Below are 115,343 nucleotides of genomic sequence, written 5' to 3'. Positions count from 1 at the left end.
TGTTATTGCTGACTTTATTTCAATTTATTTTTACGGGAACAGCGCTGGCGGGCGATCCTGCCAAGGTGACCGGTAAGGTGACCGACAAGAAAACCGGCGAAGCATTGATTGGTGTTACCATCGTGGTGCAAGGTACCGGCAAAGGCGCTGTAACTGACGTGGAAGGCCGATACGCTTTCACCATCGAACCGGGCAATTACACGCTCGACTTCAAATACATGGGCTATCAGACAAAATCCATCTCCGATGTGATCGTGAAAGCAGGACTGCCTACATCCCTGAACGTCATCATGGACGAGCCTTCATCCAAAGCATTACAGGAAGTAGTAATCAAAGGTTCTTTTAAACAGGAAACCATCAATGCCCTGTACGCAGCTCAAAAAAACAATGCCGTAGTATCTGATGGAATCTCCGCCGACCTCATTAAAAAATCACCGGACAAAAACACCGGTGAAGTACTGAAACGTGTAAGCGGCACCAGTATACAGGATAATAAATTTGTAGTGGTACGCGGCCTGAGTGAACGCTACAACACCACCCTTATGAACAATGCCCAAATGCCCAGCACAGAGCCGGACAAAAAAGCATTCTCCTTTGATATCATTCCTTCCGGTCTCATTGATAACATTACCATATACAAAACCGCTTCGCCTGACCTGCCGGGCGATTTTGCCGGCGGCGCAGTGAAAGTGAGCACCAAAGACTTTCCTGACCAACGTTTCCTCGACCTGTCGCTCAGCACCGGTTACAATACACAAACCACCTTCAAGAATTTTTATACAGCGCCGCCGCAAGGCAAATATGATTTCCTCGGTTATGACGACGGTTCCCGCGCCCTGCCCGCTGCATATAAAAATGCTGCCAAAGGCAACTATACCATGCTGGAAGATGCGGAAAAAATCGCTATTGCCAAACAGTTCCCGAATACCTACAGCAGTGGAAAACAGGACCGTAAAGGGCATCCGCCGGTTGGTATCCAGTTCTCTGCCGGCAATAGCTGGAATGGCAAGAGGAATAACCGTTTCGGCTATATTTTTTCTGCTAACTACAACAATGGTAATCGCATTAATCTCCGTACCCGCTCGGAAAAAAATATCACCGAACACCTGTTTGATTACAACGACGAACAGTATGCAAAGACCGTTAACCTGGGAGCTGTATTGAACCTGGCCTACAACTGGAGAAACAATAAAATTGCGCTTAAGAATTTTTACAATAACGACTATAGTAATAATTTTACCCGCAGGACCGGATTTGTGTTTGATAACGACAATGTACAGCCGCGTAAAAGTTATAACAACGAGGTCACACAAAACAGCCTTTACAACAGTACGCTGGAAGGTCAGCATGTGCTCGGAAAAGACAAGATCACGGTGGACTGGAACCTGTCTTACGCCCGCGCCGCACGTAATCAGCCGGATCAGCGCATTCTGTCCTTCAAACAAAACAGCGGTGAGGATTTTTACTCCCTTACGCTGTCAAACGAAAACAACCCTAACCTGAAAGAGGCTGGCCGTGTGTATACCAGGCTGTCTGAAAATATCTATGGTGGCAACCTGAATTTTGCGGTACCATTCAAGCTGTTCGGACAATCCCAGAAGTTTAAATTCGGTGGTGTCAAAACTTATCGTAACCGCGACTTCTCTGCCATTGCCCTTGGCTATGCCACCGCTTATTCCAATACTCAGATCAATCTTGATAAAGGCGTAACGCCGGAGAACATCTTCAGCGTGGAGAATATTGACAAATATAAAATTCTGCTGGCAAAGATAGACCTCAATAATAAAGACTATACCGGTACCGCTGATCTCACGGCAGGATACCTGATGTTTGATAATAAATTTACAGAAGCGTTAAGGCTCGTGTGGGGCGCGAGGGTTGAGTCCTATGTACAGGAGCTGAAAGCAGCCGGAGAACAGCAACAACGTTATAACAATGTGGATGTGTTACCTTCTGCCAACGCTACTTATGCTGTAACAGACAAGAGCAATCTGAGACTGTCATTTTCTCAGACAGTGAACAGGCCTGAGTTCAGAGAGCTGGCAGCCTTCAGATATTATGACTATGACAACGAGTTCCTGATTGCCGGCAATAAAGATCTTCAACGCAGTACTGCCACCAATGCGGATTTTCGTTGGGAATATTTCCCTGGCGCCGGTGAAATTATTTCTGCCTCTGTGTTCTACAAGCACTTTAATAACCCGATTGAACAAACGAATAATGGCAACAGTGTGTTGTCCTTTGATAATGCGCGGTCTGCAAAAGATTTCGGGGCAGAGATTGAATTCCGCAAACGGCTGAATTTTATTTCGCACAGTAAACTGGCAGAGAACCTGGTATTCTATGCCAATGCCGCTTACATCAATTCTGACGTTGATCTGCCAGGTGTTAATGGCAACAAGAAAACACCGTTGCAGGGACAATCACCTTATCTGATCAACGGGGGCCTTTCCTATGCCCCTGTAGATAATAACTTTTCAGTTAACCTGCTGTATAACAGGATTGGTCAGCGCTTGCGCTTCCGCGGCACCGATGCCGGCCTGGATACTTATGAGAAGCCAAGAGACGTGCTGGATTTCCAGATCAGCAAACGCCTGTTCCGTAATGCAGGTGAATTGAAGCTGAATATCTCCGATATATTGGCACAACCTATTGCCTTGTACTATAAGTTCCCCGGAACAGATAAGACAGCCTATCAAAGCGGGCATGATCACATCATCAGTTCATTAAAACCGGGTACCACATTTACCATCACCTTCAAGTATAATTTTTTATCCGGGACTAAGTAATATTTTTTTAACAGGCTTTTCATATTCACCTAACAACTGGTATTAATATTTGTAAATCAAATAATTAGTAATTATGACTAAGAATTATGTACTTGGCTTGCTGGCCGTAGCGTCATTGGCTGCCTGCAGTAAAAAAGATGACAACAACACTACGCCTCCGCCGTCCAACAACAGCGACACCGTATATGTCCGTGGAAAAATCTCTGCCAGCCAGACCTGGTCTAAAAACAAAGTATATAAACTACGTGGCTATGTGTATGTAGATGCACCTGCTGTATTGACTGTTGAAGCGGGTACGCAGATCATCAGCACAAGAGACTCTGCTGGCGTACTGGTTGTTTACAAAGGCGCGCAGATCAACGCCAATGGAACTGCTGATAATCCGATCGTATTCACTTCCGGTCATACCGACAAGAAACCAGGTGACCTGGGAGGTATTATCCTCGTAGGCAGTGCCACCGGTAACGGTAACCACGCTGTGATTGAAGGTGGCGTAGATGGCGATCACAAAGCTTTTGGTGGTACCAATGATGCCGACAACTCCGGCACTATGCAATATGTAAGAATTGAATACGCTGGTAAGGCAGTATCCCAGGACGACGAAGTGAACGGCCTGTCCCTGTACACCGTTGGTAATAAAACCACGCTGCACCACATTCAGGTTGTAAACGGTCTGGATGATGCGTTTGAATTCTTCGGCGGCACCGTAAACGCCAAATATCTCATCGCTTACAACACGGCTGATGATGATTTCGATATGGATGATGCTTACAAAGGTATGATTCAGTTCGCGGTGTCTGTTAAACAGCCTTCTTTCACCGATCCTAAAGGTGCAAGTGGCGACGTGTCCAACAACTTTGAAGTGGACAACACCAACCCTGCCAATAAACCTATCACTACTACACCGACAACCTTCCCTGTTCTGTCCAACTTTACAGCCATTGGTCCCAACAATGCTACCGGCACCAGTGCTGCATATGGTTATGGCGCCCGCTGGAGAAGAGGTTGCCAGTTCATCCTGGGCAACTCTATCATCATGGGTTCACAGAAAGAAGCTATGCGTGTAGACGATAACGTTACCATGGGCTTCTATAATGATGGTACCAGCGGCGTAAAAAACAGCCTGCTGCACAGCTCTTCCGCTAACGTATTCTCTACTGCCAACAGCGGTGCTGCTGTACTGTTGACAGTTGATCAGCTGAGTGCATTAGTAACCGGTCGTGACGCTACCCAGGTGTTCCTGGCTGCCAATGCAGGCGATATCAAACTGAAAGATCCGTTCAATAACAAGACTCCTGACCTGGCTCCTCAGACTGGCTCTCCTGCTTTAGCAGGTGCTAAATTTGAAGGTAAACTGGCAGATGCTTTCTTTGACAAAGTGGCCTACCGCGGCGCCATTGATCCGGCTAATGACTGGACCAAAGCCAAATGGGTTGCCTGGGACAGAGTTGTAGTAACACAATAGTATTTTTTTTAGATTTCATAAGCTGTATTTACACCGTCCTGGTTTATACCGGGACGGTTTTTATTTAGTACCTATGCTGCCAACAAAAAGAGCCGTGATCACACGGCTCTTTTTTTAATTTCCCTGTACAAACCCTGGTGGCGGCGCAAACCGCTCATCGGTGATAAATCCTTTGTCACTCAGGGTTTTCAGAAACGCAATGAGTGCTTTTTTATCACTTTCACTGAATGAGAACCCGTTTTTAAAAGCCGGGTCCAGCGTGGCAGTTGGATAAAAGCCGTTATCATAGTGGTTCATGACGCTTTCCAGGCTGCCAAAGCGGCCATCGTGCATGTAAGGGGCTGTGAGCGCTACATTGCGCAAAGACGGTACTTTGAACTTGTACAGGTCTTCATCGAGCAGCGTTATTTTATAACGTCCGGAGTCGGTACCGAAGGGCCGCGGGGCCACGCCATTGTTACGAAAGCTGTTGTCGGTGAACAGCGGCGGCTTATGACAGGAGGCGCAACGTTGCTCAAACAATGCCAGTCCTGTTTTCTCTTCATCGCTGAAAGTCTCTTTGCCTGCTATAAAGCGGTCGTACCGGGAGTCTGCGCTGACCAGCATCACCATGAACTGGGATAATGCTTTCAGCATGCGGGTGCTGTTGATTCCAGGCGATCCGAACGCTTTTTCAAACAATTGCTGATAGCGGTTGTTGCGTTGCAGTTTACCGATCACGTTACCGAGTTTGTCATCCATTTCCACCGGGTTTTCTATGGGGGCGATGGGTTGCAGATCGAGGTCATGCACACCGCCATCCCAGAAGAAGGAGGTGGACCAGGCCATATTCTGGATAGGAGGCGAATTGCGGGTGCCGAGGCGGTCTTCTATACCGTGACTGACATCATGGCCGTGGTGGGTAAATGCATTGGCTTGTATATGGCAGCTGGCGCAGCTGATGGTGCCGTCTCGGCTTAGCAGGCCGTCGTAGAAGAGTACTTTGCCGAGGGCGAATCCTTCGGTGGTGACCGGGTTGTCTGCCAGGCGGTAAACAGGCTCCGGAAATCCTGCCGGCTTCACGAAGGCGATGTTTTTAAGCGGTTCCGGTGCTGGTGTGGTGTTTTTCTTGCTACAACCGGTGATAAGGAAGGTGAGTAAGGGCAATAGAACACCCCTGCCCCACCTGTAACTGTGATGCATAAACGAATAATTAATAAGGAGTGCTTACTTTTTCAGTTTTGCCATGTATTTCTCCGGTTTTTTGAGAAAGACTTCCTTACAGGTGATGGAACAAAAATGAATCGTGTCTTTTCCGTAAACGGTCCATTCCTTGTAGCTGGTGTCATACGGCATTTCGCATACAGGGTCGGGCCATTTATCGCTGACTGCGGTTTCCGTTGCAACGGGTGCTTCGGGCATGGGTGCATCTTTTGTTTCAGCAGGTTTGCTGTTCTGATTGCAGGCGAGAGCCAGGAGAACGCTACAGGTTAAGATCAACTGTTTCATGATAGAATTAATTAATGTTATTCGTTATGCACGTGGTCAATGTTAAACATTTGTGTGTAATTATTCGCGATTTTCTCTGAAAATGGCGATGTCATTACGTTTGGATCGGAGGCGAAACTCACATTGGTGGTGCCGTTCAGCATTTTGAGCGCATCCGCAAAGAAATGGACCTGCGCTTTACGATCGCGGCGAACAATGGCTTTTCCATTGTTGGGGATGGTAAGGATCACCTCGCGTGTGTTGTTGAGCGTACGCGGACCGTTATTGAAATTGCCGCCATACAGGCCGATATGATAGCGGAAAAGTTTCTGTGCATCTGTAGAAACCGGTGAGCTGCCTTCCAGTTTGACGAAGATGTAACCACTGTTCCATGACCAGTACATATCTGCCGCGCCTTCCGCAGGGTCAAGCACGCCGGGACGTTTGCTGATGTCCATGGTATTACGGGCGCTGTCTACGCCGATCATAAATTTCACCTGTGTATAATCTCCTGCGGGCACGTTGTACAATGTATGGAAGGCCGACGTTTTATTGTCTTCGCTGATAAGAAAATAACTGCTGTCCTGCGGTACAGTGTATACCTGTCCGGAAACGGTGATCAGCCGAAAGTTGCTGACATAGTAGGCAAATTTGCTGATGGTAAACGATTCACCGGCGGCATTGCGGTATTGCTGGTTGTTAAGTATCAGATCGTCTGTTCCTGCGCGGTTGTCGAATTCGAGCACCACAACGCCTTTTTCGTTCGGGTCTGTGGCGGGCGCTGTTTTGTCTTTGGAGCAGGAGGCCAGTATAAAGAGTATGCTGAGAAGTAGAATATTTTGTTTCATAAGGATTGTTTTAGAAGAAGAAATTAACGGTAGCGGATAAACGCGCGTACGTTTTATTGTATCCGGCAGACAGATGCTGGTATACCGGCAGCTGTGCCTGTACACCGGCGGAAAAACGTTTGAAATAGACGTCGGCGCCGATGCTGGTGTGCAGCATATCGCCGCCGGTATATTCTTTGGCTTTATGCAGCTCATAATCGCCGGAGGCGTGTTCGTACATGAGGCCTGCATAAGGCTGCAGGGCCACCGTTTTGCTGACAGGCTGGTACAGGAACCCGCGCAACGAACTGTTAAAACGGTTGCCGAAGCGGTATTCCTCTTTATTGGTGGTATTGATACGGTAGCTGGCATCCGTATTGAGCCCCCATTTACCGCGCCTGACGGTATATACAGCGTTCAGTACAAAATCGGTGCTACGGCTGCCGGGCTGGAAGTTTTGGTAGATATTGCCACCTTCGTCCGGAATGCCGGTTTTGCCGGTGGGCAGTTTAATCCCGCCGCCAGCCTGGAATACATGGTGCCATTTTTTGCCCAGGTCCCAGTTGTTGTCAATAAGTGTATAATTGGCCATCAGGGTGATGTCTCCCAGGCCGGAGACTGTGGTGATGCTTTTGCCCTCCTCCCTTCTGAAATATTGGAACGGCACGAAAGCGAAGAATTGTAATCTTTTGGTGGCGTACCATCTGCCCCACAGTTCAGTGGTATGGTAGAACTCCCGGGATTCATGGTTCGCGGTATTGCCCAGTTCCATGGGATGGGTGGATTTAAACTGCCGGTATCCGTAACGGAGACCGATAAAGTTCTTATGATATTGTGGCAAAATGCCCAGCTGGTAGCCACTTGCGGAACATCCGCAGATGTCGCAGGCCACGGCAGATACAGGCATGAGAATAGCCATGATGAAAAACAGCTTTTTCATTGCAAGGGTTTAATCGGCAAATCAATAACAGTATCGGCTATACGTAATGAATAGCGATAACAATGACAGGCACACCAATAGTGTGTCAGGTAACCATCAATAATAAAAACGACAGGGGAACTGACAGCATAGGCTATCGGTTTACCGGAAATAATAACACAGACGGATTAGCAGAGAGGGGGGTGAAACACGCTGGTGATGGGACTATAAGTGGGTTTCATAAGATAGAATGCGGTCTGTTCGGTGATGATATCGGAGCAGGGCGCTTCATTGGAGAAAACAAGTTGTTCACAGAATAAAGTGACTTCTTTGTTCTCTTTTTGCGCGTACGGATTCTTTTGTTCCTGCTGCTCCTCGCGCAGTAACTGTTTCCTCAACTGGCATTTACCGTTACAGTGCATGGCCGGGTTGTTCCTGTTTTCGCAAAGGTTGGCAGCAATGTAGGCCTGGTTTATCTTATAGCTGATAAAGACCACTGCTGTGCCGAAATTTTGCAGCAGAACGATAACACATAGTAATATGCAGAAGAGTTTTTTCACGCGTTGCAAAAATAGATATTTTCATCATAAAATATTCGGGCATTTATCAAAACTGATATAAATCATATGGTGTTATCAACGCAAACGCCCACCGCGTAAGGCGGTGGGCGTTTTATTTATCTTATACTGATCTCCGCTTATCAGGCGGACCAGCAATAATCATGATCATCAAAGTTACCAGATAACAACTCTTTCAGCTTCCGGCAGTACCATTTTGTTTCCTTGCTGGCATCCCCATGCGTCCTGGAATTCTTTCAGGTGCGGTAAGGGGCCGTTGATACGTGCTCTGGCCGGAGAGTGAGGGTCTGTTTGGATTTGCTGGCGGAGCGCGGCATCGGTGATGTTGCCGTGCCATACCTGTGCCCATCCGAGGAAGAAGCGTTGTTTCCAGGTGAAGCCGTCAATTGGTTTGGGTTCCTCTTTACCTTCGAAAGATTTTTGCAGCGCATAGTAAGCGAGCGTGAGACCGCCGAGGTCGGCAACGTTTTCACCGATGGTGAGGTCACCTTTGATTTTGAGGCCTGGTGCCACTTCCATGCTGCTGAAGTAGTTGATGTAACGTTTGGTCAGCTTGTCGAAGTTTACACGGTCGGCTTTGGTCCACCAGTTTTTCAGGTTGCCGTCAGCATCAAACTGAGAGCCCTGGTCATCGAAGCCGTGTGTGAATTCGTGGCCGATCACCGCGATGATGCCACCGTAGTTGATAGCGTCGTCAGCGTTGGCGTTATAGAACGGTGGCTGAAGGATACCGGCAGGGAACACCACTTCATTGTTCAGCGGGTTGTAGTACGCATTAACGGTTTGCGGTGTCATGCCCCATTCGCTTTTATCCACAGGCTTACCGATTTTGTCTATATTCTCTTTGTGTTCGTAGAGTATGGCGGAGATAGCGTTTTCCAGCAGCGTGCCTTTATCGACCTGGATAGAAGAATAGTCTTTCCATTTATCGGGGTAACCGATTTTGTAGGTAAAGGAGGCCAGTTTTTTGCGGGCCATTTGTTTGGTGGAATCGCTCATCCAGGTCAGTTTATCGATGCGTTCACCATATACGGAGCGAACGTTTTCGATCATTTTGGATACTTTCTCCTTACTGCTTTCAGGGAAATATTTTTTAGCGAACAGTTTACCCAGTGGCATGCCCAGTTTGGCGTCGGTAGAGCGGATAGCTCTTTCAGCACGGGTTTTCTGTGCTTTTTTGCCGGTCATTACGGTACCGAAGAAATGGAAGTTCTCTTCATCAAAAGCTTTAGGCAGGTAGCCGGCAAAGCTGGTGAGGAGTTGCCATTTGGTATATGTTTTCAGTACATCGATAGGAGTTGTTTTCAGCAGTTTGCTGGCATTGGTGAGATACTCTTTGTTCTGAAGAACAAGGGTGTCGGTTTTGATGTCCTGTTTTTGGCTGAATGCGTCCCAGTCGAAGTCCGGCGCGAGTGTTTTCAGTTCACTGAAAGCAGCTCTGTTGTATGTTTTAACCGGATCACGGAGGGCTACATTGGTCAGCTGTATTTTAGCCAGCTGGCTTTCGAGGCCGAGGATGGTGATGCCGGGTTTTTGTTCCGGGAAACCTGCGAGGGTGAACATTTTATCTACGTGTTTAACGAATTCGTCGCGCACGTTTTTGGTGGCGGAATCCTGTTGTTCGTAGTAGCTTTTTTCGCCCAGGCTGAGACCGCTTTGCCCTTGGTAGAGGATGTTCATTTTGCTGTTCTTCGCATCAGCCTCAGCACCGAAGCCGGTGAAGGAGGACACGCCTATTTTCTGGAGTTCGCCGGTGACCGCTGCCCAGTCGGCCAGGGTTTTAATGGCTTCAATTTTGTCCAGGTAAGGTTTCAGCGGGGTGATACCTCTTTTTTCGATGGTAGCGGTATCAAGGAATGAGGTGTAGTAGTCTGCGATCTGTTGCTCTTCAGTGCCTTTCTTGAGGTCTGTTTTGCCGGTGAGTTCAGCGATAATGCCTTTGAGGCGTACTTCCTTGTTTTGTTTGTCGAGGATACCAAAGGCGCCCCAGCGGCTTTCGGTGGAAGGGATAGGATTGTTCTTTTTCCAGTTCCCGTTGGCGTAATTGTCGAAATCGTCGCAGGCTTTGTAGGCAGTGTCGATATCAGCGACGTTGAATGCCGGGACTTTGGTTGTGTCGGCAGAAGCTTCCTGGTGTTGCTGCGTGGAACTATTGGAGTTACAAGCCGCGAAGGTAACCATGGCGGCCAGTAACGGTAGTTTTACCGCATTGTTTTTCTTCATATGTAAAACAGGTTTAGTGTTTAAAGTTATGGAAAAGCGGGCACCAAAAATCAGGGCTTTTGTATGAGCGGCAAGGTTTATGTACATGTTGCTAGATAAGAAGCCTGATTTTCTCTTTAAATTAGGTAGGAATTAGGTAGGTTTGTGTCGTAAAATAAGCTTTTTGATGAGTTTGATGTTTAAATTATACAGGATTTTTACTGCCCTTGCCTTGATGATAACAGGTTTTTTTACGTTTGCAGGCGTGTTTTCGGTCTTTACTGTAGGCTTCATTCCTTTGTTGATTCTGTCTGTAATGGCCTGGGGGGCTTGTTTTATACATAGCGTTTTGTCTATATATCTTCAGCGTAGCCTGTTGCTGCCGGAAGTCGTGCTGAAAGAGAACACACCAGGCGGCATCCGGATCATGGGCGTGATCACCGTACTTTGGGGTGGCCTGTTATTTGTGCTGGGCGCAGGTATACTGGCGATGCCGCCGGAAGCGAAAAAGGATGTGATACAGCAATTGGGCGCAGACAACCCGGCTATACTGACACCAATGGGCATTGTATTCCTGCTCATCGGGTTTATACTGACATTTAATGCCAACCTGTCTTTCCGTTTCCTGCGCGAATGGACACGAAGGGAAGAAAGCGGAGAGGAAGAATAGAATATCTTGTTATGGAAAGAAAGCAGATAACCAGCAGGGCAGATATACAGTTGTTGGTTGACAGCTTTTATGAGAAAGTGAAAACAGACGCTGTTATCGGCTATATCTTCCAGGACATTGCACAGGTAGATTGGGGGAAACATCTCCCCGTTATGTACGATTTCTGGGAACAGTTGTTATTGGACAGTAATCGTTATGGCAGAAACACGATGGCGCCACATTTCGCGCTTAACCAGAAAATACCGCTGCAACCTGTTCATTTCGACCGCTGGATTTTATTGTTTGAAACAACGGTGAACGAGCTGTTTACCGGTGAAAAAGCGGAGCTGGCCATCAGCCGCGCCCATTCCATCAAAGATATTATGCAGTTCAAGATGCAACAGATCAATCAACCCAAATAATCATCCAGTAGAATAAAAGTGTATGCAACCATTAGCAGAACGGTTAAGACCTGTGACGTTAGACGAACTGGTGGGGCAGGAACATCTTACCGGAAAAGACAGTATCCTCAGAAAAGCCATTGAACAAGGGAAGATACCTTCGATGATTCTGTGGGGCCCTCCGGGCGTTGGCAAAACCACCATTGCCAATATCATAGCACATACCCTTCAGGTCCCTTTTTATACGCTGAGCGCTATCTCCGCCGGCGTAAAGGAAGTGAGGGAAGTGATAGAGCTGGCCAGGCGCCAGCGCCATGCCGTGCTTTTCATTGATGAGATCCACCGGTTCAATAAGTCCCAGCAGGACGCGCTACTGGGGGCCGTGGAAAAGGGCATCATCACCCTGATTGGCGCCACTACCGAAAACCCTTCTTTTGAGGTCAATGCGGCGGTTTTATCGCGCAGCCAGGTATATGTGCTGCGGCCGCTGGGCAACGAGCAGCTGATGCAGTTGCTCAGGCAGGCGATGGAACGTGACGAATGGCTGAAAAGCAAAAACATCGAATTAAAAGAAACGGCAGCACTGTTTAATATCTCCGGTGGTGACGCGCGGAAGCTGCTTAACCTTTTTGAACTGGTGGTAGGCACCCTGCAGGAAGATCCCATCGTCATCACCGATCAGAAGGTGATGGACATCGCACAGCAACGGGTAGCTATCTACGACAAAACCGGGGAGCAGCATTATGATATCATCTCCGCTTTTATCAAAAGCATCCGCGGCAGTGATCCCAACGCGGCCGTATATTACCTGGCACGTATGATAGAAGGCGGCGAAGATGTGAAATTTATTGCCCGCAGACTGGTGATACTGGCTTCCGAAGATATCGGGAATGCCAATCCGAATGCGCTGTTGCTGGCTACAAGCTGTTTCCAGGCGGTGAACCTGATCGGCTATCCGGAGTCACGGATCATCCTGTCGCAATGTGTGACCTATCTCGCCTCTTCCGCCAAGAGCAATGCATCGTACATGGCCATCAATGCGGCGCAGTCACTCGTAGCGAAGACCGGTGACCTGCCGGTGCCGATGCATATCCGTAACGCCCCTACGAAAATGATGAAAGAAATGGGGTATAGTAAAGGTTATGCCTATGCCCATGACTACGACAGCAATTTTGTAGAGCAGGAATTTTTACCTGATGCCATTAAAGGCACCAAACTGTACGATCCCGGAAAGAATGCGCGGGAAGATGAGCTGAGACGGCATCTGAAGCAGTTGTGGAAAGACAAGTATAACTACTGACGATAAAAAAAGCGAAGACACTGTCTTCGCTTTTTTTTATGATGATCATTGGTCTTTTTCTTTGGCCAGTATCTCAAAAGTCTGTTCAATTCTTTCACCATTTTCATCCACCAAAGTGATGGTATGTTTCCCCGGTGGCGGGTGTAGTGCCATCTGATGGAATTCCACGGTTTCCCCGATGAAGCTGTTGTCGAGGTGCCAGTATATTTTGGCGGCGCTATTGCGGTGTGTGGCCGTGAAAATGGTTTGTCCGGCCTGACCGTTCAGTTCTGTGGGCACAAAGATGCGGGCATTAGGCCGCGGATATATCAGTTCGATTGGTGCTTTGTCCTGCCCCAGAGAGCCGATGCAGTCAGGTTTATAGGGTGGCAGTGGCGCGTAGTAGTTTTTGCTGCGGTAATAAAATTCCTGCGATGGTGGCAGGATAAACCACGCTTTATGCTGCATGAACTGCGGGGATTCACAGTTTTCTGTTACGCGCCACTGGCCGGTACGATCGAGATGTACCAGTTGATGGTAAGGGCATACCCCCGAGCGGATACCTGCAACCGGTACATTGATGGAATCTTTTTCATCACACAGTTCATTGGCCCGGTAACCGCTTTTGCGGCATATCTCCACTTTCCGGAGCTGGGCCGTGGGCGTGGTAAACCAGCTGCCGGTACGTAACAGCCTGAACACATCGAACATGACGGGGGCTGCGGTGGACACGCCGATGAGGCCGGGGCGGCCTTCTCCGTCCGCATTGCCTACCCACACGCCCACTACGTATTTGGGGGTGACGCCAATAGCCCATCCATCGCGGAATCCGAAGCTGGTGCCTGTTTTCCAGGCTATACGCTGTGAGGAAGAGAACTGTTGCCACAGCAGTTCTTCACCGGGCCGCATTACTTCCGTCATGGCTTCAAAGGTGTACCAGATGGAGCCTGCATCGAGAATGCCCTCTTTGCTTAGTCCGTATTGTGAAGGACGTTGTATGTCTGCCTGATAGTTTGGCGGATGGATATCGTCCATATCGTATTTGCCGCGGTATTGCTCGAGGTGGACGAGTGTCCGGGCCATACTGGCGTACATGCCGCACATCTCCCATAAGGTTGTTTCCCCGCCGCCAAGGATCAGTGACAGGCCGTAGTGGTCGGCTGGTTTATTGAGCGTGGTGATGCCCATTTTTTGCAGCAGTGTATGAAAGCGTTCATAGCGGTACATCTGCAGCATGCGTACCGCGGGAATATTGAGAGAGCGCGCCAGTGCGCGGGATGCCGGCACTGCGCCGTCATAGCCAAGGTCAAAGTTTTGCGGCGAATACCCGGCTATTTGCGTGGGGATGTCTGGTATCAGGGTATTGGGCAGTATCAGTCCGTCGTTGAGCATGGCGGCGTATAACACCGGTTTGAGGGTGCTGCCGGGGCTTCTTCTGGCTTGTATAATGTCCACATGGCTTTCCAGTTCCGGGTCAGCGGGATTGTAGATGTTGCCTACATAAGCGAGGGTGTTGCCTGTTTCCACGTCCAGTACCAGTACTGCCGCGTTGTTGATGCGGTTGGCTTTGTACGCGTTGTGGTACCTTTTCGCGATGGCCGTGACGTTTTTTTGCAGCGATGCTTCCACAGTGCTTTTGATGCGGGTGGGGCCATCGGATTTTTGCTGCTGGTAGTCGAGGCGGAAGCGGTCCAACAGATGGGGTGCGTCCTGCGGCAGTGGCAGCGGCTGTTCCGGCAACGGTTCCAGCTTGGCCAGCTGACAGGTGATGCTATCGATGGTTTTGTTGCGGTACAGTTTATTCAGCAGTTGATTTCGTTTATTCAGCAGCGTATTACGGTTACGGCCGGGGTGTACCAGCGCCGGACTGTTGGGCAGTACTGCCAGCGCCGCCATTTCGCCCCATGACAGCTGGTCGGCTTTACGGCCGTAGTAGCGCCAGGAGGCGGCTTCCAGTCCTACCACGTTACCACCGAAAGGAGCGTTGGCAGCGTATAGTGCGATGATTTTCTTTTTGGAGGCAGCGAATTCGAGGCGGGTGGCCAGTACCGCTTCCACTATTTTCTGCCACACGGTGCGGGGTTGGTTGCGGGATATGCGGATCACCTGCATGGTGATGGTGCTGCCGCCGCTGACGACTTTCTTTCCCCGCAGGTTTTGACGGATGGCGCGGCTGATAGCCAGCGGGTCTAACCCCCAGTGGTAATAAAAGCGTTTGTCTTCATAAGCGATGATACATTTCTCGAATTTCTCCGGCACGTGCGGATTATAGGGAAAGCGCCATTGTCCGTCGGGCGCTATGCTGGCGTTCAGCAGGTCGCCATTCACATCTTCCAGCACAAAGGAGGTGGGACTGGTAAACAATTGGCGGGGCAAACAAAAGTAATAGGCAATCAGTAGTATGCCGGCTGCTGTCAGCCACCATTTTCTTTTTTTACACCATTGCCTGAAGCGTTGAAATTTCATTCGTGATAACGGTATTGTCGGTTGGGTTAATGTTTTGAGGTATTAAAATTCATTCATTCTGATCTGTTCATTATCATCACCAAAATGAACAGGGTATTACATTTCCCGGTACTTAAATTTGAAGCTTCATTTTTAAAACCATATCCAATTAACCCAAAAAAACTTTTTTATGACGGAGCAATTTACGGAAATAGTAACGCTTATAAAGCGTTCGCAGTATAACGCCCAAAAAAATGTAAACGTTGAAATGATTAATCTCTACTGGCAGGTGGGCGAATATATACATCAAAAGATAGCCAATGCCAGCTGGGGAGAAGGGACGATTTCGGACCTCGCGCGTTTTATTGAGACAAAACACCCGCAATTGAAGGGATTTGAAAAAAGGAATCTATTTCGGATGCGTCAGCTGTATCAGACGTATATTGTTTATTTTAATGAAATAGTTAATGTTAAATCGGTTGGAAATCAACAAAAAATTGTGTCATCACTGATGACACAATTTACGGATATTCGTAATACGATGATTGTGCAGATCAGTTGGACCCATCATTTAACGCTGCTGACCAAAACAAAATCCCGGGAGGAATGTGACTTTTATCTCCGTTTATGCATCCAGGAAAACTACTCTGTCCGCGAACTAGAACGACAAATCAAGAGCAGTCTATATGAAAGGGTGCGGTTGGGGCAGCAACAATCACCTGTATCAGGGAATAACATCAATACCGATGAAAGCCTCCTCTTCAGGGATAAATATGTATTCGAGTTTTTAAATCTCCCCCAAAAACATAGTGAGAAAGACTTGCGGCAGGCGCTTATCCGTAAAATCAAAGATTTTATTCTTGAATTGGGAGATGGATTCACTTTTGTGGGCGAAGAATACTGCGTGACGGTGGGCGGAACAGACTTTTATGTAGACCTGCTGTTTTTTCATCGTGACTTGCAGTGTTTAGTGGCGTTTGAATTAAAAACAACGGCCTTCTTGCCCGAGTATCTTGGTAAGCTTAATTTTTATTTGACGGCGCTGGACAGAAAGGTGAAGCGAGAACATGAAAAGCCGAGTGTAGGTATTCTATTGTGCAAAGAACAAAATGATGAAATAGTGGAATATGCGATGAGCAGAAACCTGTCGCCTGCTATTATCTCCGAATATCAAACCTTTCTCCCTGATAAAAAGCTGCTGCGGCAAAAGCTGCATGAGCTATTTGAAAACGAGCCGGAATAGCCTGGAGAAGAAAAACCGCCAGCGAAGATCGCCGGCGGTTTTATACGATAGATAAACGGATTAGTTAGCGTAACCCGGATTTTGGTCGCAGAGTTTGTTGGATTCTCTTTCTGCCTGTGGAATAGGCCACTGGAAGCGATAGTTATCAGGTTTGATTTCACCGATAGCATTTTCGGCGGCCTGGTAGTCGCCTTCCCTGTTTCTGGTGAAGCCAAGGCCCCAGCGTTTCAGATCGAAGAAGCGGTGGCCTTCGTATGCCAGTTCTTTTCTTCTTTCTTCCCGGATCTGGTTGAGCAGGGTAACATCGTCGTAAGCGTCAACGATGGTTCCGTCGTAGCCAGGGATACGGGCAGCGCGCAGTGCTTTCAGCAGGGTTTTGGAAACTGACTTGTCAACATAGTAGGCTGCTTCCATTTTGTTCAGTGCTACTTCCGCATAACGCAGGATTTTAGGAGCATTGCATTTTTCCTGCCAGCTGGCGTAAGCCGGGTTGCCCGGATATTTGTTGATCACGTACAAGGAATCCTTTTTGTAGTTACGCACGCTGTCTTTCCGGAAGTAGATAGCTCTGCGCAGGTCAGCGGTGCTAAAGCTTTCCGCGAAAGCTTTCGGTGCGATGAAGTCCGGATTAGGTTTGTTACGGGCAACGTCGTCGGAGATCAGCCATACACCGTAGGAGAAGTATTTGGCTTCGTTGATCTCGGTGATAGCAGGTCTAAAGATGATTTCTTTGGTGCTGTTATCATCTCTCCAAACTTTCAGCAGGTTGGCGCCGGTTGTTTCATAACCGAAGGATGCTACGCTCATTACTTTATCTGCTGCAGCGATAGCCAGGTCCCACTTCTTGAAATAGAGGTATACTCTGGATTGTAGGGCAGCAATAAAATATTTGTTGACTCTTGTCATACCGGTTGCGTTATCCTCGCCGATATTGGCTGCTGCATCGTTCAGATCTTGTACGATCTGGTTATAGGTCTCCTGTACAGATTTGCGTTTATGCATGATCTCTGTAGTAGGTGCCGTAACAAATGGCAGGCCCAGTGGATCATTCAGGTCGTATTTGCAATAGATGCGCAGCGCGTCAAACATAAACATGGCGCGTAAGGCCTGAATATGTGCCTTCAGGGTTTTCTTTCTGGCTCCTACTGTTTCCGCGTTTTCTCCGGAAAGTACGGGTACTTTGTCGATATTGGCGAGAAACACATTACAGCGGTGCAGGGCCGGATAAATGGTACCCCACAGGTTGCCGGTTTCGTAGGTGCCGGAGTGAATGGTCCAGCGGTGAATTTCATTGTACACGTTGTTCGCCCAGGCGGAGAGGATCATGTTGTCCGCTGCCAGGTCCGGAATCACCACATAGGCGCGGGCATAGTATTCAGCTTTATAGAACGTGCTGTATACACCGTTGTAGGCGATTTCAGCGCCAGCGATGCTGGTATATATCTCATCGGTAGATACGCTGGTGTTAGGAAGCTGGTCCAGCTTCTTATTGCAGGCAGACATCAGCATGGTTGCTCCCAGTGCCGCGGCCAGAAATATTTTTTTATTGATAGCTATCATTTTTTCTGTTTTAGGAAGTTCGGTAATGGATTAGAAGGTCAGGTCCAAACCAACGGTATAGGAACGGGAAACAGGATAGATGCCCAGCTCCAGGTTGTTGAAATATTCCGGATCATAACCGCTCCATTTGGTAAAGGTGAGCAGGTTGTTACCGCGGGCATATACCCGTGCACTACGGAATGCTTTAGTAGCACTCAGCAGGTTCTTAGGCAGATTGTAATAAACAGTCAGGTCCCTTAATCTCAGGAAAGACGCGTTTTCCAGGTATCTGTCGTCGAAAGCGGTGGATGAACCATATTTAGGGTATTTAGCGATATCACCTGGTTTTTTCCACATATTCTGATAGAGGTCGGCAGCGCGGTTGGTATTATACCAGGCGTCGTTGTTCCATACCAGCCAAGCACGGGTATTGTTTACGCTGTATTTATCGAGCATGTAGTTCCACTGCATGAAGATACCAATGCCTTTGTAGTTGAAGTCAAAGGTGGCGCCACCATAGTAAGGTGCGTACATGTTTTTACCATCGAGGATGGCTGCATCGCCAGCATCAAAGTTGGTGGTTTCTTTCCCGTTTTTATCCAGCCAGATTTCTGTACCGTCGTCAGGATTAACTCTGGAGAAACGGTTGTATTTGAACTGTCCGCGGGGATAGCCTACTTTTACGAGGATACCGGTACCTGTACCGAGCAGTTCGTCGCGGAAGCCATACAGCTCCGTAACCTTGTTTTTGTTGTAGGTGAAGTTACCGCTTACATTAAACGTGATGTCTTTAGTGCTGATAACGGTTGATTTGACAGAGAATTCAATACCGTTGTTCTGCATCTTGCCCATGTTGGCTTTGATGGAGCTATAACCGGTGAGGTAGGACACCGGTACGTCCAGCACCATGTCATAAGTCAGCTCACGGTAGTAATCGAGGGTAAAGGTCAGGCGGTTGTCCCACAGGCCGAGGTCTGCGCCCACGTTAAACTTACGTTTCTTTTCCCAGCCCAGGTCCGGATTGGCAGCCTGGGTAGGCACCATACCTGCCTTGCTTTCGTAACCTGCTTTGGTGGTCGTGGTGTTAGGGCTGCTGTTATTAACAGAGTTGATGCTATAGGAAGGATAAAAACCAATATCATCGTTACCGGTCAGACCAACGCTGGCACGTACACGAAGATCGCTGATCAGCAGGTTGTCTTTCAGGAAGTCTTCATTTTTAGCGTTCCACAACAGGCCGACAGCCCAGAAGTTACCCCATTTGTTGTTGGCGCCGAATTTGGAAGAACCATCACGACGGATGGAGAGGTCCGCATAATAACGGTCTTTGTAGCCATAGTTCACTGAGGCCAGTGTCGAGAACATTCTGTATTTGCTCAGGCTTCCGCTGGAAGTGCTGGGAACTGACATGGCACCGAACTCATACAACGTAGGAAATGCTGTGTTCCGTGCTGTAGTGGAGAAGTCATAGTCGGTCAGTGCATTGTATTCTGTACCGGCTACTGCATTGATAGAGTGGTCGCCGAAAGTTTTGCGGTAGTTCAGGAGGTTGGTCCAGATAGCGTTAGACCAGCGGGAGAAACGTCTGGTGGCGTTGCCATTATCTGTGGCAGCGAGTTCAGGGGCGTTCCATGTTTTAGTAACATAATCGGAGAGGTTCATACCAAAGCGGCTGGTGAATTTCAGCTCTTTGGTAATGTTAGCTTCTGCATAGGCATTACCGATGAATTTCAGGTGGTCGTTGCTGTTGCCGGTCAGGCCCTGGCTGCGGGTCCACAGCTGGCTTCTGGCGCCGTTGTAAGCCTGGTATTGCAGGAATTTTCTCCAGCTGCCGTCAGGGTTTTTCAGGTCCTCGTAAGGCATCAGCATGTAGGCCAGCATACCCGGGTTCTGAAGGGAGTTACGGGTTTCGTTCGGTGTGGTTTCGTCCATATAACCGAGGTACATGGAAACACCGGTTTTAAGCCATTTGGTGGTCTGGTTGTCGATAGCCAGGCGGCTGGAGTAACGTTTGAAGGTATTATCAAAGTAGATACCGTCCATCTGGAAATACTCACCGGAGAAATAGATGGAAGTAGTTTCATTGCCGCTTTTTACAGACAACACATGAGATTGTGTCTGGGAGGGCTTGAACACGACTTTTGACTGATTGAAGTCATTTTTCATCAGTTCAGGAATAGCCGGATCATTTGCTGCTCTTTTTCCAATGAAAACTTCATAGTCCAGGCGGTCTTTGGTGTTCATCATTTTGAACTTGGAGCGGTTGATGTCCGCATAGCCATAGAAGCCGCGATAGTCAACCTGCGGGCGGGAATTCCGGACGCCTTTTTTCATGGTCACCAGGATTACGCCGTTTGCGCCACGGGAACCGTAGATAGAAGTAGCAGAGGCATCTTTTAAGATATTGATGTTTTCAATATCGTCCGGAGCAATCAGGGCAAAGTCACTGCCGCTTACCGGTTGACCGTCTACGATGTAGAGCGGAGCAGTGCCGGAGTTGATGGAACCTACGCCTCTGAGCAAAATAACCGGAGCCACACCAGGACGTCCGCCATTCGCCATTACGTATGTACCTGCTGATTGTCCCTGCAGGTTGTGCAGTACGTTGCCCTGAGGCCTTGATTCCACTTGTTTGCCGTCTACCGTTGTGATAGCGCCGGTAATAGCGCCTCTTCTTTTGGAAGTATAACCAGTGCTGATTTCCACCTGGTTCAGTGTTTTGGAATCCGGTCCCATTTTTACGATTACATGGCTCTTTTCGCCAATGGCCATGGTAATCGTTTCGTATCCCACGAAGCTGAAAGCGAGCGTGGCATCACCGTTCACATTGATTTTAAAATTACCGTCAACATCGGTAGCGGTGCCGGCTTTGGAGCCTTTAACGGTTACGGTTACACCGAGTAAAGGCGTACCGTCGCGTGTGTCAGTCACTTTTCCGGTCACCTGTCGTTGCTGCGCCATCATTGGCACAGCTACCAGGACCCAAAGAAAAAATAGTAGTGCTTTCTTCATAATCGGTCGATTTAGATGAAATGATAAATAGAGAAGTAGAGTATACATTTTAGACAAAGAACTTTCGCCCGGCAATCCAGTAGTGGTGCCAGTTCCTGTCGGTCACGACAACATTATAGCTTAACGAAGCCAGGTTAGATTAATAGTTGGTCATCCCATGTTCACGGTTAAATTTTAATCGTTGCACAATGATTCCGGTTGTTTTTAAACATTATATAAATGACTCAGTAAATAGTAGGAGCAAGAAAATCCCATTAACGATACAGCGGGATCTGGTGGACTGTATCATTGCAAAAACCTGGTATACCAAAGGCTGGTATCAAAGGACCCTTCTACTCATAAGCTGCTGCGTACTATTTCCGAGATTCTTTCTTAGAATATAGGCATCTGCGATTTAGAATTAGATTTTGTTTTGACTGTTGGTTGACTTTAAAAGTGACAGATTCAGAACGTGAAAATAATAAGTTATCATGATAAATGAAAGTGCAGAAATATTTTTCTTGATGAATGGTCAGTTTTTTTGTTGGACAGCAGGTGGCTTGTTCTGCTGAGATGCAGCGCTGATGAGTGTTTGAGAGGAAACGATAAGAAGGCAATAATTTATCAAATAAATAAAAACTTGATAAGTTCTACCTGCCTGGCGGTGGTCTTCGTTTTATCATAAGCGAGATAAATAACATTGGTGGTGGCAGTTTCCCCCTTCCATATCATCTTTATTTTGCCTTCTTTCTGAAGCCCCCTTACCAGGTAGTCAGCGGCAACCGTAAGCCCATCAATGGTTTCAAGCGCCTGCAGGATGGTGTTCATGTCGGGGATGACAAAGCGGGGATGGATAGCTGCCCGCTTTTTAAAATTGGTCAGCCAGAAGCGGCGAATAATGGCAAGGTCAGTACTGTAGGCCAACCAGGGCTGTTGCAGCAGCCATTCCTCTGCTTTTTCCAGTTCCTTCTTTTGGACCAGGGAATGGAATTTTTTGGTGTTCAGCGAAGTGCTTCCGGCTATGACAAAGGACTCTGTCAGTATAGGTTCAAAGATGATATCTTTCCTTTCTGTGCGTTGTGTGGCAATAACAAAATCAAGTTCACCGTTCCCCAGCTTAATCAGCAAATCTTTAGTCAACCCAAATGACGTTATGATGTTTGCCGGAAAGGCTTTCAAACGCGGCAGCAAAACGGAATGAAATATTTCTTTCACGGTGCCCAGCCGGATGGTCGGAAACTGCTGCTCATGGCACATTGCAGAGAAATTCGTTTCGAGCTGTTCCAGCTTTTCCAGCGGCTCCACTAGTTGCGTATAAAACAATTTGCCGTGATCGGTGGGCACCAGCCTGGGCTTTCGTTCAAACAACTGCTTTCCCACATGCGCCTCCAGGGCCGACAGGTGTTGGCTCACGTTAGGTTGTGAGATAAACAGCACTTTGGACGCTGCTGTCAGCGACCCTGTCTGGTATACCGCTTTAAATGTTCTGTACCATTCCAGATTTACCATATAGTGAAGGTATAAATAATTTTATGAGGTTGATAAATCATGCTATTTTATTTTATGGCCTTCCGGAGGCCAATTTTGTAATAAAAAAAGATGAACGATCAACTAATGTTATCGCCCGAAGTGCTGGCAGCCCTGGAATTCATACAGGCTATCCCTGTTCCTGACGAGGAAGACGCCGTACTGGCCGGCAGGAAGTTTTACGAAGGGTTTATTCCCATGGCGGGTGAACCGGAAGCATTGTTTCACATAGAAGACCGGGACGTGCCGTCAGCAACGGGTGATATACGTATCCGCATTTACCGGCCGTCTGACGGGCCGTCATTGCCGGCGGTGCTATATTTCCACGGGGGATGGTTTAACGCTGGCAGCCTTGAAACCCACGACCGTCCGGTACGGGCGCTGGCGAAAGAATCCAACGCAGTGTTTATAGCGGTGGATTACCGGCTGGCACCGGAGTTTCCCTTCCCGCATGGATTAAACGATTGCCGCCATGTATTGAAATGGGTAAACGAACATGCGGGCGAACTGAAGATTGACGGGGCCCGTATTGCTGTGGCGGGAGACAGCGCCGGTGGCGCGCTCGCAGCAGCAGCGGCCAGCCATGCGTTGAAAACAGCAGGCGTCCGCATCCGTTGTCAGGCATTGATTTACCCTGTTACAGATGCGTCGTTGAGCTCACCATCATGGGAGGAGTTTGCAGACGGGCCTAATCTCACCCTGGAGGGCGCCCGGTTGGCATGGGACCTGTATACGCCTTCTCCTGCAGACAGAAACCATCCTGATGCGTCTCCGGTAATGGCCGAAGAATTCACGAGGGTGCCGCCTACACTGATTATTACTGCACAATATGATCCTTTAAGGGATGAAGCAGTATTATATGCGCAGAAGCTGCAGGCAGCCGGCGTGGACATAAAGTTGACCGAATACACAGGTATGATACACGGCTTTTTCCAGATGGGTGGTATGATCAGCAGTGGAAAACAGGCCATTGCGGAAGTAGCCGGTTTCCTACGTCTTCATTTGTAATAGAAGGGGTGATGAAAAAGATTGCATATATAGGATGCCTGGGAATGATAGGCGTTATCACCACAGAATTCGGCGTAATTGGCATCCTGCCACAAATTGCGCGGTACTACGGCGTACGTATTGAGACAGCCGGATTGTTGTTGAGCGGGTTTGCTATGGTCATTGCTCTGGCGGGGCCTTTCATGATGCTGCTCATGTCCCGGTTCAACCGCAAAACAGTGATGGCGGTCAGCCTGTTGCTGTTTCTGGTCTCCGGGATTGTTTCGGTATTGTCTCCCCCATTCTGGCTGCTGCTGGCTGCCAGAATGCTGCCGGCCTTTCTGCAGCCGGTTTATATCGCTACGGCGATAGCGGCGGCAACAGGTACAGCGAATAAAAAAGACCAGCATAAAATGATGGCCATCGTATTAGGTGGAATAGGCATTGCTACTATTACTACGGTGCCGTTCTCCACGTATATCGCAGATATATTCAACAGCTGGCAGGCATCGTTTGTGGTGCAAGGTATAATCAGCCTGACGGCATTATGTTGTATATGGTTTGTGTTGCCAGCTATGCCGGCGAAAGAAAAACAATCTGTCGGCCAACATCTTATTATTCTTCGGCAGCCTGCTTTTCTTATCAGTTCGGTCATGGTGTTTTTGATGAACGCGGCCATGTTTACCACGTACGCTTATTTCGCGGATTACCTGGAAAAGGTGACCGGCATGGGCCCCGGTCTTATCAGTGGTATGTTGTTGCTGTTTGGCGTGATGGGCGTGGCGGGCAACTTTGTGGCGGGAAGGTTATTGAGCAATAGCCTTATGGGGACAACAGCCACCTTCCTCGCGGGCCTGACGGTCATAGCTGCAGGTATATATTATGCCGGACCGTTTTCAGCAATGACGCTGCTACTGATAGCGGCATGGGGATTTCTGCACACGCCTTGCTTTCTGACCGGGCAGGCGTATATGATTAGCTATGCTCCTGAAGCTCCGGAGTTTGCCAACAGCCTGTCTATCTCCTTTGGCAACCTGGGGATTGCTGCTGGCAGCTTGTCGGGCGGATGGATTATCCGCGAATATGGAGTGCAGTATACCCCCTGGGGAATGGGGTTGTTTGGTGTGGGGGCTTTGGGCCTGGTGTTGTTTCAGTGGTATAAGGGAGAACAGCCTGCGGAGCAAATGATGTTTGAAAAATGACAGCTTGTTTGCTGAAAACAAAATGGCCATCTCTTTTTGGAGATGGCCATTTGTATGTTGAAATATATCGGTCCTATTTCACTACTTCTACCCATTTGCCTGGTGAAAAAGCGTGGATGGTATTGTCATACATCGCCTCGCAGGAAACCGCCGGGAGATAATACCGGCCCAGGTAAGAAGCATTGAGCAACACATTGTACGTGTGTGTTTTGGTTTCTTCCAGGTTGAAGTAAGTATATACCCTGTCATCACGTATATCCATATACGTAGCTGGCGACGAGTGGAAGGAGCTGTCGTTGTCCATGAGGCGGGTGTTAAGGATTTCCCATCCTGACGGGAATATTTGTGACAGGGCCATCTGTTCGTAGTAGCCGCGTTTGCCCGGATTTTTGATGGTCACGGTGGCCATGAAATCGCTGCCTTGTTTCAGTGTCGCAGGGTCCAGCGGTTTGCCGTCACGGGTACTGTAGCGCACCTGAAGGTCCAGTATTTCAGGGTTGTTGCTGGCCACCGGTTCCTGACCGGCTTCCGGCTGGCCGCGCAGAATGAGGCGTACATAGAGTACGTTTTGCCCGTTGTTCTGCAGGCTGATATTGCCTTGTGAGCCGTTGAAGGTGACAGGCACCTGCGCTACATATGATTGACCGTTTATAGTCCCTTTGGCGCCATTGAGCGTATAACTGAGATTGATCTTGCTGCCGCCTTTGTTACTGCCGCAGAATTTAGCGATCGAGATCAGTGCATATGCCGTGGTTTGTGTGCTGTACCACTGGTCGTTTTGAGACAGGTTGAAAGCGATATGTTTCACCAGTTCATTGGCGCGGTTGCGCTGGCCCAGGATGGTGAGTGTTTCCAGGATCATCGCTTTGTCGCGCAGATCAGAGCCGAAGGTGCCGCCCAGCTGGTTGTATGGTTTTACTTCAATGCTCAGTTTTTGTACCAGTGAGTTGGCCACTTCTGGTTGACCGGCCAGTTTGTAGGCTGCTGCAAGTCTCCATTTGGCGGCTGTGGACAGGAACTGGAATTCCTTCAGCCTGTTCATGGCGCCTACTTCCGGTACTTTGGCAAGTGCCAGCAGGTATAGGCGGTACGCCTGTGTAAGATCGCCGCCATAGAAGTTCTGGGTGTTGGGCGCCCAGGTGGTGGCTTTGTTACGCTGGTATTTTTTCCATTGGTCCAGCAGGCCTGGCGGCAGCGTATAGCCTTTGGCCTGTGCTTCGAGCAGGAAGTGACCGGCATAGTTGGTGCCCCATTCATCGGACTGTGCCTGGCCCGGCCAGTAAGAGAGGCCGCCGTCGGAAGTCTGGAAGCCTTTGAGCCTGTTGACACCGGCTTTTATGTTGCGGTCTATTTCTGCCAGCTGGCTTTCTTTCAGGTCCATCAGCTGGTTCAGCACCAGTTGCGGGAACACGCCGGAAGTGGTTTGTTCGATACAGCCATGCGGGTAATCTATCAGGAATTGCAGGCGTTTGCCGAGGTTAAGCGACGGGATAGTGGATACTTCCAGCACGCCGGTGTTGGTGCCGGCCATGCCTACAGGACTAAACGGTGTGCTCCAGCTTTTGCCGGCTTCCAGCGTATAGTCTGCCACGTTAGTGATCACCGGGTTGGGGTTGCGCACGTTCATTTCAATGGCTTCTTCCGCCCTCTCTGCGCCACTGCTGGCGGTTACCTTGATTTTAGCGACACCGGTCTGCGGTTTCACTTTCACATCGAAGTACACCATCTGTTCGCCTGGTTGCGGGAAGGTCACGGTCTTGGTGCTTTCCCCTACCACTTCCAGCAGCGGGCTGGTGCTGATGGTCACATTGGCAGAACGTACCGTAGGCTCAAGACCGAAGACGGTAACCGGCACCTGTATGGTTTCTGACGGACCTAATACACGCGGTGCGGTGGTCAGCAGCATCAGCGGCTTCTTCACGGCCACGGCTTTTTCGGCAAAGCCGTAGGCGCCGTCCTGTCCGGCTACCACCATCGCTTTGACGGAGCCTATGTACGGCGGCAGCTTGAATTTGTGTGTTTGTTTCTGGCCTCCTTTAAGATAGAAAGGCCCCATGTATTTCACGACCGGTTTAAAGCGGTTGGCTTTAGCGGCGCCGGCGTTTTTATTCAGGCCTTCGTCACCACCGATGCTGAGGATACGTTCCAGGTCGGAGCCATAGGCGCCGACTACGTAGTCGAACAGGTCCCATGTTTTTACGCCGAGTGCTTCACGGGCATAGAAGGCGCTGTGCGGGTCCGGTGTTTTGAAACGTGTCAGGTCCAGCAGGCCCTCATCAACGATGGCGATGGTATATGTCATGGGTTTACCGTTGCTTTCGCTGACGGTAATATTGGCTTCTGATTCAGGCTTCAGTTTATCGGCCATGCTGATCACCGGTTTCAGGATGGTGCCCGGGTCTTCCACGGTGATGGGGATAGTGCCATACATGCGGATCGGCAGGTCGTTGACAGTTTGTGCATGGGGTTGCAGCAGGGTAACGTTGACGTATATATTGGGCGTCATGTTCTTTTCCGCCTTGAAGCGGAAAGTGGTTTGTCCCTGCTGGGTGTTGATCCAGAAGGTTTTGAGCACCTTGCTGCCGGACTCGATACTGATCAGGCCTCTGCCGCCGGCACTGCTGGGTATGGTAAGGTTGATGTCCTCTCCTGCCTTGTAGTGCTGCTTGTCGGAGGTGAACACGAGCATGGCCGCTTCTGCAGGGTTTTCCTTCTGCATGCGCTGTGCCCATCCCGGCCAGTCGATATATACGGACTTACCGGAGGTATGGCCGCTCTGCAGGTCTTTAACCCGTACGAGGTAACGGCCCCAGTCAGGCTGGTTGATACGCAGCGGCCATTGGCCTTTACCATTGGTAACGGTAACGGTTTCTTTGGTCAGCAGCTGATTGTAACTGTCCTGTGTGAAGTTGGAGTATTCGTCTTCTCCGCCGTCCCACCACCATCTCCAGCGTACTTTGTATACTTCTACCTGTACTTCGCGGGAGCCGGCGATGAGGTTGCCTTTATCGTCTACATCTACAATTTCCACGTTATGTGTCTGGTCGGTGAGCAGCATGCCGGTGGTGCGGTCGCCCTCTGGCAGCCGCAGGCCCACGTAGGAGGTGAACGGATTGTATGGCATGGAGAAGTGGTCGATGCTGAAATCGCCACCTGGCTCAAATACTTTTACTTCGAAGTTGGCTTTTAACTGTCCCGGTGCCAGTTTGCCGAGTTGGATATCAGCTTTCACGGGCGCCGTGCCGGTTTCGCTCAGCGGGCCTTCGAAGATGGTTTTGTTTTCAGTCTCAAAATGTGTTACCGGGTCATCAAATGTAAAGCCGGAGTAGTTTTTGAAGCTGGTGGATGCCTGTACCAGGGATACGTCCACTTTGGCCTTCAGGTGCTGGGCGGTGGCGCCGAACATCCACATGGCCGACAGGGTGCCGGTGGTACCGGATTTAGACAGGGCGGTGTTGGCGCCGAAGTCCATTTTTATTTTCAGCCTGTTGGGCTTCACGGTTTCTATGCGCACATTTTTCTGGAAGGTGGCGCCGCCTACTTTCACTTTTGCTACCCAGCTGCCGGTTGGATCTTCGGGTTGGGTGGCGGTTGCGAAGCTATAGAAGCCGTTCAGGTTTTCGTGCTGGTTGATGCGTTTGTACAGCTGGCCTTTGGGGTTGTACAGTTCCAGTGTTACCGGGTGGTCTGCGGGAAGCTTGTCATCTTTGTCTTCCAGCATAAAAGTCAGGTAGATGGAATCGCCGGGGCGCCATACGCCTCTTTCTCCATAGAGAAAGCCTTTGATGCCGCTCTGTACTTCTTCGCCCTGTACGTCGAAACGGCTCAGGGGCAGGGAACTTCCGTCATCCAGTTTCAGGTAGCCTCTTTCGTTGTCTTTCTTCGCGATCAGCAGGTAAGGCTTGCGTTTCAGATCGAATGTAGCTAACCCTTCACCATCACTTTTGGTTTTGAAGATCACCTGGTTTTGATAGTCGAGCAGTTCCAGCTCTACGCCGGTGAGCGGTTTGGTATCGCGTATGTCCGTTACAGCTACCAGCATGCTGTTGTTATTGCCTCTTTTGGCGATCAGGCCCAGGTTGGAGCAGATCACATTACGGGATGCCCATTTGTCTTTGTTATAGTAGGAGTTGGAGCAGGCGTCGTTGCGGCGGGTCCAGTTGTAGCCGTAAGGATAGTAGCTATCGTAACGGTTCCAGAAGTCATCGTCGTCATCCAGCTTTTCGCCGCCGCCATAATATTCACTTTCATCCATTTCACCTTCTTCTTCACCCTCTCCGCCGCTGGTGCTGGTGCTGTCGGATTTTTTCACTTCCGTGCAGGCCGTAAGCGAATAGGCTTTACGGAAACCAATGGTGATACGGTAAATGGCGCCTGGTTCGGTGCGGAGCAATTTATCAAGGTCCAGGAAGAAGCGGTTTTTCTTGTGGAGGTTAACGGATTTGTCGGTATCGAGGCGAATGGTTTTTTCAACCACGGGCTTGCCTACACGGCGCAGTTCCACGTCGCCGTTAAGGTTGTTCTGTTGCAGGTATTGCGGAACGTTGTTTTCGTATATTTTGATGATGGTGACGTCTACCGCGTTGAGGTTGACCGCTTCAAACGGCATCACCAGTTTATTGCTTTCGGGGAGGATCACACCTTTGCCTGGAATCGTTACGGCGGGCAGGGTGTTTTCGAAATTCACATTGGCGCTGTAGGACTGGCCGAGGCGTTTGTCGGTGATATTGATCACGCCTTCGTTGATCACTACATTATAGCTGCCTTCCAGGCGAACGGGCACATATACCTTTACTTCGCTGCCATCGATGGTATAGCGGAGATCGCCCTGGCCGCTGATGCCGATAAGGCCTTCCAGGCTTTGGGCTACGCTGACAGGGTCGGAGAACTGTACCAGCAGGTGCTGTTCGGGGTCAGACATCGCTTTTACGTCGAGCACTTTGAAATCGCCTACGGCGGGAACTTCCACTGTTTTTTTGCCACTGTTGTCCACTTTAAGGGCGGAGCCGTCCCAGCTGATTTCAAGGTTGCGGGCTATGTTGGCGCGTTCTATGTTCGCGATCGTGAATTTCGACGTACGGTCGGCAGCGTTATGCTGCCAGGTAACGGGCAGCGTTTTGCCGCCATAGCGTGCAGTGAGCAGTTTTTCGATAGACTGTGGGCTTTCCACATCGGCGGTATATACGGCGCCGGTATAGGTCATCTTGTCCAGTGTGGTATTGGTACTGGCTTTCAAACCTAACATGTCAATCGAGAAAGATGGTTTGATGACTTTGAACTCGAAATCGAAGGATTTCAGGTCAGAAGGCACGTCCATGATTTTGCCTAGTTTGAAATTGACCTGGTAGGTTTTACCTGGCTGCAGATTCTCATCGGGCCGGAATTCGATGGTGGTGGCGTCTACCCAATAAGACTTTCCTTTGATGGAAGGGGAAAAATCGAACACCTCTTTATCGAGTTGTTCATTCTGGGTATGCGTTACGTTTACCTGCCCTGCCAGTTGAACACGGATAGGGCTTTGTTTGGAGATAATACCGGCGGTATAGGCGTCAATATACTTCGCGAATCCGGGGTTCATCTCTTTTTTTGTGGTCCGGCAGCCGCTTATCAGCGACAATGCCACCAGGGAAACAAATAATGCTACTACAGCAAATAGCCGTTTTGTTGGGTGCATCAGGAATGGATTATGGTGATTAACGATTCCCGACGAAGATCGAACTATTTTTTTAATTTATGTATTGAAATATTTGGTTATTTGAAATACCGGCAAGGTTTTCAAATAACCAAACAGTCTTCTTTTTAGTAATTAAAAACTATATCATTTTGCCGTTGGCGAGACGCATAAACTTATCTACACAGTCAGGTAATTCTTCTTCATAATGCGTTACATAGATCAGCGTGACAGGCATATGGTCGCACAGCATCTCGATCACTTTTTTGAAGTGTTGTTTCTGTTGCTGGTCCAGGCCCTGGCATGGCTCGTCGAAGATCAGCAGGGGCGGATTTTTAACGAGGGCCCTGGCCAGCAGGCAAAGGCGCTGGGCGCTTTCAGGCACCTGTTTGAATGGAGATTGCTGATGTTCCTCGATCTCCAGTATTTCCATCCATGCTTTGGCGATATCGGCCTGTTCGGGAGTAGGTTGCCTGGTGTTACCGATAATATCGGAGAAGCCGGAGCATACCACGCGCAGACAGTTATCACGGGAAGTAAAGTACTGGTGCAGTTCCGGAGATACGAAGCCGGTTTTTTTCTTGATGTCCCAGATGCTCTCACCACTGCCGCGGCGGCGGTCAAACAACCATAGTTTGTTGGCATATGCCTGTGGATTGTCACCATTGATGAGGCTTAGCAGGGTGGATTTACCGGCGCCGTTATGCCCGAGCAGCGCCCATTTTTCATTCGGTTTTATTGTCCAGTTGATCTGGTCGAGGATCACGTTTTCCCCATATTTCACCCGGACGTCCTCCATGCGCACGATGGTTTCGAAGCGGGGTGGCTGATGCCGTTGCAGGATATCGGCTATTTTCTGTGCTTCCATGGCCGGTAGCGGCAGATCAGGCACTTCGGGCAATGGCAGCTGCACAAACTCACTGCGTGTATACTTGCCCGTGATAGCGCCGTTTTCCAGCGTCAGCACATGGGTAATGTGTTCCGGTATTTCAGTCGGCGTGGTGGCCAGCAGCACCGTTGTGCCATTGCGGATGATCTCATTGATCATTTCGGAAAAATCTTTCCGGGTTTGCACGTCCAGCCCGATGTAGGGATTGTCGAGCATAAGCAGCTGCGGTTTTTGCAGCAGTGCCCGCGCGATCATGACGCGGCGTGTTTCTCCGTTGGACAGCTTAATGAGCCTTTTTTCCATCAACGGCGCTATTTTCAGCGGTTTTACCAGGTCGGGCACTTCCGTAAGCCCGAGGTATTCGGTAACAGTGGGGGAATTGTCGGCGTCCATACTGTTGAACCGCTGCTGATAGTAGAAATCGGTGGTGGTATTGGAGAGGTTCCGGAAAGTATGGTGATGCCCTACCAGCGCTATCAGGTTGCGATAGTTGAAGTATGGGTCGGTAACGGTGTTTTCCTTTCTCCAGTCCTCATAAAAGTGATGGTGGATACCGCCGTTGATAACATTGAATTTACCGAGAATGGTATTGAGAAGGGCAGTCTTGCCGGAGCCACTGGGGCCTGTAATGGCCCATTGTTCGTGCTGTTGTATTTCCCAGTTGAGGGTGTTGAAAAGTGTTTTGTCGAGATATCTTACAGTGATATGTTCCAGTGAGAGGAAAGGGTGTTTTGTTTCTTCCATGATTTCCTGATTGGGCTAAGAGGCATTAATATCACTTATAAAAATAACAGGAATATTGAAAGCTTCCGTTATTTTTATGATAAACCGGCATACGATGAACTGGAAAATTAAAGCATTTGACGAGCTGACCGTACAGGAACTGTATGATGTGCTGCAATTACGCAGTGAGATATTTGTAGTAGAGCAGCATTGCGCTTATCAGGACCTGGACAATGCTGACCAGAAAGCGTTGCACCTCATGGGGCGTAACGAAGATGGCCGGTTGGTGGCATATACCCGGTTGTTTGCACCGGGGATCAAATATACGGAGGCTTCCATTGGAAGGGTGATCACGTCATCGCTGGTGAGAGGCTCCGGTGCGGGCCGCCTGCTGATGGAAAAATCCATTGCTGCGGTGGAAGAGGCATACGGGAAAGGACCGATTAAGATTGGCGCGCAACAATACCTGCACCGCTTTTATACATCACTGGGTTTTGAACAGACCAGCGATACGTATATGGAAGATGGTATACCGCACATCGAAATGGTGCGACCCTGAAAATCAATTACAAATTACAAATTACGAATTACGAATTACGAATTACGAATTGAGGGCTGCTTTACAAAACGGTTACTTACTAACCGTTCTATAGAACAGCCCTCAATTCGTAATTCGTAATTTGTAATTCGTAATTAATTTATTTTTTCTTCTTTTTGTTTTTATCGTTCGCCGGCAACTTTACATGTTGGGTTATCTTGTAGAGCGGGAACAGGTATGATACCGTGTACTGCATATCGAACACGGATTTTTTGGAGCCGCTGCCGAAGCCGGGAATGACCAGCGGTGTAAACTCATCAGACTTAACATTATTGATCATAATGCGTTCGTGCAGGCTCCAGCTCAGGAAGAAGTTTTTCAGCACTTCCGCTTTGAGTCCCAGCACCAGTTCCACCCAATGGGCATTGACGCTGGTTTTGGGTATGGAGCCGGTAAGGTCGTTGCCCCAGTAGCTGCTGGTGATCTTATAGGTGGGCACTTCGTAGGTGAGGTGTGAAAATCCGTACCGGATACCGCCGAAGAACATATTTTTCTCTGACGGGTACAGTCTTTTCATGAAGTTATAGTCTATCCCGAGGGTGATAAAGGCGCCGCTGCCCTTATAGGTGTAGTTAGCGTCACTGTAGGGCGTATTGGTATATCCTACTTCCGCCGCTGCGTACAGATCGCTGTTGAGGCGCAGGTCGGCCACGGCTGTCCCTTCCTTGCGGTAGGGATAGTAGATAGACGTCACGATGCGGCTCAGGTCCAGTCCCACGCGGAGGCCGCCCTGCATATGTACGACACTGTCCTTCACGGGTATAATGACCGTGGTGTCCTTCGCCGGTTTACGGGTAGTATCTGTTTTGGCAGCGGTTTTGGCGGCTGCCGGTTTGGCCGGTGTCTGTGCCTTTGCGGCGAGGCCAATCAGGATACTACTGATTAAAGAAAAACAAAGTAAGGTGCGTATCATTACTGCTGGTGACTGCCTTTGAGTTAATAACTACAGAATCGATGGTGTTTTTGGTAGCGATAACGGTATCCAGTGTAAAGGTGGTGCCGAATCCGCAGCCCGGGGATATAAATTTTTTAGTACGGGTGTACTTAAATTTAAGCGTGTCCGGTGTCAGGGTGGAATCTACCCGCAGAAAGAAGGTGCAGCTGTCCGATACGGGAGAAAAGGGCAGGAAGATTTCCTTCAGCGGTTTTATTTTGTAGATAGAGTCCCTGTTAACGCCATTATCGATGGCATACACGGTCACTTTGGGCATGATGGTGTCGCGCACGTTGTGCAGGATGGTATCGCCTACCCTGAGGAGGGAGTCACGCTGAAAACGCACGTGAAAATCCGCCCGGAGCGTTTGGTCGCACACCTTGGTTTCATTCTCACAGGCGAGCATGCCGATTAGCACGGAGCAGGTGAGTAATATCTGGTATAACGTTCTCATTACTTGATTTACGGTTGGCAAGATATTAAATTCCCAGCTCCTTTTTGAGGAATCGGGCGGTATGGCTGTCTTTACAGGTGCTCACCTGTTCGGGCGTACCGGTACAGAGGATAGTGCCGCCGCCGGCGCCGCCTTCGGGGCCGAGGTCCACAATGTGATCGGCCATCTTGATCACATCGAGGTTGTGTTCTATCACCAGTACGGTATTGCCGCGGTCCACCAGCTTGTTCAGCACTTTGAGCAACAGCACGATATCCTGGAAATGCAGTCCTGTAGTAGGCTCGTCGAGGATATAAATGGTTTTGCCGGTATCCTTTTTGGAAAGCTCCGTTGCCAGTTTTACCCGTTGCGCTTCGCCACCGGAGAGGGTTACGGCCGACTGGCCGAGGGTGATATAACCCAGGCCTACATCCTGCAGCGTTTTAATTTTGCGGTGTATCCATGGAACGGCCTGGAAGAATTCCACTGCTTCGTCTACCGTCATGTCCAGCACGTCGGAGATGGATTTGCCTTTGTAGCGTATCTCCAGTGTTTCACGGTTGTAACGGCGGCCGTTACATTTTTCGCAGTGCACATATACGTCCGGCAGGAAGTTCATTTCAATCACGCGCATGCCGCCGCCTTCACAAACGTCGCAGCGGCCTGTTTTCACGTTGAAAGAGAAACGGCCGGCATTGTACCCGCGGATTTTGGCTTCGGGCACAGAGGCAAAGAGGGTGCGGATATCGGTAAAGAAACCGCAGTAGGTGGCAGGGTTGCTGCGTGGTGTACGGCCAATGGGCGACTGGTCTATCTCGATCACTTTGTCGATATGCTCCAGGCCTTTGATGCTTTTATACGGCATGGGCACCGCTTTGGAATCGTAGGCGTGTTTGGAGAGTATCGGGTACAGTGTTTCGTTGATCAGGGTGGATTTGCCACTACCGGAAACGCCTGTCACGCAGATGAAAGTGCCGAGCGGCAGCTTCACGCTGACATTTTTCAGGTTGTTGCCGGTGGCGCCTTTCAGTTCAAGGCTGTTGCCGTTGCCTTTGCGGCGTTCGGCGGGTATTTCCATGGCACGTTTACCATTGAGGTAACCGGCGGTGGGCGTATTAAGTTTCAGTATCTGGTTGGGCGTGCCCTGTGCGATGATCTGGCCGCCGTGTTTTCCGGCGCCGGGACCGATGTCTACCAGGTGATCGGCATGCAGCATGATGTCTTTGTCATGTTCCACCACGATCACGGTGTTACCCATTTCGCGCAGGTTGCGGAGGGCGTCGATCAGTTGCATATTGTCGCGCTGGTGCAGGCCGATACTGGGCTCATCGAGGATATAGGTGATGCCCATCAGCTGGGAGCCTATCTGCGTGGCGAGGCGGATACGTTGTGATTCGCCACCGCTGAGCGTGCGCGTGGGCCTGTTGAGCGTCAGGTAGTTGAGGCCAACGTTGAGCAGGAACCCAAGGCGTTCCCGTATTTCTTTCAGGATGTCTTTGGCGATGGCGTTTTGTTTTTTCTCCAGCCGCTCTTCGATGTTCCGGAACCAGTTCAGCAGGTGGTCAAGGTCCATGTTGCCCAGTTCGGAAATATTTTTCTCATCTATTTTGAAGAAGAGGCTTTCCTTTTTGAGGCGGGTGCCGTTACATTCCGGGCAGGTGCTGAGGGCCATAAAACTTTCGGCCCAGGCGCGCACATGGTCGGAGCTGCTGTCATTGAAATAGCGGCGCACGGTATTTACCACTCCTTCAAATTCTGTGGAGTATTTGGTGGTGTCCGAACTTTCGTCGAAAGAGAGGTCTACTTCCAGCTTCCCGTTTTCATCGCCAAACAGCAGTACGTTACGGGCTTTGTCGGGAATAGCGGAGATAGGTCCGGTGAGGGAGAATTTATATTTTTTGGCCAGCTGCTGCACCTGTTTGTAGGTGAAGGTGTCCCTGGCTTCGCCCAGTGGTTTGAGGCCGCCGCTTTCGATGGAGGCGCTTTCATCGGGGATGATGGCGTCCATATCGATCTGGTAGATGGTGCCGAGCCCTTTACAGCGTGGGCAGGCGCCATAGGGCGAGTTAAAGGAGAAGGTGTTGGGCGATGGTTCCTCATAAGAGATGCCGGTATCTTCGCACATCAGTTGTTTGCTGTACTGGCTAACCTTGTTGGTATCATTGTCCATGACAAACAGCAGGCCTTTGCCCATGGTAAGGGCTTTCTGCACGCTCTGGCTGATGCGGGTGCGGGCATCGTCCTGCACCTGTACACGGTCTATCACCAGTTCGATGTCGTGGATTTTGTAGCGGTCCACCTGCATTCTTTCTTTCAGGTCGAGTATTTCGCCGTCTACCCTTACTTTGAGATAGCCCTGTTTACGTACCTGTTCAAACAGTTCCCGGTAGTGTCCTTTACGGCCGCGCACCATGGGTGCGAGGATGACGAGTTTCTTTTTAGGATAGTGTTTGAAGATATGTTCGAGTATCTCTTCTTCCGAGAAGCGCGTCATGCGCTTGTTGGTATTGTAGGAGTATGCTTGTCCTGCGCGGGCGAAGAGCAGTCGCAGAAAGTCATAGATTTCTGTGATGGTGCCTACCGTTGAGCGCGGGTTTTTATTCGTCGTTTTTTGTTCTATGGAGATAACGGGAGACAGACCGGTGATTTTGTCCACATCGGGTCTTTCCATGTCGCCGATAAACTGGCGGGCATAAGCGGAAAAACTTTCCATGTATCGGCGTTGTCCTTCAGCGTAAATAGTATCAAAAGCCAGGGAGGATTTTCCACTTCCGCTGATGCCGGTGATGACAACCAGCTTATTTTTGGGCAACTGCAGGTCGAGGTTTTTCAGGTTATGCTCCCGTGCGCCAAATACTTCAATCTGGTCATCTGCCGTGATTTCCGGAGCGGGGGCAGCGGTTACATTCTCTTTTTTCTTTGCCATAATATTAAACTACTAAGCTACGCCATAATTACGAATAACGGATTACGAATTCCGAAATGAAGGGGGCATAAAAAAGAGCAGCGAAGACCTTTTTGGGAAGATCTTCGCTGACAGCTATTTTCGGGCAGTTACCTGCTTATTTGGTATATTTTTTAAATACCACGATGGCGTTGTGGCCTCCGAATCCGAAGGTATTGCTCATAGCGATATTTACCGGACGGCTTTGTGCTTTGCCGAGGGTGAGGTTCAGGTTGGTCGGGATGCCTTCGCCCAGCACGGTAGTGTTGATGGTTGGCGGCACGATATCTTCCTGGGTGGCCTTGATACAGGCAATCGCCTCGATAGCGCCGGCAGCGCCCAGCAGGTGGCCTGTCATGGATTTGGTGGCGCTGATGTTAACTTTTTCAACGTGTTCGCCGAAGGCGGTCACGATGGCTTTCAGTTCGCTCACATCGCCTACCGGAGTGGAGGTGGTGTGGGAGTTGATGTAGTCAACGTCGGCGGTGGTGATACCAGCGTCTTCCAGTGCCTGTTCCATGCCCAGTCTGGCGCCGAGGCCTTCGGGGTGGGTGGCGGTGAGGTGGTAGGCGTCGCAGGTCATGGCGCCGCCGATCATTTCACCATAGATGGTAGCACCTCTGGCGATCGCGTGTTCATATTCTTCGAGGACGATGGCGCCGGCGCCTTCACCCATCACGAAGCCGTCACGTTCTGTATCGAACGGGCGGGAAGCATGTTGCGGGTCTTCGTTGCGGGTAGACAGCGCTTTGAGGGCGTTAAAGCCGGCGATGCCTGCGCGGGTTACCGGTGCTTCGGAACCGCCGGTAACGATCACATTGGCCTTACCAAGGCGGATATAGTTGAAAGCGTCTACGAGAGCGCTGGTAGAAGAGGCGCAGGCAGACACGGTGCAGAAGTTGATGCCCATGAAACCGTATTTCATGGCAATCTGTCCTGCCGCGATATCACAAATCAGTTTGGGAATAAAGAACGGGTTGAACTTAGGCACAAAGTTGGCCTGTGTAAATTCAACGATCTGTTCCTCGAACGTGAGCATGCCGCCGTTACCGGAAGCCCAGATCACGCCTATTTTAGTTTTGTCAATGCCTTCCTTGTTGAGACCTGCGTCTGCTACCGCTTCATGTGCAGCTGCCATGGCGTACTGCGTGAAGTTGTCCATCTTGCGGGCTTCCTTTTTGTCCATATATTTTTCCACATCAAAACCTTTGACTTCACAGGCAAATTTGGTTTTGAACTCTGTGGTGTCAAATTTAGTGATGGGACCGGCGCCGCTTACGCCTGCCTTCAGATTGCTCCAAAAAGTATTTACATCATTCCCGATAGGTGTTAGTGCTCCCAAGCCGGTAACCACAACCCTTTTCAGTGTAACAGTACGCATATTTTTTACTTTAATAAAAAAAGTTAGAGCGCAAATTTAGTTACTTATTGTTATAGATAAGCATATTCATTAAGATTATATGACATAACTTTCTCTTTTTAGGGGGAAGGTCAATGTGGTGGCGGATTTAAGGGCCTGGGGAAGGGTGTCCGGAAAAACGCGACTGTTATAAAGTGTTAACTTTCCCGCCCGGGCAACGGGAAAAAGACCGGTCGGCCAGTCTTCACCAGGGCATTTCGCATCCCGCCCCGCTTTAGCGAAAGATTTTGTGATAAATATATGAAAGGACGAAAATAATCTCTAATATCGCATATACTACTTGTACAATAGAGGAATGACTGGTCAACCAAATACAGATACCTTATGGATGGAGCGTCTGCGGGAGGATGATGAAACCGCATTTGCCGAAATTTACGGGACCTATCGCGAAAAATTGCTGGCAGTGGCCTTTAACAGGCTGTCAGACATCCAGGCGGCGGAAGATATTGTACAGGATGTATTTGTCAGCCTGTGGAACCAACGGCATAACCACCAGATCAGCAACGCCGGCGCCTACCTGGCCACGGCCGTAAAATACAAAGTGCTGGACCGCTTCCGTCGTGAACAACTGTTGCGCCAATACCAGGAAGTATACCAAACCACGATACCGGTCAGTGTGCCGGAACCCGACACGGCGCTCCAGCAGAAACATATCCTGCAGCTGCTGCAGCAGGAAGTGAACAAGCTCCCCGAAAAATGCCAGTTAATATTCCGCTACAGCCGTGAACAGGGCATGCCGGTAAAAGAAATCGCCCAGGTCCTCAATATCTCCAGCAAAACGGTGGAAAACCAGCTTACAAAGGCTTTGCGTCAGCTTAAGGGAAGCATCCGGCATATATTTTCCATTTTTTTTTAATTTTTTTTCGGACAGCGTAGGGGATTCGTTCCGGTTGTTCGACTAATGACTGTAATTATCCGTTATGAAAGAAAACCAGGATCTGTTAAGCGCTGTCGAAAAATATTTGCGGGGAGAAGCCTCCCCGGAAGAATGCGCGCTGGTAAATCAGTGGTATCACTCTTTCGATGACGGGCAGGTGGAGGTAACACCGGAAGAAGGCTTCAGCAAGGAAGAAATTTTCAGCAGAATGGACGCAAAGTTGGCAGCGCTGATGCAGCCGGCCCCTACCCGCGGTAAAATATTGCCGCTGTGGCTGAAACGCACCGCCGTTGCGGCCGGTATCGCGCTGGTGCTGGGCGCCGGGCTGTGGTCCCTTTCCGGCCGTAAAAATACACGTCTTGCTGCCGGAGGGGCGGCAACGAAAACTTCCGCGCCTGTGCTGCCGGGAAGCAACAAAGCCATACTGCTGCTGGATGATGGCAGCGCCATAACGCTGAACGACAGCACCCGGCAAACAGTAGGCGCCGCACGGGTACAAGGGGAAGCGCTGGTATATGACCAGGCCGGCAATCAGGAAGATATGAAATACAATACCCTGAAGACCCCGCAGGGCGGCCAGTTTGCGGTAGTGCTGCCAGATGGCAGTAAAGTGTGGCTCAATGCGGCCAGTTCATTGAAATACCCCGTGAGCTTTAACAGCCGGCACCGGACAGTGGAATTGACAGGGGAAGCCTATTTCGACATCACGCCGGATAAAAACAAACCTTTCACTGTCCGGGTCAATAACATGGAAGTACAGGTACTGGGCACCTCCTTTAATGTGACGGCCTATCCCGAAGAGAAAAACATCAAAACAACCCTGATAACCGGAGCGGTAAACGTAAACGCCGGCAATTCAACCAAACATCTGTTGCCAGGGCAACAGGCCGTATGGGACGATGCGCGGCAGTTCGCCATCACCAATGCGGACATCAATTCCGTGCTGGCCTGGAAAAATGGGAAATTCGAGTTTGCGGGAGAGGAAGTGGGAGTAGCCTTAAGGCAGCTGGCCAGATGGTATGACCTGGAACTGCAATTTGAAGCAGGGGTGCCGGACGAACATCTTACGGCGTCTTTTCCCAGAAATACCAGCCTGGACAATATTATCAGGATGCTGGAGCTGAGCGGTGTTCACTGTAAGCTGGATAATCGCAGGCTCACTGTTCATCATCAATAATCATCGTCTAAATCTAAATCATATAAATCTAAGTCTAGTCTAAATCGAAAAAAATCCAATCTAAATCGAAGTAAAAATCTAAGTCGAAAAAAGCAATCAGAACAATGAACATTTCATCTTAAAGCCAGATGTAACATCTGCGTTATGGTCTTCTGTTGTCCATAACTAAACTATTCCGGTACCAATAACCTTTACCAAACACTGTGATGTATGAGTAATCCTCAGTACAAGGGGGCTTCGTATGCCCCCGGGTTCCACTTCTTTAAAACCATCCGGGTCATTAAGCTGACAGCTTTTCTGTTGGTGTTGATCTCCCTGCAGGCAATCGCTTCAGCCTATGCCCAGACATTAACATTACATCAGCGCAATGCGGCGCTGGCCGATATCTTCAAAAGTATTACCCAACAAACCGGATACAGTTTTATGTACCGGAATGAAATGCTGGCCCGGGCACAGCGTGTAACCATCTCTGTTACCGATGTGGACCTGAAAGCGGCATTGGATATCTGCTTCCATGGGCAACCACTTACTTATTCCATTGTGGATAAAGTGATTGTGGTAGATGCCAAAAAAGAAAAGACACTGCTGGCTGCACCACAGGAAGACCTGCGCGGACGCGTGGTAAACGACAAAGGAGAGAGCCTGCCGGGAGCTTCCATTGTATTAAAAGGTACTGCCAAACGGGTGGTGACAGACGAGAAAGGTGAATTCCTCATTAAAGATGCGGACGCCGCCAATGCCGTCCTGGTAGTGGACTACATCGGCTTTGAAAGACAGGAGATCAATTTGCAGGGGCGTACAACCGTTACCGTTACCCTGAAACAAAAGAACGCTGACCTGGTGGATGTGGTAGTGGTAGGATACGCCACCCAGAAAAGAGTAAACCTCACCGGGGCCGTTGCCACGGTGACCAGCAAAAGCCTGGAAAACAGACCGGTCACCAATGTGTCCAGCGCATTGGCCGGCCTCAGCCCCGGTTTGCAGGTGCGCCAGAGCTCCGGTAAGCCCGGCTCCGACGGCGCCACCATCCGGGTACGTGGCGTAGGCACGCTCAACAACAGCGATCCGCTGGTAGTGATCGACGGTATCATCGGCAGCATGGACGCAGTTAACCCCACCGATATTGAAAGTATTTCCGTACTGAAAGACGCTGCCTCGTCCTCTATATATGGTACGTTGGCAGCCAACGGCGTAATCCTCATTACCACCAAAAAAGGCAACCGTAATCGTACTACCGTTACGTATAGCGGTACCCTGTCTTCCATTCAGCCGGCCAATATGCCGAAGTTCGTGAATGACTATGTGCGTTATATGAAACTGTATAACGAAAGCGCCCGCAACCTCGGCCAGTCAGAGCTGTTCAAACAACAAACCATCGATACCTGGGTGAATGCCAACGCTCATCCCGATGACCTGAATGCTGCAGGGATACCTAACTCAGTAGTATATGCCAATACCGACTGGGCCAACACCGTTTTTAAACACAGCATTCTGCAACAGCATAATATATCCGTTTCCGGTGGCAGCGAAAAATCCACTTTCCTCGTGTCCGGCGGCTTTCAGAACAACCCCGGCACCATGGAACATACCGAGGCTAAACGCTACCAGATACGCCTGAACCTCGACAGTAAAATCAACCGGTATATTACCGTCGGTACTCAGACATTTGCCTCCCAGGAACTTTTCGGCATGGGAAATACAGACAATGCCTTTAACTACCTCCGCCAGACAACGCCCGGCGTTCCGGCGAGATATGAAGGCAAATACGGCTTCCCTACCGCTATAGAAGAATCCCAGACAGCCAATAACATCCTGCTGTACCTGAACAACGTTGCCGGCAAAAATGTGCAGAACCGTTTTAACTCCACCGTGTATGCCAACCTCTCCCTGTTGCGCGGACTGACATTTGAAACCAAATTCAACTATCAGACACGGTTCCGGGACATGCAATACCACGACGTACCTTTTGCCAAATGGGACCTGGCCAACAACGTAGCCAGGCAACCGGCCGCCACGCCCGACCAGCTCACGACCAGCGTAGAGCATAACAAAGACTTTACCACCACGTTTGACAACGTATTACGTTACCATACACAGTTTAAGGGCGGGCACGATTTTGCCGCCCTGGCAGGTTATAACCAGACCTACTACTATTATAACCGCGATTTTACCAGCAGGAAAGGCCTGGTATCGGAAGAAGTCACAAACATCAATGTGGCCGGTAACACCAACAACGTATTTGACGGAACAGAATATGATAATGCGCTCCGCAGCTGGTTTGGCCGTTTAAATTATGCCTACCGTGATAAATACCTGTTTGAAGCTAATCTCCGGTATGATGGTTCTTCCCGCTTTGCACCTGCCTCCCGCTGGGGTTACTACCCCTCTTTTTCAGCAGGCTGGCGCCTGACAGAGGAATCATTCCTGAAAGAATCACTGCGCAATTTCCAACAGTTGAAACTGCGCGGCTCCTGGGGTAAATTAGGCAACAACGGCGGCGGCGACAGGTCCCAGGGCAACTATGACTACCAGACCCTTTATAACCCGGTGTATTATTCTTATAACAACACCGCAGTGAATGCCCTGGCAGTCACCAAATTCGGAAACCCCGGCCTGCTCTGGGAAGCTACAGCCATCGCGGATATCGGACTGGACGCAACCCTGCTGAACAATGCACTGAATATCTCCGTAGACTATTACAGCAAAACGACCGACGGCATCATTACCACGCCGCCGATACCGCTGACTGTAGGCAATGCCGCGCCTCCTACCGTTAATACGGCCACTGTTTCCAATAAAGGGATTGAAGTAGTAGCCAGCTATAACCGCAAATTTGGCGAAGTGGACATTACCGTCGGCGGTAACTTCTCCTATAATAAAAACGTGATCACCAGCTACCGCGGCGCCTTCCAGGAAGGTTATACCACCGACGCCGGCGGTAACAAAGTATGGTCGTCCAATATCGGGAAAGTAGCTGCCAACAACGGTAACAGGTACCGCGTGGAAGGCCATCAGATCGATGAATATTATCTCCAGAAACTGTATCAGGGCAATGGCAGCCACTTCAATGCCGATGGCAGCGTGAATATTAATGGCGGCCCCAAAGACGGCATGATCCGCACGCCGCAGGATATGGACTGGCTGAAAGCCATGATGGCCGCAGGTTACACTTTCCTGCCTGCACAGGGCGTGGACAAGGGAAAAATCTGGTACGGTGATTTCATCTACGCAGATACTAACGGTGATGGTATTTATGGCAATAACTACGACAGGACCTTTTCCGGTTCCAGCGGTACGCCTAAATACAACTATGGCTTTAATATCAGCGCCTCCTGGAAAGGGCTCTATCTTAATATGATATGGGCCGGCAGCGCAGGACTTCAGTACTACTACAATGACCGCGGATACCTGAGCTCCGTTACGTCTAATGGTAATGCCATCGGACTGGATGTTGCCAACGATCACTATTATTATAATGATGCCAACCCATCTGATCCTGCCAATAATATCAATGGTAAATATCCCCGCCTGAAACTCAATACAGATCCGCAGAATAGCCAGGACAACTATTTCTACCTCTACAATGCGTCTTATCTGAAACTGAAGAACCTGCAGATCGGCTACCAGATTCCGGAACGCCTCACCAAACGGGCTGCCATCAGCCGCGCGGTAGTATATGTAAGCGGGGAGAACCTGCTGACCATCACCCGGTATCCCGGCCTTGACCCTGAAATTGGCGCCAGTGTAGGGTATCCGACCATGAAACAGTATGCATTGGGTCTTAATGTTACATTCTAGGTTCTAAAAATTAACGTATGAAAAAGTTCAGAATATTAATATACGGTACCGCACTGCTGTCATTAGCCGCCTGTAAGAAAAACCTGCTGGACACCGTGTCCTATACGCAGGAAAGTGACGCCCAGATGTGGACCACAGACAATCTCACCGATCAGGGCATGGCCGGCGTATATGCTGCCCTCCGATTGAATATCGACCAGGGTAGTGCTTCAGGTAATGAATTATACCAGTTCGACCGTTACGGTGTTGGCGGCATGGTGCGTGATGCGGACGCGTTACAGGTAGGTACCATCACACCCAGCAATGGGATGTTCAGCAGCAACTGGAAACAGTTCTACGACGGTATTCAGCGTGCTAACAATGCTATTTTCAATATACCGTTGAAATCCCCTTCAGCAGCGGACAAAAAGGCTAAATACATAGCAGAGTCCAAATTCCTGCGCGCTTATTTTTATTCCCGTCTGAACCAGCTGTGGCATGGCGTACCGGTGTATCTCACGCCATTTACTGCGGACGATGCGACAAAAGGCCGTGAAACAGAAGACAGCGTTTGGAAAGTAGTGGTAAATGATCTGACGGACTGTATCAACGAGCCTAATTTGCCGCTTAAATATGGAAAAGGCAATGCGAGTTATGGCCATATCACCAAAGGCGCTGCCTATGCCCTGAGAGGTAAAGCATACCTGTATACCCGCAACTGGGCTGCTGCCGCGGCCGATTTCGCCAAAGTACAGGAAGCGGGGTACACGCTCTTTACGGGTGATTATAAAGCGCTCTTCAAAGAAGCGAATGAGCAAAGCGACGAAATGATTTTCTCTATCCAGAATATTGCGGTGAACAACTACGGTTCCACTACGCAGTTTTTCTGTGGAAACAGAAGCTCTTTTGGTTCCTGCTGGAATACCTACCTGGTTTCACCGGTAGTGGTAGATATGTATGAGAAGGCCGATGGCAGCAAGTTTGACTGGAACACGGTTATCCCCGGGTTTACTTCACTGCCGGCGTCACAAAGAGAGGTGTACTTCTTCAGGGACGGGCTTACCGCTGCTGAAATTGCCGCCGCCAGCAGCCGCGGACTGGATATGAGCAAATACCTGCCTGGTGGCAATGAAGCCAGGATCAAGGCAGCGTACGCCAACCGCGATCCTCGTTTAACCGCTAACGTTATTACGCCCTATTCAGAGTACATGGGCGTAAATGGCAGCGCCAACCAGCTGTATGTTTCCAGGTGGCCTTTCCGGTCCAATAACACGCCTGTGTGGGACCTGGCCACTGATACCAAAGCATATTTCTATTACCTGCACCGGAAGTTCGTATATGAAGGCGCTACCGAAACGATCAACCGTGCTTATGGCCCTACTGATTTTCCGGTGATCCGTTTTGCGGACGTGTTGCTGATGTGGGCGGAAGCGCTGAATGAACAGGGCTTTAGCCAGCAGTCGCTGGACCTGGTCAACAGGGTGCGGGCAAGAGTAGGCATGCCTGCTTTGCAGAGTGCCGATGTTACCAAACCGACTTATGTGGGTGATCAAACGGCGATGCGTGAACGTATCCGTAACGAGCGCAGGGTGGAATTTGTGAATGAGGGCATCAACTATTTCGATGAGCTGCGCTGGAAAACATGGAGAGAAAAGACGTTTGCCGCCGGCGCCGGTATTCAGCAGGTCTGGGGCGGCAATGTGGTCAACTATTCCTGGAAAGGAGATTATATCTACTACTGGGCCATCCCTCAAAGTGAGATTGAACGTAATTCCAATCTGGTACAGAACCCGGGCTGGATCAACTAGGGGTCATTTACAGGCATAAAAAAAGCGCTACCGGTTTACCGGTAGCGCTTTTTAATGATATCTCAGTTATGTCAGGCAGCGGCCGCGGCGGCAGCATGCTGGACGGTATTGATACGAAGCGTACGTTGTTTCAGGAAAGAGATGATTTCCGCGTCTGACTGGAAACGGTCGCCGATATTGACGAAGTGTTTGGCCAGCAGGTCATAGCGTTTGGTCATCAGCCATAACCATACATGCAGGAAGTGAATGCCATCAAATACGATCGCATCGTTAGAGATGTATTCGTCCAGCGTTTTACGGAAATATACCGGATGTTCTGTCCAGTGCATGCTGGGTTTAATATGATGGCTGATATGATAGCCATCGTTCCAGCATTTATGGTTGTATTTGGTATTGATGCAGGTGATGCTGTTTTTGTAGCAGTTGTCCGGGTCTTCTGCGTCGATGAACGCGTGCTGCGCCCAGTTGCCCACCATCATAATGATACGGGAGATGACAAATGGCAGAATGAACACCACGAAGGTAGCCGGGAAATTGATGAAAGAGAGGCCTACGCAGGCGCCGATGAAAAAGAGTTCGCCGCGGACCAGCTTTACCATCAGCTTATTCCTCTTTTTGCGGATATGGTACTTGGCGGTATCGTACACACCAAAGGTCACGAAAGACCAGAGGTAGTGAAGGAACCCCCTGAAAGAATCGCGCTGGTACATCATGGTACAGCTGTCATCGTCCGGCATATTGTTTTCCGGGTGGTGCATCCCGATGTGGTGGGAATAGTAGGACTCCGGTGTTTGTCCAAACAGCGGGCCTATCACCCAGGGGAGGTAGTTATTCAGGAAGCCGTATTTTTTTTCAAAGAAGGCGCGGTGGCTGGTGCAATGCAGCATCAGGCCAAAAGGCCCTTTGAAGGTGATATTATTGAAAAACTGGTAGGCAATAGCGGCGGTCCACCAAAGCCAGTTGTTGACACCCGGCCAGTACATCAGGATGGCCAGCGGCCAGAGGGTGAAAGTAATCTTCAGTGTAAGGTATACAAAGGGAAGATCGCGCTCGTCACGGATCATTGACTTGAAAAGCCTGTCAAAGACAGTCTCCCGGGTGGGTTTAACGTAAACCGGGTCTGTAAGATGGGTGAGTTGCTTCATATTGCGTGTTAAAAATGTCAAGTTGGCTACAATATCAGTTGTAATTGCTTGATTGGCCGGTACTTATTTTGTTTTTATCCAATAACGCATTTTACAGGCTGATAGTATCCACATGTCCGGCCGCGTTGCTGTAAGATAGCCATTTTACGGAGAGTTTGTATTGTTTTAACAGTTTTTTGTAATTTCCGGCCCCGTGCATTCCCGCATACCCGGCAACTAAACCTGTAATTATCAGCGGTGGTGCAATGGCCAAACCAATCAAACTAACAAGCAAGAATGAAGAGACTTACGCTTAAGGATGTCGCTAAAATGGCCGGTGTGGCACCTTCTACTGTATCGTTTGTACTCAACGGTAAAGGGAAACAGATGCGGATACGCGATGAAGTCGCGGCCAAAATCATACAGGTAGTGGAGAAGTCCGGTTACGAGCCCCACCGGGTGGCGGTCAACCTGCGTACCGGCCAGTCCAAAACGCTGGGCCTGATCGTGGAAACCATTTCCGGCAGTTTCTTTGCCAGTCTTGCCAAAACAATCGAAACGGAAGCGGAGCTGATGGGCTATAATGTGGTGTATTGCAGCACGGAAAACAATGCCCAGAAAGGAGGTGAACTGATACGGATGCTGGGCCGCCAGATGGTGGACGGCTACCTGATCACCCCTGCGCCCGGTATGGAAAAGGAGATACAGCAGCTGGTACAGCATCATAAGCCGGTAGTGCTGATGGACAGCTATTTTCCTTCTATCAAGGCGCCTTATGTGCTGATCGATAATTTCGGTGGCGTGCAGCAGGGCATGAAACACCTGATAGAAAAGGGTTTTACCCGTATCGCCTTTGTGACGGTGGACGTGAAGCTGATCCAGCTGGAAGAGCGTCTGCGCGGCTATGTGACTGCGCTGAAAGAACACAAGCTTCCCCTGCGTAAGAAACATGTGCTGCACCTGAAATACCACAAGCTCCGGGAAGATGCTCTCCGGGAGATGCAGGAGTTCATCGGCAACAATCCTGATATAGAAGCCATATTTTTTGCTACCAATTACCTGGGTATCCTCGGTCTGGAAGCTATTGCCCGTCTCGGTCTCCGTATGCCCGATGACGTGTCTGTGATCTGTTTCGATGACCATGATATCTTCCGCCTGTATCCGCCAGGCATCTCTGTGATAGAGCAGCCGATAGAAGGCATCGCTAAAACGGCGATCGCCATGCTGATGCAGCAGCTGGGCAAAAAACCAGTGCCTATTAAAAACCCTGCAGTAGAGCTGCCGGGCCGGTTTATTGTGCGAGGCTCCGCGTAGGCGCACCTCGTGTTGCCGCACCGTTTATCCATTTTCCGGCAAAAAAATGGTCAATACCTGCGATAGATCCAAAAATATGTATACATTTAAAAACTGTTTCCGGAGAAATAAAGGAGTTTAAAAACTCCGGAAACAGGAAGAGGATTCGATGAATCTTTTTTTTCTGTATTGATGCTAAATCGATTTTTCTAATAATTGCACGTAATGAAATACCGGCCGGTGAAAGTGGGGAAATTTGGGCCCCTGCCTGATCATCCTCCCTGCGCCTTTGCCGCTGGTACCGAATTACCAAGAAACAACACTACAACATGAAAAAAGTTGGAATGCTGGCAGCTGCTTTATTATGCCTGCATGGCGCACAAAGCCAGACAGTATACAAAGTGGCTGAACCGGTGGAATGGGTCAACACCCTCATGGGCACCGATTCTAAAGTAAGCCTGTCAAACGGCAACACCTATCCTGCCATCGCCCTGCCATGGGGGATGAACTTCTGGATGCCCCAGACAAACGTCATGGGCAACGGATGGGCCTATCAGTACACTGCCGATAAAATCAGGGGCTTTAAACAAACACACCAGCCCTCTCCCTGGATCAACGACTATGGCCAGTTTGCAGTGATGCCCGTTACCGGTAGCCTGAAATTTGACCAGAACAAAAGGGCCAGCTGGTTCTCCCATAAAACGGAAGTGGCCAAACCCTACTATTACAGCGTATACCTGGCAGATGCGGACGTGACCACCGAAATCACCCCCACAGAACGGGCTGCCCAGCTGCGTTTTACCTTCCCAACCACAGACAGCGCCTTCGTAGTGGTAGACGCATTTGATAAAGGCTCCTATATTAAAATATTACCCAAAGAACAGAAGATCATCGGTTATACCACCAAAAACAGCGGTGGCGTACCGTCCAACTTCAAAAACTATTTTGTTATCTATTTTGATAAACCATTTACCGTTGCCTCAGCCTGGCGCGACTCCACCCTGCTGAAAGACCAGCTTGAGCTGCAAGCCGACCATGCCGGCGCAGTAGTGGGCTTCAAAACAAAGAGAGGAGAACAGGTGGTGGCCAGAACGGCATCATCCTTCATCAGCTTTGAACAGGCGGAACTGAACCTCCAGCGTGAAGTAGGCAAAGACGCGTTCGATGTTACCCGCCAGAAAGCAAAAGACACCTGGAACAAGGAACTGGGCCGGCTGTCAGTGGAAGGCGGGACTTCCGATCAGGTAAGCACCTTCTACTCTTCCCTGTACCGGACCATGCTGTTCCCCCGCAAATTCTATGAAATCAATGCGAAAAACGAAGTGGTGCATTACAGCCCGTTCAACGGTCAGGTATTGCCCGGTTATATGTTTACTGACAACGGTTTCTGGGATACCTTCCGTGCGGTACATCCTTTCTTTACGCTGATGTACCCTTCGCTCAGTTCCCATATCATGGAAGGCCTGGCCAACGCCTACAAGGAAAGCGGCTGGCTGCCTGAATGGGCCAGTCCCGGTCACCGCGATTGTATGATCGGCTCCAACTCCGCTTCCCTCATCGCTGACGCCTACCTGAAAGGTATCCGCGGCTATGACATCAACACCCTGTATGAAGCGATCCTGAAAAATACAGAGAACGAAGGCCCGCTGACTTCTGTTGGCCGCAAAGGCGTGAAATACTACAATGAACTTGGTTACGTGCCCTACGATGTGGACGTGAACGAAAACGCCGCCCGCACACTGGAATATGCCTACGATGACTTCACCATCTACCAGCTGGCAAAAGCGCTCAACAGGCCTAAAGAAGAAATCGCCCGTTTCGCTAAACGCTCCCAGAACTACCGGAACCTCTTTGACCCGGAAACAAAACTGATGCGCGGTAAAAATAAAGACGGCCGTTTCCAGTCACCATTCAATCCTTTCAAATGGGGCGATGCCTTCACGGAAGGCAACAGCTGGCACTATACCTGGTCCGTATTCCACGACGTACAGGGCCTGGCGGGCCTGATGGGCGGCCGCGAATCCTTCGCCAATATGCTGGACTCTGTTTTCAAGATGGCGCCGGTATATGATGAAAGCTACTATGGTACCGTGATCCACGAAATCCGTGAAATGCAGATCATGAACATGGGACAGTATGCCCACGGCAACCAGCCTATCCAGCATATGATCTACCTCTATAACTATGCCGGCCAGCCGTGGAAAACACAGTACTGGATCCGCCAGGTGATGGAGCGCCTTTACAAAGCTACGCCTGACGGCTATTGCGGCGATGAAGACAACGGGCAAACTTCCGCCTGGTATGTATTCTCTGCCATGGGCTTCTACCCGGTATGCCCCGGCACCCAACAGTACGTGTTAGGCACTCCCCTGTTCGCCAAACTCACCATGACACTGGAAGACGGTAAGAAAATGGTGATCGAAGCACCAGGCAACAGCGCCAAAAACCTGTACGTACAACAGGCTTCACTGAACGGTCAGCCCTATACGAAAAACTGGATCAGCCACCAGGACCTGCAAAAGGGCGGTAAGCTGACATTCCGTATGGGCGCCACTCCCGAGAAATCAAGAGGTACACAGCCTGCTGCGTTCCCTTATTCCTATTCAACAGACAATAAATAAAACGATATAGAAAAATTTCATTGTTCACTGTAAATAATTCATCCCGATTCTTCGGGATGTAGCATTTTTCCAGACACGTTTTAAAAACTAATACCGATGACCAACAGGTTTGTTTTCTTATCGATACTCTGCTGTATCTGTACATCGCTCCGGGCGCAGGAGAATGTGTTGTCCTACGTAAAACCGATCACGGGCACCCAACGTATGGGACACACCTATCCCGGCGCCACTGTACCTTTTGGCGCGGTGCAGCTCAGTCCCGAAACGGACACGCTCTCCTATGAGATGAACGGCAAATACAACAAGGACGTATACAAATACTGCGCAGGCTATCAATATGAGGATAAAACCATCGTGGGTTTTAGTCACACGCATTTTAGCGGCACAGGGCATTCCGACCTTGGCGATTTCCTGATCATGCCCACTACCGGTACGCTGCAGCTGAACCCCGGAACGGCAGACCATCCGGAAAGCGGCTACCGCAGCAGGTTTTCGCACAGCACTGAAGTGGCGGAACCGGCTTATTATAAAGTAAAACTGGACGATGACAATATCCTCGCCGAGCTCACTGCCAGCAACCGTGTGGGCTTTCATCAGTATACTTTTCCTGCTTCAAATCAGTCGCACATCATCCTCGACCTGATGTCCGGCATCTACAACTATCCCAACAAAAACGTGTGGACTTTTGTACGTGTGGAAAACGATACGCTGATTACAGGCTACCGGCAAACCAGCGGGTGGGCGCGTACCCGGACCGTCTATTTCGCCATGACGTTTTCAAAGCCTTTTAAAGAATACGGTCATCGTAACTACGCCAACGACGTATATAAAGGCTTTTACCGCAAGTTTGACCAGGCAAAAAATTTCCCTGAAATGGCCGGCCGCCAGATAAGGGCTTACTTCGATTTCAATACCACTGAAGGCGAAAAAATAAAAATCAAATTTGCCATCTCCCCGGTAAGCACCGCAGGTGCGCTCAAAAACCTGCAAACAGAAATACCCGGCTGGGATTTTGAACAGGTAAAAAGAGAAGGACAGGCGCTGTGGACAAAAGAACTGAACAAAATACAAATCGCTTCCGGTAGCCGCGAAGAGAAAGAAAATTTCTACACCGCCATGTACCACGCGTTTATTAATCCAACTACCTATATGGACGTAGACGGACAATACCGCGGACTGGACCAGAACAATTATACCGCTAACGGATATACGAATTATACCACTTTCTCGCTGTGGGACACCTACCGCGCGCTACACCCGCTTTTTAACGTGGTACAGCCTAAACGCAACGCCGACATGGTACAGTCTATGTTGCACCATTACGAGCAGAGCGTGCAGAAAATGCTGCCGGTATGGTCGCACTATGCCAATGAAAACTGGTGTATGATCGGCTACCACAGCGTGTCCGTGATTGCAGACGCCATCATGAAAGGCAACGCCCCTTTCGACGTGAACAAAGCGCTGGAAGCCTGTGTGACCACTGCCCGCCACCGCACTTACGACGGGCTGGGATACTATATGGACATGGGGTATGTGCCGGAAGACAAAAACGGCTCATCTGTTTCCAAAACACTGGAATATGCCTATGATGACTGGTGTATTGCGCAGATCGCTCAGAAACTGGGTAAAACAGACATCTACAATGAATTTATCAAACGGGCGGCCAACTATAAAAATGTTTACGATAAAGCCTCCGGCTTTATGCGTCCCCGCCTGAACGACGGCACTTTCAAAGCCGCCTTTGACCCGCTGCAAACCCATGACCAGGGCTTCATTGAAGGCAATGCCTGGAATTACAGCCTCTATGTGCCGCACAACCCGGACGATATGATTGCCATGATGGGTGGTAAAAAACAATTCACACAACACCTCGATTCGTTGTTCACGATGGAGCTGCCGGATAAATATTTTGCCGAAACAGAAGACATCACCCGCGATGGCATCATCGGCAACTATGTACACGGCAACGAACCTTCTCACCACGTGGCATACCTCTATAACTGGACCGGCTATCCGTGGAAGACACAGGAGCGCATACGCATGATCCTGAAGAAAATGTACCATCCCGGCCCTGATGGCCTCGGCGGCAACGACGACTGCGGACAAATGAGCGCCTGGTATATTTTCAGCTCCCTTGGATTTTACCCCGTGTGCCCCGGCTCCGACCAGTACGCGTTAGGCAGTCCTGCGGTAGACAAGGCCACCCTGCAACTGGAAAACGGTAAAACGTTTGTGATCGATGTAAAAAATCAGGGTGATAAGAATGTATATGTGCAGAAAGTTTTACTGAATGGAAAACCTTTAGACCGCCTTTATATTACGCACCGTGAGATCATGGACGGCGGAAATATCACGTTCTTTATGAGCAACAAACCGAAAAAGTGACCCGTTCGAATGCATACAAGCAAAGGCCCTGCGTTGACTGCAGGGCCTTTTATTTTTGAGGAGGTACATTAAAAAGAAAGGAGACCGGTAAGGTCTCCTTTCTTTTTAATACTAACCCCGAAGTGTAAACGAAGCGATGCCCAGGGGCACCTGTTTACCCGGATCGGTAGGTCTGATTTTGAGATAGAGATGATGTTTTTTGCCATCGGTAACCGGTGCAAAACTGATGCTGGCCTTATTTGGCACTTTCGGTTGAGCGCCCGGTCCTATCGTGGTTTCACCCAAACGGGTACCATTGGCGTTATCGAGGAATGCTTCCACTACAAAGCCCTGTTGTTGCTGGTCCTGTACCATATAGGTAACATCGATACCGTTGACGCCTGTCAGGTCGAGATCGTTGTACACCACCCAGCCGTTGGCCGTGGCAGGGATCAACAGTTTCATACCATTGACTTCAAAAGTAGAAACGCCGTCTGCTTTGCTGAAGCCTGCAGCAGGCAGTTTGGGGTTCAGCAGCTGTGCAGCGGCAGTGCCGGTAATTGGCTTAATGCCCGGTGCTCCCTTATCGGTGTAGCTGGCCAGGATCAACAGTGCGCCGTTGTCTTTCAGCTCGTTGCCCAGTGTGGGGTCCAGGCTGCCGGTGGTAGGCAGTGACGCCACTTTGGGCGCGTTGCCGCCCAGGGAGAAGATGTATTCCACCAGCTGGTGTGCTTCTCCGTTGGAAAGGCCCGGGTGGGCAGACATGGCCGTTTCGCCCCATACGCCGCCGCCGCCGTTGATGATCTTTTTCGCAAGCGCGTCCGGTGCGGCAGGATCGTTTTTGTATTTCTCGGTGATCTGTTTGAAAGATGGCCCGATAGATTTTTCATCCGGCTTGTGACAGGTTTTACAGTCAGATACCTCCATGATGTTTTTACCTGCGATGGCGCCGGTAATGATTTGGTGGCCCTGTGGCATAGCGGCTTTATCGCTGCCCTGCACATAATCTGCTTTCACGAAGATATTGCCGGCGTCGAGTTTTCCGCTGGCGCTGGTGCCGTCTTCCTTATCACTAACACTAACGGTATAATGTACCTGTTTGCCGGGGAAATAGAACATCTGGTTGCCTTGCAGCGCAATAGAGACCTGTGGTGTTTCATTGCCGGCATACAGCGCGATCTCCTTACTTTTTGTCTTACCGCCTTTACCGTCCTGTACTTCTACGTACACATTGTATTCGCCGGCGGTGGTGTAGGTCATTTCCACAGACGGTTCGGTGGTTTCCTTTTTGCTGCCGTTACCGAAATACCAGAGGTAGGTGAGCTTGTCGCCGTCAGGATCTACAGAGCCTTCGGCAGACAGTTTCACTTTAAACGGCAGGGCGCCGGTGAGTTGTGTGGTATGAATTTCAGCCTGCGGTGCGCGGTTGCCGCCGTTATAATCAATACGGGAGAGCGCTGCGTCCGGGTTTTTGCTGAACCAGCCATTGCCATATTCCAGTACGTACAAACGGCCGTCAGGGCCCATTTCCATATCGATGGGAGCATTCAGTTTGGTACCGGGCATAAATTTCTCCATTTTGGAGAAATCACCGTTTTTATCCATGGTAACGGCCATGATCCAGCCACGGATCCAGTCGTAGATAAACAGTTTACCATTGTAGTAATCCGGGAAACGGGTTTCTTTCGGATAGAATTCGCTGTAGTATACGGGGCCTGCTTCGGCATTGCGGCCGCCGCTGCCCACGATGGGGAATTCATCTGACTTGCCGTAAGGGTACCAGATAAAGGCGGGAACTGCCGGTGGCAGCTCTTTCAGACCGGTGTTGTTACGGGAGTTGTTGATCGGTTTTTTAGGATCAAACGCCGGACCGGCTTCGCCTGTTTCGTAATTATAGGCGTGGTACGGTTTGTTGTCGGCGATGAACATGGGATAGCCATAGTTGCCGGGCTTTTTGGCCTGGTTCACTTCATCGTATCCGCGGGGGCCGCGGTTAGGATCGTCGTTGTTGGCGTCGGGCCCTACTTCGCCCCAATAGACGTAACTGGTTTTTCTGTCTACGGAGATGCGGTAAGGGTTGCGTGTGCCCATGGCATATATTTCCGGACGGGTGTTAGGCGTGCCTTTAGGGAAGAGGTTCCCTTCCGGTATGCTGTAGGAGCCGTCAGCTGCCACTTTGATGCGCAGGATTTTACCCCGCAGATCATTGGTGTTGGCGGAAGAGCGCCGGCCATCGTATTGCAGGTGCCCGGGACGATCGTCCGTAGGGCCGTAACCGTTACTGGCGTATTTCTGGCCTGGTTCATCGAATGGCGTGGTATTATCGCCGGTAGACAGGTACAGCAGTTTATCCGGTCCGAAGGCGATGGAGCCACCGGTATGGCAGCAGATGTCGCGCTGGGAATAGAACTGCAGGACCACTTTTTCGGAAGCCATGTCCAGCTGGTTGTTTTCAAACTTAAAGCGGGAAAGGCGGTTGACGGAAGTATCTACGGGAGAATACATCACATAGATAAAGTGGTTGTCTTTGAAGTCCGGGTCAGCGGCGAGGCCAAGGAAGCCTTCTTCTGCATTGACGTGGGGCACTTCCGTTTTGTAGTACACTTTCAGGAAGCCTGCCTGGGTGAGTGTTTTATCTGCCTGTTTGTACAGCATCAGTTCACCGCGGCGTTGTGCCACGAGGATGTCGAGGTTAGGCAGGATGGTCATCTCCGTAGGTTCAAAGAACTGGCCGGAGGTGAGCACGTTTTTGGTGAAGCGGTTTTCATCCGGTGTGCGCAGGGTGGTGGCTTTGCTGTAGTCGAGCACTAGGTTTTTGCCAACGGCGTACTGGATGCCGCCGAGCACATGTTTCAGGAACAGGCTGTCGGTATAGCACTCATCGGTATGACCAAGGGCGGTATAGAAAGCGCGGCCGCCGTCGTATTCATGGTACCAGCTCACGGGATGGTCGTTGTTCATGGTGCCGCCTTCGTAGGTTTTTTCATCTACTTTCAACAGTACAGTGGTGGTGGTGTCCCTCTTTTTAAAGTTGTACCATTCGTCTGTATGTTGGAATTTATCGGGCAGCCCGGCCGTAGCGGGAAATGATTTGTTGACCACTTCCACGGTCGCCTTGTGGGTGCCGGGAGGATGGCTGAGAAAATAGGCGCCGGCCAGGTGGTTGTACCAGCCCCATTCATATTCGGTGTCGGTGGCGGCGTGAATGCCTACATATCCGCCGCCGGCCTGTATGTATCTTTCGAAGTCCGCTTCCTGTGCGGTATTGAGCACATCGCCGGTGGTGTTAAGGAAGATCACCGCCGCATATTGTTGCAGGGAGTCTTCATTGAAGCGGTTGGCATTTTCGGTAGTGTCTACCTCGAAACCGTTTTCCTTGCCGAGCTTTTGAAGGGCTGCTATGCCCGCTGGTATGGAAGCGTGGCGGAAAGCGGTGGTTTTGGTGAATACCAGCACCCGCGGTTGTCCGGGGCGCGATTTGTTACAGCCTGCTGTGGCCACCAACGCCAGCAGCAGCAAGAGCTTAATGGTTTGCTTCATCGGGATTATTTAGTTAGCATTTTTAATGCCCATGGTATACTGAATGCCACCCAGCAGGTGTTGCAGGTATACAGGGTCCTGATATGATTCTTTGGTATGGCCCATTTCGGTATAGAAAGCACGGCCGCCTTCAAAGTCGTGGTACCAGCACATGGGGTGATTATCCCCGTTTTTGCCGCCTTCATAGGTGGATTCATCTATTTTGACCAGCACGTGCACGTCCGGGTTAAGGTCTTTGAAGTTATACCATTCGTCTTTGCGGACCCATTCATCCGGCAGATGGCGGGTGGCGGGATGGTTGTGGTCTGTTACGCGGAGGGTGGCCTGTTGTTGTTTCGGGTGACTGAGAAACCAGGCGCCGGCCAGTTTGTTATACCATGGCCAGTCGTATTCCGTATCCGTGGCTGCGTGGATGCCCATCCAGCCGCCGCCTTTGTGGATATACTGCTGGAAGGCCACCTGCTGGGCACTGTCCAGTACGTCGCCGGTGGTGCAACTGAAGATCACGGCGGCATATTTTTTCAGGTTAGCGGCAGTGAAGGCCGAGGCGTCTTCGGTGGTGTCCACATCGAAGCCGTTGTCTTTGCCCAGTTGCATGATAGCGGCTTTGGCAACGGGGATACAGTCGTGGCGGAAGCCTTTTGTTTTTGAAAAGACCAGTACTTTTCTGGCCTTGTGTTTTTTACTGGCCTGCGCACAAAGGGAGGCAGCCAGCAATAGCGCAATAAAAGCGGTGAATGTTCTCATGTTCGTGGTAATTGTAGCATCCAAAAGCAAAAGACGCAGGGCAGGGAAAAAGGAACTTCTTCTTTGCTGCCTTGCGCCTTTGTCAAAAAAAATATCTGAAAAAGATTACAGCGCCTTCAGTTTGATATTACGGTACCATACTTTGTTGCCGTGGTCCTGGAGAGCGATGTGACCTTTGGCGTATTTGCCAAAGCCTTTCCAGTCTTTAAATTTACTGTTGGCCACCAGCGCGTCCCATTCAGGAGTGCCCATGGTTGTTTCCACGGTTTTTATGCCGTTGAGCCAGAGGCTCAGATGACCATCTTTTTTCACAATTTTGGCGGTGTTCCACTGACCTACGGGTTTAACCGCTTTCTGTGAGGATTTCACGAGGTCGTAGAGGTCGCCGGCGTTGTGTTTGTTGATTTTGCCATCCGGGTGTTTATCATCGTCGAGCACCTGCATTTCAGGGCCGGTGAGATAAGTAGCTTTGAATTCAGGATCTTCATGTACGCTGAAGATGACGCCGCTGTTGCCGCCTTCTGAAATTTTCCAGTCGATGCTCAGCTCATAGTTTTCGTATTCGCCGTTGGTAACGAGGTCACCGCCGGGGGCGCCGTTTTTCTTGGCGTCCACATCAAATTTGAGTGCGCCGTCCGCCACTTTCCAGGCGGGGCTGGCTGCATCTTGCAGGTAGGTATGCCATCCGTTGGTGGTTTTACCATCAAACAGCAGTTGCCATCCTTCCTTTTTCTCTTTGGCAGAGAGGCTATTTACTTTCTGTGCCTTTACCGCTGTGGCGCCGGTGATAGCACCCAGCATAAAGGCTCCGATGATGATTTTTTTCATTTACTATGATTGAATGATGATGGAAAAGCCATTATTTTCCGATGGACAGGATGTACTGTACCATTTCTTTCGCATCTTCTTTTGAAACGTTAGGATGTGGGAGCATGGCCACTTCACCCCAGTTGCCGGAACCGCCTTTGATGATTTTGTCTGCCAGTTTATCCACATTTTCAGGAGTGTTGGGATATTTGCCGGCGATGTCTTTCAATGCGGGCCCGATCACTTTGATTTCTTCTTTGTGGCAGGTTTTGCAATCGCTTTGTGCCATCAGTTGCTCTCCTTTGCTGGCTGGTTTGTCTGCGCCCGGAGACACCATGGAGTTGTCCACGGCATTGTTTTCCTGGGTGGTTTTAGTAGTTTCTTGTTCCGCTTTTTTATCACCTCCGCCGCAAGCTGCAAAAAACAGCGCGCTGAATACAAACGGTGCCAGATACCTCTTTTTCATTGTGTGATTTTTTTATTTTGTTATTTGTTTACTTGATCGGTGTTTGTTGTTTGTTTTTTCCGTCTGTGTGTTATTTTTTCGGTGGATGAATATGTTTTGTTTATTCATCCGATAGCTTTCCCTATTGATCTTGACCTGTCTCACCAAGTCAAAATATCTAAATAACTAAATTCGAAAATTCCTAAATGCCTAATACCCTTTTGTTGAACGCGTCATCGGTAGCGGCACCGGCGAAGTCGTCGAACGCTTTTTCGGTCACGCGGATGATGTGGTCCTTGATAAACGGCGCGCCTTCGCGGGCACCGTCTTCCGGGTGTTTCATGCAGCATTCCCATTCCATAACGGCCCAACCGGCAAAATCGTATTGGGTGAGCTTACTGAACACGGATTTAAAGTCCACCTGTCCGTCGCCGAGGGAGCGGAACCTGCCGGGACGGTCTATCCAGGCCTGGTATCCGCCGTATACGCCGGAGCGGCCGGTAGGATTAAATTCCGCGTCTTTTACGTGGAAGGCTTTTATTCTCTCGTGGTAAATATCGATATATTCCAGGTAGTTGAGGCATTGTAGCACGAAGTGGCTGGGATCGTACAGGAGGCATGCCCGGGCGTGGTTGCCGGTAGCTTCGAGGAAACGTTCGTAGCTGGCGCCGTCGTGGAGGTCTTCGCCGGGATGTATTTCGTAGCATACGTCCACGCCGTTGGCGTCGAATTCGTTGAGGATCGGCAGCCAGCGTTTGGCCAGTTCAGCGAAACCAGCTTCCACCAGTCCTGCCGGCCGTTGTGGCCAGGGGTACATGGCGGGCGCCCACAGCAGTGCGCCGCTGAAAGTGGCGTGCGCATTGAGGCCGAGGTTGCGGCTGGCTTTGGCAGCGTATTTCAGCTGGTTTACGGCCCACTCGGTGCGGGCCTGTATATTGTTGTGGTACTGTGCCGGCGCGAAACCGTCGAACATCTCCGTGAAAGCGGGGTTAACGGCTACCAGCTGGCCCTGCAGGTGGGTGCTCAGCTCTGTGATTTCCAGGCCTGCGGCGTTGACAATACCTTTTATTTCGTCTGCGTAGGTTTTGCTTTCGGCGGCCTTTTGCAGGTCTATCAGGCGTGGGTCCCAGCTGGGGATCTGTACGCCTTTGAAGCCGATGGACGCAGCCCATTCGCAGATGGATTTCAGACTGTTGAACGGCGCTGCGTCTCCCATGAACTGCGCCAGGAATATACCAGGACCTTTGATCGTTTTCATATAGTCGTACTTGTTAGGGGTGGTATATTAAATGTCAAAATTTGTCCATTTGGCATCGCTTTGTGAAGAGCGTACCACATTATCGATGAACGCCATGCCACGCACGCCGTCTGCCACGCTGGGGAAGTCGAGCGACTCCGGTGACGGCTGTACGCCGTCGATTTTGGCAGAGAGGGTCTGTGCGAAGTTGCGGTACAGGTTACCGAATGCTTCCAGGTATCCTTCCGGATGACCGCCCGGCGTGCGGGTATTGTGGGTCATGTAGCTGGACTGGAAGGTGTAACCACCGCCGGCACGATAAATTTCTGTCGGCTTATCGAGCCATTTCACCAGCAGGGTGTTGGGTTCGTGTTGAGCCCATTCGAGGCCACCTTTTTCTCCGTATATGCGGATTTTCAGTGCGTTTTCCTCACCGGCAGCTACCTGGGAGGCCATCAGCACGCCCGCAGCGCCGTTATCGAAGCGCAGCAGCACGGCCCCGTCATCATCGAGGGCGCGGCCTGGTACCATAATGTTCAGGTCGGCGCACAGTTTTTCAATTTTAGCGCCGCTGATATATTCAGCCAGGTTGGCGGCGTGAGTGCCGATATCGCCCATGGCGCCAGCCTTACCGGATTTTTTGGGATCTGTTCTCCAGGCTGCCTGTGCATTGCCTTCCCGCTCGCTCATTTTGCTGAGCCATCCCTGTGGGTATTCTACCCATACCTTGCGGATTTTGCCCAGTGCGCCGTCTTTCACCATCTGGCGTGCCTGTTTTACCATCGGGTAGCCGGTGTAGGTGTGAGTGAGCAGCAGGGTGAGACCGGTGGCTTCCACCTTGGCCTGCAATTGTTTGGCTTCTTCCAGGGAGAAAGTGATCGGTTTTTCGATCACCACGTTGAAGCCCAGGTCCAGCGCCATCATGGCGGGTTCAAAGTGAGCGAAGTTTGGGGTGACGATGGTCACGAAATCGAGACGCTTGTCGGCCGGCATAGCGGCTTCTTTCTGAAGCATGGTCTTGAAATCCAGGTAGGTGCGTTCCGGATCGAGGAACAGCATTTTGCCGGATTCTACGGCCACTTCATTGTTGATGCTGAGCGCACCGGCTACCAGCTCTATCAGGCCGTCCATATTGGCGGCAATACGGTGAATAGCGCCAATAAAGGCATCCTTTCCACCGCCGATCATTCCCATTCTTAACTTACGGTTCATCTTCAAAATATTATTTAGGTTTCGTGGTTTTAGTTTTCAAATCGCGTTGTGCCTGGGCTGTGCCGGATCAAAAGGCAAGATAGCAGCCATAGACAATATTCGGTTACCGTCCATAACATTTAATCTGCGTGCATGTTTTCCGGAGCGGCCTATAGCGGAGAAAATCATAACAACCGGCTGAAGCAGCGGTCATCGTGGCATTCCCGGCTATCCCTGGTCGGAGTGGAAAACGGCAGTGCTCCGGAGGAGAGCCCTGACATTGCAATCACGGGCAAACAGCGCTCGGGCTGTATCTTGTTCGTCATAACGTGGAAATTTATAATTTAATAATAACGGCTTAAAAGCCACTAAATTTATAAAAAGTATTTGCATATTTTTATCTTTTGGCCGTCAGAACGCCAATTTTTTTGAAAATTTCCTTTTCGCCCTGTAATGGGTTATCTTAGCTCCCACTTATGCCTTTCTGACGTTTATTTTTTTATGATTAGCGGGTTATACAGCGAAGAGGTGTTGCAGGGCTTGCAAGCCAGAGACCGTGCGGTATTTGCCCGGGTATATGAACATTTTTATCCCCTCCTCTTTGCAACGGCCCGGAAATACCTGGGAGAACGGGAACAGGCGGAGGAAGCGGTCCAGGATGTATTTCTCCGTTTATGGGAGAAGGATTTTGCCCTGGAACATGCAGCTGCGCTGAAAAGTTATCTTTTCCGCGCTGTTATCAATCAGTGTATCAATCATCTGCAGCGTAACCGGCTGCTGGAAACACACCACAATACCATCAGGCATTTACAGGAAGAAAGTTACCTCTGCACTTTCCTGGAAGAACAGGAACTGCGGGAACGGATACACGCTGCCGTGGAACGTTTGCCGGAACAATGCCGGCGCATCTTCAAACTAAGCCGCTACCAGGGGCTGAAGAACGCGGAAATCGCCCATGAACTGCAATTGTCTGTCAAAACAGTGGAAAACCAGATGACCATCGCGCTCCGGCAGCTCAAAGCCGCCTTACTGGACCCGCCAGACAGGCCCATACTGGCCGCGGACCGTTTAAAGCTGCTACTGTGGCTGCTGCCGGTCTGAAAAATCTCAAAATCTCAAAATTTTTAAATTCTTTTTAGGGGTAGGCTTTTGCTGATTTGTCTCAGCTTAAAAGCGCATTCTTTTTTTCGTAAGATGACCAAACCAACCGATCATTATTCTTTTATCCTTTTGTGCCTGCAATCGCCGGAAGACAAGGCATTACAGGCACAACTGGAATCGTGGCTGTCGGCCGGTGCCACGCACCGGGAACTGTACGCACAGGTACGCCTGTTGTGGGAACAGGCGCCACATGCCGCTTTTTTTGAAGAGTCAGATGCACCTGCCGCCACCGCCAGGTTCCTGCAGCTGCTGGACCAGGCGAAGGCCGCTGTCCCGGCAGTGACACTTAACACGGTCCGCCGCCGGCGCTGGTGGCCTGCTGCGGCCGCAGTACTGCTGATCGCCGTGGCTGCCGGATGGTGGCAGTACTCACGCACCCGCATACAGTGGATCGCCAAAACCACCACCAACCGTCCCGATTCTGTGTTGCTGGCAGACGGCTCTAAAATCTACCTGAACAAACAGGCCTCCATCAGATACCCCGCTGCATTCAAAGGCAGGGAAAGACAAGTGGAGCTGACAGCCGGGGAAGCCTTTTTTGATATTGTCACTAATCCTGTGCATCCCTTTACTGTCGTGAGCGGCCCGGCACAGATCCATGTGCTGGGTACCTCCTTCAATGTAAAGGCGGCCAATACCACCATACAGGTATATGTGCTCACCGGCAGCGTGGCCGTGGCACATCAGCAACATTCCCTCCGTTTGCGGGCCGGCCAGGGCGCCTCCTGCAATACCCGCACCGGGGAAATAAAAGTGGACTCCTCTGCCGGTAACAACCAGCTGGCATGGCGTACCCGGGAGCTGCAGTTTACAGACACCTCCCTGCAGGCTGTCTGCGAATCCCTGTCCAATGCCTACGGCGTTACCATCGTACTCGACCCGGGCATCAGCAAAGAACGTAAGCTCAATGCCAATTTCAGCAACAAAACTTTACCGGAGATATTACAAACACTGACTGCTTTATATGATTATCATTTTGAACAACTGAACGACACGATATATGTGCACTTGCCCGTAAAGAAATAGCGCATAGAACCATCATTACCAACCAAAATGCTTTAGCCACCAGCTAAAACGCCTTAGCCATGAGTAAAAATTATCTACGGTACATCACCCGTTGCGGCACCCGTATGTACTGCCCCCTGGCAATGGCTGCCATTCTCCTGTCGGCCTCGCCGGCAAGAGCACAGGATACTTCCCCGCTGAACCGGAAAGTGACTGTGAAAGCCAATAACCAACCTATAGCTGTTGTACTGTCAGAAATCGAAAAACAAACCAATCTGAACTTTGTGTACGACGGCAGCCAGATCAACAGGGCCCAGGCTGTCACCATCCGGGCCAGCGACGCGGCCTTAAAGCAGGTACTGCACGATATTTTTAATGACGACGTACAGTATACGGTCGTTGGTAACCAGGTGATCGTGAAAAGCGCGCCTGCCCGTGTAGCCGCCGCCGTGATCATAAGCCATGCCGGTCAGCAGGACCAGAGCATCCGCGTCCGCGGCTCCGTGTCGCTGCGCGACAGCAAAGGACACCTGCAACAGATACCCGGCGTCACCATCCGGGTGAAAGGCAAAGCACACGGTACGCACACCGATGCAGCCGGGAAATTTGACATCACTGTCAGTCCCAGAGACATACTGGTAGTCAGCTTCGTAGGTTACAAAACCGTGGAGATGCCGGTGAACGGCGCTTCCAATATCATTCTTGATGAAGATGCGTCAAAGATCAAAGAGGTCGTGGTAACGGGCATCTATGAACGAACAAAAGAAAGTTTCACCGGTTCTGCGTCCACCTATACGGCCAAAGAACTGAAACAAATCGGTAACCAGAACATCGTGCAGAGCCTCCGTTCCCTCGATCCTTCTTTTACCGTATTCGAAAATAACCTGATGGGCTCTAACCCCAACGTGATGCCCAACCTGGAAATACGCGGCAAAACCAGCGTACTCGGACTAAAAGAGCAGTTTGGTACCGATCCTAACCAACCACTGTTTATCCTCGATGGCTTCGAGACGAGTCTGCGTACCATTGTAGACCTGGACATCAACCGCGTGGAAAGCGTGACCATCCTGAAAGATGCGGCTTCTACCGCTATATACGGGTCCAAAGCGGCCAACGGCGTCATCGTTATCGAAACCAAAAAACCAAAACCTGGTGAGCTGCGGGTATACTATACCACTGACAACAGCGTCACCATTCCCGACCTGCATGATTATAACCTGATGAACGCTGCTGAAAAGCTCGAATTTGAACGGGTGTCAGGGAGGTTTAAAGTGCTGCAGGGCTGGGAAAATGACCAAATATTGCAGAAAGAGCTGGAACAGGCCTACAGCGACCGGCTGGCAGAAATTCAGCGTGGTGTGAACACCTACTGGCTCAGTGAACCGCTGCGCACCGGCTTTACTACCGGGCATTCCCTGTACGTGGAAGGTGGCGACAATCAGATGAGGTACAGCGCCGGCGCCAACTACAAAAAAATCGCCGGTGCCATGAAAGGCTCCGGCCGCGATATCGGGGGCGCTAATGTGAAGCTGGTATACCGCAAGCATAAATTCAGCTTTAACAATAATCTCAGCATTAACTTTTTCACCGCGAAAGAATCGCCTTATGGATCTTTCCAGGCCTTTGCACAGGCCAGTCCGTACTATCGCAAACGTGATCAGGACGGTACCCTGCAACCTTACCTGGAGAGAAGGACCAAAGCCGCCGGTGGTGTGGACACAACCACCAATCCGCTGTGGAACGCTTCCCTGGGCAATTTTGACGTAACACGCAATTTCAGTGTGGTGAACAATTTTATGGCGGAATGGGAAATGGACCAGGACCTCAGGGTGAGAGGCCGCCTGGGGATCACCAGGGAGGATGGTAAACAGGAAATATTTACCGATGCCCGTCATACCACCTTTGCTAAAAAGGTGCCTACCGAAAGAGGCAGCTATACCGGCAACCAGACAGCTGTCTTCAATTACGATGGTGAACTGACCGCTATCTACGGTAAACTGATCAATAACCGCCATCAGATCAATGCCGTGGGCGGCTGGAAATTCCAGCAGTTCCGTAATACCGGTGAAGGCTATACGGTGATTGGCCTGCCGCCAGGCGTTTCTTCACCTGCTTTCGCGGCCGGTTATCCGCCCAACGGTAAATCTTCTTCTTCAGAATCCACTACCCGCAGCACCAGCGCTTATCTCAACGCCGGCTATATGCTGGACGGGAAATACATGGTGGACGTGAATTACCGCCTCGACGGCTCTTCCGTATTCGGTTCCAACAACTTCTTTACCACTTCCTGGTCGGTCGGCCTTTCCTGGAACCTGCACAAGGAAGCCGCGCTGCGGGAAATCAGCTGGATCACCTTCCTGAAGTTACGTGGCTCCGTTGGTACGCCGGGCAATCAGAACTTTTCCACCTACCAGTCATTTACCACTTACAGATACAACACCTATACCGTGAATGATTTCGGTGTAGGCGCCGTGATCGACGCATTTGGCAATCCGGACCTGTTGTGGCAGAAAACCATGGACAAAAATATAGGCGCCGACGTTATCCTTTTTAACAACCGCCTGCGGTTCAACGCTGATGTGTATAACCGTATTACCGACCCGCTGGTAGCGCAAATCAGCCTGCCCACGTCTGTAGGTACTAAAACTTACCTGACCAATCTGGGTAAGCAGGTAGGTAACGGTTATAACTTCATGCTCAGCGTATCGCCCTGGTACAAGCCGCAGGAGCGCATTAACTGGAGCATCAACTTCTCCGCCAAACATGAAAATGCCCGTTATGATAACATGGCCAACCGGCTGGACGTGCTTAATAAGGAGAACCGCACTAAAAACCTGGAGCGCTACTATGACGGTGGCAGTCCCACTGCGATATGGGCCGTACGTTCTGCCGGTATCGATCCTGGCACCGGAAGAGAAGTGCTGATCAAAAAAGATGGTTCACTGACTTTCAATTATGACGCAGCAGATGAAGTGGTGGTAGGCGATGCCCGTCCCGGACTGGAAGGAATTATCGGTACCAACCTCGCATACAAAGGGTTTACAGTAGGTGTTTACCTGCGTTACCGCACGGGGGCCGATGTATTCAACGAGGCGTTGTACAACAAAGTGGAAAATATCAACTCCAGGGATATTTTGCTGAACCAGGACCGCCGCGCTTTGTACGACCGCTGGAGACAGCCGGGCGACATTGCCAAATTCAGAAGTATTTCGCTGACACAGAACAATGATGCCATCGCAGCCAACATTCCGCCGATGACTTCCCGCTTTGTACAACGGGAAAACACACTGGCGGGAGAGTCTATCAATTTGGGATATGAATTGCCCAACCAGGTGGTGAGAAACTGGCGGATGTCCTACCTGCGGCTAAATGCCTATATGAACGATATCTTCCGCTTATCTACCATCAAAAGGGAACGCGGTATAGATTATCCATTTGCCAATACGGTTTCTTTCTCGGTAAGTGCCGGATTTTAATCATTAAAACGAAAGAAAAATGAAAAAGCGTGTATTCCTCAGCGTTATCATACTCGTCATCATTACCGGGACTTCCTGCAAAAAATGGCTGGATGTGAAACCCCGGGACAAAGTTATTGAAAACGTATTGCTCGAAAGCGAACCTGGTTTCCTGACGGCGCTCAATGGCATATACCTGGAACTGTCGTCTGATGAGACTTATGGCGGTCAGATGACCATGCAGATGACGGAGGTGCTCGGGCAACGATATAACATCGCCGGTGGACATAACCTCTATAAGCTGGCCACCTATCAATATACAGATCCTCAGATACAATCCCTGTTTAGCACTAACTGGTCGTCTATGTACAAGGTAGTGGCAAACATCAATAAAATCCTGTCGGTCATCGACCAGAAAAAAGAGGTGTTCAACGGCAAACATTATGCATGGATAAAAGGAGAAGCACTGGCGCTGCGGGCACTGGTCCATTTCGACCTGTTTCGCCTGTACGGTCCGGTATACCTGCAGGATTCTATGGCCCTCAGCTTGCCCTACTACACTGCTTTTACCACCAGCTATGAACCTTATGCCAAAGGCAATGCGTTCATTGGAAAAGTACTGGCCGATCTGGACGCAGCAGAATCATTGCTTGCTGACGATCCTGTATCGCAGGGCTATACGGTGCTAAAGGATGAGAATCCCGAGGGCACAGCCTGGAGCTTCCGTAATATACGCATGAACTACTACGCTGTAAAAGGATTAAAAGCACGGGTAAGCCTATACCGGAATGATAAAATCAGTGCGCTGAAATACGCCACGGACGTAATCAATGGTGGCGGGGCCATATTTCCGTTTGTAAGGCTCAACGATGCTATCGGTGATCCCCGTAATCCTGACCGTGTCTTCGCCAGTGAGTTGCTGTTCAGTATACAGGACAGCCGTCGTACTGACAGGTACAGGCGTTACTTTGATCCCTCACTGGACGATAAAGCCATCCTCACGGCGGTCCAGGGCCGCCTGACTACGGAGTTCGAAAGCAATACCAATGATATCCGCTATGGTAATACCTGGCTGGTGCCTGGTTCCAACCAGAAAAGTTACCGCTGTTTCTTTAAATATGCTGATGTGGAAAACAGCGGCCTCCGTTTCCGTAACCTGATACCGGTAATTCGGCTTTCCGAAATGTATTTTATCGCAGCAGAGTGCGCGCCGGCGCCGGCGGCAGGTATCGGATATCTGAACACCGTACGCCGCAACCGCGGTATTGTTGATTTGGGCGGCAATGCCAATCTCATCACTGAATTACTGAAAGAGTATAAACGTGAGTTCTATGGAGAAGGACAAATGTTCTTTTACTACAAACGTACTGCTACTGCCAGCGTGCCCGGTGGTACCGGTAGCGGCACGGTGGCCATGACGAAAGAAAAATATGTGCTGCCTGTTCCTCTGGACGAATCCCAATTCAGAAACTAATTATCGTATTTGTTATGAACAATCATCTTCGATATATAACCATGGCAGCGGGACTATTACTGTCCATGTCTGCCTGCCGGAAGGCGGAAATACCGTCCTATGCCACAGGAAACGATATCTATTTTTCCGTTGTAAGAGATTACGTCACCTACGATACAACGGTCGTTACGTTTGCCTATACGCCTGCTACCACAGATACCGTGGTGAAGTTGCGGATAAGCGCTCTGGGCGTGCCGGCAGGACGTGAGCGCAGCGTGAGCTACCGGGTGATTGATACCGCAGCCAATGCCGCCAGGGCCCGCACCCAGTTTGAGCTGCCTGCCAGTATTGCCATACCGGCCGACAGTGTGAATACCTATATCCCGGTGGTGATGCATAAAACACCGGACATGACTACACGTACTTTTTCCATTACCCTGCAGCTGGAGCCTAATAATGATTTCCAGACCCGGTTACAGGTGCTGGTGAAGGACAAGAATAACAATCGCTTTACCTCCCTGGTACGGCATGTCATCCTGGTAGATAACAGGCTGAATAAGCCTGACCGGTGGTATGACGATTTTTATGGCCCCTTTAGCGGTAAAAAACTAACGCTGATGAGCAAATTGCTGGAAATACCGATACAGGAACTGTATACGAAGATTACCAATGCGGACCCCGGCACCACCAGTTTTTACGCCAATTACCTGAAGACCTATCTCAAGGAGATGGAAGATGCCGGCACTCCTGTATTGGAAGACGATGGCACACCCATGAAACTCGGTAAATACATGCAATAAAAATGAAACGTATGAAAACAAAATATATTTGGTTATTGCTGAGCGGATGCCTTATCAGTATGGCTTTTACGGCCTGTTATAAGGACCGGGGCAATTACGATTACCATGACATCAACCAGGTGGACAGTATTGGTGGTATAGTTAAAAACTATACTGTTCTGTATGGCGATAGTATACGCATTACGCCGACGGTATTGGCTACGCAGGAGAGCGGTGACACCGCCCGTTATACTTATCGCTGGGAGGCATTGATAGACGGCCTTTCCCGGATGCCGGGAGAATCCCCGAACGTATTGATTAGCAGTAGCAGGGACCTGGCTATTGCTATCAAATTAAGGCCTTCCAGCTACGACTGTTTTTTCCGTATAAAAGACAAACAGACCGGCGTGGAATGGTTTAAACGTTTTAAGTTGACCGTGCAGTCGGCTGTATATCAGGGCTGGGTGGCGCTTTGCGACGTGAATGGCTTTGCCCGCCTGGACATGGTGGCACGGCTGGGAGAAGAAGACCGGCTTATCACTGATCTGATGTCCTTTGTGAACGGCGGTTTGCCGGTGCGCCATCAGCCGAAGCAGTTGGTGTTTGCTTACCGGTCCACCAATATCAACCCGTTCTATCTGCGGACTGGCGATGGTTTGGAGCGGATTGACGGGGATAATTTTACCTGGAAGAGCACCTATGGCATCCGGTATGAAATGCTGGTGCCGGTAGGAACAGATTTTGCGCCCGACTATTTTTTCAATTCACCGGCTTTGGCCGGTGTTGATTATGTGTTGGCGGGCAACCGGGTTTTTCACCGGAATGCGATGATGGGGGCTTCTGCTTTTGGTTCACCTGTCAATTATGTAGATGAAGAAAAGGCGGCGTTCAGGCCTGCTCCCTTTGTGGCCAGTGGTTATGGTGGCGCATTGTTGTATGACCAGGACCGGCAGCGGTTTGTGTTCCATGATCCGATGTTTGGCACCAAATGCAACAGCCTGAGAGACGGTACGTTGTTCTCTTACAATACGGGAAGGGACATGGTGTACATGGCGTATACCAACTATAACCGGGGTGATGTGTATGCTATTTTGAAAGACAAGGCCGGAAAATACTATACCTATTGCATCAATGTCAGCTATTCCGGTGTTAAACAAAGCTACTATACAGAGATGATCAATGCGCCGGAACTGGACAAGGCGACTGCTTTTGCCGTCAGCAATCAGCTGGGGTACGTGTTTTATGCCGCCGGCGGCCGTGTGTACGAGTACGATGTATTTACCAATAAGGCGGTACTGATGGCCGATTTGGGTGGAGAACGGGTGAGTGTGCTGAAATGTCCGTTGTTCAGCTCTTATGGAAAGGACTTTTATACCAACCTGACTAATTCCCTGGTGGTGGGCAGTTACGACCCTGCCCGTCCGGACGCCGGAAACGGCTCCATCCGTGTTTACAGCATCCCTGCCAGAAATGAGCCCTTGCAGCTCACCTGGAGTTATGGCGGCCTTGGTAAAATTGTGGACCTCGCCTACAGAGAAAGATAAAAACACTATATGTGACGGATTTGCAGGGAGTTTTGTTATATACTTCCTGTAAGTCCGTTATTCTCAATTATCGATGGAATTCCCGCTTAATTCCCTTCATTTCCCCAAATTTATTCCTAATTTTACCCTCCTTGATAAAGCGGCTACAACAAAACTGACAGCTTGACAGTTCTGCTTTCCAAGCATAATATTTGAGTAACTGGTAATCTCCGTCTATCCAACACTTCGCCCGCAGCTTCCGTGCCACAGGCCTGGTAGAAAGGAAAAACCAACTGACATAGCTTCAGGGGACGGGGAGATGTTACAGAAACTAAAATTGTAATTCGTAATTAAACATTCAACATGTTAGGTTTTTTAACAAAACTTTTTGGAGGGAATAAATCAGACAGAGACATTAAATCTGTCACTCCAATAGTGCAGCAGATCAACGATGAGTACGGAAAGCTGCAATCCCTGCCTATCGACGACCTGCGTCATAAAACCCGGGAATTCCGCGAACGTATCGCTACCCACCTGGCTGCCATCGATAAAGAAATTGCTGAGAAAAAAGAAGCGGCTGAAGCCGTAGAAGATATAACCGAAAAAGACGCTATCTATCAGGAAATCGATACCCTGAAAAAAGACCGCGACAAACAACTGGAAGTGGTGCTCAAGGCTATTCTGCCGGAAGCATTTGCTGTTGTAAAAGAAACTGCCCGCCGTCTTTCCACCAATCCTACCCTCACCGTTACTGCTACAGACATGGACCGTCAACTGGCCGTGCTGAAAGACTATGTGACCATTGACGGTGACAAGGCTTCCTGGAAAAACAGCTGGAAAGCCGCCGGTAACGAAGTGACCTGGAACATGGTACACTACGATGTACAGCTGATCGGTGGTACCGTGCTGCACCAGGGTAAAATTGCCGAAATGGCGACCGGTGAAGGTAAAACACTGGTATCTACCCTTCCCGCATACCTTAACGCCCTCGCCGGCGAAGGGGTGCACATTGTAACCGTGAACGATTACCTGGCACGCCGTGACTCCGAATGGAACGGCCCCCTGTTTGAATTCCTCGGTATTACTGTAGACTGTATCGATAAACACCAACCCAATACACCGGAACGCCGTAATGCTTACCTGGCGGACATCACCTACGGTACCAACAACGAATTCGGCTTCGACTACCTCCGTGATAACATGGTGCACAGCCCGGACGAAATGGTGCAACGCAAACACCACTTCGCCATGGTGGATGAGGTGGACAGCGTGTTGATTGACGATGCGCGTACGCCGCTCATCATCTCTGGTCCTATCCCCCGCGGTGAAGAACAGGAGTTCCATGCGCTGAAACCACGTATCCAGTACCTGGTAGACATGCAGAAAAAAGCGGCCAACCAGTACCTGCTCGAAGCTAAAAAGCTGATCGCTGAAGGTAAAGACGACCCTAAAACCGGTGGTCTGGCCCTGATGCGCGCCTGGAGAGGTTTGCCGAAAAACAGCGCGCTGATCAAATACCTCAGCGAGCCCGGTATCAAAGTATTATTACAGAAAGCTGAAAACTACTATCTGGCTGACCAGCAACGCGAAATGCCGAAAGTAGATGAAGGCCTGTACTTCGCGATAGAAGAAAAACAAAACAGCGTAGACCTGACTGAAAAAGGTATCGCACTCATCACACAGGGCGGTGAAGACCCTAACTTCTTCGTGATGCCGGACGTAGGTTCCGAACTGGCTGAGATTGAAAAAATGGCAGTCTCTCCGGAAGAAAAACTGCAGCGCAAAGAAATGATGCTGCAGGACTACGCCCAGAAGTCAGACCGTATCCACTCCGTACAGCAGCTGCTGAAAGCATATACCCTGTTTGACAAAGACGTGGAATATGTGGTAATGGACGGTAAAGTGAAGATCGTGGACGAACAAACCGGTCGTATTCTCGATGGCCGCCGCTACTCCGACGGTCTGCACCAGGCGATCGAAGCGAAAGAAAACGTGAAAGTGGAAGCTGCCACCCAGACATTCGCCACTATCACCCTGCAGAACTATTTCCGTATGTATCACAAGCTGGCCGGTATGACCGGTACGGCTTCCACTGAAGCGGGCGAGTTCTGGGAAATCTACAAGCTGGACGTGGTGACCATCCCCACCAACCTGCCTATTTCCCGTGGCGACGCGGAAGACCTGGTATACAAAACCAAAAGAGACAAGTATAAAGCTGTTATCGAAGAAATCAAGCAGATGCAGTCCAAAGGCCGCCCGGTGCTGGTAGGTACCACCTCCGTGGAAGTGTCTGAGCTGCTGAGCAAAATGCTGACCTTCGAGAAAGTGCCTCATAACGTACTGAACGCCAAACAGCACGCCCGTGAAGCCCAGATCGTGGCTGAAGCCGGTCTGACCGGCGCTGTGACCATCGCCACCAACATGGCCGGTCGTGGTACGGACATCAAACTGGGCCCCGGCGTAAAAGAAGCAGGTGGTCTGGCCATCATCGGTACAGAAAGACACGAAAGCCGCCGCGTAGACAGACAGCTGCGTGGTCGTGCCGGTCGTCAGGGTGATCCCGGATCTTCCCAGTTCTTCGTATCCCTGGAAGATGACCTGATGCGTATGTTCGGCTCCGACCGTATCGCCGGCCTGATGGACCGCATGGGCTACAAAGAAGGAGAAGTGATCCAGCACAGCATGATCACCCGCTCCATCGAAAGGGCACAGAAGAAAGTAGAAGAGAACAACTTCGGCATCCGTAAGCGCCTGCTCGAATACGATGACGTGATGAATAAACAGCGTACCGTTATCTATGCCAAACGTAACCACGCCCTGTTCGGCGAACGCCTGGCCATCGATATCGACAACGCTTTCTTCGACGTAGCAGAAAATATGGTGACCTCCGGTAAAGAAACGGGCGACTACGAATCGTTCAAAATGGACGCCATCATTAACTTCGGCATCGATACCAATATCACCCAGGAAGAACTGCTCCGTACTGACGTGTCCACACTGTCCTCCAAACTGTACCACCAGGCGATGGACAACTACCACCGCAAAGTACAGGACATCACCAGCAACACCCTGCCGGTGATCGAGCGCATCTACCAGGAACAGGGACACCACATCGAGAACATCTCTATTCCGTTTACCGACGGTAAAAAAGGTGTTAACGTGCTGGCCAACCTGAAAAAGGTAGTCGATACCAAAGGACACGAAACCATGAACGCGCTGGAACGCAGCATCACCCTGGCCCTCATCGATGAAGCCTGGAAAGAGCACCTGCGCGCCATGGATGAACTGAAACAATCCGTTCAGGGCGCCGTGTACGAACAGAAAGATCCGTTGCTGATCTATAAACTGGAAGCCTTCAAACTGTTCAAACAGATGGATGGTGAAACCAGCCGCGACATCGTTTCCTTCCTCTGCAAATGCGGTATCCCCGTAAGTCAGGACCAGGGCCCGCAGGAAGAACAGATCCGCGAAGGCCATGAAGAAAAAACAGACATGAGCCGGATGCGCGCTTCCCATGAAGATATCGTTGAACAACAGCATAACGGCCATCAGGCAGCTCCGGAATACGATATGCCTGAAGAAAAGCAGGAGCCGGTGAGAGTAGGCCCCAAAGTAGGACGCAATGACCTCTGTCCCTGCGGTAGTGGCAAGAAATTTAAAAACTGCCACGGTAAAGACCTGTAGTTAATTACAAATTACGAATTACGAATTACGAATTCGGGGTTCGTTTGAAATAATGGCGGATTATGGATTTGGACATTTTTAATGTTGAATTCCATAGTCCGCTTTTTCTTTTTTTGCCTTTTTGTTTGTTAACACTAAACCATTGTTTGATGAAAAGAAATGTTATTCTTGAAAAGAGTTATTTATTCGGAATTAGAACTGTTAAGTTGTTTTTATATTTGAAAAAGTGTGGTGTTGATGAGGTTTTAATAAAACAACTCTTAAAAAGTGGGACTTCTGTAGGAGCGAATGTAGAAGAAGCTGTGGGAGCATCGTCCAGGAGGGATTTTATTCATAAATTGAGTATATCATACAGAGAAGCCAGAGAAACGATTTATTGGATAAAACTTCTTAAAGACGCCCAAATCCTGGAATAAAAAATGGCAGATTCAATGCTCAAAGATAGTGAGGAATTAGCCCGCATTATTGGCTCAATTCAAAAATCAGCTAAAAACCCTCACAATAAAAGCACCCCAAATTCGTAATTCGTAATTCGTAATTCGTAATTTTACTTCTATGAAGGTAAACAGGTACATAGACCATACTATTTTAAAGCCCACCACCACACTCGAAGACATCAAGAAGCTGTGCATGGAATGTGTGGAATACGATTTTGCTGCAGCCTGCGTGCCCCCGCCCTATGTGAAAGTAGCCAAACAGTTCCTGGGCGCCACTAATACCAAAGTGGCCACTGTCATCGGTTTTCCGTTCGGTTATTCCGCTATTGAAGCTAAGGTGGCGGAAACTGTACTGGCCATTGTGGACGGTGCTGATGAACTGGACGTGGTGATCAATATCTCTGCACTCAAAAACAACGACTGGGAATATCTCGAAAAAGAGATCGCCAATCTGATGTATATCATCCGTGAAAAGAAAAAGGTGATCAAAATGATCATCGAAAGTGGCATATTATTGGAAGAGGAGATCATCAAATGTTGCCAGCTCTACAGTAAATACGGGGTAGATTTTGTAAAGACTTCCACCGGATATGCGGAGAAAGGCGCCACCGTAGAAGCGGTGAAACTGATGAGGGCCAATCTGCCTGATAATATACAGATTAAAGCTTCCGGCGGTATTCGTACCTTTGCCTTTGCGAAGGAGCTGATAGCAGCCGGCGCCACCCGCATAGGGGCCAGCGCCAGCGTTAATATCATGAAGGAAGGCGGAGAAGACACGGCCCAATCAGATTATTAATTTTTAATTATACAGTATTCATGCAAAAATTATTCATCCTGGTTTGCTGCCTGTTGGGAAGTAGCTGGGCCATGGCGCAGGACTACACTATGTCCGGCAATGGTTCGGTAAAAGTGATCAAGGATAGCCGGCTGGACGTGCTGATCAGAAAACAGATCTACATCAACACCCTGGCTATTCGTAACCAGTCCGGTTTCCGGGTACAGGTGATCTCCACCAACAAACGCGGCGACGCCAGTGAAGCCAAAGCCCGGGTAATGCAGTTGTACAGCGATTATCGTACTTATCTGGATTATCAGGCCCCCTATTTTAAAGTGCGCGTAGGCGATTTCAAAACCCGCGAAGAAGCGAGCGAGTTGCGTGATAAGCTCTCCAGCCTCTTTTCAGGCGGCGTATTTGTTGTTCCCGCCATCATCAACGTGTCACCGGATAAAGAACTGTCGAATGAAGAACCGTATTAAAGAGCTGGCCAAAGCCTATGCACCTGCTTTTATAGATATCAGGCGTCATATTCACTCCCATCCCGAATTATCTTTTCAGGAACATAAAACCTCCGAATTTATCCGGCAGCAACTGGATAGTTTCGGCGTGCCTTATAAAGCCGGTATTGCCGGTACGGGCATTATCGCCCTGATAGAAGGTAAAAACCCGGCCTCCAAAACCATCGCGCTGCGTGCAGATATTGATGCGCTGCCGATCACCGAGGCCAATGATGTGTCGTATAAGTCAGTAAACAATGGCGTCATGCACGCCTGTGGCCACGATGTGCATACCACCGTGGTACTGGGCGCGACTAAAATATTACATGAGCTGAAAGATGAACTGGAAGGCACCATCAAGATCCTGTTCCAGCCCGGGGAAGAAAAACATCCCGGCGGCGCCAGCATCATGATAGAAGAAGGCGCTCTGGAAAACCCACGCCCCGACGCTATCCTGGGCCTGCATGTACATCCTTCCATGGAAACCGGTAAACTGGGGTTCTGTGAGGGCAAGTATATGGCCAGCGCTGATGAAATCTACGTCACCATCAAAAGTAAAGGCGGACATGCCGCCCAGCCACACCTTACGGTAGATACCATTTTGGTGGCTTCGCAGCTGGTAGTGAGCCTGCAACAGGTGATTTCGCGCAATAACAATCCATTCTCCCCGTCTGTACTGTCTATCTGTGCTTTCAACGGAGGGTTCACCACCAACGTGATCCCCAGCGAAGTGAAGCTGATGGGCACTTTCAGGGCCATGGATGAAACCTGGCGTTTTAAGGCGCATGAGCTGATCCGCAAACAGGCGGCTGGCATTGCGGAGGCTACCGGCGCTGAAATTGAGATTGATATATTAGTGGGTTATCCTACCCTGTACAATAACGAAGTGGTGACCGCCAAAGCAAGACAACTGGCGGAAGATTACCTCGGCAAAGAACAGGTGGAAGACACAGAGCTGCGTATGGGCGCGGAAGATTTTGCGTTTTATTCGCAGATCGTACCGGCCTGCTTCTTCAGGCTCGGCACCGGCAACAAGGAAAGAGGCATTACCTCCGGTGTACATACCCCTACCTTCGATGTGGACGAAAGGGCCATTGAAATAGGAATGGGCACGATGGCTTACCTGGCCACACAATTCTGATCGTTGAGCTATTCACATAAAACAGAGCGTCCTGATGAACATCAGGACGCTTTTTTTATCAATTAACTTTTGTGATGACAGAGGAGGAGTAAAAAATCTTCCCCGGGTTATGAATCTGTAAAATCGTATTGTCTAAAACGTTAGTAGTTATTTTATTTCCCTGATTTTTTGCAGCACTTTTTCAGAAAGCTCTATTTCCTGCAGGCTGTCTACCTGTATATGTCCCCGTTGATAGGCGCCTTTAAAGCGGAGCTTAGAACCTTTGCCCAAGGCAATGTTTACGCTGTCGGCCGTTGTCTCCTCGTTGATATCGAGTGTGCCTCCCTGACCGCCGGTAAAAGAAAGCGAGCCTACCTGGTTGTTGTTGACGCTTGCTTCCACATTCGGGCCTGTTGTGATGACCAGAGCCGGCTCTTTGTAGTTGCTGATCCTCAGATGGGAAGAAGGTGCTATGACCTGTGTGATATGGGGCGCTTTCAGTTCCAGGTTGCCGCCACGAAATACCGTGAGTATCAGCGTATCGGCAGCATACCTAACTAATATGCTGTCTGTGCTTCCTTTCGTCAGGGTATAGTTTTTATCAGATGTAATATTGACGAAACCGGACGGCCAGGTACTTTTGATGGTCGTCTCGCTGGTGGTTTTTCCATCCATGGAGCGGGCCTGACGGACACGGGTTTCAAATGCAGTATCATACAACGGGCGGCCGGAGGCGGTCTGTAGTTTTACCACCTGAAAGGGCTGTAGTGTTATCGTGGTAGGTGGTTCGTTGGGGGTACTTCTGCCAAAATTGGCATTGGTGATCCCTTTGCTAAAGTTGGCGCGCAGCACGATATCTGTGCAGAGCATCAATAACACGAGCGAACCGAAGAAGCCGAGTAATAATTTAGTGCTGGTTTTCATGTTATTTGAAATTAGATTTTTTGAATTTTTCGTAATACGGTTTCAGTTCATCTACATCGATATCCAGCAAATACATGCTACGGAAGAGGGATGGCAGCTCATTGGTGATAAACGAGTCTTTCTTGAACTGCCTGATTTTTTTGACGGCATCATTGCTGATGAAATAGCCGATACCCCTTTTATTGTAGATGATCTCCTGCTGCTGAAGCAGCTCGCAGGTGCGCATGACAGTGTTGGGATTGACTTCCAGCTGAACAGCCAGTTCCCTGACAGAAGGGATGCGTTCTTCCGGTTGCCATTTGTTCAGCAGCACCTGTTCGCATATATAGTCTGCGATTTGCAGATAAATGGCTTGTGAGTCTTTAAATTCCATGTCGCAATGTTTTAGATTTCCTTGTCTTTTAACCGGAAATAGGCGATGGTCCAGAGAACGGGCGCCAGCACGTACTGTGCAATGAATGCATAGCTGTGGACCATTTTTTCTGAGATCACGAATACATCTGTTTTAAACTTACCGCCGTTGGTCCCTACCAGTATGAAAGGCGCGTTTTGAAAAGGCGTAGGCGTGTTCCTGCCGAACAGTATCCAGACAAACAGCGTGTTCAGAAGGTATAGGCACCCGAGGCATAGCAAGATGGTCACCAGTGTCTTTATAAAAGCCAGACGGCCGAAGGATACGGCACCCAGCAAAAACACTGCGTGAAAGAAGATATAAGCGAAATAGATATAAATATGGCCATCTTTCCAATCGAGGAACTCCCAGTCAATAAGAAGGCTCACCTCGTGCCTGATGAGGGATACCCGGTTAAGAAACAGCAGGGCTGAGTAGGCGGCGATATGATATACCAGGAGGTAACCAACGGTGGTGACGAGGAAAATGGTGAGGAACTTTTCAAACTGGGAGGCCGGCAACATGAGGAACTGGCTTCCTTTTTCCTTGTTGGCGAGGTCGCTGAATGCCATGCTGGTAAAGAGCAGGCCACCAAAGAAAAGGCCGAAATAGTAGACGCCTACCACTTCGCTTAATTCCCGGGGAGCGTTGTCTGTGAGCAGCATAAAAGCCGGTATCAGCATCAGCAGGCCGAAGATGGAGAGGGCTCCCAACAGGTACGATTTCCACGATGCCAGCATATGGTATTGGAAATAATAGCCCAGGCGGCGGAAATCCAGGACGTTATTGGTTTGCATGTGTTTAATCAGTTAAAAAGTTCTTGAATGGGTTGGCGGTTGGAGAGGATGGCGTTAAACAGCAGTTCCATATCGATCTTGCTCTGTTCCATGGTTTCATTTTTCATGATCACGGAGTGGCCGCGCAGGCTGCTGTCGGCATACAGCACCGGCTGGCGGTCGTCCAGCTGTGCCAGCAACTTGAAGCTCAGTTTATCCGTTACCGTGCCTACGTCCTGGTGGAAGATAATTTTATGATCGTCGATGATCACGATATTATCTATGAGGTTATCAAGATCTCTCACCTGGTGTGTGGAAATGACCATGCACTTGTCGTCCGTGACGGCGGCAGCCATCACTTTGCGGAATTGGCTCTTGGAGGGAATGTCCAATCCGTTGGTGGGTTCGTCCATAATGAGCACTTTGGTATTGGTGGCCAGCGCAAAACTGATGATGACCTTTTTCTTTTGGCCGTAAGACATGTTGGTCAGCTGCTGGTCCTGTGGAATGGAAAATTCTTTCAGGTAGCTGTAGAAGGCCTGTTCATCGAAACGGGGGTAGAAAGGGGCGTTAGCCATAACATAAGTACGGATACTGACTTTAGGCAGAGAGAACTCTTCCGGTACCAGGAATATTTCCCGGAGGAAAGCCGGTTGCCTTTTAGCCGTTTTATAACCCATTACCTCACAGGTGCCCCCGTCGGGGAATAACAAACCGGCTATCTGTTTAAGCAGCGTGGATTTGCCGGCACCGTTTTTACCGAGGAGGCCATATATATGGCCTGCCTCCAGCTGCAGGCTGAGGTCCTCGAACAGGGGCCTGTTGGGGCGGTAGCTGAATTTCAGGGATTGGATGTTAATCATATCGTGTGATTTAGTGTACTACTTAACTAGTACACTATAAAAGTACGACTTCTGTTGAGAAATCAAAATATTTTTTTGGGGAGATAAGTGAGCGGTTGAAAAAAGGGGGAAATGAGGGAGAATGAGGCGATGAAAGAGAGGCGGCGGAAATTGGAGATATGCCTTTATTCCTGGTTGGGTACAATCATCTTGCAGGATAAAAGAACTAACCCAATACGATAAATATCTCAGGAAAGGGGATTTGAACTCAACGTAGCCCAGGGCTTCAGCCCTGGGACGAAAAAAGGCTGCCCGGGTAACAGGCAGCCTTGCTATAAAGAATATATTATCATCCTACAGTTCCGGGTACAGCGGGAACTGCTGCATGAAGCCATTCACTTCACCTCTTACTTTGGTGATAAGGGCTTCGTTGTCAGCGTCCATCAGCAGTTGATCGATCCAGTCAACGATCTGCTCCATATGACCTTCTTTCAGGCCGCGGGTGGTGATGGCAGGAACGCCTACACGGATACCGGAGGTGATGAAGGCGGATTTATCGTCGAACGGCACCATGTTTTTGTTGGCAGTAATTTCTGCTTTCACCAGGGTTTGTTCGGCTTTTTTACCGGAGATGTTTTTATTGCGCAGGTCAATCAGCATGAGGTGGTTGTCTGTACCGCCGCTGATGATCTGATAGCCTCTGTTGACGAAGCTTTTAGCCATAGACTGGGCGTTTTTCAACATCTGTTTGGCGTATACGTCGTATTCGTCAGACAGGATTTCGAAGAAAGACACCGCTTTGGCAGCGATCACGTGTTCCAGCGGGCCGCCCTGGATACCGGGGAATACAGCGGTATCGATGAGGGAGCTCATGAGGCGGATTTCGCCTTTCGGTGTTTTCAGGCCGAATGGATTTTCGAAGTCCTTGCCCATCATGATCATACCGCCGCGGGGACCGCGCAGTGTTTTATGGGTGGTGGTGGTTACGAAATGGCAGTGTTCAAATGGTGAGTTGAGCAGTCCTTTGGCGATAAGGCCGGCAGGGTGTGCAATATCAGCCAGTACGAAGGCGCCTACCTGATCAGCGATTTCGCGGATACGTTTGTAGTCCCAGTCACGGCTGTACGCGGAAGCGCCACATACGATCAGTTTTGGTTTTTCGCGGTTGGCGATTTCCTCCATTTTATCGTATTCTACGAGGCCGGTTTCTTTGTTAACACCATAGAAATGAGGCTCATAAAGCTTCCCGGAGTAGTTTACGGAAGAACCGTGGGTCAGGTGGCCGCCCATGCTCAGGTCCAGACCGAGGATTTTGTCACCGGGCTGCAGGATGGCCAGCATCACTGCTGCATTGGCCTGTGCGCCGGAGTGAGGTTGTACGTTGGCATAAGCCGCACCAAATATTTGTTTAGCCCTGTCGATAGCCAGTTGTTCGCTCTGGTCCACGATTTCGCAGCCGGCGTAGTATCTTTTGCCAGGGTAGCCTTCGGCATATTTATTCGTCATCACATTACCCATGGCCTGCATTACCTGCAAGCTGGTAAAGTTTTCAGATGCGATCAATTCGATGCCATGGCGCTGACGCTCCAATTCCTGGCGGATAATATCAAATATTTGCTGGTCTCTTTGCATGATGCCTTAAAATTTGCTGCAAATTTAGAATAACTCCTGATGAAATGCAATTCAGAGATTTAGGGATTTTCATATTGGCGAATTTTGTGTTTTTGATTGTTAAAATTCGCACAGCCATAAAGCCCAAAATCCCTAAATCTTCATAATTTGTCCTATTTTCGCGGCATTCGGAGCTTATCCTAACTACAACTACATGAAGGCAATAATACCTGTGGCAGGAGCTGGTACTAAACTCAGGCCACATACATATACACAACCCAAAGCACTTATTCCATTAGCCGGCAGGACCATATTGAGCATCATCGTGGACCAGCTGGTAGATGCAGGTATCACTGAATTCGTTTTTGTGGTGGGATACCTGGGTGAGAAAATACAGCATTACGTTGAAAAAAAATACCCGCAGCTGACCTGTCACTTTGTGCAGCAAAACAGCCGTGAGGGCACCGGTCACGCTATCCTGCTGACCCGCGAGGTAGTGGCCAATGATGAGGTGCTGATCGTACTGGGAGATACTATCTGCGAATGCGATTTCAAAGAAGTGATTGCTTCTCCGTATTCTGTACTGGGACTGAAAAAAGTGGACGACCCGCGCAATTTCGGCGTGGCTGAACTGGAAGAGGGCGGAAAGATCACCCGCGTAGTGGAAAAACCACAGATCCCTAAATCGAATTTGGCGCTGGTAGGGCTTTATAAAATCAAGGAGAGCGCACAGCTCTATGAATGCCTGCAGGCCAATATCGACAATCATATCAAGTCGCACGACGAGTTTCAGCTGACCGATGCGCTGGAATGCATGATCGAGCATGGCGTACAGTTTAATGCTTTTAAGGTGATCAACTGGTTCGACTGTGGCCGTAAGGACACCCTGCTGGAAACCAATGCCATCCTGTTGAAAAAATACAAAGCCGCTAACAATCCGGTATTGCCGTATGAGAATACTATTATCATACCGCCGGTGAGCATAGGGGAAGGCTGCAACATCAAAAACTCCATCATCGGCCCTAACGTGGCCGTGGGCGATAATACGGTGATCAATTATTCCATCGTAAAAGATTCTATTATCGGTTCATTCAGCAACCTGTATGAGGTGGTGCTGAAATCATCGCTGATAGGCAGCGATGCCAATATCCGCGGCCTTAGCCAGAGCCTTAATATCGGCGACAATACGGAAATCGATCTGGGCTAAAGATATTATATTCGTTACATGAACCGGATTTCAACTTTATTCGGGATACAATACCCGATTGTACAAGCCGGCATGATATGGGCCAGCGGATGGCGTTTAGCCAGTGCAGTGAGTAATGCAGGCGGGCTGGGCCTTATTGGCGCAGGCAGTATGTACCCCGATGTACTGAGGCATCATATCCAACGCTGTAAAGAAGCTACCAACAAACCTTTTGGGGTGAACGTGCCCCTTTTGTACCCGGATATCGAACAATTGATCAACATCATCCTGGAAGAAAAAGTACAGGTGGTGTTTACTTCTGCCGGTAACCCCAAAACCTGGACACCGGTGTTGAAGGCTGCGGGCGTCAAGGTGGTACATGTGGTGTCCAGTTCCGCATTTGCACTGAAAAGTGAAGCTGCCGGCGTAGACGCCGTAGTGGCAGAAGGTTTTGAAGCCGGCGGACATAACGGCCGCGAAGAAACGACTACCATGGTGCTGATACCGGCTGTCTGTGAAAAAGTACAGATACCCGTGATCGCTGCAGGGGGCATCGGTTCCGGAAGAGCCATGGCAGCAGCTTTTGCGCTGGGAGCCTCGGGAGTACAGGTAGGCAGCCGTTTTGTGGCAACCCCGGAAGCATCTTCCCATATTAACTTCAAACAGGCGGTGGTCAACGCCAGGGAAGGCGATACCATGCTTAGTCTGAAGAAACTAACCCCTGTACGCCTGATTAAAAATCATTTTTACGAATCGGTGAAAACTGCGGAAGACAGCGGTGCTGACCCGGACGCACTGAAAATACTGCTGGGCCGCGCCCGCGCTAAAACCGGCATGTTTGAAGGCAACCTGGAAGAAGGAGAACTGGAAATAGGCCAGGTAAGCGCATTGATCCACGATATAAAGCCTGCGGCCGAAGTACTGGAAGATATCTGGAAGGAGTTTCAGACAGTGCGGAAACAATTGGGCGATTTAGCTATTTGATCATTTTGATATTTGATTATTTAAAGAACGCCTGGCGCGCTTCAAATAATCAAATATCAAAATAGCCAAATGCTTAAATGATATTATCCTTTCTTCACCACCCATTTCAGGGCTTCTTTCAGGGTGATTTTTTTACCATACAGCAAAATGCCCGTGCGGTATATCTTTCCGGCCGCCCAGGTATTCACTATAAAACCTCCGATCAGAAAAGCAAAAGACAATGCCAGTTGCCAGTAAGGCACGGTTCCCGGCACGCCATACGGCAAACGGGCCATCATCACCATGGGCGAAGTGAAGGGAATAATGCTGCCCCATACGGCCAGCTGGCTGCCCGGGTCATGTACGGCTTTCATCATGATCATAATACCAATAATGATGGGCACCGTGATGGGAAAAGTCAGCTGTTGCACATCGGAGGCGTCTTCATTGGCCAGGCTGCCGATAGCGGCAAACAGCGAGGAGTAGAACAGATAGCCGCCGAGGAAATAAAATATGAAGCAGGATAACAGCAGTGGCCAGTTGATACTGTCCACCACGTCGGTCACCCGGCGGAAAGCTTCGGCTGCCTCAGCATTGTTGCCCTGCGCCATCATGTTGCTTTGACTGGCAGCCTGGATACTTTCCGGAGAAAGGAACAGCGGTATGATGGTATAGATGACGCTGATCAGTACGCCCCATATCAGAAACTGCAACAGTCCCACTGCCGCAATACCTACGATCTTGCCCATCATCAGCTGGAATGGTTTTACACTGGAGATCATCACTTCGGCGATGCGGCTTACTTTCTCTTCCATGACGCCGCGCATGACGGAAGTGCCGAACAGCAGCAGTACGATATAGATGGTAAAGCCACAGGCATAGCCTACGCCGTAGGCCACCCATGAGTTGCCTTTCTTTTCATCGTCGCCGCTTTTGAAGTCGACGGAGATATTGGAACGGAGCGCGTCCAGCTTGGATTTGTCGATGCCTTCCTGCTCCATGCGTTTCCTTTCGATCACGTTGTTGATATCACCGTTGATCGCTGATTCCAGGGAGATGCCTACCTGGCCTTTACTGTAGTATTCCAGTCCGACCGGGCGGTTAATATCAATATCCGGTATATAAAGGACACCGGAGTAGTCTTCTGCCTCGTAGTGGCGTTTGAGACTATCGAGATTGGCGTCTGGCAGGTATTTGAAGTAGACGCCTCTTTTATCCGGCAGCTGGTTGTTGAAGATGCCGCTTTTATCGATGACCGCAATGCGTTTGCTCTCGTTGCCGCTGACAGCCATGAGGATGGGGATAATGATCATGGCGGCAAAGGCTACCGGCACCAGCAGGGTTACTACCAGGAAGGAGCGTTTGCGGACGCGGGTGAGGAATTCTCTCTTAATGATAAGCCATATTTTGTTCATAGTCGATGTGCTGGGTGATCAGGCAGGTTGCTGCGCAGCTGTGATGACAGGCGCTTGTTCCGTTTGCTGGACCTGGGTGATGAATACTTCGTTGATGGAGGGCAATATTTCCTCGAAATAGGTAACGGGTATGTTCTGACGGATGAAGTGCAGCAGGATGTCATTGGTAGAGCTGTCTTCATTCATCTTTACCGTGACGGTATTTTCGTGTATGCTGACGATGGTGAAGTGATAGGTGGCCATCATTGCTGCGTTGGGCACTACGCCAAGACCTATACGGAAGAGTCCCTGTTTGAAGTCCTGTTTGATTTGTTTTACGCTGCCATCGAGTATTTTATGGCCTTTGTTGACCAGCATGATGTGGTCGCATATTTCTTCCACCTGTTCCATGCGGTGGGTGGAGAAGATGATGGTGGTGCCTTGCTGCGCCAGGTCAAAGATCTCCTGCTTGATCAGGTTGGAGTTGATGGGATCGAGGCCGGAGAAGGGCTCATCGAGGATGAGCAGTTTAGGGTCATGCATGATGGTGGAGATGAACTGCACCTTTTGTTGCATGCCTTTACTGAGTTCGTCCACGCGTTTGTTCCACCAGGAGTTGATATCGAATTTGTCGAACCATTTTTTGATTTTGGCGGTAGCTTCTTTTTCGCTGAGGCCTTTGAGGCGTGCGAGGTACAGGGTTTGTTCGCCGACCTTCATTTTTTTGTATAGCCCTCTTTCTTCAGGCATGTAGCCGATCAGCGGGGTATCGCGTTGTGGATCGAAGGGTTTGCCGTTGAGCAGGATGGAGCCTTCATCGGGGTAGAATATGCCGGTGATCATGCGTAGCAGGGTGGTTTTCCCGGCCCCGTTGGGGCCGAGCAGACCGAATATGCTGCCTTGCCGGATGTTAAAGCTGATATCATCTACAGCTTTGTGCGTGGCATAGTGCTTCTTCAGGTTTTTGACTTCGAGTAGATTCATGATGAAAATTTAGCAATTATTCGTGAATAATGTGCTATGCCTTTCATTATGATAATCCGTGGAGGCGGGCAGCAATCATGGCGGCCACGCGTTCCCCGTCCATAGCGGCGGATACGATACCGCCGGCATAACCGGCGCCTTCCCCGCAGGGGTATAAGCCTGCCAGTTGCGGATGTTCCAGTGTATCGTTGTCGCGGGGTATCCTTACGGGAGAGGATGTACGGGATTCTGTGGCCACGAGGATGGCATTATCTGTATAGTATCCTTTTATTTTGCGGCCGAATGCTTTAAAGGCGCCGGCGAGGCGTTGGTGTACCGCTGCCGGCAGGACAGTGCGCAGGTCGGTGCTGTTGACGCCGGGGAGGTAAGAGCATTCGGGCAGCGTGGAAGACACTTTGCCTTTCACGAAGTCGGTCATCCGCTGCGCCGGTGCCACGAAGAGGCCGCCGCCGGCAATGAAGGCCTGGCGTTCCACTGCCTGTTGATAATACATGGCTGCGAGCGGGCCATGGTGGGCAAATGGCGCGAAGTCGGATTCATCTACGGTAACGACCATACCGGAATTGGCGTATGGGTTGTTGCGTTTGGAGGGCGACCAGCCGTTGACCACCAGTTCACCGGGATCTGTGGCTGCCGGGGCGATGATACCGCCGGGGCACATGCAGAAGGAGAATACGCCGCGTCCTTCCACTTGTTCCACGAGGCTGTAGCTGGCGGGTGGCAGGTATTCGCCGCGCAGGTCGCAATGGTACTGGGCGCTGTCGATCAGCTCCTGCGGGTGTTCCACGCGGACGCCGAGGGCAAAGGGTTTGGCTTCCAGCAGTATGTTTTGCCGGTGGAGCATGACGAAGATATCGCGGGCGGAGTGGCCGGTGGCGAGGATCACGTGGCGCGCGCTGAAAGTGTGTCCTGCTGCGGTTTCCACGCCGGTAACAGCGCCGTTGTGTATCTGGAGGCTGCTGACTTTCTGTTCAAAGTGTACTTCCCCGCCGGCGGCGATGATCTGTTCGCGCATGGCCGTAATGATATGCGGCAGTTTATTGGTACCGATATGCGGGTGTGCGTCGATCATGATTTTTTCTTCCGCTCCGAAGTGTACGAATATGTTAAGGATGCGGTTGATATCGCCTCTTTTGTTGGAGCGGGTGTACAGTTTGCCGTCGGAGTAGGTACCGGCGCCGCCTTCCCCGAAGCAGTAGTTGGAGTCGGGATTGACGATGCCTGTTTTATTAAGGGCTGCGAGGTCGCGGCGGCGTGCGCGCACATCTTTGCCTCTTTCGAGGATGATGGGTTTGATACCGTCTTCAATGAGGCGCAGTGCGGCGAAGAGGCCGGCAGGGCCTGCGCCGGCAATGATAGCGGCCGGTGCGTTGGTAGGCAGTGGTTTGTAGACAGGATGTGCATGTACCCTTTCATGAAAGGGTTCATTGACAAATACGAGCAGGGTGAGGATGAAATACACCTGTTGCCTGGAACGTGCGTCGATAGAGCGTTTGAGCAGGTGGTAACCGGTGATGGCAGCAGGTTTTACGCCGAGGGTGGCTGCTGCCTGTGTAGTAATGCGGGAAGGGTGGGCTGCGTCTGCGGGCGTCAGCTTCAGGGAGATTTGTTGTTGCATAAACGTAGTTAGGGAGTTATCCTAAAAAGAGTTATGAATTATAAATTTTGAGCTTTGACTTTATAACGAAGAGCTTAACGGATAATGTGTTTTGAAGCATTATACGTTAAGCTCTTCGCAATAAATTTGTCTCGTCATTCCACATGACCGGGTGGTCATTAAAACGGCAGATCGTCGCCACCATCGCCGGCAGCAGGCATCTGCGGAGTGTTGTAGTTAGGCATGGGGTCTGCGCCGGGAGCAGGAGCTGCCATTACAGATTCCATACGCCATGCGTCCAGGTTGGTGATGTAGTTGACCTTGCCGTCTTTTTCCCATCTGGTGCCTTTGATATTGAAATAAACTTTAACGTTTTCACCTTCATTGAACCGGTCAACAATACCTGTACGGTCCTGTACGGACTGGAATTTGATATAGTTGTTAATCACACGGCCGTTGATATCATCGGATTTCTCAATAACGAACTCTCTTGTTTTAAAAGTTTCGCTGCGTTGTACCGTGTTGTACTTCACAATCAGCTTTCCGGTAATTTCAAAACTCATAGAAAAATTTTTTAAATTCAGAAGCATCAAAGATACGGTATTCAGCTAAGTGCGTGCAAATATTTTTTATTAAAACCGGGCGCGCGGATATCTAATAAATTTATCTGGTAATAACTAATTGGAAACACATTTTTTTAAATGGAGATACTAACATAGTTTTGCACCCTCGCAGAAAAAATTGTGAATATCTCATCCTTTTCCTGCGGTCGTTTTTTTTGCCATGAGGAGGTGCGATATTATTTTATCAGTTATATATCCATATTTATGATAAAAAGGACAATGAGAAAGACAAAGATGCTGCTAATCAACGGAGTTTATAGTACTGAAATCCGTGTAACGTTAGTGCTGTAAAGCGCTGACAGCAGGGCGTGACGCAGTATCAACACACTGTTGTCCGGGGAATATAAACAAGGGTAGATAAATTTTTTTTTTCAACATTTTCTACAGATATTCGTCGTCCTGTCTGAAAATTTTTCAACATCCTGCGTTGGGAGATTTCTAAAAATTCGAGAACTAAGCAGCATCCTTAATTAAGAAACAACTAATTTATTTTATCTCAATGAATAAAACTTGCGAACAAGTTTGGGAAAGGTGTCTTAATATAATTAGGGATATTGTGGAATGGCAGCCGTTTAAAACCTGGTTTGAACCTATTAAGCCCATTAAACTTGAAAACAATGTTTTAACCATCCAGGTCCCCAGCCAATTCTTTTATGAATACCTTGAAGAGCATTATGTGGGATTGTTAGGGAAAACTATAAAAAGAGAATTAGGTAAAGAAGCCCGGTTGGAATACCGCATTGTAGTGGAAAACGGTACACCACACCAACATCCCAGAACGGTGAACATGCCTACGCAGTTCACAAAACCCCAGAAAGATAATGAGGTAGACTTTCCGTTAACCATACATAACCCGGTAAAGAACCCATTCGTTATCCCGGGGATTAAACGGGTACAGATCGATTCTCAGCTCAATCCAAACTATACGTTTGACGCGTATATAGAGGGGGATTGTAACCGTGTGGCGCGCCGGGCAGGAAAAACGGTCGCGGAAAAACCAGGCGGCACCTCTTTCAACCCACTGGTGATCTATGGTGGCGTTGGACTGGGAAAGACACACCTCGCACAGGCTGTGGGCAATGAAGTGAAGCGTATTCATCCGAATAAGGCCGTGCTGTATGTGAGTGCCGAGAAATTCATCAACCAGTTTATTGATCACTCAAAAAATAATATCATCAACGACTTCATTCACTTCTATCAATTGATAGACGTACTGATCGTAGATGACATCCAGTTCTTTGCCCGTGCGGAAAAAACACAGGACGCGTTCTTCGCGATCTTTAACCATCTGCATCAATCAGGCAAACAACTGATCCTTACGTCGGATAAGGCCCCCAAAGACCTTGATGGCGTACAGGAACGCCTGCTGAGCCGCTTCCGCTGGGGCCTCAGCGCGGATATCCAGATACCTGACTTTGAAACCAGAATGGAAATTCTGGAACTCAAAATGAAAAACGACGGACTGGAAATGCCAAAGGAAGTGGTGAAGTATGTTGCCTATAACATACAAACCAACGTACGTGAACTGGAAGGTGCGCTCATCTCCCTGCTGGCCCAGTCTTCCCTGAACCGCAAAGAGATCGACCTCGAACTGGCTAAACGTGTACTGAAGTCTTTCGTTAAAACTTCTTCCAAAGAAATTACCATCGAAAGCATCCAGAAAATGGTCTGCGAATATTTCGATGTGCCCTACGATAAACTGCTGCAGAAAACACGCAAACGCGAAATCGTACAGGCGCGACAGATAACCATGTACCTGGCTAAGTCATTTACAAAAAATTCACTGAAAACCATCGGCGAACATTTCGGTGGCAGAGACCATACTACAGTGATCCACAGCTGTCAAACCGTTAAAGACCTGATGGACACCGACAATAATTTCCGCGACAGCGTAATCGAACTACAGCAAAAAGTACAGCTGGCCGCTATGTAATGGCCATCCCCTAACCTATTTGAATAATGCCGCTCCATACCGGAGCGGCATTATTGTTTATGACATATTTGTTTAAAATAACATGTGTTTTTACGATTTTGTGCAACTTAATTGCCGTTATTGACACGACAGCTGTTGTAATGAATGTAAAAAAGACGCGGCGATATTTTTAAGGTAATACGCTGTAATGATTTACTGTAAAGGTTTCTGCCGGTTGTTGCCACGCTCGTTTTCACTGCTTCAAAGAAAATTTCTGAAAAAAATTAAATTGCTTTTGGAGAATATAAAACTTTTCCTATTTTTGCAACCCCTTCACAGAGGAACGGTGAGGTGCCTGAGTGGCCGAAAGGAACGGTTTGCTAAACCGTCGTACGGGCTTAAACCTGTACCGAGGGTTCGAATCCCTCCCTCACCGCAGAGAAAAGTCTTCAAATATTATTTGAAGACTTTTTTATTTTAAACAGATTTCGGAGCGCTATTGACGCTCCGCTGAATATAAAGCAGCGATAGCAGTTTAATGAAAACTTGCAATTACTATCAGAGAAGCCTCCATCGCCGATGCCAAACAACTGAGCGACCTCATTACCGAAAATGCAAATGCCCTGTTAAAACCCCACTACAGCCCCGAACAGTGGGAAATATTCATTAGATACTATTCCGAACAGACCATGATTGAAAAGATAAATCAACAAGTCATGTTCTGTGCGGAAGCAAATGGCCACATTGTTGGCACTATCGCACTGGACAACGATTTGGTGGTCGGCTTTTATACACGGCTCCAACAGGTGGACCAGGGAATAGGAAAACAACTGATGTCGCACCTGGAAAATTACGCACGTGCCCACGGAATAAAAGCGTTACAGTTAGCTGCATCTCCCGCCGGATTGGCATTCTACCATAAAAACGGCTGGCAGAAGGTAAAGGACTTCACTGTTTACCACTACGGCGTAGGCTTTGAAGAGACATTAATGATAAAGACACTTTAGCCGTCGCCGGAAGAAAGCTTTGCACCTCTTCAAATTCCTGAATGCGCAAATACAGCCCGTTATTATTCCTGAATTCGTAAACCATTCCGTCTGCCTGCATTTACCTTTGCAAAAATTTTTTGCATGAGCATTATGTTGAAGCGGATGATATGGGGAATATGGCTCCTGCTGCCTTTGTGGGTGGCAGCCCAGCATGAAACCACAGGGAGCCTCACTGGTAAAATTACATCGCTGGACCATCAGCCGCTGGAGCTGGTATCGGTGTCATTGCCGGTGTTGCAGAAAGGCACACTGACCAACAACGCAGGAGAATACCAGATCACCGGCATCACTCCCGGAACGTACACACTGCGCATACAAATGCTGGGCGCCACAGAAAAAGACTTTACGGTGGTCATCACCGCAGGACAACCAACAGTAGTGGATTATCAGCTTAGTAAAGAAAATATACAGGCCTTGCAGGAAGTGAGAGTAGTGGGCAACGTGAATAAGTTCTCTCATAAAGAGAGCATCTATATCAGTCGCCTGCCCCTGAAAAACCTGGAAAACCCGCAGGTGTACAACATTGTGCCGAAAGCGCTGATAGAAGAACAGATGGCGCTTGACCTTGGCAGTATCTCCCGTAATGTGCCCGGAGCAGGCATCCCGATGCTGGCCAACCAGGGCCGTGTCACTTTCCGCTCCCGCGGTTTTGAAACAGAACCGAATGCCAGAAACGGAGTTGCCGGTGCGGCTTTTTCTACTATCGACCCGGCCAACCTGGAAAGGGTGGAAGCCATCAAAGGGCCGTCTGCCACCCTGTTTGGTACCAACGTGTCCAGCAGTTACGGTGGTTTATACAACCGTGTTACCAAAAAACCATATAACGGTTTTGGTGGTGAAGTGGCTTACTATGGCGGCAACTGGAACTTTAACCGGTTGACCGTAGACGTGAACACACCCGTGAATACAGATAAAACAATGTTGTTCCGTTTGAACGGGGCCACTACATTTGAACAGAGTTTTCAGGACATGGGCTTTACCCGCAGCCTGAGCCTGGCCCCCAGCTTCTCGTATCAGATCACGGATAAACTGTCTTTGTTGCTCGATGTGGAGTTCGGACAGGCTAAAGGTACTTCGGTAGTGCGTTTCAACCCTTATACCGGTAGCAACAAAACACAGTCCGTCGCTGATATGGGTTTTCCCTATAACCGTATGTTCCTGGGTAATGATATCGCGTATCAAACGCAGATGATGAACATTTTTGCACAGTTGAACTATAAAATATCCTCCAACTGGACATCACAAACAATTCTTTCCCGTGCCCGCTCTTCTATCGACGGATACATCACCGCGTTGAACGGCCGCTCTGATTCTACCCTGCGCGCGCAGGTAATGGTGGGCTACACCGCTTTTATTGCAACAGATATCCAGCAGAACTTCATCGGGGATTTTAAACTGGGTGCTTTCCGTAACCGCCTGGTAGTAGGACTCGACTATTACAACAACTCCAATTCATTTGACCGTGTGTCCGTTAACGGACCTACGGTGAACTTTATCAATCCGGGGAACAGCTATAAGATCACCCGTGCAGATATTGACGCGCTGGTGCCTAACGGTACGCCGCGCCGGGAAAACAATGGTGATAACACCTACGCCGTCTACGCTTCCAACGTGATCAACTTTACGGACCGCCTGATGGCCATGCTGAGCCTGCGGCTGGACCGCTACGAGAACCAGGGCGTATATAACATCACTACCGGCGTGACCAACGGTGCTTATGGCCAGACATCGCTGTCTCCCAAATTGGGCCTCGTATACCAGGTAGTGAAAGACAGGGTGTCCCTGTTTGGTAACTATATGAATGGTTTCCTCAACAAAAGCGGTTCAGACGCGCAAGGCAATTCTTTTAAACCGGAACAGGGCAACCAGCTGGAATACGGCGTGAAGGCGGATGTGCTGGACCACAAGCTGGTAGGTACTGTCAGTTACTATGATATCCGCGTTAAAAACGTGTTGCGTACAGATCCCAATGATGTGAACTACTCCATCCAGGACGGTACCCAGCAAAGTAAAGGCGTGGAGGTGGAATTCACTGCTGCACCGGTCACAGGGTTGAACATCGTGGCTGGATATGCTTATAACGACAGTAAATATACGAAAGCGGACAAGTCGGTGGAAGGACTGCGCCCTGCGTTGTCCGGACCGGATAAAATGCTGAATTTCTGGGCCAGTTACCGTTTCCCGAAAGGCACGCTGAAAGGCCTCGGTATTGGCTTCGGCGGTAATGCCGGTAGTGCTTCGTTCCAAACCAATACCCGGACCGCCAGGGTGATCATCCCGTCCTATACCATCCTGAATGCAGCCTTGTTTTATGACTACGGCAAAATTCGTGTAGGCGCCAAGGTGGATAACCTGACCAGTGAAAAGGCCTGGTCGGTGCGGTTAACGCCGCAGAACCCCGCCCGCTTCACGGGTAGCGTCAGCCTTAAATTCTGATATTCATATAAAAGAGCCGGTTTCAAACCGGCTCTTTTTGTTTAGGGTAAACAATCTCCGACAGGATAAAAAAATCTTGCAACGAATAGTCTACAAATATTGTGTACTAATAAAAATAGTATTACTTTTACGCCGTTGTCATATCAGCGCACACTGTAAAACCAATCTATATACAGCAGGACCGGCCTTGTGTAGTTTTTAGCACCACCCGATAAAACTACCGGCAGCAGTGTTGCAGGGCGACTTATTCTTCAATACTAAACTTTAAGTAGATGTCAACCACTGACTACTTTAACCGTACATGCGGAGCGCGGTGCTGTTTCGTATGCTGTTGTAGACGGTAACAGCTTTCCGGCGCTTTCCCTTTTGTCATTTCTCTGAGAAGCCCGTTTTCTCCGGGCAGGCCTTGTTATGTCCTGTCGCCAGCAATATTGGCGGCGGGTGGTCTAAACTTTTAAAACATGCAAAGAATGTTACGAAAAAACATATTGGCATGGATAGGGCTATCCATGCTTTATTTGCTGCCACTGCTGGTGGTGGCGCAGGTGCCCACCACGCCGCTGATTAATTCGCATCTGACGGGGCGCGTGGTAGATGCCCGTACCCATGAGCCTTTACCCGGAGCAGTAGTGAATATCAAAGGCACTACCCACGGTGTTTCCACGGATGCGGAAGGACGTTTTGTATTCGTTACCGGACAGAAATTCCCCTATACGCTGATCATCAGTTACATCGGTTACCGTAAAATAGAAGTGACGGCTACCGGCGGCCATATCGAGATTCCGCTGGAAGCAATACAAAGCCAGTTGAACGATGTGGTGGTAGTAGGTTATGGCACACAGAAAAAAAGCGACCTTACCGGCGCTATTGCTTCTGTTTCCGGTCCGCTGCTGAAGCAGCCTGTCAGTTCCTTTGACCAGGCGTTAAAAGGCGCGATTCCCGGCGTACAGGTAACGCAAACATCCGGGCAGCCCGGCGGCGGCGTCAGCATCCGCATCCGCGGCGGCAGCTCTATACAGGGCGGCAATGAACCGCTGTATGTCATTGATGGTTTTCCCATCTATAACAGTACTGCCAGTCCCGGCATCCTCACGGGCGCGCCTGTCAACCAACTGGCCAGCATCAACCCCGCAGACATAGAAAGCATCGATATCCTGAAAGATGCCTCCGCCACGGCCATCTATGGCTCCCGTGGCGCCAACGGCGTAGTGATCGTCACTACGCGCAAAGGCAAAGCGGAAAGGAATACATTGAACTACGAAGGTTCCTATGGCGTACAATCACTTCGAAAGAAAATAGACCTGCTGGACGCCCGCAACTTCGCCATCCTGCGTAATGAAGCGCTGTATGACGCTAACCCGTCGAAAGGACCTAACCAGTACCTGTCGGCGGACCAGGTCAGCCAGCTGGGAAAAGGCACCGACTGGCAGGATGCGGTGTTCCGTACAGCACCGGTACAGAACCACCAGCTGTCTATCAGCGGTGGCAACGCCAAAACCCGTTACCTGCTCTCGGGCAACTACTTCGATCAACAGGGGATTATCAAACACACGGACTTTACCCGGCTGGGTATCCGGGCCAACGTAGACGCGCAGCCGTTAGACAGGCTGAAAGTCAGCGCCAGCCTATCTGTTAACAAGTCAGATGCTAACGTGGCGCCTTCGGGTTTTGTTACCTCGCTGTTGTTGATGCCGCCTACGGCAACTATCTATGAACCCAATGGCAGCTATACCCTGCGTAATCCTTTTGAGAATATTTTCGCCAACCCGGTAGCTACGATCAATGAACAGATCAACAAGTCCACCACCAACCGTTTGCTGGGGACCGCTTTTGCCGAATACAACATTATCGACGGCCTGAATGTAAAAGTGCTGCTGGGAGCCGATGTGAACAATACCACCGAAAAGAATTATATCCCGTCTACCATATACGAAGGACTGTTAACCAAAGGCAGCGCTGCCCGTGGCACCTACAACGCCTACTCCTGGCTGAATGAAAATACGGTAACGTATACACGTAATATTTCCAAACATACTTTTGATGTGCTGGCGGGTTTTACGCAACAGGAATTCAAAAGCGACATTCTAAGGGCCGGCGCACAGAATTTTGTCACAGACGACCTGACCTACAACAGTTTGCAGAGCGGCGCCACACTGGTGCGCCCTTTTGCTGACGCCACCGCCTGGGTGCTGCATTCTTACCTGGCACGTGTTAATTACAATTACAACAGCCGCTATTACTTTACTGCCAGCATCCGGGCTGATGGCTCGTCCCGTTTCGGGAAGGGCAATAAGTGGGGCTATTTCCCTTCTGCCGCCGCTTCATGGCGTATCAGCAATGAGCCGTTTTTTAAAGAGGCATCGCGTGTAGTGAACGACCTGAAACTACGCGCCAGCTTCGGCACTACCGGTAACCTCGAAATCGGCGAGTACCAGTCGCTTGCCACTTTATACAGCCTGAACTATCTCTTCGGGAAAAATATGGCCACTGGTTTTGCTCCCTCCCGTCTGGCCAATGACCACCTGGGATGGGAGAAAACATACCAGTACAATGCCGGTCTGGATGCAGCTTTCCTCAACAGCCGCTTGTTGTTTACCGTAGATGCCTACTATAAGAAGACGACCAATCTGCTGTTGAACGTGGAAATCCCCTGGACCTCCGGACAAACTTCTTCCCTACAGAACTTCGGATCAGTGCTGAATAAAGGCATAGAGCTGAGCCTTAGCAGCCGGAACTTTACCGGTGCCTTCACCTGGAACACCGATTTTAATATTTCCTTTAACCGCAACGAGGTGCTGAAAATCGGTAATGGCGCCCGGTCCTATATCAGCGGGAACTACATCATCCAGGTGGGGCAACCGCTGGGCAGCTTCTATGGCACCGTTACAGATGGTATCCTGCAAACCGGTGAAGAAGCAACCAAAGGCAAATATACCGGCAATGCCGTACCCAAAGCAGGCGACCGGCTGTATAAAGACATCAATGGCGATGGTGTGTTTACTACCGCCAACGATCGTACGATTATTGGTAACGCGCAACCTGATTTTATACTCGGCCTGGGCAATAGCTTCTCCTGGAAAGGGTTTTCACTGTCCGTGTTCCTGCAGGGCTCTTATGGAAATAAAATCCTGAACTCCAACCAGCAGTCACTGGAACTGTTTAACGGCCAGCAGAACGCTGCCGCATCCGCCCTGGACCGTTGGACACCGGCACATCCCAGTCAAACGACGCCCCGTGCCAAGCTGGACCCTGCGCCGGTTTTCTCTGACCGGTTCATTGAAAACGGCTCCTTCCTGCGTGTGAAAAACGTGTCGCTGGGGTACTCGCTGCCGAAGTCCGTTATCGGGAAAGTATCAGCCATTAACGTGTTTGTGTCTGCGCAAAACCTGCTCACCTGGACCTCCTACACCGGCTTCGACCCGGAAGTCACCTCCGGCAATAATATCTCCCCGGGAACAGACCTGGGTATCTATCCGGTATCGCGGACAGTCAGTGCAGGCGTACGCGTTACCCTGTAGTCGTTATTCATCTTCCAAAAAATGAACGTATGAAAAAAGCCTTTTTACGATATAGTGTGTTACTGGTGCTGCTGGGAACTTCCTGCTCCAGGCTGGATGAACATCCGGAATCAGTACTGATCACCGACAATTTTTACCAGAACGAAGACCAGGCCAATGCAGCCGTGACAGCGGCTTACCGCAAGTTGTATGAAAGCGGGCAGTCGCTTTACAACAGCCTTTTCCAGATAGGCGTAGAGATGGCCACTGATGACTATGAGGCAGGGCCGCGTGCGCGTAATGCGCATGTACGGGCTATTTCAGGGCTTACCCATGATGCCTCCAACGACAGGATGGAGCAGTTGTGGAAACAGAGTTATGATGCCATCAATGTGTCTAACATCGCCATTGACAGGATTGCGCTGATCAAAAAAGAGAATATCACCGAAACGATACGGGTACGCCTGATCAATGAAGCGAAGTTCCTGCGTGCGCTTCATTATTTTAACCTGGTGAGATGGTTTGGCGGGGTGCCGCTGGTCTTGCACGAACCCGGCTCGCTGTCGCCGGAGGCGCTGTATGTGGAGAAAGCGCCGGAAGCAGATGTATATGCGCAGATCATCAGTGACCTTACCGCCGCGGAGAGCCTTCCTGCTCCCAATGAATACGGCGCCAATGATATCGGCAGGGCCACCGCCGGCGCGGCCAGGAGCCTGCTGGCGAAAGTTTACCTCACGCGGAAAGACTGGGCCAAAGCGGCCGCTAAAAGCAAGGAGGTGATCGACAGTCATTGGTATGGCCTGTTTGAGAATTACGCCGATGTGTTTAACGTGGCCAAAAAGAATGGCATTGAACATATATTCTCTGCACAGTTTCAGGGCAATTCCGGTTACCAGGGCAATAGCCTGGCCAGCCGCTCTGCGCCCAATGAAGTGCCTGGCATCAATGGCGACTATGCTGATGCGCTTCACAAACAGGGAGGGCTATACGAAAGTTTTGCGGAGGGCGATGCCCGTAAGGCTGTCACCTTTGTCACACAGATGACCAGCCCCACAGATGGAAAGCTGTACACCTTTGAACCACACTTCTACAAATACTATGATCCCGCGGTGATCGGTAACCAGGGGGAGTCTTCCAAAAACCTTCCGATTATCCGTTATGCGGAAGTGTTGCTCATCTATGCAGAAGCCCTGAATGAGCTCAATGGCCCTACAACAGAAGCATACCAGGCGATAGATGCTGTGCGGCAACGTGCCGGTGTGGCACGTTTGCAGGATGTGGCGCCCGGCCTTGGCGCGGACAACTTCCGTGATTCCGTGTTCCAGGAAAGAAGGAAAGAGTTTGTGTATGAATACCAGCGCTGGTTTGACCTGGTACGGCGCGGGCCGGACTATTATGTCAAAGTGCTGAAAGCTGCCGGTAAAACGCTGGCGGCGCCGCGGCATATCCATTTCCCGACACCGCAGCGGGAGCTGAACCTCAATCCCAAACTGAAACAAGACCCGCTGTGGGTTAATTATTGATATCGCTTTTAAAGTATGTCTGATGAAAAAGATGCTTACCACCCTGGCCCTGCTCGGCTGTTTCAGCTGGAGCATGGCCCAGAAACAGCAGCCCAACATCATCCTCATTATGGTGGATGACATGGGCTACTCCGACATTGCGCCCTATGGCGGAGAGATACAAACACCTAACCTGTCGCGGCTGGCGGCCGAAGGGCTGCGGCTGCAGGAGTTCTACAACAACTCCATCTGCGCGCCTACCCGCGCATCGCTGTTGACAGGGCAGTCCAACCACAAAGCCGGTATTGGTTTCTTTAATGTCAACCTCGGTTTGCCGGCATACCAGGGATACCTGAACCGGGAATCGCTTACGTTGGCGGAAGTGTTGAAACAGGCCGGTTACAGCACGCTGATGTCCGGCAAATGGCACGTCGGTGATGATAGCATCTACTGGCCCAATCAGCGCGGGTTTGACAGGTTCTTTGGTTTCATCGGCGGCGCCAGCAATTATTTCGATATTGGTAATTATACTGATAAAGCGCCACCAGTGCCACTTGTGGAAAACAACCGTCGCTTCAACCTGGAGCCGGGACATTACCTGACCGATGAAATTGCAGGCCACGCGGTGAAATTTCTCGAAGAGCAAAGTCATACCAACAAACCATTTTTTCTGTATGTAGCCTATAATGCGCCACACTGGCCCTTACAGGCGCTTCCGGAAGATATTGCCAAATACAAGGGCCGATACGCCATTGGCTGGGATTCGCTGCGCGAAGAACGTATAGCGCGGCAAAAAAAACTGGGGCTGATCAAACCTGACGCCACGATAGCACCTGATCCCGAAGTGCCCGGGTGGGAAAGCCTTACCTACGACGAGAAGAAGTTATGGGAGAAAAAAATGGAAGTATACGCGGCCATGATAGACCGTATGGACCAAGGCATTGGTAAGATCCTGGACAAACTGAAGGCATTGAAGAAAGATGATAACACCCTGATTGTATTTATCTCTGACAACGGTGCCCAGGGCGGGTTTATCCCCGCTGGCAGAAAGCGGCAGCGCAGTTCAGGCCCTATCGGTTCCGCCGGTTCCTATGACTATCAGGAGCAGAGCTGGGCGCATGTTTCCAATGCCCCTTTCCGTTCTTACAAAGCCAGTGCTTATGAAGGCGGTATCAGTTCCCCGCTGATCGCCTGGTTTCCTGCCAAAATCAAAGGGGGCGGTATTGCCCGTGGTACGGCCCACCTGATAGACCTGGCGCCTACTTTCTATGAAGTGGCCGGCGCGGCCTATCCCGCCACTTATCACAACGTTGCTACCCATCCATTACAGGGGGTAAGCCTGGCGCCTTTATTTTTTTCCCTTCGGGAGATAGACAGGGCCACGCCCCTGTTCTGGGAGCGGGCAGGCAACAGGGCCGTGCGTAAAGGCAAATGGAAGCTGATATCATCGTACCCGTCCAAAGAATGGGAGCTATACGATATTGATCACGACCGGGGCGAAACCAATGATCTCGCAGCACAGCAACCGCAGGTCGTGAAAGAACTGTCAGCCGCGTACGACGTATGGGCCAAAAACAATAACGTGGTGGATTATGATAAGATCAAACCTGTTGGCCCTGCCGGGTTTGCCGGTCCAACAGGAGGTGGTCCCACACCGCCGGCAGGCAGAAAAAAATAAGGTCATCATCCAAAAAAAACAATCATGAAAAAAATATGGATAGCACTGGCAGCTATCGCACAGCTGTCGGCCGCAGGTAACGTATACGCGCAAACGAAAAAGCCCAACATCATCCTTATCCTGGTAGATGACATGGGCTACTCCGATCTCGGGGCCTATGGTTCGGAGATTCACACACCCAATCTGGACCGCCTCGCCAAAGAAGGTTTACGGCTGAAAGAATTTTATAACAACTCCATTTGTGCGCCTACGCGGGCATCTCTGATGACCGGCCAATACCAGCACAAGGCTGGTGTGGGTTACTTCGATGTAAACCTTGGGCTGCCTGCCTATCAGGGTTTTCTGAACAAGGAATCGCTGACGTTGGCAGAGGTGTTGAAGACAGCCGGTTATAACACGTTGATGTCCGGTAAATGGCATGTTGGGAATGATAGCCTTGCATGGCCCAATCAGCGTGGTTTTGAGCGGTACTATGGCGTCATCGGCGGCGGTGCTGATTACTTTGACGCTAAACCGATGCCATTGTTTGGTACGGAGTATCCGGTGGTGCTGGTGGAGAATAATCAGCGCCTGCATCCGGCAGATAACAGCTATTACTTCACTGACGAGATCGCCGCGCATGCTGTGAAATATCTCGAAGAGCAAAACAAAAGCAACAAACCTTTCTTCCTGTACCTCGCTTTCAATGCGCCACACTGGCCGCTGCAGGCGCTTCCCGAAGACATCGCCAAATACAAGGGGCGCTATGACATCGGCTGGGATTCGTTGCGCAACGAACGACTGGCAAGGCAGCGGCAGCTCGGCCTGCTCGATGCGCAACAGACCATCGCTGCGCGGGACGCCGAGGTCCCCGAATGGAACAGCCTCACCTACGACGAAAAGGAACTATGGAAAGCCAAAATGGAGGTGTATGCCGCCATGGTAGACCGTATGGACCAGGGTGTGGGCAAGGTGCTGGATAAACTGAAAGCGTTGAAAAAAGACGATAATACACTGATCGTATTTATCTCTGACAACGGCGCTCCGGCAGAAGACGTGGCGCACTGGGGCGGAAAACGCGCCGCCCGGAATACCGGTCCGGTAGGCACGGCCGGCTCTTTTGAGTCGCAGGGCAAAAACTGGTCGTACGTGTCCAACAGTCCTTTCCGTGCGTTTAAGAATTTCATGTATGAAGGCGGTATCAGTTCCCCGCTGATTGCCTGGTATCCTGCTAAAATCAAAGGTGGCAGCATCGCCCGTGGCACCGCTCATCTGATAGACCTGGCGCCTACCTTCTATGAACTGGCCGGTGCCCGGTATCCGCAGCAGTATAAAGGCGTACAGCCGAACCCGTTACCCGGCCGGAGCCTGACGGGGCTGTTCTTCCGTGGGGAAGAACTGCACCGCGAAGAGCCAGTATTCTGGGAGCGGGCCGGTAACCGCGCGGTACGCAAGGGCAAATGGAAACTGGTGTCTATCTATCCGCAGTACCGGTGGGAGCTGTACAACATAGACGAAGACCGTGGCGAAACCAACGACCTGGCAGCTAAGAATCCGCAGCTGGTCAATGAGTTGTCGGCCGCTTATTTTGAATGGGCCAAACGTACCGGGGTGGTGGAATATGAGCAAATCAAGCCAAAGGGGCGGCTATAGCGCTTTTGCGGATGGCTGACATGCCCTGGTTATAAAAACGTTTCATCATTTTATTGAGATGACTGCTGTCGGTGAAGCCGAGGTCGTACGCTATTTCCTTAAAGGGGATGTCGGTGTACAGGGCCTTGGCTTCAGCCAGTTTCAGCTTGGACCGGAGCACAAATTCCTGATAGGTTTCGTTGGCGTTACGTTTGAAGTACTCGCTGAAATAGGTCGCTGAAATATGGAACTTTTCGGCCAGGTATTGCGGAGAGATCATCTCTTCATCCAGCAGATGGTAGTGGATGTGCAGCAGCATGTCGGCAAATTTTTTCTCTTCATATAGTGTCTGTGGTGATATCACCGCCGCCACATTGCGGGCGATCAGTTCCAGTACCGTAACCATGGTGCTTTGCATGATGCGGCGTGTATGCGGGTCGTTGCGTTTGGTTTCCACCATCAGCAACTGTAGCAGTTGTACGAGATGTTGTTTGTCCACCGGGTCACTGATGAGTTCTCCCGGCAGCCGGTTGTAGTTGCCGATGATGAAATTGAGCCGGCAGAACCATTTGCCGAAGTCAATCACACAGTCGTCATCGCTGGAGAAATAGGTCGCGGTAAAACGAATGAACAGGAAAGTGGTTTCTTCCCTGATAGTATAAGTATGGCAGTCTGATGCCGGCAGCAGGAATATACTGCCAGCCTGGTAGGGAATCTGGTTATAGTTGACACATTGTGCCCCTTTTCCTTCGATGATATACACCAGTTCGAAAAAGTTATTCCTCCGGTTCCGTTTCTCCCAGTGGTCCAGTGTTTCTATGTTGACGCTGAAGGGTGAGTGTGCTTTTTCCATACCGCTAAGTTACATATTTTGATATTGGCGGTTCAGGGTCATCCCATCTCGTTACCGTTCTTCCCTTTCTGTTTACCATTCCAGCGGCAGTTGCCCAGCTACCTTTGCCAGTACTAAAAATTACAAAAAGATGAAAGCTATAGTATTAGAAAAACTCGACCCTGCATCCCCGCTGGCAGTAACAGAGGCAGCAGTTCCTGATATCGCCGCCGATGAGGTGCTGGTGAAGACCCATGCACTGGCCATTAACCCCGTAGATGTTAAAACGCTGGAAGACTATATCGTCACCCGTGACGGCGAACGGATGCGCGGCAGCGCTGCGCCGGTATTTGACGGCGTATCGCCCATTATCCTGGGCTGGGACATCGCCGGGGTAGTCACCGCCGTAGGCAGCGATGTCACTAAATTTAAAGTGGGCGATGCCGTATTCGGTATGGTGCATTTCCCTGGTCATGGTAAAGCCTACGCCGAATATGTAGCTGCCCCGGCATCGCACCTGGCGCTGAAGCCCGCACAGGTGAGCTTTGAAGCCGCCGCCGGCGCCACATTGGCTGCTATCACCGCCTGGCAGAGCCTCACCACGCATTACACCGTTAAGCCCGGCGATCGTATCCTGATCACAGCTCCCACCGGTGGTGTAGGGCACTATGCCGTACAGATGGCCAAACACCTGGGTGCATATGTCATCGCGCTGACTAGTCCGGCCAATGCCGCACTGGCAGCCGAGCTGGGCGCCGATGAGATCCTTGAATATGCTTCCTTCGACGCAGCAACTGCCACGCCGCTGCAGCTGGACCTCGTGCTGGATGCCGGCGGCCGTAATGCGGCTTCCTGGTTTGCCCGTCACCTTAAGCCCGGTGCGCCGCTGATTTATTTGCCCTCCGGCCTTTCTAAAGCTGAGCAGGAGCGGAACGCAGCGCAGGGGCTTAATGCCGCTTTCAAAATGGTCACCAACGAGGAACGTGCCATCGATGATATCGCGCGGCTGTTGCACGATGGCAGCATCGTCACTAAAATCGCTGGTGTTTTTGAATTTTCAGAGATGAAAGCAGCCTTCTCCGCGCAGCAAAAAGGTACGGCCCAGGGGAAGGTCATCATCCGCATGCCGGTGTCAGCATAAAAAATATCAGCTGAAGATGCCCTCCTGCCGGGCGTCTTCAGCTGATAATGTTTTTTTATTTAAAATTTTTTTGGATATCATTGTAATATCCCTACCTTTGCACTCCACTAATCAGGAAACAAAGTACTGAAAGGTGGGTCCAAGGGGACTTCGGGGCGTAGCGTAGCCCGGTTATCGCGCCTGCTTTGGGAGCAGGAGGTCGCAAGTTCGAATCTTGCCGCCCCGACGGAAAAAAGGACAAGAGCAGAAATGGTCTTGTCCTTTTTATTTTTGTTTTGAGATATTTGATATAGAGGTCAGCACTTCAGTTGGATTATAAGATTCAGATTGTAACCATGATCCTTATGGCCTTCCCAAATATTTTTGGCAATTTTCACTTCTTTATCACGATAAATAGAATAATAGTCTGTTCCTTCGGTTATATTCATTTCTACATCTTCAGGCAAAGCTATTCCTAGAGCTTTGCTAAAAAGTTCTTTAGCTGTACTTAGAAATTTTAGATGGGCTGTCGCTGATAAATTTGGATTATTAACATTTAATTGAATTTTTAATTTTTGGACGAATTGTTCATTTCCTTCTGCGCAATAAGCGATGTTATTGGCTAGCAGGTCATCATCTAATTTAAGGTAGGTAGAACAGGCCATCCATTCATTTTCTCCAACATATTTATAATATCCTGTTTCCATCCCTTCATATTTCAGAAAATCTATTGCGGCATATGGAGACCACCCGTTTACGGGATTTACAACCGGCGGATTTTTTTCAATTTTTTTTAATTGTTTTAATTTCTTCATTGATCTGATAATATCTTGTTTGTTATCTACTTTCTCAATAAATAAAGAGCTACTCCATCGTTCCAAGTCTTGGGTTGAAAAACCGAAATGAGCGAGTGCCTGTAATCTTGCATAATTTGATAAATAGGGATCTTTAATGGCAAATTTCACCTTGGTAAAGTTGGCTTCATACTTCAGGTATTTAGACAAAAGAATAATGAACGGTAAAAAGGCAATCGATAGTGCAGGGGGAATTAGAAAGTCTGAAAGCGTTCCTATTACTGCAAAGTCATCAAACTCTGTTATTAGTTTGTATGCAGTGTAACCTACGAGGAAAAGTCCTATTATAGATAGTAACTTACTTAGAAGTTTTTTTACAGACAGATAACGTGGATCTTTGTCTGTAAAGACAAGCATACCTATAATGAGTATTAATATTGGAAAGGATAAGAACTCGACCCAAAAATTGAATGTGTAAAAACCTATGAGGTATTCCGCCACCAAAGTGTAGCTGAAGGTTTCTTTTATAGCTTCTTTTATATATTCGTTTTCACTCTTTATTTTGTTTATTGCGAAAAAGCTAGCTAAGGCTGAAAACAGAAACCAAACGATTGTGTTTTTTAGCTGACTAGCGTTCCAAAGAGAGCATTTATAAAAGATGAATACTATGCCTAGTGTGTAGAGAAGCATTATGGCATACAAGCAAAGAAATTGGCTGGAAAAAGCAATACGTATAATACCAGGAAGGTGTTTTCGGGTAGATGGAATAATTATTACGCTAATTAGAATGATGAACATCCAGAGATATAGTGCTTGCTCGCGACTATTAAAAATTTCATTCATCTTCAATATGCGTAATTTAAAGAGGTATTTCTTGTGACTGAAATGATATTGGGGACGGGAGCGCTGGGGCTAGATACCCATACAAAAAGCGTATAGTTGATTATAAAGATATTGGCTGATAAAAAAGTATTTAAAGCAACTCCTGACCTTGCTGGCGGTTGCGAGTCGATAGGTTATTTTGCTGCTCTTTAGCAGCTGTCCAAAACGCATTCAAAGCCGTGTTATCCTCCATCATCTGTTTGAGCCTCTCCATTGGCGGCTTGGAAAGCCAGATTTTAAGCTGCAATTGCTTTATGTGATCAGGTGTGTCGGTCATACTTGGAAAAGATTAAAAGAGTTCAGTCTAAGCTTGTTAATCCACGTTTTAATATAGTTCCAATCCAGATTTTCTAATGAGACCAGGTTTCTGATATCCTCCATTTGTATCGCCGATTGAACATCCTGAATCCATATGAGTTTAGAAATAAGCAAATCTTCAACTGAAACTACATAGACTACCTGGCCATAAAAATCCATCTGTATCCTTCTGCTGAATTCCATTTGTCTGAACGGATCAGGTTTCAAAACAACAAAATCTGCTTTAAAGCCGGAGGCATGGTCAATAATATTGAACATACTTCGACGATTTATTGCATCTTGTATGGCGTCTCGATCACAATAATACCCATCCTCAAAATTTGCAATAAAACGGTCAATGTCTTTAGATTCAAGATGTATGATAAAGTCAAAATCCCTTGTTGCTCTTGGAACGATGTATAAACTCATCGCCACGCTACCAGAGAGCATATATGGGATATTGAGTTCATGAAGTATCGCTATTATTTTTTCAAAAAAGGAGACCATATAAAGTTACAAATTAACTATACTTCATGTTTGAAACAAATTTTAAATTAAACAATTGATTGTTAAATAGTTATATTGTGTTTTATTTTTGAATAATTCTATTTTGATTAGATCTTCAACAAAGAAGTTCGAACTTTGTCAAGTTCCTCCCGACCTAAAACAAAAAGCCTTTGTTTTAACCATTTCCCGGTAGGAAAACTTCTCAGGCGCTAATTTCAAGCCTATATCCTTTCCCTCGTATCACCACAATTTTAATATTCGGATAAGGTTCCAGTTTTTTCCTGAGTTTTGATATGAACATGTCCAGGCTACGGCCTACAATAACCCCTTCATCTTCCCATATCTCTTTTTGAAGCCTGCTTCTCTCAATAGTCTCGTTAGGAGACAATGCGAAAATGTGCAATACACGGGATTCGGTACCGGTTAATTCTGTCGTTTGGCCATTTACGATAAGCTTACGGTTGTTCGCATCAAATAAAACGGGGCCCAAAGTAATCATGCCTGTCTGCTGCTCTTCCTTGGGCGGAGTGTTTTGAGGCTTAACTGATCTCAAAAAAAGAAAACCAACAAATGCCAGAAATGGCAGACTGCCCAGGAGATATACATTTTTTGCAGTGTGGCCGTCTGTCGATTTGAATTTAATATTAATCATATAACACGCACTGGGTTGCGCTCTTCCCATGCATGTTATGATATCATCTTTTTTATTTTGGGATATGGCGTATCCATAGGCAACGCTGGAGTTACTACAGTTCAGTACGTTAACAACATAATCACGTGCAAGAGGGTCTTGAGACAACAAACGCCGGGTGGTACTCACCAGGGAGTCTGGTTGAAAGGTAAGATCATGCTCAAAGCTGATTAGATATTCATTTTCTGCGATCTTTTTTACCGGGAGCACCCTTGACTTATTGTCGCCCGACTGTAAAAGGAGTTCATGTCCGATCTTACGGAGTAAAACTTCCCTTCTGGAAATATCAAAATCGTCATTTCCCTCCAGGCTGAAAGCCACGGTGATGATCGAGACAAACAAGAACAGTATCAAACCGAACAGGTATTTGCGTTTTCCGGAGAGGAGGTTTGGGCGGCCAGGCATACTGTTTACGATTAATTTACAAAGGTTACATTTTTATTTACAATCCTGATTTCCAGGCTGAAAAATAGGAAGTTACTTTCGTTGAAATCAATTTTATAAGATATGAAAAATCTAAAAAATGCCTTAAACGGACCTGATTTATCAGAAGGTAGATCTATGTTTAAATCTACAAAAAATTTGAAAAAAGTTATTTACGCGCTGATCTTACCGCTGGTTGTGGCAGGCGGACTGGTATTTGCTAATTGCGAAATCAAAAATGATACTTCTAAAAAATCAACCCAGAAGCCACTCTCTGCCGCTGAAATGAAAGCAGAAAGGGAAAGATGGGAAGCTACCCCCGCTGGTATAAAGTACAAACAATGGGAAGCGTCCCCCGAAGGTAAAAAAGTGCTTGCCGGTGCTGCTAAAATAAGGACTCATATAAGTAATTTTACAAATATGGAGGCTGTTGTAACCTCTCTTTCTCTGCCGCCAGGCTCACGATTAGGTTTCGGAGTGATGGCCAGGATTAATGGGGAAGATTATATTCTTAGTTTTGGGCCGGAAAAGTCTGACTGGGATTTTTTGAACTTTAACAATGAATTTCAGCAATTGCATAGTCTGAAAGTTGATGACAAGATAGTTATAAAAAGCCATAGTGTATCGCACGCGCCCAAGTATTCATATCCGATAGTATCGGGCGATTATGTAGAACGGGATAGTAAAATAATTTACAAACGTGCCCCTCGCAAAGGCGGGTGCTGAGCTACGGAGAAAGAGCCATCTGAATATTCCGGTGGCTCTTCATTCCAATGCGAATTAGGAGACATATAAAACCGTATTGCCCTCCATCATTAGTCTAAACCTTTTCTCCGGAGGTTGGAGAAGCCTGATTTTAAGCTGTACTATGTCGCGCTACATATGCCCGCTCATCAGCTCTGACACTCGTTTAGAATTCTCCACCCCTATTTTATCAAGTACTTTTTGAATCCTCCGTTGAAATTCCTCCTGTTGCTCTCTGAGTTTTTTAAGTTCGGCAAACAGCGCCTGTTCATCAACCTTGACAAGTATCTGAATATCTTTAAGATCTTCCAGGTTTGATTCCGTATAACCGGAGAATTCAATGAACCCGTTGCCTTTTCTGAAATAGACCCAGGGATGTCCTATCCATAGTTGATGCCATACATGGGACGCTTTTTCAGAAATACTTTCCCATTCTCTGATATTTCCGATGTCCCCGCAGCAACTGGGAGTTATGTATATACCATCGTTGTTGTGTAAGGCTGGTCCGCCGCATATTGTACCAACCTGTTCTTCAGCATGTGATAGATCTACTTCTTTCAGTTCAGCTGTTAGAATTACTGCCAGTTCATCATCATTGATTGTTTGTATGTCAACCAAATAGGAATCTTTGCTGATTGCTTCCAAGCGTCCTAAACCGCTGTCGGATATACATTTCTTCCAAAATTGATACCGTTCGTCCAGGTCTTTTGGGTTGCTCCCTGAATAATCATATTCCTGGCGACAAAAATCAAATGGATTTATCTCAATTGTATTAATTAGGTGCATTTTCTTGTGCGCTGTGTTTTTCGAGATTACGAAAAATTGATGAATAGGTGCATATATTTTACGGTATAGTTACAATGGTTGCTGCCTGGCCACCTCACACCAGCCGTCGTTTGTTTTCATCCATACATCGGTGTATTGCCGCGTTACTTTTTTGTTTGCATAATATTGTTGCTTTTGCGGCAAACGGGCCAATATCTGCGGTTCCCTGAAATATGTTGTATGATCTTTTGTATCTTACAATAGTCCACGTAAAAAACTAACAGTCATGAACAACAAGCACGAAATAACATTGCGGAAAACGGTAGCTGCCGATTTGGAGCATCTCTTTATTTTTCAGCTTGACGAGGAGGGTGGCTATTTAGCCGCTTTTATGCCCCAAAACCATACAGATAAGCAGGCTTATATTGAGAAGTACACAAAGTTCCTCAGCGAACCGACGATTAATATGTGCACTATTCTGGTGGATAATATTATAGCGGGCAGTGTCTCCAAGTTTGAAATGGACGGTGATGCGGAGATCACCTATTGGATTGATAAAAAGTTCTGGGGAAAAGGAGTGGGCACTCAGGCACTGCGTGATTTTTTAACCCTTGAAGGGGCCAGGCCCATTTTGGGACGGGTGGCGTTTGACAACATAGGTTCTCAGCGGGTACTGGAGAAATGTGGCTTTACCAAAATTGGTACCGACAGAGGGTTTGCCAATGCACGGCAAACAGAAATAGAAGAATTCATTTATAAGCTGATCTGAGAAAATACTTTTTGTAAACCGGTAGGTGGTTTCCCACCACCGGTTTGTTTGGGCAACAGATACAGGTTGCTAAACTTATCTACCATTATTTTTCCTTCCTTCCTACCCAACCTTTCTGGTTATTCCCGCCGTTTACTATGATAAACAGACTTTTCTATGAAATATCTTCCCCTTATTTTTTTGGCAGTAATGCTGGGTATCTGCTGCGTGATCGGTTGCAGAAAGGATATGACAGAAGCGGCCCGTCAGGAGCTGGCAGCTGAAAAGGCAGCGAAGCTCGCTGCCGGACTTGATTCTGCCGGTAACCCGAAGGACACGTCCCGCCACGATTCTATTCCCCATCCGGGAGACACCACCAAACCTCATTGGCCGGTTGACAGTCCTAAAATTCCGGTCGATAGTCCCAGGCATCCGGTGGACAGCCCTAGACATCCGGTAGACACGCCGTGGCATCCACGTCCGGACAGTTCCCGGAGAAGGTAGCCTGATTACGTATATGCTATCATGTTAGAAAAAACGTATTCTGTTCTACATTTGCGCCCAAACTGATAGTAAAAACGATAGTTGCTGTATGACTGATAGTCTATGGCAACTTTTCCCGTTTTGATAACCCACATTTCCTACTGTAACGGATTGCCCTTTGGAAGATTTACAGCAATTGGTACGTGAGTGCCTGACCAATAACAGGCGGAGCCAGGAAAAATTATACCGGAAGTTCTATCCGGCACTATTCCTATTGTGCAGGAAATTCTTCAACCAGCAGGAAGAAGCGGTAGAAGTATTGAATGATGGCATGCTTCGGGTATTTACGCAACTTGATAAGTACGATGCAGATAAAGGCGAATTCTTTAACTGGGTATATACTGTTGTCAGAAATACAGCACTGGATAAAATAAAGAGCCGCAAATGGCCGTCCCATAACGAAATTGAAGACGAGATGGTGGCAACGCAAAATAATATTCTGAGCAAGTTGGCCTGGGAAGATATCTATAAACTGCTCGACGTCCTGCCTCCATCTACCAGGGCCGTATGCTCGTTATTTTATCTGGAAGGAGTACCGGTAAAAGACATCGCTGAAATGCTGCAACAGAGCCCGGGAACAGTCAAATGGCACCTCAGCGAAACCCGAACTAAACTGAAACCGATATTGGAGCAACATTACCTTAAATGATACCTGAGTGAGTGAAAGTAACCTGCATAAACACTTCCGGGACGATGGCAATGTCCCTATTCCCATACCTCCGGCCGATGACAGCTGGAGGCTGATGGAACAACGGCTCAACGAAGTGATGCCTGTAACACAGCAGGTAGGTGGGCATGCCACGCCCAATTCGTCAGGTATCATCGCTAAAATGCTGCCGGCCGTTAAATATGCGGTCGCCGCAATATTTGTGTCCGGTGTAGTATTGTATAGCCTGCACCGTATCAATCGTCCTGTACCAGTGCCCGCTCCTGCGGCGCAGGACGGCCCGTTTACTACGAAAGACAGCGCAGCCCTGACAACAGACACCATGGCTGATCAAAGCAATATCATCACCATACCGGATACCAATGATACAACATCACCAATCAATGCCGGCGCAGAAGGCAATATCACACCGGTAAATGCTTCCGATAAACCGCTGGGAAACACTTCCGGCAGCACTGCTGAGGAAAAGACCGGACATCCGTCTGCCACTAATGCGATAGCTGCTACTGTTGGTGCACAGGCAACCCAAACAACAACGGATACCAACGCAGGCCATACAACACAGCCCTCAGCTACCGGTACGGCGGCAGCAAAACCCTCCACCACGGGGAAACCGGTAGCTGTGGCCTCTGTCAACAGGAATATCCCGCATAATACCAATGCAACAGATGCCACCGGTAATAAACAGATAATTTCCCATGACCAGCCCACTCACCGAACTCTTGCTGGTAAAACATCAAAAACCATTAACCAACAAAAACATTCTTTAAAGTCCGGTCAACAGCCGTCCGACGGTGTCCCTACATCGCCTTCCGCAGACAGCCCGGATGAAAATAATGTTGCAGTAGTAGGCCGGGAAGATCATAACCTCCCCGAAAAAGCTGCCATGCTAGAACCTGGGTTACCTGCCCGGCTGACCCTGCAACAATTACCGCTTTACAAGGCCAGTCAGCCACTGAAAGTTAGCCGTGAAACCATGGACCGCCTGGCGTCCTACCGCATGCCGCGCTCCAGGTCCTATACCCCCGGATACTGGCAGCTAATGGCACAATGGACCGTGCCGGTGCCAGCTGTCAGCAACCCTGGCTATTACAAAGGCCCCGATGGAAATACCCAGTTATACAGACTGCTAATCCCCGGTGTAAGAATGCAGCGTACCTGGAGTAATGCAGCGCTAAGCCTGGACCTCAACGCCATGAGTACACAACCCTACAGGAACGAACCTTATTATTACACCAACAATCTGGCAGGTGCTGACTGGATGACCCGCACCATTCTCCAGACATTCGGTTACAGCGCCTCACTGGCTTATCATCACCGGATTGCCGGTAATTTCTTCGGTAGTGCAGGCGTACAGGCATATTACGGACATACCGCTTCCATCCTGGAGGTAGTCCGGTCACACGATACGACAGGCGTACATACCAAAACAACTACCAGTGGCGAAAAAGACAAGGTCTGGAACAGCATCAATAAGTTCCAGGGGCGTATAACCGGTGAAATATACTACGATCACGCCAGATGGCAGGCCGCATTACGTACGGCCGTTCCCGTGCAGCAACCGGCGAAAGACTCCATGGGAATGGGGATGAAACCGGTCGTACAGCTCGAATTGTTACTCAGATGGAAGATCAACCGGAGAAAATAAACAATTACTTTTACCTTTTCTGTTGTATGATTTTATGATTATATTTGGATGATACAACGTCCCGTTTTCCCATATTGAAAAACCTGATAGTTAGCCTTATTAACCATGCTAGTCAGTAATAAACATTTTACTCCGGTTATTGGACTGGATATCCATATCGTTATTTTGTTCGGCTTTCCTGTGCCATTGCCTCATCCATATATTGGCCTGGTGATAGACCCGATGGACTATGTCCCCTTTATTGGCGCCACTACCAAGGTGAATCACGTACCGCGGGGAAAGAGTGATACCAGCGGCATGATGATTATCCTCTTTCATATCCCCATGGGAGGACCTTTTCTGCTGGCTCCCATGATTGCACATGATTCTGTGAACTTCTTCGGCAGCAAAAAGGTGAAAGTGGAAGGCAACCTGATGAGCCCATCAGGTCATATGCTGATGACCTGCAATGATATCGGACTGCCTCTATCACTGCAGCCCGGCAAAAAGCTGAGACCTATTCCCAGTATGTACCTGCCTACTTCTTACTCCATTCCTTTGTCCTTTGGGAAGCCCGTGATGGTAGGAGGCCCTTATGTGCCCGACTGGGCGGGCGTTTTACTGAATCTGCTGATGTCTTTTGGTTTTGGGGCACTTATGAAGGGAGTAGGCAAGGCCGGTAAAAAAGCGCTGACTAAATTTAATCACGCACTGAAAGGCAAACTGGGCAGTAATAAGCTGAGTAAATTTCTGTGTAAAAAAGGTTTTGAACCCGTAGATCTGGTGCAGGGAATTGTGATCTATGATGGGACAGATTTTGAACTGGCAGGTCCTATCCCCCTGCAATGGGGACGCTCCTGGAATAGTGACAGTGACTTTGAAGGACTGCTGGGGCATGGCACCCACTTCAGCTACGATCTGCGTGTACAGGAGTTCGCTGAGGAAGAGGCTACTGTAGTACTGCTGGGAGATGGCCGCAGCGCGGTATTTGAACTGCTGCCTTATACCGGCAACATGGACTATAACCGACATGAAAGACGTACACTCACCCGTAGCGCTACGGATGAATACGAACTGCTGGACCATAGCACCCGGTTATACTACCGCTTTCGCAAGTTGCATCCCACAGACCCACAGTACAGGCTATACGCTATTTCAGATGAGATTGGTTTTATGATCAGTTTCCACTACAACGGCCAGGGACATCTGTTGCAGGTGATAGACAGCGTAGGTCGCCGTTTGCATATCAACAGTGATGAGAACGGACGTATGCAGACTGTTGTCATTAAACACAGAGGGGAACAGGCGCAGCTTGTACAATATAACTACAATGATACAGGTGATCTCTGTGAAGTGACAGACGCGCTCGGCCAAACCACCCGCATCCGATATCATCAACATAAAATGACCGCCAAGACAGACCGCAACGGCCAGTCATTCTATTGGGAATATGATAACAAAGGCCGCTGTACGCATACGTGGGGTGACGGCGGGCTACTGGAAGGACGGATCGCCTATTATCCCAAAGATGGATATAACCTGGTGACCAATTCCCTGGGACAAACCACCACCTACTATTATACGCCTGATTTTGTCGTTACCCGGATAAAAGATCCGTTAGGCTACTCCTGTTTCCTGGAGTATACGGAAGATTTTGAAATATATCGGGAAATTGATGAAGCTGCTAACGTAAACGGGTATACGTATGATGAGCGGGGCAATTGTACCAGCCTTGTTCAGCCCGATGGCAGCAGCACCAGTTTCTGTTATGATAAGGAAGACCGCATCACACTGGTGACTGATCCACAGGGCAACAGCCGTACTTATATCTACTATAGCAAAGAACAACATAAGGGACTGTTGCATACCATCACCGAAGCGGACGGCCGCATCTCTATCTTTCGCTACAATGCACAGAACCGCCTAAGTAAAATTGAAGATGAGCAGGGACGTATTACAAGTATGGAGTTTGACGACGACGGTAACCTCTCTGTACTGACACTACCGGATGGAGGAAGTGCCTGCTGGCAATATGATGCCTGGGGAAAAGTACAGCAATCCATCAATCCGCTCGGGCAACAGCAGCAATTCCGTTATGACGCCCTGGGCAGAGTAACAGAGGTGGAATTGCCGGATGGCAACCTTATTCAGCTGCAATACAACGCCTATGAAGAGGTGGTACAGGTCCGGGATAAACATCACCAGGTAAAATTTGATTATACCCCGTTGGGCAGCCTGAAAATGCGGGAAGAAAATGGAGCGAAAGTCCATTTTGTATATAACAGGGAAGAACAGCTGACCAGTCTGGTAAACGAACAGGGAGAGATGTACCAGTTTGCCCGGGATGGCAGAGGTGATATTATCCAGGAGACCGGTTTCGATGGGCAGGTCCGCCGGTATCAGCGGGATGAGACCGGCAAGGTGCTGAAGGTGTACCGCCCCGGTAAACGCTGGACAGAATATCAATATGATTACAACGGAAGACTAACCTATGCTGCCCATAGAGACGGTACCTGGCAATCGTATAGCTTTAACCGTAGCGGACAACTGATAGAGGCTGCCAATGACCACAACACGGTAAAATGGCAACGGGACACGATGGGAAGAGTATTGCAGGAATGGCAGGATGGCTACACTGTCACCAATATCTATGACCGTGACGGTCGCCGTACCGGGCTGCAAAGCAGCCTGGGCGCCGATATCCG

The 115,343-nt window shown here is 49.4% G+C and carries 81 protein-coding genes and 2 tRNA genes (2 of these 83 running past the window's edge); 45 read left to right on the top strand and 38 right to left on the bottom strand.

What is annotated here, in order from left to right; translation table 11 throughout:
- Positions 1-2,789 carry the 3' portion of a TonB-dependent receptor gene (locus HGH92_RS08840; protein WP_168870366.1) on the top strand. Its footprint begins 25 nt before the window's first position, so the window shows 2,789 of its 2,814 coding nt (coding positions 26-2,814); the start codon falls outside the window, past its left edge; it ends in the stop codon at positions 2,787-2,789.
- Positions 2,790-2,862: 73 nt separating this feature from the next.
- Complete coding sequence (locus HGH92_RS08835; protein ID WP_168870365.1) at positions 2,863-4,254, top strand: hypothetical protein; 1,392 nt, start codon at positions 2,863-2,865, stop codon at positions 4,252-4,254.
- 114 nt (positions 4,255-4,368) lie between these two features.
- Here HGH92_RS08835 and HGH92_RS08830 read toward each other — a convergent pair whose 3' ends face one another.
- From HGH92_RS08830 to HGH92_RS08805, 6 genes are all read right to left on the bottom strand, one after another.
- Positions 4,369-5,436: a cytochrome-c peroxidase gene (locus tag HGH92_RS08830; RefSeq protein WP_168870364.1), complete on the bottom strand. Its 1,068-nt coding sequence runs from the start codon at positions 5,434-5,436 to the stop codon at positions 4,369-4,371.
- A 24-nt stretch (positions 5,437-5,460) separates the two neighbouring features.
- Positions 5,461-5,742, bottom strand: a complete 282-nt coding sequence (locus HGH92_RS08825) for a YHS domain-containing protein (protein WP_168870363.1) — start codon at positions 5,740-5,742, stop codon at positions 5,461-5,463.
- Positions 5,743-5,759: 17 nt separating this feature from the next.
- Complete coding sequence (locus HGH92_RS08820; protein ID WP_211092565.1) at positions 5,760-6,569, bottom strand: MbnP family protein; 810 nt, start codon at positions 6,567-6,569, stop codon at positions 5,760-5,762.
- Positions 6,570-6,579: 10 nt separating this feature from the next.
- On the bottom strand, positions 6,580-7,488 hold the full coding sequence (locus HGH92_RS08815) for a transporter (RefSeq protein WP_168870362.1): 909 nt from the start codon (positions 7,486-7,488) through the stop codon (positions 6,580-6,582).
- Positions 7,489-7,655: 167 nt separating this feature from the next.
- Positions 7,656-8,036 (bottom strand): hypothetical protein, encoded by a 381-nt coding sequence (locus HGH92_RS08810; RefSeq protein WP_168870361.1) that lies wholly within the window; start codon positions 8,034-8,036, stop codon positions 7,656-7,658.
- 165 nt (positions 8,037-8,201) lie between these two features.
- On the bottom strand, positions 8,202-10,268 hold the full coding sequence (locus tag HGH92_RS08805) for a M13 family metallopeptidase (protein WP_168870360.1): 2,067 nt from the start codon (positions 10,266-10,268) through the stop codon (positions 8,202-8,204).
- Positions 10,269-10,596: 328 nt separating this feature from the next.
- Here HGH92_RS08805 and HGH92_RS08800 point away from each other — a divergent pair, with 328 nt between their 5' ends.
- From HGH92_RS08800 to HGH92_RS08790, 3 genes are read left to right on the top strand one after another with little or no spacing between them, the layout of a single operon-like run.
- A complete protein-coding gene (locus HGH92_RS08800; protein WP_168870359.1) occupies positions 10,597-10,917 on the top strand; it encodes a hypothetical protein in 321 nt (106 codons plus the stop codon).
- An 11-nt stretch (positions 10,918-10,928) separates the two neighbouring features.
- Positions 10,929-11,318, top strand: coding sequence for a group III truncated hemoglobin (locus tag HGH92_RS08795; protein ID WP_168870358.1), 390 nt, complete (start codon positions 10,929-10,931; stop codon positions 11,316-11,318).
- 22 nt (positions 11,319-11,340) lie between these two features.
- The gene (locus tag HGH92_RS08790) at positions 11,341-12,597 is read left to right on the top strand and encodes a replication-associated recombination protein A (RefSeq protein WP_168870357.1); all 1,257 of its coding nucleotides are present in this window, start codon (positions 11,341-11,343) and stop codon (positions 12,595-12,597) included.
- 45 nt (positions 12,598-12,642) lie between these two features.
- Here HGH92_RS08790 and pbpC read toward each other — a convergent pair whose 3' ends face one another.
- Positions 12,643-15,042: a penicillin-binding protein 1C gene (pbpC, locus tag HGH92_RS08785; RefSeq protein ID WP_168870356.1), complete on the bottom strand. Its 2,400-nt coding sequence runs from the start codon at positions 15,040-15,042 to the stop codon at positions 12,643-12,645.
- Positions 15,043-15,211: 169 nt separating this feature from the next.
- Between pbpC and HGH92_RS08780 the strand changes: the two genes are divergently transcribed.
- Positions 15,212-16,264: a YhcG family protein gene (locus HGH92_RS08780; protein WP_168870355.1), complete on the top strand. Its 1,053-nt coding sequence runs from the start codon at positions 15,212-15,214 to the stop codon at positions 16,262-16,264.
- A gap of 60 nt (positions 16,265-16,324) precedes the next feature.
- Here HGH92_RS08780 and HGH92_RS08775 read toward each other — a convergent pair whose 3' ends face one another.
- From HGH92_RS08775 to HGH92_RS08765, 3 genes are all read right to left on the bottom strand, one after another.
- Positions 16,325-17,824: a RagB/SusD family nutrient uptake outer membrane protein gene (locus tag HGH92_RS08775; protein ID WP_168870354.1), complete on the bottom strand. Its 1,500-nt coding sequence runs from the start codon at positions 17,822-17,824 to the stop codon at positions 16,325-16,327.
- A gap of 30 nt (positions 17,825-17,854) precedes the next feature.
- The gene (locus HGH92_RS08770) at positions 17,855-20,815 is read right to left on the bottom strand and encodes a SusC/RagA family TonB-linked outer membrane protein (RefSeq protein ID WP_168870353.1); all 2,961 of its coding nucleotides are present in this window, start codon (positions 20,813-20,815) and stop codon (positions 17,855-17,857) included.
- A 603-nt stretch (positions 20,816-21,418) separates the two neighbouring features.
- On the bottom strand, positions 21,419-22,303 hold the full coding sequence (locus tag HGH92_RS08765; protein WP_168870352.1) for a LysR family transcriptional regulator: 885 nt from the start codon (positions 22,301-22,303) through the stop codon (positions 21,419-21,421).
- Between the two features lie 90 nt (positions 22,304-22,393).
- Between HGH92_RS08765 and HGH92_RS08760 the strand changes: the two genes are divergently transcribed.
- Positions 22,394-23,329, top strand: a complete 936-nt coding sequence (locus HGH92_RS08760; RefSeq protein WP_168870351.1) for an alpha/beta hydrolase — start codon at positions 22,394-22,396, stop codon at positions 23,327-23,329.
- Positions 23,330-23,340: 11 nt separating this feature from the next.
- Entirely contained in the window at positions 23,341-24,510 is a 1,170-nt protein-coding gene (locus HGH92_RS08755) for an MFS transporter (protein WP_168870350.1), read from the top strand.
- Between the two features lie 73 nt (positions 24,511-24,583).
- Here the strand turns inward: HGH92_RS08755 and HGH92_RS08750 are convergent, their stop codons facing one another.
- On the bottom strand, positions 24,584-30,184 hold the full coding sequence (locus HGH92_RS08750) for an alpha-2-macroglobulin family protein (RefSeq protein WP_168870349.1): 5,601 nt from the start codon (positions 30,182-30,184) through the stop codon (positions 24,584-24,586).
- Positions 30,185-30,323: 139 nt separating this feature from the next.
- A complete protein-coding gene (locus HGH92_RS08745; RefSeq protein WP_168870348.1) occupies positions 30,324-31,814 on the bottom strand; it encodes an ATP-binding cassette domain-containing protein in 1,491 nt (496 codons plus the stop codon).
- A gap of 94 nt (positions 31,815-31,908) precedes the next feature.
- Here HGH92_RS08745 and HGH92_RS08740 point away from each other — a divergent pair, with 94 nt between their 5' ends.
- Positions 31,909-32,352: a GNAT family N-acetyltransferase gene (locus tag HGH92_RS08740; protein ID WP_211092564.1), complete on the top strand. Its 444-nt coding sequence runs from the start codon at positions 31,909-31,911 to the stop codon at positions 32,350-32,352.
- Positions 32,353-32,491: 139 nt separating this feature from the next.
- On the opposite strand, the gene HGH92_RS08735 is transcribed toward HGH92_RS08740, so the two are convergent.
- The 4 genes from HGH92_RS08735 to fabF all read right to left on the bottom strand — a co-directional run bounded on the left by HGH92_RS08735 (position 32,492) and on the right by fabF (position 38,083).
- Complete coding sequence (locus tag HGH92_RS08735; protein WP_168870346.1) at positions 32,492-33,304, bottom strand: DUF6048 family protein; 813 nt, start codon at positions 33,302-33,304, stop codon at positions 32,492-32,494.
- The gene (locus HGH92_RS08730; RefSeq protein WP_168870345.1) at positions 33,267-33,779 is read right to left on the bottom strand and encodes a DUF6452 family protein; all 513 of its coding nucleotides are present in this window, start codon (positions 33,777-33,779) and stop codon (positions 33,267-33,269) included. Before HGH92_RS08730 ends, HGH92_RS08735 begins: the two co-directional genes overlap by 38 nt.
- 25 nt (positions 33,780-33,804) lie before the next feature.
- On the bottom strand, positions 33,805-36,684 hold the full coding sequence (uvrA, locus tag HGH92_RS08725) for an excinuclease ABC subunit UvrA (protein ID WP_168870344.1): 2,880 nt from the start codon (positions 36,682-36,684) through the stop codon (positions 33,805-33,807).
- 136 nt (positions 36,685-36,820) lie between these two features.
- Positions 36,821-38,083, bottom strand: coding sequence for a beta-ketoacyl-ACP synthase II (gene fabF, locus HGH92_RS08720; RefSeq protein ID WP_168870343.1), 1,263 nt, complete (start codon positions 38,081-38,083; stop codon positions 36,821-36,823).
- Between the two features lie 334 nt (positions 38,084-38,417).
- Between fabF and HGH92_RS08715 the strand changes: the two genes are divergently transcribed.
- The 4 genes from HGH92_RS08715 (at position 38,418) to HGH92_RS08700 (ending at position 45,761) form a co-directional block, all read left to right on the top strand.
- Positions 38,418-38,978: an RNA polymerase sigma factor gene (locus HGH92_RS08715; RefSeq protein ID WP_168870342.1), complete on the top strand. Its 561-nt coding sequence runs from the start codon at positions 38,418-38,420 to the stop codon at positions 38,976-38,978.
- A 64-nt stretch (positions 38,979-39,042) separates the two neighbouring features.
- On the top strand, positions 39,043-40,176 hold the full coding sequence (locus HGH92_RS08710; protein WP_168870341.1) for a FecR family protein: 1,134 nt from the start codon (positions 39,043-39,045) through the stop codon (positions 40,174-40,176).
- 210 nt (positions 40,177-40,386) lie between these two features.
- A complete protein-coding gene (locus tag HGH92_RS08705) occupies positions 40,387-43,974 on the top strand; it encodes a TonB-dependent receptor (RefSeq protein WP_168870340.1) in 3,588 nt (1,195 codons plus the stop codon).
- A 17-nt stretch (positions 43,975-43,991) separates the two neighbouring features.
- Positions 43,992-45,761 (top strand): RagB/SusD family nutrient uptake outer membrane protein, encoded by a 1,770-nt coding sequence (locus HGH92_RS08700; RefSeq protein ID WP_168870339.1) that lies wholly within the window; start codon positions 43,992-43,994, stop codon positions 45,759-45,761.
- A 71-nt stretch (positions 45,762-45,832) separates the two neighbouring features.
- On the opposite strand, the gene HGH92_RS08695 is transcribed toward HGH92_RS08700, so the two are convergent.
- On the bottom strand, positions 45,833-46,906 hold the full coding sequence (locus tag HGH92_RS08695; protein ID WP_168870338.1) for a fatty acid desaturase family protein: 1,074 nt from the start codon (positions 46,904-46,906) through the stop codon (positions 45,833-45,835).
- Positions 46,907-47,182: 276 nt separating this feature from the next.
- Between HGH92_RS08695 and HGH92_RS08690 the strand changes: the two genes are divergently transcribed.
- The 3 genes from HGH92_RS08690 (at position 47,183) to HGH92_RS08680 (ending at position 53,184) form a co-directional block, all read left to right on the top strand.
- Entirely contained in the window at positions 47,183-48,199 is a 1,017-nt protein-coding gene (locus HGH92_RS08690; RefSeq protein ID WP_168870337.1) for a LacI family DNA-binding transcriptional regulator, read from the top strand.
- Between the two features lie 308 nt (positions 48,200-48,507).
- Positions 48,508-50,799: a GH92 family glycosyl hydrolase gene (locus tag HGH92_RS08685; protein WP_168870336.1), complete on the top strand. Its 2,292-nt coding sequence runs from the start codon at positions 48,508-48,510 to the stop codon at positions 50,797-50,799.
- Between the two features lie 96 nt (positions 50,800-50,895).
- Complete coding sequence (locus tag HGH92_RS08680) at positions 50,896-53,184, top strand: GH92 family glycosyl hydrolase (protein WP_168870335.1); 2,289 nt, start codon at positions 50,896-50,898, stop codon at positions 53,182-53,184.
- A gap of 111 nt (positions 53,185-53,295) precedes the next feature.
- Here HGH92_RS08680 and HGH92_RS08675 read toward each other — a convergent pair whose 3' ends face one another.
- From HGH92_RS08675 to HGH92_RS08650, 6 genes are all read right to left on the bottom strand, one after another.
- On the bottom strand, positions 53,296-56,703 hold the full coding sequence (locus HGH92_RS08675; RefSeq protein WP_168870334.1) for a ThuA domain-containing protein: 3,408 nt from the start codon (positions 56,701-56,703) through the stop codon (positions 53,296-53,298).
- Positions 56,704-56,712: 9 nt separating this feature from the next.
- Entirely contained in the window at positions 56,713-57,450 is a 738-nt protein-coding gene (locus HGH92_RS08670; RefSeq protein ID WP_168870333.1) for a ThuA domain-containing protein, read from the bottom strand.
- Positions 57,451-57,555: 105 nt separating this feature from the next.
- Positions 57,556-58,278 carry a DUF1080 domain-containing protein gene (locus HGH92_RS08665; protein ID WP_168870332.1) on the bottom strand — a complete coding sequence of 241 codons (723 nt, stop codon included), beginning with the start codon at positions 58,276-58,278 and terminating at the stop codon, positions 57,556-57,558.
- Positions 58,279-58,309: 31 nt separating this feature from the next.
- Positions 58,310-58,723 carry a c-type cytochrome gene (locus HGH92_RS08660; protein ID WP_168870331.1) on the bottom strand — a complete coding sequence of 138 codons (414 nt, stop codon included), beginning with the start codon at positions 58,721-58,723 and terminating at the stop codon, positions 58,310-58,312.
- Positions 58,724-58,904: 181 nt separating this feature from the next.
- A complete protein-coding gene (locus HGH92_RS08655) occupies positions 58,905-59,960 on the bottom strand; it encodes a sugar phosphate isomerase/epimerase family protein (protein ID WP_168870330.1) in 1,056 nt (351 codons plus the stop codon).
- A 27-nt stretch (positions 59,961-59,987) separates the two neighbouring features.
- Entirely contained in the window at positions 59,988-61,151 is a 1,164-nt protein-coding gene (locus tag HGH92_RS08650) for a Gfo/Idh/MocA family protein (RefSeq protein WP_168870329.1), read from the bottom strand.
- 480 nt (positions 61,152-61,631) lie between these two features.
- Here HGH92_RS08650 and HGH92_RS08645 point away from each other — a divergent pair, with 480 nt between their 5' ends.
- The 11 genes from HGH92_RS08645 (at position 61,632) to HGH92_RS08595 (ending at position 77,043) form a co-directional block, all read left to right on the top strand.
- Positions 61,632-62,231: an RNA polymerase sigma-70 factor gene (locus HGH92_RS08645; RefSeq protein ID WP_168870328.1), complete on the top strand. Its 600-nt coding sequence runs from the start codon at positions 61,632-61,634 to the stop codon at positions 62,229-62,231.
- A gap of 93 nt (positions 62,232-62,324) precedes the next feature.
- Positions 62,325-63,317 carry a FecR family protein gene (locus HGH92_RS08640; protein ID WP_168870327.1) on the top strand — a complete coding sequence of 331 codons (993 nt, stop codon included), beginning with the start codon at positions 62,325-62,327 and terminating at the stop codon, positions 63,315-63,317.
- A 59-nt stretch (positions 63,318-63,376) separates the two neighbouring features.
- Complete coding sequence (locus tag HGH92_RS08635; protein WP_168870326.1) at positions 63,377-66,772, top strand: SusC/RagA family TonB-linked outer membrane protein; 3,396 nt, start codon at positions 63,377-63,379, stop codon at positions 66,770-66,772.
- 19 nt (positions 66,773-66,791) lie between these two features.
- Entirely contained in the window at positions 66,792-68,225 is a 1,434-nt protein-coding gene (locus HGH92_RS08630; protein ID WP_168870325.1) for a RagB/SusD family nutrient uptake outer membrane protein, read from the top strand.
- Positions 68,226-68,239: 14 nt separating this feature from the next.
- Positions 68,240-69,004, top strand: coding sequence for a DUF4843 domain-containing protein (locus tag HGH92_RS08625; RefSeq protein ID WP_168870324.1), 765 nt, complete (start codon positions 68,240-68,242; stop codon positions 69,002-69,004).
- A gap of 11 nt (positions 69,005-69,015) precedes the next feature.
- Positions 69,016-70,527 carry a PKD-like family lipoprotein gene (locus tag HGH92_RS08620; protein WP_168870323.1) on the top strand — a complete coding sequence of 504 codons (1,512 nt, stop codon included), beginning with the start codon at positions 69,016-69,018 and terminating at the stop codon, positions 70,525-70,527.
- A 342-nt stretch (positions 70,528-70,869) separates the two neighbouring features.
- A complete protein-coding gene (gene secA, locus HGH92_RS08615; protein ID WP_168870322.1) occupies positions 70,870-74,190 on the top strand; it encodes a preprotein translocase subunit SecA in 3,321 nt (1,106 codons plus the stop codon).
- Positions 74,191-74,339: 149 nt separating this feature from the next.
- Positions 74,340-74,606, top strand: coding sequence for a four helix bundle protein (locus tag HGH92_RS08610; protein ID WP_211092563.1), 267 nt, complete (start codon positions 74,340-74,342; stop codon positions 74,604-74,606).
- Positions 74,607-74,745: 139 nt separating this feature from the next.
- Positions 74,746-75,423 (top strand): deoxyribose-phosphate aldolase, encoded by a 678-nt coding sequence (deoC, locus tag HGH92_RS08605; RefSeq protein ID WP_168870321.1) that lies wholly within the window; start codon positions 74,746-74,748, stop codon positions 75,421-75,423.
- A gap of 20 nt (positions 75,424-75,443) precedes the next feature.
- Positions 75,444-75,884 carry an SPOR domain-containing protein gene (locus HGH92_RS08600; protein WP_168870320.1) on the top strand — a complete coding sequence of 147 codons (441 nt, stop codon included), beginning with the start codon at positions 75,444-75,446 and terminating at the stop codon, positions 75,882-75,884.
- Complete coding sequence (locus tag HGH92_RS08595; protein ID WP_168870319.1) at positions 75,868-77,043, top strand: M20 family metallopeptidase; 1,176 nt, start codon at positions 75,868-75,870, stop codon at positions 77,041-77,043. The genes HGH92_RS08600 and HGH92_RS08595 overlap by 17 nt, the downstream gene beginning before the upstream one ends.
- A 147-nt stretch (positions 77,044-77,190) precedes the next feature.
- Here HGH92_RS08595 and HGH92_RS08590 read toward each other — a convergent pair whose 3' ends face one another.
- The 5 genes from HGH92_RS08590 to glyA form a co-directional block, all read right to left on the bottom strand.
- Positions 77,191-77,946 carry a hypothetical protein gene (locus HGH92_RS08590; RefSeq protein WP_168870318.1) on the bottom strand — a complete coding sequence of 252 codons (756 nt, stop codon included), beginning with the start codon at positions 77,944-77,946 and terminating at the stop codon, positions 77,191-77,193.
- A 1-nt stretch (position 77,947) separates the two neighbouring features.
- On the bottom strand, positions 77,948-78,319 hold the full coding sequence (locus tag HGH92_RS08585; RefSeq protein WP_168870317.1) for a GntR family transcriptional regulator: 372 nt from the start codon (positions 78,317-78,319) through the stop codon (positions 77,948-77,950).
- Positions 78,320-78,330: 11 nt separating this feature from the next.
- The gene (locus HGH92_RS08580; RefSeq protein WP_168870316.1) at positions 78,331-79,134 is read right to left on the bottom strand and encodes a hypothetical protein; all 804 of its coding nucleotides are present in this window, start codon (positions 79,132-79,134) and stop codon (positions 78,331-78,333) included.
- A gap of 8 nt (positions 79,135-79,142) precedes the next feature.
- Positions 79,143-79,976 (bottom strand): ATP-binding cassette domain-containing protein, encoded by an 834-nt coding sequence (locus HGH92_RS08575; RefSeq protein ID WP_168870315.1) that lies wholly within the window; start codon positions 79,974-79,976, stop codon positions 79,143-79,145.
- Between the two features lie 333 nt (positions 79,977-80,309).
- Entirely contained in the window at positions 80,310-81,587 is a 1,278-nt protein-coding gene (gene glyA / locus HGH92_RS08570) for a serine hydroxymethyltransferase (protein WP_168870314.1), read from the bottom strand.
- A 193-nt stretch (positions 81,588-81,780) separates the two neighbouring features.
- On the opposite strand from glyA, the gene HGH92_RS08565 reads away from it, so the two are divergent.
- Both HGH92_RS08565 and HGH92_RS08560 read left to right on the top strand, forming a co-directional pair.
- A complete protein-coding gene (locus HGH92_RS08565) occupies positions 81,781-82,773 on the top strand; it encodes a sugar phosphate nucleotidyltransferase (protein ID WP_168870313.1) in 993 nt (330 codons plus the stop codon).
- A gap of 18 nt (positions 82,774-82,791) precedes the next feature.
- Complete coding sequence (locus HGH92_RS08560) at positions 82,792-83,736, top strand: NAD(P)H-dependent flavin oxidoreductase (protein ID WP_168870311.1); 945 nt, start codon at positions 82,792-82,794, stop codon at positions 83,734-83,736.
- 83 nt (positions 83,737-83,819) lie between these two features.
- Here the strand turns inward: HGH92_RS08560 and HGH92_RS08555 are convergent, their stop codons facing one another.
- The 4 genes from HGH92_RS08555 to HGH92_RS08540 all read right to left on the bottom strand — a co-directional run bounded on the left by HGH92_RS08555 (position 83,820) and on the right by HGH92_RS08540 (position 88,253).
- Positions 83,820-85,130, bottom strand: coding sequence for an ABC transporter permease (locus tag HGH92_RS08555; RefSeq protein WP_168870309.1), 1,311 nt, complete (start codon positions 85,128-85,130; stop codon positions 83,820-83,822).
- Positions 85,131-85,148: 18 nt separating this feature from the next.
- Entirely contained in the window at positions 85,149-86,093 is a 945-nt protein-coding gene (locus HGH92_RS08550; protein ID WP_168870308.1) for an ABC transporter ATP-binding protein, read from the bottom strand.
- Between the two features lie 46 nt (positions 86,094-86,139).
- Positions 86,140-87,711, bottom strand: a complete 1,572-nt coding sequence (locus HGH92_RS08545) for an NAD(P)/FAD-dependent oxidoreductase (protein WP_168870306.1) — start codon at positions 87,709-87,711, stop codon at positions 86,140-86,142.
- A gap of 158 nt (positions 87,712-87,869) precedes the next feature.
- Positions 87,870-88,253: a DUF3127 domain-containing protein gene (locus HGH92_RS08540; RefSeq protein ID WP_078669114.1), complete on the bottom strand. Its 384-nt coding sequence runs from the start codon at positions 88,251-88,253 to the stop codon at positions 87,870-87,872.
- A gap of 559 nt (positions 88,254-88,812) precedes the next feature.
- Between HGH92_RS08540 and dnaA the strand changes: the two genes are divergently transcribed.
- The 8 genes from dnaA to HGH92_RS08500 all read left to right on the top strand — a co-directional run bounded on the left by dnaA (position 88,813) and on the right by HGH92_RS08500 (position 102,019).
- The gene (gene dnaA, locus HGH92_RS08535) at positions 88,813-90,246 is read left to right on the top strand and encodes a chromosomal replication initiator protein DnaA (RefSeq protein WP_078669113.1); all 1,434 of its coding nucleotides are present in this window, start codon (positions 88,813-88,815) and stop codon (positions 90,244-90,246) included.
- Positions 90,247-90,570: 324 nt separating this feature from the next.
- Positions 90,571-90,661, top strand: a tRNA-Ser gene (locus HGH92_RS08530).
- A gap of 115 nt (positions 90,662-90,776) precedes the next feature.
- Complete coding sequence (locus tag HGH92_RS08525) at positions 90,777-91,232, top strand: GNAT family N-acetyltransferase (RefSeq protein WP_168871506.1); 456 nt, start codon at positions 90,777-90,779, stop codon at positions 91,230-91,232.
- Positions 91,233-91,355: 123 nt separating this feature from the next.
- Positions 91,356-93,710, top strand: a complete 2,355-nt coding sequence (locus tag HGH92_RS08520; protein WP_168870304.1) for a TonB-dependent receptor — start codon at positions 91,356-91,358, stop codon at positions 93,708-93,710.
- A gap of 461 nt (positions 93,711-94,171) precedes the next feature.
- Positions 94,172-97,228: a SusC/RagA family TonB-linked outer membrane protein gene (locus HGH92_RS08515; protein WP_168870302.1), complete on the top strand. Its 3,057-nt coding sequence runs from the start codon at positions 94,172-94,174 to the stop codon at positions 97,226-97,228.
- Positions 97,229-97,257: 29 nt separating this feature from the next.
- On the top strand, positions 97,258-98,730 hold the full coding sequence (locus HGH92_RS08510) for a RagB/SusD family nutrient uptake outer membrane protein (RefSeq protein ID WP_168870301.1): 1,473 nt from the start codon (positions 97,258-97,260) through the stop codon (positions 98,728-98,730).
- Between the two features lie 22 nt (positions 98,731-98,752).
- A complete protein-coding gene (locus HGH92_RS08505) occupies positions 98,753-100,387 on the top strand; it encodes an arylsulfatase (protein WP_168870299.1) in 1,635 nt (544 codons plus the stop codon).
- A gap of 24 nt (positions 100,388-100,411) precedes the next feature.
- The gene (locus tag HGH92_RS08500) at positions 100,412-102,019 is read left to right on the top strand and encodes an arylsulfatase (RefSeq protein ID WP_168870298.1); all 1,608 of its coding nucleotides are present in this window, start codon (positions 100,412-100,414) and stop codon (positions 102,017-102,019) included.
- On the opposite strand, the gene HGH92_RS08495 is transcribed toward HGH92_RS08500, so the two are convergent.
- Complete coding sequence (locus HGH92_RS08495; RefSeq protein ID WP_168870297.1) at positions 101,997-102,851, bottom strand: AraC family transcriptional regulator; 855 nt, start codon at positions 102,849-102,851, stop codon at positions 101,997-101,999. The two genes, HGH92_RS08500 and HGH92_RS08495, sit on opposite strands and share 23 nt — an antisense overlap.
- A 130-nt stretch (positions 102,852-102,981) precedes the next feature.
- Here HGH92_RS08495 and HGH92_RS08490 point away from each other — a divergent pair, with 130 nt between their 5' ends.
- Positions 102,982-103,971, top strand: coding sequence for an NADP-dependent oxidoreductase (locus HGH92_RS08490; protein WP_168870295.1), 990 nt, complete (start codon positions 102,982-102,984; stop codon positions 103,969-103,971).
- A gap of 151 nt (positions 103,972-104,122) precedes the next feature.
- Positions 104,123-104,197, top strand: a tRNA-Pro gene (locus tag HGH92_RS08485).
- 70 nt (positions 104,198-104,267) lie between these two features.
- Here the strand turns inward: HGH92_RS08485 and HGH92_RS08480 are convergent.
- From HGH92_RS08480 to HGH92_RS08465, 4 genes are all read right to left on the bottom strand, one after another.
- Positions 104,268-105,587 (bottom strand): hypothetical protein, encoded by a 1,320-nt coding sequence (locus HGH92_RS08480; protein WP_168870293.1) that lies wholly within the window; start codon positions 105,585-105,587, stop codon positions 104,268-104,270.
- 130 nt (positions 105,588-105,717) lie between these two features.
- Positions 105,718-105,903 carry a hypothetical protein gene (locus tag HGH92_RS08475; protein ID WP_168870292.1) on the bottom strand — a complete coding sequence of 62 codons (186 nt, stop codon included), beginning with the start codon at positions 105,901-105,903 and terminating at the stop codon, positions 105,718-105,720.
- The gene (locus HGH92_RS08470) at positions 105,900-106,430 is read right to left on the bottom strand and encodes a DUF6036 family nucleotidyltransferase (protein ID WP_168870291.1); all 531 of its coding nucleotides are present in this window, start codon (positions 106,428-106,430) and stop codon (positions 105,900-105,902) included. The genes HGH92_RS08475 and HGH92_RS08470 overlap by 4 nt, the downstream gene beginning before the upstream one ends.
- Positions 106,431-106,632: 202 nt before the next feature.
- Positions 106,633-107,526 carry a winged helix-turn-helix domain-containing protein gene (locus HGH92_RS08465; RefSeq protein ID WP_168870289.1) on the bottom strand — a complete coding sequence of 298 codons (894 nt, stop codon included), beginning with the start codon at positions 107,524-107,526 and terminating at the stop codon, positions 106,633-106,635.
- Between the two features lie 102 nt (positions 107,527-107,628).
- Between HGH92_RS08465 and HGH92_RS08460 the strand changes: the two genes are divergently transcribed.
- Positions 107,629-108,270, top strand: coding sequence for a hypothetical protein (locus HGH92_RS08460; RefSeq protein WP_247654848.1), 642 nt, complete (start codon positions 107,629-107,631; stop codon positions 108,268-108,270).
- Between the two features lie 150 nt (positions 108,271-108,420).
- Here HGH92_RS08460 and HGH92_RS08455 read toward each other — a convergent pair whose 3' ends face one another.
- Entirely contained in the window at positions 108,421-109,074 is a 654-nt protein-coding gene (locus tag HGH92_RS08455) for a hypothetical protein (RefSeq protein WP_168870288.1), read from the bottom strand.
- A gap of 265 nt (positions 109,075-109,339) precedes the next feature.
- Between HGH92_RS08455 and HGH92_RS08450 the strand changes: the two genes are divergently transcribed.
- The 5 genes from HGH92_RS08450 to HGH92_RS08430 form a co-directional block, all read left to right on the top strand.
- Positions 109,340-109,822, top strand: coding sequence for a GNAT family N-acetyltransferase (locus HGH92_RS08450; RefSeq protein WP_168870287.1), 483 nt, complete (start codon positions 109,340-109,342; stop codon positions 109,820-109,822).
- A gap of 156 nt (positions 109,823-109,978) precedes the next feature.
- Positions 109,979-110,305, top strand: coding sequence for a hypothetical protein (locus tag HGH92_RS08445; RefSeq protein ID WP_168870285.1), 327 nt, complete (start codon positions 109,979-109,981; stop codon positions 110,303-110,305).
- 157 nt (positions 110,306-110,462) lie between these two features.
- Complete coding sequence (locus HGH92_RS08440; RefSeq protein ID WP_168870284.1) at positions 110,463-110,993, top strand: RNA polymerase sigma factor; 531 nt, start codon at positions 110,463-110,465, stop codon at positions 110,991-110,993.
- 7 nt (positions 110,994-111,000) lie between these two features.
- Entirely contained in the window at positions 111,001-112,659 is a 1,659-nt protein-coding gene (locus HGH92_RS08435; RefSeq protein ID WP_168870283.1) for a hypothetical protein, read from the top strand.
- A 105-nt stretch (positions 112,660-112,764) separates the two neighbouring features.
- Positions 112,765-115,343, top strand: partial view of a DUF6531 domain-containing protein gene (locus HGH92_RS08430; protein WP_168870281.1) — the 5' portion only. 1,525 nt of this gene lie beyond the right edge of the window; only the first 2,579 of its 4,104 coding nucleotides appear in the window; its start codon is at positions 112,765-112,767; its stop codon lies off the right edge, out of view.

This window comes from Chitinophaga varians, from assembly GCF_012641275.1.
Taxonomy (GTDB): Bacteria; Bacteroidota; Bacteroidia; order Chitinophagales; family Chitinophagaceae; genus Chitinophaga; species Chitinophaga varians_A.
This window is presented reverse-complemented; position numbering and strand designations above follow the sequence as displayed.

Bases quoted from the DNA above. Each gene is read 5' to 3' on its own strand.
- HGH92_RS08835 (WP_168870365.1), top strand. From the start codon at position 2,863: ATGACTAAGAATTATGTACTTGGCTTGCTGGCCGTAGCGTCATTGGCT.
- HGH92_RS08830 (WP_168870364.1), bottom strand. From the start codon at position 5,436: ATGCATCACAGTTACAGGTGGGGCAGGGGTGTTCTATTGCCCTTACTC.
- HGH92_RS08825 (WP_168870363.1), bottom strand. From the start codon at position 5,742: ATGAAACAGTTGATCTTAACCTGTAGCGTTCTCCTGGCTCTCGCCTGC.
- HGH92_RS08820 (WP_211092565.1), bottom strand. From the start codon at position 6,569: ATGAAACAAAATATTCTACTTCTCAGCATACTCTTTATACTGGCCTCC.
- HGH92_RS08815 (WP_168870362.1), bottom strand. From the start codon at position 7,488: ATGAAAAAGCTGTTTTTCATCATGGCTATTCTCATGCCTGTATCTGCC.
- HGH92_RS08805 (WP_168870360.1), bottom strand. From the start codon at position 10,268: ATGAAGAAAAACAATGCGGTAAAACTACCGTTACTGGCCGCCATGGTT.
- HGH92_RS08795 (WP_168870358.1), top strand. From the start codon at position 10,929: ATGGAAAGAAAGCAGATAACCAGCAGGGCAGATATACAGTTGTTGGTT.
- HGH92_RS08790 (WP_168870357.1), top strand. From the start codon at position 11,341: ATGCAACCATTAGCAGAACGGTTAAGACCTGTGACGTTAGACGAACTG.
- pbpC (WP_168870356.1), bottom strand. From the start codon at position 15,042: ATGAAATTTCAACGCTTCAGGCAATGGTGTAAAAAAAGAAAATGGTGG.
- HGH92_RS08780 (WP_168870355.1), top strand. From the start codon at position 15,212: ATGACGGAGCAATTTACGGAAATAGTAACGCTTATAAAGCGTTCGCAG.
- HGH92_RS08775 (WP_168870354.1), bottom strand. From the start codon at position 17,824: ATGATAGCTATCAATAAAAAAATATTTCTGGCCGCGGCACTGGGAGCA.
- HGH92_RS08770 (WP_168870353.1), bottom strand. From the start codon at position 20,815: ATGAAGAAAGCACTACTATTTTTTCTTTGGGTCCTGGTAGCTGTGCCA.
- HGH92_RS08765 (WP_168870352.1), bottom strand. From the start codon at position 22,303: ATGGTAAATCTGGAATGGTACAGAACATTTAAAGCGGTATACCAGACA.
- HGH92_RS08760 (WP_168870351.1), top strand. From the start codon at position 22,394: ATGAACGATCAACTAATGTTATCGCCCGAAGTGCTGGCAGCCCTGGAA.
- HGH92_RS08755 (WP_168870350.1), top strand. From the start codon at position 23,341: ATGAAAAAGATTGCATATATAGGATGCCTGGGAATGATAGGCGTTATC.
- HGH92_RS08750 (WP_168870349.1), bottom strand. From the start codon at position 30,184: ATGCACCCAACAAAACGGCTATTTGCTGTAGTAGCATTATTTGTTTCC.
- HGH92_RS08745 (WP_168870348.1), bottom strand. From the start codon at position 31,814: ATGGAAGAAACAAAACACCCTTTCCTCTCACTGGAACATATCACTGTA.
- HGH92_RS08740 (WP_211092564.1), top strand. From the start codon at position 31,909: ATGAACTGGAAAATTAAAGCATTTGACGAGCTGACCGTACAGGAACTG.
- HGH92_RS08735 (WP_168870346.1), bottom strand. From the start codon at position 33,304: ATGATACGCACCTTACTTTGTTTTTCTTTAATCAGTAGTATCCTGATT.
- HGH92_RS08730 (WP_168870345.1), bottom strand. From the start codon at position 33,779: ATGAGAACGTTATACCAGATATTACTCACCTGCTCCGTGCTAATCGGC.
- uvrA (WP_168870344.1), bottom strand. From the start codon at position 36,684: ATGGCAAAGAAAAAAGAGAATGTAACCGCTGCCCCCGCTCCGGAAATC.
- fabF (WP_168870343.1), bottom strand. From the start codon at position 38,083: ATGCGTACTGTTACACTGAAAAGGGTTGTGGTTACCGGCTTGGGAGCA.
- HGH92_RS08715 (WP_168870342.1), top strand. From the start codon at position 38,418: ATGACTGGTCAACCAAATACAGATACCTTATGGATGGAGCGTCTGCGG.
- HGH92_RS08710 (WP_168870341.1), top strand. From the start codon at position 39,043: ATGAAAGAAAACCAGGATCTGTTAAGCGCTGTCGAAAAATATTTGCGG.
- HGH92_RS08705 (WP_168870340.1), top strand. From the start codon at position 40,387: ATGAGTAATCCTCAGTACAAGGGGGCTTCGTATGCCCCCGGGTTCCAC.
- HGH92_RS08700 (WP_168870339.1), top strand. From the start codon at position 43,992: ATGAAAAAGTTCAGAATATTAATATACGGTACCGCACTGCTGTCATTA.
- HGH92_RS08695 (WP_168870338.1), bottom strand. From the start codon at position 46,906: ATGAAGCAACTCACCCATCTTACAGACCCGGTTTACGTTAAACCCACC.
- HGH92_RS08690 (WP_168870337.1), top strand. From the start codon at position 47,183: ATGAAGAGACTTACGCTTAAGGATGTCGCTAAAATGGCCGGTGTGGCA.
- HGH92_RS08685 (WP_168870336.1), top strand. From the start codon at position 48,508: ATGAAAAAAGTTGGAATGCTGGCAGCTGCTTTATTATGCCTGCATGGC.
- HGH92_RS08680 (WP_168870335.1), top strand. From the start codon at position 50,896: ATGACCAACAGGTTTGTTTTCTTATCGATACTCTGCTGTATCTGTACA.
- HGH92_RS08675 (WP_168870334.1), bottom strand. From the start codon at position 56,703: ATGAAGCAAACCATTAAGCTCTTGCTGCTGCTGGCGTTGGTGGCCACA.
- HGH92_RS08670 (WP_168870333.1), bottom strand. From the start codon at position 57,450: ATGAGAACATTCACCGCTTTTATTGCGCTATTGCTGGCTGCCTCCCTT.
- HGH92_RS08665 (WP_168870332.1), bottom strand. From the start codon at position 58,278: ATGAAAAAAATCATCATCGGAGCCTTTATGCTGGGTGCTATCACCGGC.
- HGH92_RS08660 (WP_168870331.1), bottom strand. From the start codon at position 58,723: ATGAAAAAGAGGTATCTGGCACCGTTTGTATTCAGCGCGCTGTTTTTT.
- HGH92_RS08655 (WP_168870330.1), bottom strand. From the start codon at position 59,960: ATGAAAACGATCAAAGGTCCTGGTATATTCCTGGCGCAGTTCATGGGA.
- HGH92_RS08650 (WP_168870329.1), bottom strand. From the start codon at position 61,151: ATGAACCGTAAGTTAAGAATGGGAATGATCGGCGGTGGAAAGGATGCC.
- HGH92_RS08645 (WP_168870328.1), top strand. From the start codon at position 61,632: ATGATTAGCGGGTTATACAGCGAAGAGGTGTTGCAGGGCTTGCAAGCC.
- HGH92_RS08640 (WP_168870327.1), top strand. From the start codon at position 62,325: ATGACCAAACCAACCGATCATTATTCTTTTATCCTTTTGTGCCTGCAA.
- HGH92_RS08635 (WP_168870326.1), top strand. From the start codon at position 63,377: ATGAGTAAAAATTATCTACGGTACATCACCCGTTGCGGCACCCGTATG.
- HGH92_RS08630 (WP_168870325.1), top strand. From the start codon at position 66,792: ATGAAAAAGCGTGTATTCCTCAGCGTTATCATACTCGTCATCATTACC.
- HGH92_RS08625 (WP_168870324.1), top strand. From the start codon at position 68,240: ATGAACAATCATCTTCGATATATAACCATGGCAGCGGGACTATTACTG.
- HGH92_RS08620 (WP_168870323.1), top strand. From the start codon at position 69,016: ATGAAAACAAAATATATTTGGTTATTGCTGAGCGGATGCCTTATCAGT.
- secA (WP_168870322.1), top strand. From the start codon at position 70,870: ATGTTAGGTTTTTTAACAAAACTTTTTGGAGGGAATAAATCAGACAGA.
- HGH92_RS08610 (WP_211092563.1), top strand. From the start codon at position 74,340: ATGAAAAGAAATGTTATTCTTGAAAAGAGTTATTTATTCGGAATTAGA.
- deoC (WP_168870321.1), top strand. From the start codon at position 74,746: ATGAAGGTAAACAGGTACATAGACCATACTATTTTAAAGCCCACCACC.
- HGH92_RS08600 (WP_168870320.1), top strand. From the start codon at position 75,444: ATGCAAAAATTATTCATCCTGGTTTGCTGCCTGTTGGGAAGTAGCTGG.
- HGH92_RS08595 (WP_168870319.1), top strand. From the start codon at position 75,868: ATGAAGAACCGTATTAAAGAGCTGGCCAAAGCCTATGCACCTGCTTTT.
- HGH92_RS08590 (WP_168870318.1), bottom strand. From the start codon at position 77,946: ATGAAAACCAGCACTAAATTATTACTCGGCTTCTTCGGTTCGCTCGTG.
- HGH92_RS08585 (WP_168870317.1), bottom strand. From the start codon at position 78,319: ATGGAATTTAAAGACTCACAAGCCATTTATCTGCAAATCGCAGACTAT.
- HGH92_RS08580 (WP_168870316.1), bottom strand. From the start codon at position 79,134: ATGCAAACCAATAACGTCCTGGATTTCCGCCGCCTGGGCTATTATTTC.
- HGH92_RS08575 (WP_168870315.1), bottom strand. From the start codon at position 79,976: ATGATTAACATCCAATCCCTGAAATTCAGCTACCGCCCCAACAGGCCC.
- glyA (WP_168870314.1), bottom strand. From the start codon at position 81,587: ATGCAAAGAGACCAGCAAATATTTGATATTATCCGCCAGGAATTGGAG.
- HGH92_RS08565 (WP_168870313.1), top strand. From the start codon at position 81,781: ATGAAGGCAATAATACCTGTGGCAGGAGCTGGTACTAAACTCAGGCCA.
- HGH92_RS08560 (WP_168870311.1), top strand. From the start codon at position 82,792: ATGAACCGGATTTCAACTTTATTCGGGATACAATACCCGATTGTACAA.
- HGH92_RS08555 (WP_168870309.1), bottom strand. From the start codon at position 85,130: ATGAACAAAATATGGCTTATCATTAAGAGAGAATTCCTCACCCGCGTC.
- HGH92_RS08550 (WP_168870308.1), bottom strand. From the start codon at position 86,093: ATGAATCTACTCGAAGTCAAAAACCTGAAGAAGCACTATGCCACGCAC.
- HGH92_RS08545 (WP_168870306.1), bottom strand. From the start codon at position 87,711: ATGCAACAACAAATCTCCCTGAAGCTGACGCCCGCAGACGCAGCCCAC.
- HGH92_RS08540 (WP_078669114.1), bottom strand. From the start codon at position 88,253: ATGAGTTTTGAAATTACCGGAAAGCTGATTGTGAAGTACAACACGGTA.
- dnaA (WP_078669113.1), top strand. From the start codon at position 88,813: ATGAATAAAACTTGCGAACAAGTTTGGGAAAGGTGTCTTAATATAATT.
- HGH92_RS08520 (WP_168870304.1), top strand. From the start codon at position 91,356: ATGAGCATTATGTTGAAGCGGATGATATGGGGAATATGGCTCCTGCTG.
- HGH92_RS08515 (WP_168870302.1), top strand. From the start codon at position 94,172: ATGCAAAGAATGTTACGAAAAAACATATTGGCATGGATAGGGCTATCC.
- HGH92_RS08510 (WP_168870301.1), top strand. From the start codon at position 97,258: ATGAAAAAAGCCTTTTTACGATATAGTGTGTTACTGGTGCTGCTGGGA.
- HGH92_RS08505 (WP_168870299.1), top strand. From the start codon at position 98,753: ATGAAAAAGATGCTTACCACCCTGGCCCTGCTCGGCTGTTTCAGCTGG.
- HGH92_RS08500 (WP_168870298.1), top strand. From the start codon at position 100,412: ATGAAAAAAATATGGATAGCACTGGCAGCTATCGCACAGCTGTCGGCC.
- HGH92_RS08495 (WP_168870297.1), bottom strand. From the start codon at position 102,851: ATGGAAAAAGCACACTCACCCTTCAGCGTCAACATAGAAACACTGGAC.
- HGH92_RS08490 (WP_168870295.1), top strand. From the start codon at position 102,982: ATGAAAGCTATAGTATTAGAAAAACTCGACCCTGCATCCCCGCTGGCA.
- HGH92_RS08480 (WP_168870293.1), bottom strand. From the start codon at position 105,587: ATGAATGAAATTTTTAATAGTCGCGAGCAAGCACTATATCTCTGGATG.
- HGH92_RS08475 (WP_168870292.1), bottom strand. From the start codon at position 105,903: ATGACCGACACACCTGATCACATAAAGCAATTGCAGCTTAAAATCTGG.
- HGH92_RS08470 (WP_168870291.1), bottom strand. From the start codon at position 106,430: ATGGTCTCCTTTTTTGAAAAAATAATAGCGATACTTCATGAACTCAAT.
- HGH92_RS08465 (WP_168870289.1), bottom strand. From the start codon at position 107,526: ATGCCTGGCCGCCCAAACCTCCTCTCCGGAAAACGCAAATACCTGTTC.
- HGH92_RS08460 (WP_247654848.1), top strand. From the start codon at position 107,629: ATGAAAAATCTAAAAAATGCCTTAAACGGACCTGATTTATCAGAAGGT.
- HGH92_RS08455 (WP_168870288.1), bottom strand. From the start codon at position 109,074: ATGCACCTAATTAATACAATTGAGATAAATCCATTTGATTTTTGTCGC.
- HGH92_RS08450 (WP_168870287.1), top strand. From the start codon at position 109,340: ATGAACAACAAGCACGAAATAACATTGCGGAAAACGGTAGCTGCCGAT.
- HGH92_RS08445 (WP_168870285.1), top strand. From the start codon at position 109,979: ATGAAATATCTTCCCCTTATTTTTTTGGCAGTAATGCTGGGTATCTGC.